Genomic DNA, 111908 nt, shown 5'->3' on the forward strand with positions numbered 1-111908 from the left:
AAAGCGGCGAGATCTGGGTTTTTCGCCATGACGGCGCCGGAAAATTGTCTCTTGAGCCAAGCGTTTATCTGGAAAAAGGCCGTCTGAAGCCCCGCGCGACAAAACAGATCGTTCTATCCGGTCGCGCAATCGAGTATGCGACGCGCATCCGGTGGACGCTGAGCAAGGCGCAGGATACAGCCTATGCCGTGCGCGACGTGCACCGGGACGAGCCCGATTTCGACTGAGCCAAAAGGATCTTTGGACCCATGACCGACCTTCACCCCGTGCGCCGCGCGTTGCTTTCCGTTTCCGACAAGACCGGATTGATCGATCTGGGCAAGGCCCTGGCCGACCGCGGGGTCGAGCTGCTGTCGACCGGCGGCACCGCCAAGGCGCTGCGCGATGCCGGGCTTGCGGTCAAGGATGTCAGCGAGGTCACAGGTTTCCCCGAGATGATGGATGGCCGGGTCAAGACGCTGCACCCGATGGTGCATGGCGGCCTGCTGGCGCTGCGCGACAATGACGCCCATGTGGCAGCGATGCAGGAGCATGGCATCGGCCCGATCGACCTGCTGGTGGTCAACCTCTACCCGTTCGAGGAAACGGTGGCCAAGGGCGCGGGCTATGACGAATGCATCGAAAACATCGACATCGGCGGCCCCGCGATGATCCGCGCCGCGGCCAAGAACCACACCTTCGTCAACGTGGTAGTGGATGTCGAGGATTACTCGGCCCTGCAGGATCAGCTCGAGGAAAACTACGGCAAGACGTCGCTGGGCTTCCGCCAGTGGCTGGCGCAGAAAGCCTATGCCCGCACCGGAGCCTATGACGCAGCCGTGTCCAGCTGGCTTGCCGACGCGCTGCAGATCGACACGCCCAAGCGCCGCGTGTTCGCCGGCGAACTGAAACAGCCCCTGCGCTATGGCGAGAACAGCCACCAGCAGGCGGCGTTCTATGTCGATGGCTCGGGCCGCCCCGGCGTCGCCACCGCCGTGCAGCATCAGGGCAAGGAACTGAGCTACAACAACATCAACGACACCGACGCCGCCTTTGAACTGGTGGCCGAGTTCGACCCGCGCGACAGCGCCGCGTGTGCCATCATCAAGCACGCGAACCCATGCGGCGTGGCCAAGGGCGCGACGCTGCTCGAGGCATACAAGGCGGCGTTCGACTGCGACCGGACCTCGGCCTTTGGCGGGATCGTGGCGCTGAACCGGCCGCTGGACGCGGAAACCGCGCGCGAAATCACCGGCATCTTCACCGAGGTCGTGATCGCCCCCGGCGCCACCGACGAGGCCAAGGCGATCTTTGCCGCCAAGAAGAACCTGCGCCTGCTGACCACCGAGGCGCTGCCCGACGTGCGCGCCGGCGGCAAGACCGTGCGCCAGGTGGCCGGCGGGCTGCTGGTGCAGGACAAAGACAACGGGCATATCGAGATGGATGACCTCAAGGTCGTAACCAAGCTGGCCCCCACGCCTGAGCAGATGCGCGATCTGCTGTTTGCCTGGAAAGTGGCCAAGCACGTCAAGTCGAACGCCATCGTCTACGTCAAGAACGAGGCCACGGTGGGCGTCGGCGCCGGTCAGATGAGCCGGGTGGATTCCGCCCTGATCGCCGCCAAGAAGGCCGAGCGCATGGCCGAAACCCTGGGCCTGCCCGAACCGCTGACCATCGGCTCGGCCGTGGCGTCGGACGCGTTCTTCCCCTTCCCCGACGGGCTGATGGAGGCCGCCGCTGCAGGCGCGACCTGCGTGATCCAGCCGGGCGGGTCGATGCGCGATGACGAGGTGATCGCCGCCGCCCACGAAGCCGGTCTGGCCATGGTGTTCACCGGCATGCGGCATTTCCGTCACTGATGCGGGCCCGGGTTCTGCTCTGGGCCGGGCTGGCCGCATTTGTGATCGACCAGCTCAGCAAGTACCTGGTGGTCCACGTGTTGCGCGTGGCCGACCAGCCCGGCGGCATCGACGTGCTGCCGCCGCTGCTGACCTTTCGGTACGGCGAGAACCGCGGCATCAATTTCGGCCTGTTTCAGGGCAATTCCGAAGCCGCGCGCTGGTTTCTCATCGCTATTTCGCTGGCCATCAGCATCGGCGTTTTCGTCTGGCTCTGGCGTACGGCCGCATCAAGGCGGATGCTGGTTTTCGGCGGATTGCTGATCGGCGGAGCGTTGGGGAACGTGGTTGACCGGGTGCTTTATGGATACGTTCTGGATTTCCTGAACATGTCTTGCTGTGGCATCAACAACCCGTTCGTCTTCAACCTCGCCGACGTGTTCATTTTCGCGGGTGCCCTCGGGTTGGTGCTGTTCGAAGGCAAAAAGCCCTCGTGACGCGCCGGATGTTATGCGATAAAAGCGCCTGAAACAGGCTGGAGACCAAGATGCGGATGCCGCGCGCCATTATTGCTCTGACACTTGCTGCTGCGGTCGCAGGATGTTCCGATATCGGCCTGCGCCATCTCGAAGCGCCAGGGCCCGGGCCTGACGAGTTTTCGGTCATGCCGGTCAAGCCACTGACCCAGCCCAAAGATTATGCGTTCCTGCCCGCGCCGACGCCGGGTGGCGCGAACCTGACCGACCCGAACCCGAATGCCGATGCCGTGGCTGCGTTGGGTGGCAATCCCGGGGCGCTGAACCCCGGCACTGGTATTCCGTCGTCGGACGGGGCGCTGGTGACGGCTTCCAGCCGCTATGGCGTTTCCCCCAACACCCGCCAGGTTCTGGCGCAGGAAGATGCGGATTTCCGCAAGCGTCAAAGCCGGTGGACGCGGTTGCGCCTGTTCAAGGTGGACCGCTATTCGCAGGTCTACAAGCGCAATTCCATCGATCCCCAGGTGCAGACCGAAGCTTTGCGCAGACAGGGCGTGGAAACACCCTCGTCGCCGCCGGATGAATAATTCTTAACTTTCCGTCATCGCTCTTGAACCCGTTCGGCGTCACCGTAGTTTGAACACCGTAACGAAACGGAGGATGCCCCATGGCTCGGGCCTTGGCGTTTTGCGCCGCTTTGATGACCGCAACCCCGGTTTTGGCCGAAACCGGGCACGAGGCCGTCACTACCTTTACCCTGGACAACGGCATGGATGTCGTCGTGGTCGAAGATCACCGTGCGCCCGTGGTTCAGCATATGGTCTGGTATCGGGCCGGATCGGCGGACGAGCCGATCGGGTCGTCAGGTGTGGCGCATTTCCTCGAGCATCTTTTGTTCAAGGCCACCGATACGATGGCGGCGGGCGAGCTTTCGGCCACCGTTGCGGCCAATGGGGGCAACGACAACGCTTTCACCTCGTATGACTACACAGCCTATTTCCAGCGCGTCGCGGCCGACCGGCTGGAGTTGATGATGAAGATGGAGGCCGACCGGATGCGCAACATCCGGCTGACCGAGAGCGACATCGCCACCGAGCGCGACGTGATCCTGGAGGAACGCAACCAGCGCACCGAGAACAACCCCCGTGCCCTGTTCGGCGAACAGATGAGCGCGGCGCAGTATCTCAACCACCGCTACGGCGTTCCGGTGATCGGCTGGAAGCACGAGATGGAGACCTTGGACATGGAGGACGCGCTGTCCTTCTACCAGACCTATTATGCGCCCAACAATGCGATCCTGGTGGTGACCGGCGATGTGGACCCGGACGAGGTCAAAGCCTTGGCCGAGACGTATTATGGCGTGATCCCCGCCAACCCGGACCTGCCTGAACGGGTCCGATCGCAGGAACCGCCGCAGACCGCCGAGCGGCGTCTGACCTTCAAGGATGCGCGGGTGTCGCAACCATATGTTCAGCGCAGCTACCTCGCGCCCGAGCGTGATGCCGGTGCACAGGAAAAGGCTGCCGCGTTGTTCTTGCTGGCCGAACTGCTGGGCGGCAGCACAACGTCCTACCTGAACGAGAAACTGCAGCTTGAGCAGCAACTGGCTGTATATGCCGGGGCGTTTTATCGTGGGGTGTCGTTGGATGACACGACCTTTGATCTGATCGTTGTTCCGGCTGAAGGCGTGTCGCTGCAAGAGGCCGAGGATGCGATGGATCAGGCGGTGGTCGATTTCATCGCAGAAGGCGTCAACCCGGATGATCTGGACCGGATCAAGATGCAGCTGCGCGCCGCACAGGTCTATGCCCGAGACAACGTCGATGGAATCGGCAACCGCTATGGTCGGGCGCTGACCAGCGGCCTGACGGTCGAGGACGTGCAGGCCTGGCCCGACATCTTGCAGGCCGTCACCGGCGAAGAAATCATCGCCGCCGCGCGCGAGGTGCTTCAGCCCGAAGCGTCTGTCACCGGCTGGCTGATGCGTGATGACGAGGTGACCCAATGATCCGTTTCCTTGCCCCCTTGATCGCCCTGCTGATCGCTCTGCCTGCCTGGGCCGAGATCAAGATTCAGGAGGTCACCTCGCCCGGCGGCATCCGAGCCTGGCTGGTCGAGGATCACTCGATCCCGTTCACTGCGCTGGAACTGCGGTTCCGCGGGGGCACGTCACTGGACGATCCCGACAAACGCGGCGCGGTCTATCTGATGAGCGGCCTTCTCGAAGAAGGCGCGGGCGACATGGATTCTCGCACCTATGCGCGGGCGCTGGAATCCCTGGCGGCGTCGATCGGATACAGGGCCACCGATGACAGTGTTGCGATCTCGGCCCAGTTCCTGACTGAAAACCGGGACGACGCCGTTGACCTGCTGCGCACCACAATCCAGCAACCACGCTTTGATCAGGACGCGATCGACCGGGTTCGGGCGCAGGTCCTGTCCGGGCTGCGCTCGGAACAGACCGACCCCAATGACATCGCGGGTGAGGCATTCGCCAAAATGGCCTATGGCGATCATCCGTATGGATCCAACGGCAAAGGCTCGATCGACAGCGTATCGGCCCTGACCCGTGACGACATCATCGACGCATACAAAGGCGTCTTCGCCAAGGACCGTCTGTATGTGGGCGCAGTGGGCGACATCACACCCGAAGAGTTGGGTGCGTTGCTGGACAATCTGCTGTCGGACCTGTCCGAAACGGGCAAACCGATTCCCGGGAATGCAGAGGTGACGATTCCCGGTGGCGTCACGGTGGTCGAGTTCGACACGCCGCAATCGGTGGCGCTGTTCGGCCAGAAGGGTATCGACCGCGACGATCCGGATTTCTTTGCAGCCTACATCCTGAACCACATCCTCGGCGGCGGCGGCTTTGAAAGCCGCCTGATGCAGGAAGTGCGCGAAAAACGCGGCCTGACCTATGGCGTCGGGACCTATCTGGTGCCCAAGGATCTGGCCTCGGTCTATCTGGGGTCGGTATCCTCGGCCAATGACCGGATCGGGCAGGCTATCGAGGTAATTCGCGACGAATGGCGGCGCGCGGCGACCGAAGGCGTAACCCAGAAAGAGCTGGACGACGCCAAGACCTATCTGACCGGCGCTTATCCGTTGCGCTTTGACGGCAATGCCCAGATAGCGGGCATCATGGTGGGCATGCAGATGGAAGAGCTTCCGATCGACTACATCGCGACCCGAAACGACAAGGTGAACGCGGTTACGCTGGACGAGGTGAACCGCGTCGCGGCCGAGCTGCTGGACCCGGACGGGCTGCATTTCGTGGTTGTGGGCAAACCCGAGGGGCTTGAGACCACGAACTGACGCGAAGGGCCGGCAGTCGGCAGGCGTTTTGCAGAACTCCCGACGAGCAATCATTCAGCGCCGCTCGCCCCGGGTCCCTTGAACCGGAAGCGTCCGCAACCTCTGGATCGTCCGCGTATCCGGCATCTGTTCCGTGAAACCCGCATGGCCTTCACGGTCATGCGGGTCCGCCGTCGGGCTTGTTTCACTTGATGGACAAATGTCATCATGAAGCGGAACTATTTTCGCGGGTAAGGAAGGAGGGGTCCTTGTTGCCCTATCAGTTCTGGCATTCGAAGTTGACCGACCCTCCCATCCACGTCCCGGCGATCGGACTGCAGTAGTTTGTCCGGATACCGCACGACACCACCGACGATAATATCTCGGTCATAGAGACAATAAATGAACTGGGGTCTGGCCCGCCTCTGCACCGTCACCCACAAACTGAGATCTTTCGCGTTTTGGACGGGCGGTATCTCTACGAGTGCGATCGAAAGCGTTTTGTTGCAGAAACAGGCGACGTCGTAACGATCCCCGGGGGCGCCGCGCACGCATTTCGCAATCTTTCCGACGGGCCAGCGCGGCAACTGGTCATGATACTGCCATCCTTCGACACGGTCGCCTTCTTCAACGGGCTGGGAGACATCATGGCAGACGGAGTTCCCGACCGGGACGTGCTGAATGCATTCTCCGAGAAATGGCAGATCGAGTTTCTGGGGCCGCCCCTGCAACTTTGACGCCAGTCCAATTTGCCTCGGGCGCCAAAGTTGGCGGCTGCGTCATGCATTCACCGGGTTTTCGCGTTTCTTTTCCGGCCAGAACTCATCCACGACCACGTAGGCTATGATGACGAACAGGGCCGCGCTTGCGACTTGCAGAACGCGAGTGATGCTTTTGACATCGGCCTCGTCCGAAAACGGTGAAATCGACCCGCCGTAGACAATCAGGACCGTCGTCAGGGCCGATCCGGCGGCGGCGGCCAGCGGGATCTGGGATTTGCCGAGCGCGCCAAGCGTCACACAGGCGAAAAAGCACAGCAGGATCGGCGTGAGAATGACCGGCGCGATGACGTTGACTTCGTAGCAGATGATGGACGCAGCTGCGCCGAGCAGGTTTGCCGTCAGCATCGCCTTGGCCACGGCTTTGCCGGCGGCAGGCATCGCAGCGAGCTGCTGGCTGAGAAGAGCCACAAAGAACAGAACCAGCAGGGCAGACGCCCCAGACACAAAAAATGCCAGGGCGAAAGGAACCGTGACAAGAGACATTCTGACGATGCGCCGATGCTTGTCAAAGTCAGCGGCGGATCCGGCTTTGCCCTGCGTGGCGTTCTGGGGGGCGGCCGGAATAAGCGTGAACATCAACGTCGATACGAAACCGGCAAACAACAGGTTCAGCGGGATCCAGAATACAAGCACCAGCGCCAGATCCGGAGATTGCAGAACGAGGTTGGGGATCATCAGCGCCCCCATCAGGGCGATGACGCCCGGCAGGACACCGGCGCCTGACACGGACCATATGAAGGACAGGATTATCCCGATCGCCACCAGTATCAGAAACACGACCGGATAGGGCGCGAAAACCGATGAGAGCAGGAAAGAAACGAACATCAACGCAATCGAGAAAACGAACAGTTTCGCAAACGCGGCCAGGGGCAACGCGGTAGGTGCCTGAAGGAAGAGCGCGGTGAACACCGCGCCAACAACCGCCAATGGCCACCCAAGGAAAAGCCCCAGAGAAAAGACGCCGGTCACACCCAGTGCAAGTCTGTAAACGGCGTGTCTGTCCTCAGTACGCATAAGAAAAGATCGAAACCAAACGAATGTATGTCCGACCGACCGCGTTCAGTATCCCGTTGTCGCTGAGGTACATGATGACATCCGCCTGACCGTTCAACTGAAACCTCAGGTCGTCTTCCGCGCTTCCGGCCTCGTAGCCCGGCAGTATGATGCGCACGGGAAACCGTTCAGGTTCGCGCAGAAAGCCTTTGGTGCTCGGCGGGCTTGCCAATTGTCCGGGTGTGTCGCCGCCACTCAGCGAGACCGCCGCGCTGAAGCTTTCGATTTTGCCCGGGATGATCTGACCGGGGTGCATATCCAGCACGACATCCACCGGAGACCCGACGGTGGCGCGCCCCAGATTGTTCTCGGTGAAATACGCCTCGATCCACACGTCCGTCGCATCAAGAAACGTCAGCAGATCCTGGCCGGACCGGGCGTATGTGCCGGGTGCAATCAACAAGTTGGATATGACGCCCGTAGCCGGCGCGCGCAGTTCGGTCCATTCCAGATTGAGCTCGGCATCGGCCAAAGCCGCCAAGGCACGTTGGATTTTGGGATTCTCATTCCCTTCGTCCCCAAGCCTTTGCTTGGCCTTCTCCAGATCTGCTTTGGCGTTTTCATAGTTCGCCTCGGACTCGGCCAGCTGGCCTCGGGCATCGTCGGCTTTCGAGATGGCAATCAGCCCTTTCTTCTCGAGCGCGAAGACCCGCTCCGTCTGAATGCGCATCGTATCCAGATCGCTCTGCGCGCGGGCCAACTTGGCTTGCGCCGCACTTACCTCGGCCGAGGATGCGCCGACCTCCTGAGTGGCCGCCTCAAGGTCGGCCTGGGCTCTGTCGCGATCAATCTCGTAGGGTCTCGGGTCGATCCGAACCAGCAGATCGCCGGCCGAGACGACCTGCCCGTTTTCTACCAATACCTCGATCACGGTTCCCGTGACCTGCGGAACGATTTGGGTCGCCACGGCCTTTACCCGTGCGTTCCCGGTGAACGGCGTCTTGCGGTCGGCAACCAGATACCAGATGAGGAAGATGAGAATGACGGCCAGTGTCGTCCAGATCGTCTTCCTCATTTTGCGGCTCCCTCGGCGGTGTCATCGGTCGCTGGTGAGGCGTCGATCCAGACCTTGAACAACTCGTAGAAGACGGCGAACAAGACCGGACCCATGAAGATGCCGATCAGGCCATAGGCCATCATCCCGCCCAGAACCCCGATGAGGATCACGAGCATCGGTGTCTCGAGGCCTTTTGAGATGAAAACCGGCCGCAGGAAGCTGTCCATTATGCTGACGGGAATGGCCAGAACGGTGAAGATCAGCGCCGCACCGCCGGACATGGAACTCCATGCATAGATGACCAGCGGCAGAAGGACGAGGCCGGGGCCGATCTGGATGATCGAGAGTATCAGGCAGATGAACGCCAGCGTCGCGGCCGAGGATATCCCGAACAGCGCCAACAGGACCCAGACAACGACGGCCTGAATGGCGGCAACGCCGATTACGCCCTTGGTCACGTTCCGGATCGTGGCCCCAGCCAGAGTGACGAATTCGCCGCCGCGTGGCGCAAAGACGCGGTTGGCAAAGCGCTGAAGGCCCTGCACCAGATCCGGTCCGGGGCTGAACAGGGCGCCCATGATCAACACCGACAGCGCAAGGCCGAGAAGCCCGATTCCGATCCCCAGGACTTTGCCAAAGAGCGATTTGGTGATCTCGAGGATTTGCGCGCCGTATTTTGCAAGCGCACCATCCAAGTTCCGTTCAAACATGCCCCAGGCATCGGCAAGCTTGGCACCGACCAGAGGCAGATCCTTCAGGCCTTCCGGCGCCGGCGGTATCTTCAACTCGCCCTTGTCAGCTTGCTCGGCAAACTCGGACCCCAGTTCCGCAGCCCCAGATACCGCCGTTGCTACCGGCCCCAATGTGAGAACCAGACCCAGCAAAACCAGGATCGTCGTTGCCAGCTTCTTCCGTCCTCCCAGCTTGGACTGAAGCCAATCGAAGGCGGGATAAAGCGCGACGCAGAGAATTGTGGCCCAGATGACGACGCTTGCAAGCGGGGCAACCATGACCAAGGCGCTGTAGAGAAACAGCCCGAGAAACAGTAACCTTATCGCAAGGTCGACAATCTTTGCGTCCTGAGTCTTTTCCATTCCATCCCCCTGGTATGTTTTTCCGTATGTTACACTCAAAAAAGCAAATATGTATATTTTTGAGCTCTTAGTGGTTTCCGGCAGTGCGGTGGTTGACTCAGCCCCCACTTTGCAAGCGGATCCTGAGGTGCAAAGCACGCTGTGGCTCACCTTGCCAGAGCCTATTTTTTCGGAGTCTCATCCTCCTGGGACAGGATCGTGTCGGCCACGGTCGTGGCGGCGGTGACGAAGATACCCAGACCCACGATTATGTACGCCATCGTAAAGATCTTGCCCGCAGCGGTTTCAGGAGAAAAGTCGCCAAAACCCACGGTCGAGATCGTCACTACGGAAAAATAGACGGAGTCCAACCAGCTCCACCCCTCGACAAAATGGTAGAACACGGACGCCCAAAGGATCATTCCGACGGTGAAGGCGAGTATGCCCTTCACTCTGCCGTCCTTGAATGCGACACCTATCCCACGCGTTATTCTGGTTAGTGAATTCATCATGCCCTCATTCGCAAAAGAATTCACATATAGCAGTAAATGGATGATTGTGTGAATCCAAAGGGTGAGTTGGCCCGGGCAACGGCAATCTCGTGGCCTCAGAAGGCGCGCGAAACATGTATTCCATTAACATGATGGATAAATGCTCTAGGGTAATCACATGCTGAATCGGGACGCTGAGGGGAAACGTGCGAATAATTGTCAAAGGTGTCTTGATCTGTTGCGCGGTCGCGCTTGTGGTTTTTGCCGCGGCTTGGCTGTTTCTGTCTTCCGCTTTGTTCTCGTCGGTGCGGACCAGTTTCGTTGAGAACCTGATCTCAAAGAAGCTGGGTCAGCAGGTGTTGATTGAGGATGAGGTGCGTTTGGGCCTTGGCCGTCAGTTGCAGGTATCAGCAGCTGGACTGGTATTGCCCGCTACGCCCAAGGCCGAGGCGGATCTGGCGGCGATCGATCAGATCGAGTTCGAAGTATCTGCACGGGACCTGTGGAACAGCAAGCTGTCGGTGAGCAATCTTTCAGTGTCTGGGGTTCATCTGAACCTGATCACAGACGAAGAAGGCGTGACCAACTGGCAGTCCTTTTCGCGCACCGGGACCGAAACCGACAAGACTTCGGAACGTCCGACCCAGCCTTTGGCCGGAATTCTGACGGATCGTACGATCGACCTGAAGGATGTCACCGTACTCTATCAGAACGACCTGAACGGCATTGGACTGGACTTGCAGCTTCCAGAACTGGTTTTGCAGCGCGATGCCGAAACCGGTGTTGCCTCGGCGGTCGGAACGGGGTCGCTCAACGGTCAGAGTTTTGACTTGAAGGGCACGTTCCCGCCCCAGGACCCGTTCCAAGTGGCATTGAACTTTGATCAGATTTCGGTCGAAGCCCAACAGATTCCTGTGGAGACCGGCCTTCAGGTCAAGGCGACCCTCGAGGTCGATCAGTTGGGTCAACTGCTCGATGTCTTGAAACTCAACCGCGTGTTGGAGGGTTCGGGCAATGTTGGTGCAACATTCAAACTGGCAGACGGCGTCGCACGGGTTGATGACCTGTCTGTTCTGGCCGAGCTGGATGGTGGCCAAAGCCTTTCCGTCACCGGACAAATCGGGAAATTGGGCAATCCGGAAGATGTTTCTCTGACGACCCGCATTCGCCTGTATCCTGAGGATGCCGAGCCGGCTCCGGCTGCCTCGCGGTATGACCTCAAGCTTATTGCCGTGGATATGGTCATCGACAGTGTCCCGGGACAGGTCCCGCAACGGCAGATGGTCATCAAGACGAACGGTTTCACGCTGGACACCTCTGGTGAGGGCCCGCCGCCGATCAAATTCTCCGAGCTTGCCAGAACGCCCGAAGGTGCCCTGAGCGTGGGCAACATCAATTTGAGGATCGGAAACCCCGCCGATCCTTTTATCATTCTGACCGGTTCGGTCGAGGATGCGTTGCAGTTGCAGGGCGTATCCGCCGAAGGTTTGATCGATATTCCGGCAAGCAGTCTGATCTCGCCCGAACTGTTGGGCCCCGATGACCAGCTGGGCAGGTTTTCGGGAAACTTTCATTTGAACGGAAACATCGAACAGCTTGCTTTGACCAATCTGGATGGTCAGACAAGCGAAACCGAGGTCTGGAGCCTGGAGGTGCACGGAACCGTAGAAAATGTCCTCAAGTTCGAGAATCTGGATCTGGCAATCGACGTGGATGTTCCGTCGGGCGCAGATCTTCTGAAGGCCTTGTCGCTGGAGCCGGTGGACACCGGTCGGGCCCATCTTGAAATCGACCTGGTAAGTGAAGGCACCGATTGGAATGCCAACGCCAATGTCGAGGTTTCCGAGTCGGTCTTGAAAATCGCGGCGGATCTTGATGACGCAACAAGCGATCCCGTGCTGCAGGGGTCGATCGAGAGCGATCTGATAAAAATCGATCAAATCCGGACCATCGTTCAGGCGGCCGCCCAACTGCGCAAGATAGGTGGTTCACCGCCGGAGCAGGAAGATGCCGAGCAAGGCGACGGTGACACAGGTCCGTTGAGGGATGTGACCCTCAAACCCATCGGGCGGGCCATTTTGCTGTCGGGTGTGAATGTAGATGTCGACATAGACCTGCGTCACATTGAGGGTGCCAAGGGCATCAGCAGCCTGCAGAGCGAACTGACTCTGGACGAAAACGAGCTACGGGCCGGACCTCTGAAGTTTGAATACGGAGGTGGTCATTTCGACGTCAGCGGGCAAATGGATCTTTCGAATGAGGCGCATCTGCTGACCCTGACCGGAAAGGCGGGCGGATGGCAGTTGGATGACCTTCTGCAAAACCTGAACTTCAAGAAAGGCGCCAGCGGCACGGTGTACGCAGATTTCTCGGTTACGGGGGGCACGGATACCGTCAAGCAATTCGTCGGCAGCATGAGTGGCAATGCCACGGTTTCAATGCGCGACGGTTCGATCGAAACCCAGCTTCTGGATCTAGCCGGGCTGGGTATTCTTCCGTGGGTATTTACCAAGGAAAAACAGAAAGTGGCGCCAATCGTGTGCCTGCGCGCTCCGATCAGCATTTCCAACGGAAAAATTGAGACGAAACAGACGACGCTGGAAACAGATCATGTTCAGGTCGTTGTCTTTGGCGCTGTCGACCTGACGGACAAGGTGTTGGACCTGAACATCCAGCCAAGAAAGATTGGCGAGCCACTTGCGCGCAGCCCGTGGCCAGTGACCCTGAGGGGCGCGCTCGCTGAGCCCAAGGTCAAAGTCAAGGATGGTCCGAAAAGGCTGAAGCGGTCGGATGGTGCAGACCAGATGCCGGCACAAAGAAAGCTCTGCATCCCGGATATCCTGCAGTTGCAGTAGCGGCGGTTTGCCAAGCGGCCACGGCCCTGCCTGTGTTCGGCAAGGCCGGCCAAGCCTGTCGGACGCGGATCACCCCTTTTTCATGCTGCGCAGCATCTGCCCCATCATCTGGCCGAACTGACCCGAGCCGCGCTGATACAGCGCCCCGTCCACGGCCAGAACCGTACCGCTGACATAGCTGGCCATGTCCGAGGCCAGGAACAGACAGGCGTTGGCCACGTCCTGAGGCGTGCCCCAGCGGCCCAGCGGCACGTCTCGGCGCAGCTGCTCGCCCGCGTCGGGGGTTGGGGCCAGACGCTTGGCGCCTTCGGTGCCCTCGATGAAACCCGGCACCACCGAGTTCACCCGGATGCCCTCCACGCCCCATTCCATCGACAGGGTGCGGGTGATCTGATCGACCCCCGCCTTGGCCGCGCAGACATGGGCCTGGCCCTCGTAGGGCAGGTAAGATTGCGGGGCCGAAATGTTGATGATGTTGCCGCCGGGCCGTTTCAGATAGGGATAGGCGCCTTTCAGCACATGCACAGTACCCATCAGGTCGATCTCGACCACGGTGCGGAAGGCGTTGACCGACATCTCCGCCATCAGCGCCGGGAAGTTGCCCGCCGCCCCCGAAACCAGCACGTCGAAATCACCGAGCGCCGCGTGGAACTGTTCCAGCCCCGCGGCGACCGCCTCGGCATCACGCACGTCGAAGGCCGCGCCGATGGTCTCGGCCGCGCCGGCTGCCTTCAGCGCGGCGATGGTGTCGTCCACCTTCTCCTGCGAGCGGCTGGCCACGGCCAGTTTGGCGCCCGAGGCCGCGAAGGCCTCGGCGATGCCCCTATTGATACCGCTGGTCCCGCCGATGACGATGACCGTCTTTCCTGCAAAGTCCATGTAGAGCCTCCCGCTTTGGAGGGGCCCTACTCGCCGTAGGGCACCCAGATGTTCTTGATCTCGGTCGCAGCCTGCAGGAAGCGGCGGGTGTGGTCCATGCCCCAATCGAATGCCGTCGCGTTATTGACCCAGGTCCGTTTCAGGTTCCCGGCCGAGACGACCTCGATCTGTGCTGACAGGTCCGACGACGAGAAGGACCAGACCGCATCCACGTTCAGATGCGAGGCCAGCGGTTTGGCCAGTTCCTCATGACTGCCGGTCAGGATGTTGACCACGCCTGCGGGCACGTCCGAGGTGTCCAGTACCTGATAGAAATCGGTCGCCGCCAGCGGATAGGGCTCGGACGCCACCAGAACCACCCGGTTGCCCATCGCGATCGCCGGGGCCATGGCCGAGACCAGACCCAGCAGCGGCGCTTCGTCAGCGCAAAGCGCGCCGATCACGCCCACCGGTTCCTTCATCGCAATCGCCACGCCCCGGATCGGAACGCCATGCACCTGGCCGTCATACTTGTCGGCCCAGGCGGCTGCGGTGAACAGGCGCTGGATTGCGGCGTCGACCTCTTTCGTACCGTCCTTGCGGCCGGTCATCGCGTCGATGCGATGCGCGAACTCATCGGCGCGGGCCGAGAGGTTCTCACCGATGTAATACAGGATCTGCGCCCGCAGATGGCCGGTGGTTTTCGACCAGCCCGCCGCGCCGGCCGCGGCCTCGACCGCGTTGCGCACGTCCTTGCGGTTGGCTAGACCCACATGGCCCAGCAGCCCCGCCTTGCCCCAGACCGCGCGGGAATAGCCGCCATCGGGCCGCGCCTGCTTGCCGCCGACATACAGTTTGGCCGTGCGGTCGACCGGATCGACTGGGCCGCCTTCGCCCACAATAGGTTCGATCTTGGCCAGCGGCTTGGCTTTGCCCTTGGGCTTGGAATAGGCGCTCAGCCCTTCCCAGCCGCCTTCACGGCCAAAGCCGCTTTCGCGCACGCCGCCAAAGCCCGCGGCCGCGTCGAACAGGTTGGTGGCATTGACCCAGACCACGCCCGCGACCAGCTTGGGTGCGATGTCCAGCGCAAGGTTGACGTTCTCGGTCCAGACCGTGGCCGCCAGCCCGTAACGGGTGTTGTTGGCCAGCTCGACCGCCTCGGCCGGGGTGCGGAAGGTTGATGAGACCAGAACCGGACCGAATATCTCCTCCTGCATCAGCGGGTCCGAGGTCTCGAGTCCGGTGATCAGCGTTGGCGGGTAGTAGCAGCCGTTCGCGGGCAACTCACAGGCGGGTTGGTAAACCTGGCCTACCGCGTTGCCCTCGACCATCGACTTGATGGTCTGCAGCTGCACCGGGTCCACCACGGCGCCCACGTCGATGCATTTGTCCAGCGGGTTGCCGATGCGCAGCGTGTCCATGCGGGCGCGCAGCTTGGCATAGAACCGCTCGGCGATGCCCTCCTGCACCAACAGGCGCGAGCCCGCGCAGCAGACCTGGCCCTGGTTGAACCAGATCGCATCGACCAGACCTTCGATGGCACTGTCGATGTCGGCATCGTCAAAGACGATGTAGGGCGACTTGCCGCCCAGCTCGAGCGTGAGGGCCTTGCCCGACCCGGCGGTGGCCTCGCGGATGCGGCGCCCCACGATCGTCGAGCCGGTAAAGGCGATCTTGTCCACGTCTGCCTTCACGATCATCTCGCCCACCGCGCCGTCGCCGGTGACGATGTTGACCACGCCCTTGGGCAGACCGGCCTGCATGCAGATATCGGCAAACAGCAGCGCCGTCAGCGAAGTGTATTCGGCAGGCTTCAACACCACCGTGTTGCCCATGGCCAGCGCCGGGGCCACCTTCCACGCCAGCATCAGCAGCGGGAAGTTCCACGGGATGATCTGGCCGCAGACCCCCAGCGCCTGTGCGTCGGGCAGCTCGGTTTCCATCAGCTGGGCCATACCCGCGTGATAGTAGAAATGCCGCTGCACCAGAGGAATGTCGATGTCGCGCGATTCCCGGATCGGCTTGCCGTTGTCGAGCGTCTCCAGCACCGCGAACAGGCGGGCGTGTTTCTGGATCAGCCGCGCGATCGCATAGAGGTATCGGGCGCGGGCGGGGCCGCCCAGCTTTTCCCATTTGGGCTGCGCCTTGCGGGCGGCGGCCACGGCGGCGTCCACATCGGCCTGCGTGGCCTGGGTCAGCTTGGCCAGAACCTCGCCCGTGGCCGGGTTGCGGCTTTCAAACCCTTTGCCGGGCTTGGTAAAGGCGCCGTCGATGAAATGGCCGAACTTGTCGCCCTGATCGACCAGCCATGCCAGGGCCTCGGCGGCACTTTCCGGGGCGGGTCCGTATTCCATGGTCTCGAAAATCTCTTTGACTGTCATTGTTCCTGTCCTCAGCCCATCGGGTGCCGGTAACCGGCCGAGTATGCCCCGGTGACGAAATGTTCCAACTGCCGCTCGATATCGCCCAGCAGGGACGACGCGCCGAACCGGAACAGGTCGGGTTGCAGCCAGCGGTCGCCCAGCTCGTCCTTGATCAGCGACAGGTAGACCAGCGCATCCTTGGCCTTGGAAATCCCGCCGGCGGGCTTGTAGCCCACGCGATAGCCGGTGCGGTCATAGTAGTCACGGATCGCGCGGATCATGACCAGCGACACGGGCAGGGTGGCGTTGACGCTTTCCTTGCCGGTCGAGGTTTTGATGAAATCGGCCCCCGCCATCATGCAGATCAGCGAGGCACGCGCCACGTTGCGCAGGCTGCCCAGCTCGCCGGTGGCGAGGATGGCCTTTACATGCGCCTCGCCGCAGGCTGCGCGGAACGCCTTCATCTCGTCATACAGCGCCTGCCAGTTGTCCTGCAGCACATGGCGGCGCGAGATCACGATGTCGATCTCCTCGGCCCCGGCCTTCACGCTCTCCTCAATCTCGGCCACGCGCAGGTGAAAGGGCGACAGGCCCGCCGGAAACCCGGTGGATACGGCCGCGACCGGAATGCCGGTGCCTGTCAGCGCATCCACCGCCGTTTCGATCATGTCGTGATAGACGCAGACCGCGCCGGTGGTAATCGGCGGCATGTCAAGCGCCCTCAGCAGGGCGGGTGACACGGGCTGGCGGGCCTTAGCGCACAGGCGGCGCACGCGGCCCTCGGTGTCATCGCCCGACAGGGTGGTCAGGTCGATCATGGTGATCGCCTTCAGCAGCCAGCCGGCCTGATGCTCTTTCTTGACCGACCGGCGTCCGGGCAGGGTCGCGGCCCGGCGCTCGATGGCCGAGGTGTTGGCCTGCACGGCGCGCACCCAGTCGAGGTCCAGATCCATGCCGGGGTTTCGGGGCTCGGTCACTTGCGGCAGATGCGCGGTGCGCACGGGGCTTTCTGAGCTCTGCGTATCCATTGTCACGTCCTTTGGGAGGTTTGCGCCAAAATCGCACGGGAAACGGCCAAAGGAAAGGCAAACTGGACGCCTTTGGCCATTTTTTTGACCAAATGGACAAATCCGGCTTTTTCTTGCGAGTAATTCGCAACATGGTTGACTTAGTTGCGAATGGTTCGCATATTCATTCTCAACTGGTACTCGGAACGAGGTCACATATGATTCGCCGCAGTTTTCTTTTTGCCCTTGCTCTTGGTGCCGCGCTGCCCTTGGCGGCGTGGGCCGAGGCGCCGCTGAAGGTCGTGGCGACGACCGGAATGATTGCGGACGCCGTGCAGCAGGTCGGCGGTGATCAGGTCGAAGTCAAAGGGCTGATGGGGCCCGGAGTCGACCCGCACGGCTATCGCCAGACCCGCAGCGATATCGTTGCCGCGACAAGGGCCGACCTGGTTTTGTGGCACGGCTTGTATCTTGAGGCGCAGATGGAAGACTTCTTCCACGACCTTGGGCGCAAACGCAAAGTCGTTGCCGTGGCGGATGCCATCGACAAGTCGAAACTGCGTGCGCATGCCGACTATGCCGACAAATACGATCCGCATGTGTGGATGAGCCCGGTTTTGTGGAAAGACGTCGTGGTCGAGGTGCAAAAGGCGCTGACCGACGTGCGGCCGGACTCCGCCGCTTATTTCGCCGCCAACGCCCAGCGTTTTCTGGCCGAAATCGACCAGTTGGACGCCTATGGGAGAAAGGTGCTGGCCCAGGTGCCCGAAGACAACCGGGTGCTGGTCACCGCCCATGACGCCTTTGCCTATTTCGGCGAGGAATTCGGGTTCGAAGTGTTGGGGATCCAGGGTATCTCGACCCAGTCCGAGGCGGGGCTGAACCGGATCGGAGAATTGGTCAACACTTTGGTCGCGCGCGACCTGACCGCCGTCTTCGTTGAAAGCTCGGTCTCGGATCGGTCGATGCGGGCGTTGATCGAGGGTGCGTCGGCGAAGGGTCATACCGTCTCGGTCGGGGGTGAGTTGTATTCGGACGCCATGGGCGAGCCGGGCACCTATGAGGGCACCTATATCGGGATGCTGGATCACAACATCACGGTTATCGCGCGGGGCCTGGGTGCGGATGTGCCCGAACGCGGCATGTCCGGCAAGCTGTCGGCGGGGCTCTGACCATGTTGGAGCTTGCGGCTGGAAAATCGTCATCAAACGGGGACCTGACGGTGCAGGACAGCCCGCTTGTGATCCGGGGGATGACCGTATCCTACGGTCAGAAGCCGGCCATTTTCTCGGTAGACATGACCGTGCAACCCGGGGCCATGACGGCCATCATCGGACCGAATGGCGCTGGCAAATCGACGCTGCTCAAGGCGGCGCTGGGTATCGTCAAGCCGCTGTCGGGCCAGGTGCTGGTGTTCGGCAAGGCGTTGGACCGGCAGCGGGCCCGAATCGCCTATGTGCCGCAGCGCGCCAGCGTCGATTGGGATTTCCCGACGCGGGTCATCGACGTGGCCCTGATGGGCCTGTCACGGGAACTGGGCTTGCTGGGCCGGGTCCGGATGCGACACATGGCCCACGCGATGGAGTGTCTGCATCGGGTCGGGATGCATGAGTTTGCGGACCGCCAGATCGGCCAGCTTTCGGGTGGTCAGCAGCAACGGGTGTTCCTGGCGCGCGCACTTGCTCAGGATGCCGATCTGTACCTGCTGGATGAACCGTTTGCCGGGGTCGATGCCGCCACCGAAAAAGCCATCATCTCGGTCCTCAAATCCCTAAAGGAAGCCGGCAAAACGGTGGTCGTGGTCCACCATGACCTTGCCACGGTCGCAGATTATTTCGACCACGTGTTCCTGATCAATACCCGCAAGGTCGCCGAGGGCCCGGTCGAGCAGGCCTTTACCGCCGAGGCTCTTCAGGCCGCCTACGGGGGGCGGCTTGCCACCGCCCAGATCAACCAGATCTCGGGCACTGCGGGCTGACACATGCTGTGGGACGCTCTGACCCTGCAATTGGGGTACAACGCCACCTTGGTTGCCATCGGGGCCACGCTGCTTGGTTTTTCGGCTGGCGTGACAGGCACCTTTCTGTTTCTGCGCAAGAGGGCGCTGGTCAGTGACGCCATCAGTCACGCGACGCTTCCGGGCGTCTGCATCGCCTTTATGGTTTTAGTGGCGCTGGGCGGAACCGGGCGAAACCTGATCGGACTGCTGTCCGGTTCCGCGATTTCGGCCGCCGTGGGCCTTTTGTGCATGAATTGGCTGATCCGCCGCACCCGTCTGGCCGAGGACGCAGCGATCGGGGCGGTCCTGTCAGTCTTCTTCGGCTTTGGTATCGTTCTGCTGACAATCATCCAGACCATGGGAGTGGGCCGACAGGCCGGGCTTGAGGGGTTCTTGCTGGGGTCGACGGCCGGGATGCTGTGGTCTGACGCTCTGATCATCGCGATCGGCGGCGCTGCAACGCTGCTGCTCGTCATGATCATCCGCCGCCCCATGATGATGGTGGCGTTCGATTCCGAATATGCGGCCGCCTTGGGGCTGCCAGTGCATCGCATCGACCTTGCGATGATGGGACTTGTCATGGCGGTCACGGTTGTCGGGCTGAAGATCGTCGGATTGATCCTGATCGTGGCTTTGCTGATCATACCCGCCGTCACGGCGCGGTTCTGGTCGGACCGGTCCGACCATGTGGTGCTGTTGTCGGGGGTCATTGGTGGGTTGTCGGGCTATCTGGGTGCGGCGGTGTCCGCCTCGGCGCCCAACTTGCCGACCGGACCGATCATCGTCCTGTTCAGCTTTGGCTTTTTTGTCGTATCGCTGTTTCTGGCTCCGGTGCGCGGCGTATTGGCCGCAATCGTGCGGCATCTGCGGTTCCAGCGGCGGGTTCACATCCGACAGGGGTTGCTGGCGCTTGCACAAGGCCAGAACATCTATGAGCCCTACACACTGCGCCTGCTGCGTCAGGCCGGACTTGCCCGGCCCGACGGGGTGGCTACGGATGCCGGCAGAGCGCAGGCGGCCAAGGCGCTGCGCGACGAGAAACGCTGGGAAATCGTACGCGCCGACAATGCGCACGAGGCAGCCGCCGCCCTGTATGACGGGTTACGCGACATCGAAACGGTTCTGACCCGGGACCAGATCGACGACATCGACCGCCGCATCGGCAGACCACGGGAGGTTCGCCCATGAGCGGTGAAGAATTCGTTCCCTTGTCCCTGACGCCGCTGCTGATCGGGACCTTCGCGGCCATCGCCTGCGCCTTGCCAGGAAATTTCCTTGTTCTCCGCAAACAGGCACTGATCGGCGACGCCATCAGCCATGTGGTTCTGCCCGGGATCGTCGTGGCCTTTCTTGTCACCGGCGCGATCTCGACCTGGCCGATGATGCTGGGCGCCGCGGGCGCGGCGGTTGTCGCCGTTGTGCTGATCGAGACCATCCGGAGGCTGGGCCAGATCGAACCGGGCGCCGCAATGGGCGTCGTGTTCACCACCATGTTCGCCGGAGGGGTGCTGCTGTTGGAGCAGACCGACACCTCGAACGTTCATCTGGATGTCGAACACGCACTCTATGGCAGCCTGGAAAGCCTGATCTGGCTTGACGCGACCGGCTGGTCCTCGCTGCTGGATCCGGTCGCGCTGGCCGGCCTGCCACCCGAGCTTGCTCGGATCGCCCTGACCCTGGTGGGTGTCAGCCTGTTCGTCTGGCTGTTCTGGCGGCCGCTCAAGATCTCGACCTTCGACGAAGGCTTTGCCCGGACGATCGGAATTCGAACCGGGGCGCTGGGAATGGCGCTGGTGATTGCGGCGGCGATTGCAGCCGTGGCCGCGTTTGATGCCGTCGGCTCGATCATCGTGATCGCAATGTTCATCTGCCCGCCGGCCGCCGCCCGGATGATGACCGACCGGCTTGAGACCCAGATTGCCTGGAGTGTTGTCTTCGCCATCCTATCCGCCGTGTCCGGCTATATCCTGGCTGGATATGGCCCGCTGTGGTTGGGCGGGTCGGACGCCGTCAGTGCGGCCGGGATGATTGCCACCATGTCCGGCCTGATTCTGGCTTTCGCGGCCGTGTTTGGCCCCTGCCGGATGCGCGCAGCAGCGCCGGGTCCGGGCTGATCCGGCGTGTTCCCGCCACCCGGTCCGGTCGGTGATCGGCCAAACTTTGCCCACCAAACGGGGCAAGCGAACCTTAAGCAGATTTGTCCAACGCACCGTGTTAGACACCGCGCCATTACATCGTTAATGACCTCCACTCACCACGGATCGTTCGGGCAATCGTGAAACTTATGGCAACCAATTCGGGTTGTGCATCTCGATTGGCCGGGCGATCCGACCCCCTATACCAAAGCAGCGTAAACCGGTGGCAGAATCGCGTGCGATTGTGCTACGTCTAGCGGTATGGCGCAGGCAAACCCCAATATCAGCGAAAATCGCCCGGTAATCCGGCAACTCGACGAGGCCGCGATCAACCGCATCGCCGCCGGTGAAGTGGTCGAACGCCCCGCTTCCGCCGTCAAGGAACTGGTGGAGAACGCGATCGACGCCGGCGCGACCCGGATCGCCATCGACATCGCCGATGGCGGCAAGACCTTGATTCGCGTCACCGACGATGGATGCGGTATCGCGCCCGAGGATCTGCCGCTGGCCCTGTCGCGCCACGCGACCTCCAAGATCGACGGGTCGGACCTGCTCAACATCCACACCTTCGGGTTCCGGGGCGAGGCGTTGCCCTCGCTGGGCGCGGTGGGGCGTCTAACCATCACCAGCCGCGCGCCGGGGGCCGAGGCGGCCCAGATCCGCGTGGCCGGCGGCAAGATGGAACCGGTGAAGCCCGCCGCCCTGCGCGCCGGCACCGTAGTCGAGCTGCGCGACCTGTTCTATGCCACGCCCGCGCGGCTGAAATTCATGCGCACCGACCGGGCCGAGGCTCAGGCGATCTCGGACACGGTCAAGCGGCTGGCCATGGCAGAACCCTCCATCACCTTCACCCTGCGCGATGTCTCGGGTGGGGGCGAGGGGCGCGTGGTGTTCCGCGCCGACCGCGAGAACGGAGACCTGTTCGACGCGCTGCACGCCCGGCTGGCCCGCATCCTGGGGCGCGAGTTTGCCGAGAATGCCTTGCGGATCGACGCCACCCGCGAGGGGATCCGGCTGTACGGATATGCCGCGTTGCCGACCTATTCGCGCGGCGCCGCAGTGGCGCAGTTCCTGTTCGTCAACGGCCGACCGGTGCGCGACAAGATGCTGACCGGCGCCCTGCGCGCGGCCTATTTCGATTTCCTCAGCCGCGACCGGCACCCGGCGGCGGCGCTGTTCATCGACTGCGAGCCCACCTTGGTGGACGTGAACGTGCACCCCGCGAAATCCGAGGTGCGGTTTCGCGATCCCGGCGTGGCGCGCGGGCTGATCGTCTCGAGCCTGCGGCACGCGCTGGCCGAGGCGGGGCACCGCGCCTCGACCACCGTGGCCAACGCAACGCTGGGTGCGATGCGGCCCGAGCCGGCCCCCGCGATACCCGCGCGGGTCTATCAGATGGACCGGCCCTCGCCCGCGGCGCGGGCCATGGCCTATCAGGCGCAGGCGCCCGGCTTTGCCGATCTGGCCAATGCCTACAGCGGCAGCGTGGTCGAGCCCGTGGCCGAAGCCGAGCAGCCCGACCAGACCCCGCCCGAGCACCTACCCCTGGGGGCCGCGCGCGGGCAGGTGCATGAAAACTACATCATCGCCCAGACCGCCGACGGCATGGTGATCGTGGACCAGCACGCCGCGCATGAACGGCTGGTCTATGAGAAACTCAAGACACAGATGGCCGAGAACGGCGTGGCCGCGCAGGCGCTGCTGATCCCCGAGATCGTCGAACTGTCCGAGGGCGACTGCGCCCGCCTGCTCGCGGTGGCCAACGACCTGTCGCGCCTGGGCCTGACCATCGAGCCCTTCGGCGGCGGCGCGGTGGCGGTGCGCGAGACCCCAGCCATTCTGGGCGAGGTCAGCGCGCGGGCGATGATCCTCGACATTCTGGACGAGCTGGCCGATCAGGGCGAAAGCCAGACGGTGCAGGCGCGGATCGAGGCGATCCTCAGCCGGGTGGCCTGCCATGGCTCGGTCCGCTCGGGCCGCCGGATGCGCGCCGAAGAGATGAACGCCCTGCTGCGCGAGATGGAGGCCACGCCCCATTCCGGCCAGTGCAACCACGGGCGGCCGACTTACGTTGAGCTGAAGCTGAGCGATATCGAACGGTTGTTCGGCCGCAGTTGATCCGGCCGCCGATCGGCGGTAGAAAAGAAGAAACAAAACAAGAACGCACAGGTTGAGATGATCGAGATTGCAGGCACCCGATATTCGCTGGAAGACCCCATGGTGATGGCCGCCCTGATCGGGGCGGGCGTGGTTCTGTTGATCCTCGTCCTGCTGTTTCTGGCCCTGCGCGCGGCCAACCGCTCGGCCCGGATGGCCGAGCCGCTGGCGCAGCAGCTGGCCTATCTGGGCCAGCATGTGCAGCAGTTGGGGCAGGGGCAGGAGCAATTGCGCGGCGGGTTGCAGCATGTCTCGGACACGCAGGCCAATGCGCAGGTGCAGGTGATCCAGACGGTCGAGGCGCGGCTGTCGGCGGTGCAGCAGCACATGAACGACCGGCTGGCCGACAACGCCATGAAATCCGCCCGCGCGCTGGCCGAGATGCAGGAGCGGATGAAGGAAACCCTGCATGGGTCTTCGAAACAGACCGCGACCTCGCTGACCCAGTTGCAGGAACGGCTGGCCGCCATCGACAAGGCGCAGGACAACATCACCAAGCTTTCGGGCGACGTGCTGTCGCTGCAGGACATCCTGTCGAACAAGCAGACCCGCGGCGCCTTCGGCGAGATCCAGTTGAACGACATCGTGTCCAAGGCGCTGCCCTCGGACAGCTATGTGCTGCAGGCGACCCTGTCGAACGGCAGACGCGCCGACTGCCTGATCCGCCTGCCCAACCCGCCGGGGCCCATCGTGATCGACAGCAAGTTCCCGCTGGAAGCCTATGAGGCGCTGGTGGGCGCGGGCAGTGACATGGAGTTGAAGGCGGCGGTGCAGATGTTTCGCAGCACGGTGCGCAAGCACATCACCGACATCTCGACGAAATACATCCTGGACGGTGAAACCGCTGACGGGGCGCTGATGTTCCTGCCCTCCGAGGCGGTCTATGCCGAACTGCACGCCAAGTTCCCAGAACTGGTGCAGGAGAGTTTCTCGAAACGGGTCTGGATCGTCTCGCCGACCACCTGCATGGCCACGCTGAACACGATGCGGGCCATCCTCAAGGACGCGCGGATGCGCGAACAGGCGGGCGCGATCCGCAAGGAACTGGGCCTGCTGCACAAGGATGTGGAGCGTCTGGGTGACCGGGTGGCCAATCTCGACCGGCATTTCGGGCAGGCGGCCAAGGATATCTCGGAAATCAAGATCAGCGCCGAAAAGGCCGGCAGGCGGGCGCAGCGGCTGGACAATTTCGATTTCGAGGAACTGGCCCCCGAGGACCGCGCCAACGTGGTGCCGTTGGGCAAGTCCGAGGGCTGAGGTCTACTGGATGGACAGGTCCAGATTGTAGCCGGCGGTCTTGCCGGTATCCCGGTCATTGCCCATCAAGTAGACGCGGATGGTATAATCCCCGTCCTCGGGCAGGGTGATGCGGGCTGTGTTGCCGTCGATCGAGCCGTTGTAGATCGCGACCCCGTCGCTGCCCGGCGGCAGGATGTTGAAATAGACTACGCCGCTGCCGTTGGTATCGCTGACCTGAAGCTCGGCAAACAATTCCTGCCCGCCTTTCGCGCCCAGCACGTAATCGAAATATTCATTACCCGTGATGGTGCCGTTAACCATGGTGCCGAAGTTTCCAGCTTGGAACTTCACCTCGGCCGTCCTTTGGGCCAAGGCCGGCACGGCCACAACGGCAATGAACAGAGCTGCCAGAGCTTGTTTCAACATTCTGCATATCCTCACGGTGATTCCCGGCTCCAAGCCTAGCACACCCGAGGGACTGTTCAGATTCGCAAGAAGGGCTGCACCAACCGTGGGATCAGGCTGTTGAACTTCAGCGGAGCGTCGGTCACCGCCAGGCAGATGCAATCCTCGGACATGTCGGCCACGGGCGTATGTTCCAGGTCCTCATCTGCAATCTCGACATCGCCGCGGGCGAAATGATCCACCTCGTCGGAAAATGCGCCTTGCAGAACCATGGTCAGTTCCATGCCCTTGTGGCCGTGGTCCGGTACTGCGGCACCGGCCGGAATGAACAACAGGCGCGCCGTGGCATCGCGCGAGGTTGGCAGAATGGCCTGCTTGACGCCCATGCCAATCGGTTTCCAGCGGATGCTGTTCACGTCACCGCCGACGTAATCCTGCAACGGGGCCGGCAGCACGTCGCATTCCGCGCGCGCGGGCTTTGGGGTCGGCGCACCCTGCGCGATCAGAGCCATTGTCGACGACAGGGCATCCGCGGACAAAGGCGCGGCTTCGACCTGGTCCTCAAGCATGTGTCCGCCCACCGCGTCGTAACTCTCGGCGCGGGCGCGACAATGGTCGCACAGGGACAGGTGGGTCGCGACCATCAGGTCGAACGCTTCGGGCAGTGTGCCCGAGGCGTAGGCCATCAGCAGGTCGTCCGTCAGGTGATGTTTGATCTCGTTGCTCATCTCTATCATCTCAGTTCATCGCGTGGCGCAAGCGGTCCAGCGCCAGCCGTATTCTCGATTTGATGGTGCCCAACGGAAGGCCGGTCTGCGAGGCGATCTCGCGATGGCTCAGGTCACCAAAATATGCCTTCTCTATCAGTTCCCGCTGTGCCTCGGGCAATTGCAGCATGGCCGTCTTCAGTTGCGCCGTTTCCTGTTGCAGCGCGATTACGTCTTCCTGTTCGGGTTCCGCTTCGGGACCCCATGTCAGTTCTTCCGGTTCAGGACGCCGCTGTTTGCGAATGGCGTCGATGCGTTTGTTCCGCGCGATCGTAAAGACCCATGTCGCCACGGTAGCCCGTGACGGATCAAACAGATGCGCCTTGTGCCACAACGTGGCCATGACTTCCTGCGCGCACTCCTCGGCCAACGTCGCGTCCGATCCCGACCGGATCAGGAACGCTTTGACCCGAGGGGCAAAGTGCTGGAACAGCTCGGCAAACGCCGCCTGATCCTGCGACTGCCGGATGCGTTGGACGTGGGACACCCACTCGCATCTTGCCGCGCCATTATTCTTCGTGCCGTTCACCGACGATCCCTTGGTTCGTTTCTTTCCGTGCCCAGCCGGCCGCGCCGCCGGGGCGGTCGCGACATCGTCCTGAACAACGGTGTCCATCTCGGTAAACATAACTGTATTACGCTGCCGCACCCAAGTCGGATCACGCCTGACCGAGATTTTTGATCCGGTCGCGCGTTTTTTTCGTATCATGATCATGGATAATCGCTGAAAAACCCAGCCGATCCAGAATGTTGACCGCTAGAAAAGATCAGTCCGACCATGCCAGAAATCGACTTCGTTCCGGCCCATACCTTTCACGGAAGGAAAGGTGCGATCGAGAACGCCTTTCGCTACTCGGTCGACTACATCCTGCTGGATCCCGAACAGGCATCGGAAACGCCCGCGTTGTTTTCGGTGGACAAACCCAACCTCACCGGCTGGCGGACTCGCGATCACGGAGGGGAGCCCGGTGTTGGTCGGGGTGCCCCTTGGCTCCGCGACAGTCTGCGGGCGATGCAAATCCCCCAACCCGCGCAGGTTCTGTTGCTGACCCAACCCCGGGTGCTGGGCCACGTATTCAACCCGGTCAGCTTCTGGTTTTGCCTGAATGACGCAGGCGCACTGTTTGCCGTGGTGGCCGAGGTCACCAACACTCATGGAACGCGGCACAGCTATGTCTGCCACAAGCCGGGGTTTGACGTGATCGATCCTTCTGATCGGATTTGCGCGACCAAAGTGATGCATGTCTCGCCGTTTCAAAAGATCGAGGGCACCTACACTTTCCGGTTCGACCTGCGCCCGGACCGGGTCGGGGTTTGGATCGACTACGGCTGCGACGGGGGCGGTTTGATTGCTACGCTCACGGGCGTCCGGCAACCTCTCACCAATGGCGCGATCCTTCGTTCGCTGCTGCGACGCCCGTTTGGCGCGCGGCGGGCGGTTGCATTGATCCACTGGCAGGCGCTGAAACTGTGGATCAAGAAGGCCACCTTCCGACCGTTCCGCACCGCGCCGGTGCCATCTCACCCCGTCTCGCGCCCACGCGAGTGACGATCTGCAGTTTGCGCAAGATCAAGGACGCAGGCGCGATGCAATGGTTGAGATGGACTCCAATTGCGGACAGAGGAGTTGAAACCAATGCTGGAAATCTCGCCAACCAAAGTCGCCCAGGTCGCCATGATGGGCCGCGAGCTGGATCGCGCCGAGGGCGAGCTGCGGGCTTTTATCGATCGCATGGACGAGGACGAGCAAGCCGAGTTGGTGGCGATCATGTGGATTGGACGTGAAAGCTTTTTCCCGGACGACCTCAGCGAGGCGATCGCTACGGCCAAGGCCGAGGCCTCGACGCCATGTGCCGATTACCTGATCGGCACGCCGCATCTGTCGGATCACCTTGAGAACGGGTTGGACGCGCTGGGCATCTCGGCCGAAGATGTCGAGAACGACCTGATGTAGACTTGGTCGCCCGCACGGTGTTTCTGCGCTATGCTCCGGGGCAGAGGGCGCCGTGTATTGCACAGCGCCCGGTCCACAGCAGGGGCGCCAGATGCCGCGTATGTTGAAGACGATATTGGTGTTGGCCCTTATGGCCGTTCCGGCGTGGCCGCAGCGTCCGGCGCTGGCCTGCACCGTTTGTCTGGCACTTCCCGAAAACTCTCTGGCCGACCGGTTGTTGTCTGCTTCGGTCATCGTTCTGGCCGCGCCCGCGCCCGACGACCCGTTCCGCTATGCACCCGTCGGGTTGCTGAAAGGCAGTTGGGACGAGGTTGCAGACCTCCCCCAGATACCGTTTCTGGTGGACAGCAGCACCCGGAATGCCCTGCGCGCCGATCCTGACCGGGTGTTCCTGATGATCTATGGCCCAGGCCGCCGGGACAAGGCCGGGCGCGCCTTTGATCAGTCCTGGACCAAGGGATTTCTGATGACGCCGCAGCGGGCCAATTTTGTTGCCGAGGTACAGGCGCAAGGCCAAGGCTGGCGGTTGGACGGATCCCGATCCGCCGAGCGCGCCGCGTTTTTCGCGGCCTATCTGAATTCCGGAGACCGGTTGTTGCGGAACACCGCTCTCATTGAACTCCACCGGGCACCCTATGCGTCTGCGCGCGGCCTGCGCGACGCTGCTGCAACCCCGGATCTTCTGCGCGATTTGCGGAGCCTGAATCGCGTAGCCTATGCCCCGGCAACGATCCGGCTGCTGGGCCTGCAATCTGATCCGGCCGCGGCAGAGGCGGTGCGCACGGTCTATCCAAAGGCGGTCGCCACCGGAGGGTTCAACCTGCGCGAATGGGCGCTTGCCGGTATCGAAATCGACGGCGACCAAGCCCTGAATACGATCCAGGAGGCTCTGACCGCCAGCCCGCTTTCTCCAAAGGATCGCCAGGCGATCATCGCGGCGCTGATCGACGGCGGCGATGCGATGCCGGAACACCGCGGGAAGATCCTGGATATCTTTGCCGGCGAGATTGCGCACGACCAAAGCACGGCCGGGCAGATCGCCCTGGCCACGCGCGATTGGGGGGATGATAAGCTTGCCCCTGCGCTGCGGGCGCTTCTGGCTGACCCGCAGATCGACCCCGCCACCGCCTTCGCCATCCGATTGGCCCTGCCATCCGGTCAGTGACCCCGCCAACCCTGACGTAAGGTTAACAAAGCTTAATCCGTTGGTCCGGAACCGTTAACGCGGCGTCCTTTTATCTGATGACAGTACTGCAATGCAGTTCGGATTTCAGGAGGACAAACCAATGGCAACCGCACAAACCACACAGTCGAACCACAGCCTGTTTCATGACCTTTTTGCAAAATACGCCGAGGCCAAGACCGAACGGTTTCGGAAGCAGATCTTTGCGAAGACGGTCCGTGACCTCGAACGCCTGAGCGACCAGCAGCTCCACGATATCGGCATCACCCGCTCAGACATCCCCCAAACGGCCTATCAGAGCGTCTATCAGCGGGCCGCGTTGACGCAGTAACCGGGGCCGCGCCCCAACAGGACACCGGCCAAACTGGGAGGAAACAGCCGATGCTCGACACAATGCAACCGACTCAACAACCCTGCCCATCCGCCAGCGCGCTGCTTCTGTTCGACCGCGCCATGCGCATCCGGGCGGTCAAGGATGACATCGTACGCGCGGCGCAACATTTGAGTGGTCTGGATGACCGGCAGCTGTCCGAGCTTGGCATCAACCGCAGCGATCTTGAGGAAACGATCGAGCGCTACATCTGAACCACAGGCGCCAATCCAACGGTTGGTGAAAACACCAGAAAAAAGCCATTCCGGTGCGTCCGGAATGGCTTTTTGGTTGGGTCAGGCCAGGTGGTCGACCACCTGTAGGTGCTGTGCCAGTTTGTCGATCTCGGCCATCCACCCCTGAACCAGTTTCGGATCGCTGGGCGCGGCATGGACACCGGCGGGAATGGCGCGGTTCAGCACCGCTTCGACCGCCAGCGAGACCGGGATCGACACCAAACGCGCCATCGCGCTGCCGCGTGCGTCGCCCCAGGCGTCCATCACATAGGTCTTGTGCCAGACCGGTATGCCGTCCTTCTCGGCCTTCAGGCCGACGCAGAGCACGACGCGGTCGGGCTCGCCCTCCTCATAGGCGTTCTCGGCCCAGAACTGGTCGGACATTTCCTTGAGCCGGGCATCGCCCTCGGGGCCTTCCAGCGTTTCGATTTCGCGGAACACGTCCGACCACGCATCCGACCAGCCGTTCAGCCGCAGAGTGCCGCGGACGAATTCCTTGACCGGCCAGTGCTCCTCGAAATGGTACTGCTGCATGAAGGGGATCGAGTCGCGGTTGGGATAGACCTCGAAGCTTTCGGGCGTGGGCAGCGGCGCGACATAGGTGCTGATCGCGTCCCAGGGCCGGGCCACGTCCAGCGGGGCATAGTCGCGGATCGACCGCGAGGGCGAGCGCAGCGCCTTGAGCACGCCCAGGGGCGACCAGCTGAACTTGTAGCGGAACGGGTTGGGGTTCTTGGGGATGCCGCCGCAATAGGAAATGAAGCTGAGGTGGTTTTCCGGGTCGAAGGCGTCGGACGCGCGGTAGTCATCGACCAGCGCATGGGCCATCAGGTGGTCGATGCCGGGGTCCAGCCCGACCTCGTTGACCAGCGCGACGCCGGCTTCGCGGGCCTTGTCGTCCAGCGCGCGCATCTCGGGCGCGATATACGAGGACGAGACGAAATGCGCGCCCTTCGCGATCGCCAGTTCTGCCAGCGGCACGTGCCAGTCGCCCGGCAGCATCGAGACGATCACGTCGCCCTTTTCCAGCACCGCGCTCAGAGCATCAATGTCGAAGGCCCGGATGTCGTCGGTCAGGTCGCCGACCTCGGCGCGGGCCTTGTCGACGGTCCGGTTCCAGACGGTGACCTTGTGGCCGGCCTCGATCAGGCGGCGCAGGCCGGGGATGGCCGACAGGCCGGTGCCACACCAGTGAATCGTCATGGCTCAGATCCTTTCGATATGGGATTTGAAGGTGTCCTCGGCCCGCGCCCAAACGCCCGAGGTCAGGTCTGTCAGGGTCAGCAACGAGGGCAGAAGTTGCGCGGCGTAGTCTTCCGAGCTTTCGACCGGCAGCATTGAGGGCAGGTTGTCGATGGCCATCACGTCCAGCACCGGGTCGGTGGCCACGCGCAGGGCGGGTTCTTCCCAGGTTGTGGCGCGGTCATAGACCGGCACCGGGTTGTAGTCGCTGTCGGGGTCGCAGGCCACGTCGCCGATGGCGGTCAGCTTGCGCGGGGCATTCAGCGCCTCCCGCGGGACGAAGACCGGGGTGCCGGGGCGCGCGAAGATGCAGTTGAGGAAGATGTCGTTTTCTAGGATTTCCGGGAACGGCCCGCCATCGGCGGTTTCGGCCATGTCCCACTTGGTCACCTCGACCCCCATCGCCTCGCACAGGTCGGACGCGCCGGTGCCGACCCTTCCCAGCGCGCCGATGACGATGGCGCGGGGGCGGGGGGCGCCGGTGGCGTCCAACTCGGCCAGAAGTTCGGCGTTCAGCGCGTCCTTGCCGGGATAGACGCCGACGGGGCCGCAAATCTCGCCGCGCTGCTGCGCCGCCCAAGTCTTGAGCGTCACCGCCGCGCCCGCGTAGCCCGCCCAATAGCCGAAGGCCGCGACCCGCCGCCCGTTTTCATCGACCAGGTATTCCAGATCATACAGCGTGCCGCCGCCGACCTTGAAGCGCTCCAGCAGCTTGCGGCCCGAATGCTGGCCCTTGAAAGCATGACCGAACATGATGTGGCGATGCGGCAGGGGCGTACCGTCCTCGGGCAGTTCCTTGAGGCCGAAGATGACCGCATCCAGCGGCGCCTCCGGCCACGAGTTCTCCGGCGCGATTTCGCAACCCGCCGCGCGGTAGCCGTCGATCGGGATGGCGCGGACATGGCTCTCCTCGACCGTCACGCGGATGCCGGCGGCGATCAGTTGCGCCGCGCCATCGGGCGTCAGGCCCACCCGTTCCTCGTTCGGGCGTTGTTCAGCCCGGACCCAAAGATGTGTCATGCGATGTCCTTTTGTCAGAGCATTCCGGCGGCCCGTACCGCCTGAACCGAGGGTCGGGCCTCCATCGCCGCGCGGAAGGCCTGGATCTTGGGAAAGGCCGTGACATCGACCCCGTCACCTTCCAACCAGCTGCAAACCACGTAGAGATAGGCGTCGGCCAGCGATAATGCCTTGCCCAAAACAAACGGGCCGCGCAGCCCGTTTGACGAGATGTAAGCGCAGGACTCGGTCATCGTTTGGGCCACCTTGCCTTTCATGTCCTGCCAGCTGGACTCCTGATCCGCCCAACGATGACCGCGCATCTTGTGCGCATGGTTCACATGCATGGTCGAGGCCAGGTAGTACATCACCTCGCGCATCCGCGCGGCCAGGACCGGATTGTCCGGAACAGGCCCGGCCTTCGGGGCCTTGGCTGCGATGTATTCAAGCAGAGCGCCGGTTTCCGTCAGAATGCCACCATCGACCACCAGAGCGGGAACGCGACCCTTGGGGTTGATCTGCTTGTAGGCTGCCGTCGTCTGCTCGCCCGCTGCGAAGTCGAGCTTGATCGCCTCATAGTCCAGACCAGCTTCCTCAAGCGCGATGACGACGGCGATCGAGATAGTGCGGGGTGCGTAGTAGATCTGCATCTGGGACCTCCGATCCGGTTACAGGTGGGTCTGGGCGAAATGCCGGTCCGGCGCTTCCAGATGCGGAACCGCGTTGAACAGAACCGGGCTCAGGTCCGCTCCGATCGGGTGCAGACGATGCAATGAGGTGTTCATGATGGCAAGGGCCACGCGCGCCATCGCCGGGATGTCCAGCCCCATCGCCTGCCGCACCACCATCGAGATTAACCCACCCGAGGTCACCACGATGGCCGGCCCGTCGCCGTCATGGATTTCACGCAGAGCGTCCGAGACGCGGGTTTCAAACTGCTCGAAGGTTTCGGGCGCGTTCCGAATGTCGCCGTTGGCCCAGGCCTTGAAGGTCAGCGGCAGGTGCTGAACGAAGCCTTCGCGGTCCGTCGGGATCGTCACGCCGTGCTGTTCCTCGAACAGTTGCGCAAGGGTGAAATACTCGATTTCATTCAGACGTGCATCGCGGACGGGTTCCGGCAGACCCATGCTTGCCGCCGTTTCCACATGCCGGGTCAGGGTGCCGCAAAACACCCGTGGATAATGGGCTTTGGTCTCGCGCAGATGGGCCCCAAGCCAGCGCGCCTGCTGATGCCCAAGCTCGCTGAGCTTGTCATAACTGTCTTCGTCTCGTGCGGTGGTGTTGGCCTGCCCGTGGCGTACCAATGTGATGTATGACATGTCGGTCCCTCTTGGCCCGAAGTCTTAGGGCAGCTTGCCCGCAGGGGCCAGAGGTGTTCGGCCGGTTGCCGTCAAAAAACCGGGACAGGCTGCAACCGGGCTTGCGGGCGGACGGCCCGGCGATAGAGTTGCGGCAAGCGACAAGAAAGGACAGCGCAATGGCCGTGAATGCGCAGAGGTTTCTGGATGATCTGCACAAGCTGCGGGAATTCGGAGCTGCGGGGGTTGGTAAAGGCGTCGTGCGCCCGGCATATTCAGACGCGGACATTGCGGCGCGGCGATGGCTGGCTGACCGATTTCAGGAGGCCGGGCTGCAACCGCATTTTGATCCGGTCGGAAACCTGTTCGGTCTGGCGTCCGCGCCGTCGCTATTGATGGGATCGCATTCAGACAGCCAGCCCGAGGGCGGTTGGCTGGATGGCGCGCTGGGCGTAATCGCGGCGTTGGAGCTGGCTCGCTCCAGCCAGCGCCCGATCTCGGTGGTCAGCTTTCAGGATGAGGAAGGCCGGTTCGGCGTCACGACCGGATCAGCCATCTGGTCCGGCAAGTTGCCCCTTGCGCAGGCTGACGACCTGACCGACCACGCGGGCATACGGTTCGGTGATGCGCGCGCTCGGATGAAAAGTCTGATGCAGGATTTTGTGAACCCCGCCCAATTCACCGGGTTCATCGAAATGCATATCGAGCAGGGTCCGATTCTGGATGCCAACGCCGAGGCCATCGGTGTGGTCTCGGACATCGTGGGCATTCGCGACATGGTCATCGAGTTTTCCGGCCAGCAGAACCACGCCGGCACGACGCCGATGCACTTGCGCCGAGACGCGTTCCAGGCTCTCTCGATCTTCAACGGCCTGATCAACGATCGGTTCCGCAACGTGGTGACCCCGCAGACGGTCTGGACGATCGGTCATGTTGAGCTGTCTCCGAATGCCTCGTCAATCGTTCCTGGCCGGGTCCGTTTCTCGATGCAGTGGCGCGATCAGGACACGGATCGTCTGGCCCGAATGGAAAGCATCATTCGCACGACCGCCCAAGAGGTCAGTGAAACCATCGGGGGCGATGCGCAGTTCGGGCCAATGTTGGGCATCGAACCGGTTGAGATGGATCCAACCCTCCGGCGGTCGCTGGAACACGGAGCCCAGACCGTCGCGCCCGGCAACTGGCGGGTCATGCCGTCCGGGGCCTTGCACGATGCGTCGAACGTGGCAGCCTTGATGCCGGTCGGAATGCTGTTCGTGCCATCCATCAACGGTATCAGTCATGACTTCGCGGAGGACACTGCCGAAGACGATCTGGTGACGGGGTTGAAGGCCTTGGAGGCGGCACTTGCCGATCGCTGAGGTATGGGGCCGCCGACCGTGAATATTGCAATTTCAGCTGTTGCGTAACGGAAAAAAGTTTCCTATACGACACAAAGCTGCAGCATGCAGATGTATACTCCTTGTCCATGAGCGATTTAGGCCGTGATGAATACCTGCGATCTGAAGTCGGACGGAACACCGCCAGCCGTGAAGTTGCCGGTACCGGAAAATGCATGTCGCCCTGCCAGAATTCCTCTGACTCGATCCGAAAAGGCTGCCGTGGCATGGTATTCCCAGCCATATGCTTCCGGATCCAGTCCATCGCGTCACTTTTGCCAAAAGAAAGAACACTGACATGCCTGGAATGAAGCGCACGCCGTTGTATGACCTTCATGTTGAGTTGGGAGGCAAGCTGGTTGATTTTGCGGGCTGGGAGATGCCCGTTCAGTATCCTTTGGGAATCATGGGCGAACACAAGCAGTGCCGCGAGAAGGCGGCGTTGTTCGACGTGAGCCACATGGGCCAGGTGATCCTGCGGGGCAAGAATGTGGGCGAGAAGCTCGAGGCGCTGTGCCCGCAGGCTTTTGCGACGCTGCCCGAGGGCAAGGCGCGCTATGGGTTCTTCACCAACGCGGACGGCGGGATCATGGACGATCTGATCGTGTCGAACGCGGGCGATCATTTCTTCGTGGTGGTGAACGCGGCGCTGCGCCATCAGGACATTCCGCACATGCGCGCGCATCTGGACGGGGTCGAGGTGACCGAGATCTTCGACCGCGCGCTGGTGGCGGTTCAGGGCCCGAAAGCCGAGGACGTGGTGGGCGCACTGTGCCCCGCAGCCCGCGATCTGAAGTTCATGGAAACCACCGTTGCCCCGATCGACGGAGTCGAATGCCGGATCTCGCGACTGGGTTACACGGGCGAGGACGGCTATGAGATCTCGATCCCCGAGGACAAGGCGATCGAGGTCACCCGCGCCCTGCTGGCGCATGAAGAATGCGAACCAGCGGGCCTGGGCGCGCGCGACAGCCTGCGGCTGGAGGCGGGTCTGTGCCTCTATGGCAATGACATCGACCAGAGCACCTCGCCGATCGAGGCCAACCTGGCCTGGGCGATCCAGAAGCGGCGCAAGGAAGAGGGCGGCTTTCCCGGCGCGGCCCGCATCCAGCGCGCACTGGCCGAAGGTCCCGCGCGCAAGCTGGTGGGGATCAAACCCGAAGGCCGCGCCCCGGCGCGACAGGGGGTCGAGGTGCAGGATCTTCAGGGCAACACGATCGGTCAGATCACCTCGGGCGGGTTCGGCCCGACAGTCGGCGGACCGGTTGCGATGGGTTACGTCGCCGCCGGCCACACCGAGCCGGGCGAGAAGGTGAATCTGATCATCCGGGGCAAGGCGCAGCCGGCGCGGATCGTGGCGCTGCCCTTCGTCAAACAGAATTACAAGCGTTGAAGTCAGGAGAGAGACAGCATGGCAACCTATTATTCCGAAGAACATGAATGGCTGACGGTCGAGGGCGACACGGCCACGCTGGGCATCACCAAGCACGCGGCCGAGCAGCTGGGCGAGGTGGTGTTCGTCGAGCAGCAGGACGTGGGTGAAGAGTTTGCGAAGGACGGCGAGATCGGGGTGATCGAATCCGTCAAGGCGGCCTCCGAGATCTATGCCCCGGTCGATGGCGAGATCCTCGAGGTGAACGAGGCGCTGGCCGACAATCCGGGCGCGCTGAACGAGGATCCCGAGGGCGAGGCGTGGATCTACAAGATCAAGATCACCGATGCCGCGCAGTTGGAAGATCTGATGGACGAGGCCGGCTACAAGGCGTTCATCGGCTAAACCCACGGGGTCCCGGCCTGGGGCTCCATCGTTTTGACTTGTGCCGCCGAATTTGGGCTCCGCCCGTTCGGGCCTGAAACTGTCCACCGGACAGTTCCCGGGACGGCCCCTACTCCCCGCCGGAGGCTTCCTCAGTCTCCGTCGGGCCTGACCTATCCATGGGAGCGCTGCAATGGCCTTCAAACTGACCGACTACGAAGCCTATGACTTTGCCAACCGTCGCCATATCGGTCCCAGCCCGACCGAGATGCGCGACATGCTGAAAGTGATTGGCTTCAAGACGCTGGACGATCTGATCGACGCCACCGTCCCCCCGGCGATCCGGCAGAAAGAGCCGCTGGACTGGGGCCCGGCGATGACGGAACGCGACGCGCTCTATCACATGAAAAAAGTGGCGGGGAAGAACAAGGTTCTGACCTCGCTGATCGGTCAGGGCTATTACGGCACCACCACGCCGGCGCCGATCCTGCGCAACATTCTGGAAAACCCGGCCTGGTACACCGCCTACACGCCCTATCAGCCCGAGATCAGCCAGGGCCGGCTCGAGGCGCTGCTGAACTTCCAGACCATGGTCAGCGATCTGACCGGGCTGGACGTGGCCAATGCCTCGCTGCTGGATGAGGCGACCGCAGCGGCCGAGGCGATGGCGATGGCCAAGCGCGGTGGCCGGTCCAAGGCCAACAACGCGGCCTTCTTCGTGGACCGCAACTGCCACCCGCAGACCATCGCGGTGATCAAAACCCGGGCCGAGCCTTTGGGCATCGACGTCAAGGTCGCCGACCCTGACGATCTGGATCCCGGCGCCGTGTTCGGCGCAATCTTCCAGTATCCGGGCACCTATGGCCATGTGCGCGACTTCACATCGGAAATCGCGGCGCTGCATGAACACAACGCCATCGCCATCGTGGCCGCCGACATCCTGTCGCTGGCGCTGCTGAAATCGCCGGGCGAGATGGGCGCCGACATCGCCGTGGGCTCGACCCAGCGCTTCGGCGTGCTGATGGGCTATGGCGGCCCGCACGCCGCCTACATGGCCACCACAGACAAGCTGAAGCGGGCGATGCCGGGCCGTATCATCGGCGTCAGCATCGACAGCCGCGGCAACAAGGCCTACCGCCTGGCGCTGCAGACCCGCGAGCAGCACATCCGCCGCGAGAAGGCCAACTCGAACGTCTGCACCGCGCAGGCGCTGCTGGCGGTGATCGCCTCGATGTATGCCGTGTACCACGGCCCCGACGGCATCAAGGCGATCGCACAGTCGGTGCACCGCAAGACCTCGCGCCTGGCCGCGGGCCTGGAAGAACACGGCTTCAAGGTCGAACCCGAGGTGTTCTTCGACACGATCACGGTCGAGGTCGGCCCGCTGCAGAAGACCGTCATGGAGGCGGCGGTAGCCCGCGGCGTCAACCTGCGCAAGGTGGGCGAGACCCGCGTCGGCATCAGCCTGGATGAACAGACCCGCGCCGAGACGATCGAGGCGGTCTGGGGCGCCTTTGGCATCGACAAGAAGGACGACAGCTCGAACAAGCAGTACCGCCTGCCGGACTATGCGCTGCGCGAGACGCCCTATCTGACCCATCCGATCTTCCACAAGAACCGGGCCGAGGCCGAGATGACCCGCTATATGCGCCGTCTGGCCGACCGCGACCTGGCGCTGGACCGGGCGATGATCCCGCTGGGCTCCTGCACCATGAAGCTGAACGCCACGATCGAGATGATCCCGGTCACCTGGCCCGAGTTCGGCAATCTGCACCCGTTCTGCCCCGAAGATCAGGCGCAGGGCTATCACGAGATGATTGCCGATCTGAACGACAAGCTGTGCCAGATCACCGGCTATGACGCGATCTCCCAGCAGCCCAACTCGGGTGCGCAGGGCGAATATGCAGGCCTGCTGACCATCCGTAACTATCACTTCGCCCGCAGCGAAGGGCACCGCAATGTCTGCCTGATCCCGACCTCGGCGCATGGCACCAACCCGGCCTCGGCGCAGATGGTCGGCTGGCAGGTGGTACCGGTGAAGGCGGACGCGAAGGGCAACATCGATCTGACCGACTTCCGCGAGAAGGCCGAGAAACACTCGGATAACCTGGCCGGCTGCATGATCACCTACCCCTCGACCCACGGCGTTTTCGAGGAAACCGTGCAGGAGGTCTGCCAGATCACCCATGACCACGGCGGGCAGGTCTATATCGACGGGGCCAACATGAACGCCATGGTGGGCCTGTCGCGTCCCGGCGACATCGGCGGCGACGTCAGCCACCTGAACCTGCACAAGACCTTCTGCATCCCGCATGGCGGCGGCGGCCCCGGCATGGGCCCGATCGGGGTCAAGGCGCATCTGGCCGAGCACCTGCCGGGCCACCCGGAGTACGGCACCGCCGTGGGTCCGGTTTCGGCGGCGCCCTTCGGCTCGCCCTCGATCCTGCCGGTCAGCTGGGCCTATGTCCTGCTGATGGGCGGCGCGGGTCTGACCCAGGCAACCAAAGTGGCGATCCTGAACGCCAACTACATCGCCGCACGTCTGCAGGAGGCCTATCCGATCCTCTACACCTCCGAGACCGGTCGTGTGGCGCATGAATGCATCCTCGACACCCGCCCGCTGGCCGAGGCCGGCAACATCACCGTCGACGACGTCGCAAAGCGGCTGATCGACAGCGGCTTCCACGCGCCGACCATGTCCTGGCCGGTTGCTGGCACGCTGATGGTCGAGCCGACGGAATCGGAACCCAAGGACGAGCTGGACCGATTCTGCGACGCCATGCTGTCGATCCGCGCCGAGGCGCAGGATGTCATCGATGGCAGGATCGACCCCGAGAACAACCCGCTGAAGAACGCCCCCCACACGGTGCGCGACCTGGTGGGTGAGTGGGACCGACCCTACACCCGCGAACAGGCCTGCTTCCCGCCGGGTTCCATGGGCGTCGACAAATACTGGTCGCCCGTCAACCGCGTTGACAACGCCTACGGAGATCGGAACCTCGTCTGCACATGCCCGCCCATGGACGCATACGAAGAAGCCGCAGAATAAAAACACCGAAACACCCGCCCGATCCGGCGGGGGTTTTCTCAGGGCTTGAAGTCCGCGGGCACGCCAAAGGGCGGCGTCTCCACGCTCGTCCCGGTCAGGGCGTGCAGGAACGCCACCAGTTGCGCGATTTCACCGTCGCTCAGGTCAACTGGCGTGATGTCGACCTTGGCGTGTTGGCGCGCCATCTCGAACCGGTCCTGCCAGACGATGAAATCGGCCTGTTCCAGCCACGGCACCCGGGGCAGCGCGGCCTGATCGGTTGTCCAGCGTGACAGGCTGGTTGCCGGGTTCAGGTGGTGACGGGTGATCCCTTCGAGGTCGGGAAAGGCGCCGTTGTGGCCATAGGGTGCGGTCAGCGCCACGTTGCGCAGCATCGGCGTGCGGAACCGGTAGGCGTCCTCCAGCCGGTCACTTTCGCCCATGCGACCCACGTCGCGGGCATAGGCGTCCCATTGCCGGGTGCGGCCGGGGCCGAAAGGCGGCAGGGCCAGTGCGTGGAATTTCTGATCCGACAGCAGCGGCCCCGAATGGCAGGTGGCGCACCGCGCCTTGCCGTAGAACAGCCGCATCCCGGCCTTCTGATCGGGGGTCAGGGCGGTCTTGTCTCCTGCCAGGTACTGGTCGAACGGGCTGTCGGTGCTGCGCCATTCGATGGCCATGAAAGCGGCCAGAGCGTTGGCGACATGAGTGATGGTGATGTCCGCGGTGCTGTCCACGTCGTCAAAGGCGGCCACCATCGCCGGGCCGTATTTCGGGTCGGTCCGCACCCGTTTGGCGATGATCGGCCAGCCCTTGTCGATCCGGTCATGCACGGCGCCTGTAACTTCGTTCTCGGCCACGTTTCCGGCCATTTCGAACTGAGCGGTCAGCGGAAACAGCGCCTGCGCGGCCAGCAGCGAGTTCAGCCCTTCGGGCAGCCATTCCTGCGCGGGAGAATTGAACCCGTTGCCATAGACGTCCGACAGGCTGAGCCGCCCGTCATGGAACATCGTGTGGATGTCGCGCACGCCCAGGTTCCACAGGCCCGGCGCGTTGCGCGGGATGCGCTTGCGGATGCGGTCCGCCCCGGTGCCGGGCGTGCGGTCGGGGCCTAGACCCTGGCCGCCCTCGCCGATGCCCAGCGACAGGCCGTCGGAGGTGCCGAAATCGGGGTGGTGGCAATGAGAGCAGCTGATGTTGCGGTTGCCCGACAGGATCGGGTCATAAAATAGCTGGTGACCGATCGCGGCCTGTTCCCTATCAAAGAACAGAAAGTCGTCATTGGTCAGCGGCGCGGGCAGCTCCTGCGCCCAGGCCGCCCCGCAAAACAGGAGACCCGCCGCCCCATGCGCCAGCTTGTGCTTGCCCTTTGTCTTGCCGCCACGCCCGTCTGGGCCGAACTGGAACAGGCCCGCGATCTGATGGAGGCGGGCGAGTTTGCCGCCGCGCGCGAACAGCTTCTGCCCGCGGCCCGGTCGGGCAACGCCGAGGCCGAGGAGCTGATCGGCGTGATGTACGGCCTTGGCCTTGGGGTCGAGCAGGACTATGAGCGCGCGTTCGAATGGTATCTGCGTGCCTCGATGAAGGGGCATCCGGGCGCGCAATCGGGTGTGGGGTGGTATTACGAGCTGGGCCTGGGACTGCCCGAGCCCGATCTGGTTCGGGCCTACATGTGGTACACGCTCAGCGCCATCGGCGGCGACCCCGATGCGGCGATCAGCCTGGAAGAGGTGGTCAAGAAGATGACGCCCGAACAGATCGAAAAGGCCCATGTGCTGGTCAACGACTACAAGGGGTGGATGTACCCCTTTCGGTAAGGGCGGGCCGGGATGACGCGACACCCCGGCCCGAACCGTATCAGTCCAGGTCGGCGGCGCGTTCCGCGTTGATCTCGGCCTCGGCCTCGGCCACGGCCGCGGTCAGAGCGCCATAGATCTCGTCCCCGCGCGCGACGTTCTGCTGGAACCAGTCATAGACCGGGGTCGCGGCCTGCTTGAACGCTTCTTTTTCCTCGGGGGTCGGCACGTACAGGTCGCCGCCACCGGCCACGAAATCCTCGTAGGCCTGGATCGACTTGCGCTTGGGCGAGGCAAAGGTGGCCTGCTGCAGCGCATAGAACCCATCGACGACGACACGGCGCAGGTCTTCGGGCATTTCCTGGAACTTGGCGTTGTTCATCCACCAAAGCGCGCCCATATAGGCGTGCCCGTCCAGCGTGACGTATTGCAGGCCGGCATCGGGGAATTTCATGCCCATGATGTCGGTGATGCCGTTTTTCGAGCCGTCAACCACGCCGGTCTGGAAACTGGTGAAGAGTTCCGGCCACGGGATCGGAGTGGGCGAGGCGCCCAGGGCCTTGACCAGTTCCTGCGGCAGGTCTGCGACCACGGTGCGGATCTTCAGCCCGTCCATGTCGGACGGCTGGGTCACGCGGCGCTTGGTGTTGGCGAAATTGCGCCAGCCGCCGGTGTTGCCAATGGTCATCAGGCGGATCGCGCCGCCCGAATCCTCCAGCGCCATTTCACGCATCTTGCGGGTGAAATCACCCGACAGGACCCGCTCGGCGATGCGGTCGTCGGCCATCAGATAGGGCAGGTCCAGAACCTGCACGTAAGGGAAGATGCCCGAGGCCCCGCCCGAGGTCGAGATGTAGATGTCGATGGTGCCGTCGGCCACGCCCTGCAGGCATTCGGCCCCGTTCGAGCACAGCTGCGTGCCGATGAACAGCTCGACCTCGATCGCGCCGTTCGAGGCGTTCTCGACGAAGTTCTTGAACACGACCAGGCCGTCATAGTCCTCGTCGTTTTCGTTCGAGTTGGCGGTGGCGCGCAGCGTATAGTCGGCCGCCGAGGCCGCCAGCGCCGAGGCCGCCACCAGCGACGTGGCCAGTGCTGCGGTTTTGAAGAATGTTCTGAGCATGCGTTTCCTCCCTGTGGTACTCAGTCTAGTTTGCAAACCCCGTCAGTCTCGGGATCGTCATGGATATTGCGGGGACATAGGTGATCAGGAAGATCACTGCGATTTCGACGGCCAGGAACGGCAGGATCGCCTTGGCGATGGTTTCCACCCGTTCGCGTGACACGGCGGCGGCCACGAACAGCACCAGCCCCATGGGCGGCGTGGCCAGACCAACGGTCAGGTTGACGCTCATGATGATGGCGAAATGGATCGGGTCGACCCCCAGGCTGGTGAAGATCGGGCCCAGGATCGGCCCCAGGATGATGATCGCCGGGCCTGCATCCAGGAACATGCCCACGATGAACAGCAGCAGGTTGATCAGGAACAGCAGAATCAGCGGGTTTTCGGACAGTCCGAGGATCAGCGCGGCCAGCTGCTCGGGCGCATGGCTGAGGCTGACCACGGTCTTGAACGCCATCGCGGCCCCCACCAGCAGCAGCACCACGGCCGAGGTCATGCCCGCATTGCTGAGGACGTTGGGCACCTCTTTCAAGGTCAGCGTGCGCAGCACGAAAAACCCGATGATGAAGGCATAACCGACGGCAACGGCTGCGGCCTCGGTCGGGGTGAAGATGCCGCCCAGAATGCCGCCCAGGATGATCACCGGCGTCATCAGCGGGAAAAAGGCCTTGAGGCTGGCCTGACCGCGCTCGGGCCAGGTGTATTTGCGGCTGGCCACCGGGAAATCATACCGGTTGGCCATGACCTTGATCATCAGCATCAGACCAATGCCCACCATGACGCCCGGCACGATGCCGGCCAGGAACAGGGCCGCGACGCTTTCGCCCATGACATAGGCATAGATGATCATGATCCCCGAGGGCGGGATGATCGGCCCGATGACCGAGCTGGCGGCGGTGATCGCGGCGGCGAACTTGCGGGTATAGCCCTGCTTCTCCATCGCCGGGATCAGCATCGAGCCCAGCGCCGAGGTATCGGCCACCGCCGAGCCCGACAGCCCCGCGAACAGGATCGAGCTAAGCACGTTCACATGCGCCAGCCCGCCGCGCAGGTGCCCCATCAGCGCCTGGCTGAACTCGACCAGACGGATGGTGATGCCGCCGCGGTTCATCAGCTCTCCGGCCAGCATGAAGAAGGGGATGGCCATCAGCGGAAAGCTGTCCATCCCGTTGTAGACATTGCGGTACAGCAGGGTGATGTCGTTGGTCTGGCCGTTCAGCCACAGCAGCAGGCCGGGTGCGGCCAGCAGCGCGAAAAAGACCGGCAGGCCGATCAGCAGAAACACCAGAAAGACGGGCAGGAACCAGACCAGCATCTATTCGGCCCCCACGGCGGCTTCGGGGATTTCGGGCAGCAGGTCACCGCCGCCCAGCATGGTGATGATCGACCGCAGGATCAGTTCGATGTTGACCGACAGCAGCAGGATCACGCCCACCAGCAGGGAGGCCATCATCCAGCTGCGCGGGATCCGGTACCATTCATCAAAGCCCAGCGAGGTGGGCAAATACAGCGCGGCGGTGGCGAAACGCCCGCCAAAACCGGTGACCTCGGACCAGCCGATGCGCACGGCGACCACCAGAACCGTCAGGCTGAGCAGCAGCAGAAACAGGTTCAGCAACTGGCCGGGTACGCGCGGCAGAAAGCGGACCAGCATGTCGATGGCCACGAACCCGCCGCGCCGGAATGCGGTGGGTGCCATCAGGCCCGTCATCCACAACATGCAGAACCGCGCGGCCTCGTCAGGCCAGGGCAGGGCGTTGCCCAGAACGTATCGGAAGAACACCTGAATCAGGATCGCGATCACCATGAAGGCGATCGCAACGACACCAACCGCGCGGCCCAGACGCAGCGCGGTTTCGTTCACGAATGCAATCGGCGCAAGCACCGACGTCAATCCGCCCATGCGGATCCTCCCTGTTCAGGCCGCGGGTTTGGCCCGCGACCGTGTCCCGCGCTTATTGGTGCGCGAATTGGCCGAGCTTGCCGGCGTAAAAGGTCAGCGCGTCTCCGTCCGCCATGCTGGCCCGCAAGACCTTGCCCACCACGATAACGTGATCGCCCGCATCGTGATACGCATGTTGTTCACATTCGAACCGCGCCAGGCATCCGCGCAGCAGCGGCGTTCCGTTTTCGCATCGGTCGTGGTCGATTTCGCGTAGGGCAAAGGCGTCTTTCGAGCAGCCAAAGCACAGCTCGGCCTGGTCGGCCGACAGAACATGAACACTGAAATGACGCGCCTTGTAAAAATAGGGGAACCGGCGCGAGTTCCGGTCGCCGGCCCACATCACCAAGGGCGGGTCCAGCGACAGCGAGGAAAAGCTGTTGGCCGTGATGCAGACCGGCCCGTCGGGGCTGTCGCACGTCACCACGGTAACGCCGGTGGCGAACCGGCCGAAAGCGTCCCGCAGGGTGCGGGTGTCGTCCTTGTGCGGAATGAAGGTGCGTGCCATGTCGTTCGAAAATGCGTTCATCATGGTACCTCATGCCCCAGCGCCGCCTCGTAGAGGCGGAACCAGACTTCACGATCCAGATTGACTTTGAGGGCGTCCGAAATGCGCTTGATGCGGTCCAGGCTATTGGTGCCCAGAACCGGCAGGATGCCGGCCGGATGGGCCAGCAGGAAGGCCACGGCCACCGCGGCCCGGTCGACGCCGAACTGCGCGCCGATCTCATCCGCGACCACGCCCACCGGAGGATTACCCGCCATCAGCGCTCCGCCGCCCAGCGGCGACCACGCCATCACCGGGTGGCCGTGATGCTGGTGAAAGGCCAGATCGCCATTGGTGAACGGAGCGATCGCGCCCAGAGAAATCTCGATCTGGTTGGTCACCAGCGGGGTCTTCATGGCCGATTGCAGCAGTTGCCAGTCCCAGGGGCGGAAATTCGACACACCCACCGCGCGGACCTTGCCGCTGGCCACGACCTCGTCCAGCGCGGCGCCGGTTTCATGGTGGTCCATGAACGGGTCGGGGCGGTGGATCAGCAGCAGGTCGATATGGTCGATCGCCATTTCCCGCAGCGAGGTGTCGACCGATTTCAGGATGTGCGCGCGCGAGGTGTCATAGTATTTCACCTTGGCATCCGCATAGCGCCCGCAGGGGGCGACGATGTCGCATTTGGTGACGATCTCCATCCGGTCGCGCAGGCCGGGATTGGCGCGCAGGGCGTTGCCCAGAATCGCCTCGGCGCCATAGTCGCCATAGATGTCGGCCTGATCGAAGCTGGTGATGCCCTGATCCAGACAGGCGTGGATTTTGGCCGCCACATGCGCGGCCGAGGTGTCGCTGTCATCGCCCAGCCGCCACATGCCATAGACAAGGCGGCTCAGTTCCAGGGTGTCGGAAAGCTTGATACGTTGCATCAACGACGAACTCCGTTGCCCAGCGGCGTCGCCGGGGTGTCAGCAGGAACCCTTCCATAGGCTTCGGGAAGGGAACAGGTTTTCAGATGCGGCATCACGCGGGTGCCGAAATGGCGGGCCTCGTCCATATGCGGATAGCCCGAGAAGATGAAGGCGCGGATGCCCATCTTCTGATACTCTTCGATCTTCGACAGCACCTGGTCGGTCGACCCCACCAGCGCCGCGCCGCAGCCTGACCGCGCCCGGCCGACGCCCGTCCACAGGCCCGGCTCGACATAGCCGTATTTGTCGGCCAGCTCGCGGTTCCTGGCCTGATGCGAAACACCGAGCGAGGTGGCGTCCAGCGCCCGTTCGCGGATTGCGCGGCCGTATTCGTCATCCAGTTTCGACACGATATAGTCGGCATATTCCTTGGCCTCGGCCTCGGTGTCGCGCACGATCATGTGCACCCGCAGGCCATAGTCCAGCGTGCGTCCGTATTCGTCGGCCACCGCGTGTACGGCCTTCATCCGCTCGGCCAGCTGGTCTTTGGTTTCGGGCCACATCAGATAGACGTCGCAATGTTGCCCGCACAGCTTCAGTGCATCGGGCGAATAGCCCCCGAAATACAGCAGCGGCCCGCCGATCTGATAGGGTTTGGCCGGATCGGTCGTCAGGCCCGAGAAATTGTAGACCTGACCCTGGTAATTGATCTCATCCTGCGTCCAGGCCTGTTTCAGAATCTCGACCACCTCGCGCGAGCGCTGGTAGCGATAGCTGCTTTCGGCCTTTTCCCCAGGAAAATCCGACGAGATGATGTTGACCGTCAGCCGCCCCTTCAGCATGTGATCCAGCGTCGCGATGGTGCGTGCCAGCATGATCGACTGCATCTCGCCGCAGCGCACGGCGGCCAGCAGGTTGATCTTTTCTGTGATCGGCGCGCAGCCGGCCACGAAACTCAGCGTGTCCTGCCCCACCTGATACGAGGACGGGCACAGGATGTTGCGAAAGCCCTGCGCCTCGGCCTCTTTCACGATGCCCGAGCAATGTTCCCAGCTGGAGCGCAGATCGCCGTCGGGCACGCCGAGAAACTGATAATCGTCCGAGCACAGCGCCGCGAACCACGAAACCTCGGCCGCATCCAGATCGGGGGATGTGATGGGGACGATCGTCATCTGATTCTCTCTCCTGCCGGGCTCAACTTTTCTCTTGCGTAGCAACCACATTGATGTAGATCAATAGTGTATCAATTTTTTCTGCGACCAAGTGAAGCGCCCGCGTGCCCCCATCCACCAGAAACCCCAACGCCCTGCCGATCTATGTGCAGATCGCCGAGCTGCTGATCCGCGACATCGCCGCCGGCCGGCTGATCGACGGCGAGCGTCTGCCGCCCGAGCGGGACATGGCGGCGCAGTTGAACGTCTCGGTCGGGACGCTGCGAAAATCGCTCGCCGAGCTGGAAAAAAAGGGGATGCTCGAGCGGATCCAGGGCTCGGGCAACTATGTGCGCGAGACCGGGACCCAGAACAGCGTCTATGCCATGTTCCGGCTGGAACTGCCCGAGGGCGGCGGCCTGCCGCGCGCCGACATCCTGTCGGTCGATCACCTGGACAAGCCCGCCGACCTGCCCGATTTCGGCACCTCGCGGCGCGGGTCGCGCGTGCGGCGGATGCGCTATCTGAATGACACAATCATCGCGGTCGAGGAGATCTGGCTGGACGAATCAGCCGGTCTGATCGATCGGCGGCTGCTGTCGGACTCGCTCTATCGCTATTACCAGCAGCAGCTTGGGTTCTGGATCACCCGCGCCGAGGATCGGGTTTCGGTCGGTCGGCTGCCCGACTGGACCCCCGCGCACTTCACCCGGCCGGCGGGCGAGACCGTCGGTTACATCGAGCGGTTCAGCTGGTCGGAACGGCCTGAACCCGTAGAGTTTTCGAAAACCTGGTTCGACCCGGACCGGGCAACTTACGTCCAACGACTGAAATGACGAGGAAACGCGCATGACCCGGACCATCAATTACGGGCTGATCGGATGTGGCATGATGGGGCAGGAACACCTGCACAACATCGCTCTGCTGGAGGGCACGCAAGTGGCCGCCATTTTCGAGCCCGACCCCGAGATGGCGCGCGCCGCGCAGGCGATTGCGCCGGGGGCCAGAATGGTGGCTTCGGTGCAGGATCTGCTGGCGGTCGAGGAGTTGGACTGCCTGGTCATCGCCAGCCCCAACCATCTGCATGTGGATCAGATCGCCCAGATCGCCCAGACCCGTCCCTTGCCGCTGTTGGTGGAAAAGCCGCTGTTCACCAACCCCGGCGATGCGGCCCGTTTGGCCGAGATCGAGCGCAGCTATCCCTGTCCGATCTGGGTGGCGATGGAATATCGCTACATGCCGCCCATCGCCGCCCTGATCACCGAGGCGCAGGACACCAGCGGCGGGGTCAAGATGCTGAGCATCCGCGAACACCGCTTTCCGTTCCTGGAAAAGGTCGGCAACTGGAACCGGTTCAACCGCAACACGGGCGGCACCTTCGTCGAGAAATGCTGTCATTTCTTCGACCTGATGCGCCTGATCCTGCAATCCGATCCTGTACGCGTCAGCGCCAGCGGCGGGCAGGCCGTGAACCATCTGGACGAAACCTATGACGGCGAGACGCCCGACATCCTCGACCACGGCTATGTCATCGTCGATTTCGCCTCGGGCGCGCGGGCGATGCTGGAGCTGTGCATGTTCGCCGAAGGTGCGCAGTATCAGGAGGAAATCTCGGTCGTCGGCCCCAAGGCCAAGATCGAGGCGCTGGTCCCCGGGCCGGGCCGGTTCTGGCCCGAACATCTGGGCGCGCCGCCGGTGCCGCAGCTGATCGTCAGCCCGCGCGACCCCAAGGGCCCTGTCGCCCGCGACATTCCCGTCGACCCGCGCCTGCTGGCGGCGGGCGACCACAACGGCTCGACCTTCTATCAGCACCAGGGCTTTCTGGCGCTGGTGCGCGGTGAGCGCGACGCCCCGGATGTCAGCCTGACCGACGGCATGTGGGCAGTACGCATGGGTCTGGCGGCGCAGCAATCGCTGGCCACGGGCGAAACCGTCCGGCTGGATCGCTGAGGTCTTTCTGCGGGTGCAAAATGCGCCGATCGGAAACCTGTGTTCCGATTTGGCGTCACCGCCCGTGTCGTTTTTGATATTCAAAGCGTCTTTTTCGCTTGCCCGCCCAACCGCGGCCCCCTAGGTCTGGCCGCGGGACACCCCTCCCCAACGAGGGGCGTATATCTGGAAGGGTAACACCAATGACCATCGAACGACCGGCAGCGCGGCCGGCCAATCCGCGTTTTTCCTCGGGCCCCTGCGCCAAACCCCCTACATTCGAGCTGAACAAGCTGGCTGGTGCCGCGCTGGGCCGATCGCACCGCGCCGCCGTCGGCAAGGACAAGCTGAAGGCCGCCATCGAAGGCACGCGCGAGCTGCTGGGCATTCCGGCCGACTATCGCATCGGGATCGTTCCGGCCTCGGATACCGGCGCGGTGGAAATGGCGCTGTGGTCGCTTCTGGGCGAACGCAAGGTCGAGATGCTGGCCTGGGAAAGCTTTGGCGCGGGTTGGGTTACCGACGTGGTCAAACAGCTGAAGATCGACGCCGAGGTGAAAACCGCCGATTACGGGCAGATCGTCGATCTGGCGTCCATCGATTTCAACAATGACGTGGTCTTTACCTGGAACGGGACCACCTCGGGCGTGCGGGTTCCGAATGGCGACTGGATCGCCGATGACCGCGCCGGCCTGACCATCTGCGACGCCACCAGCGCCGCTTTCGCGATGGACCTGCCCTGGGACAAGCTGGATGTCACCACCTTCAGCTGGCAGAAGGTTCTGGGTGGCGAGGCCGCACATGGCATGCTGATCCTCAGCCCCCGCGCGGTCGAACGGCTGGAAAGCTATACCCCCGCGTGGCCGCTGCCGAAGATCTTCCGTCTGACCAAGGGCGGCAAGCTGATCGAGGGCATCTTCCAGGGTGCCACCATCAACACGCCGTCGATGCTGGCGGTCGAGGATTACCTGTTCGCGCTGGACTGGGCGCGCTCGGTCGGCGGGCTGCAGGGCCTGATCGCCCGCGCCGATGCCAATGCGCAGGCGATTTTCGAGTTCTGCGACCAGAACGATTGGATCGACAACCTGGCCGAGGACCCGGCCACCCGGTCGAACACCAGCGTCTGCCTGAAATTCACCGATCCGCGCATTCGCGACGGCGCCAGCTTTGCCAAGGCGGTCGCCAAGCGGCTGGAGGCCGAGAACGTGGCGCTGGACATTGGCGCCTATCGCGACGCGCCGGCCGGGCTGCGCATCTGGTGCGGCGGCACGGTCGAAACGTCCGACATCCAGGCGATGCTGCCCTGGCTGAAATGGGCGTTCGAGGCCGAGATCGCAGCCCAGGCCGAAGCCGCCTGACTCCTTTCCCCGACAAGATCCGGGCCGCGTCCGGCCCGGAGTCATCATTCCATTCAAGGACCACGCACATGGCCCCCAAAGTACTCGTATCCGACAAGCTCAGCGAAACCGCGGTTCAGATCTTCCGCGACCGCGGCATCGACGTGGATTTCATGCCCGACGTGGGCAAGGACAAGGAAAAGCTGGTCGAGATCATCGGCAACTATGACGGCTTGGCCATCCGCTCGGCCACCAAGGTCACCGAGAAGATTCTGGAAAAGGCCGACAAGCTGAAAGTGATCGGCCGCGCCGGTATCGGCACTGACAACATCGACAAGGACGCGGCCTCGAAAAAGGGCGTGATCGTGATGAACACGCCCTTCGGCAACATGATCACCACTGCCGAGCATGCCATCGCGATGATGTTCGCCGTGGCGCGTCAGATCCCCGAGGCCAATGCCAGCACCCATGCAGGCAAGTGGGAAAAGTCCAAGTTCATGGGGGTCGAGCTGACCAACAAGACGTTGGGCGTGATCGGTGCCGGCAATATCGGCGGCATCGTCTGCGACCGGGCGCACGGGTTGAAGATGAAGGTCATCGCCTATGACCCCTATCTGGGCCAGGAGAAGGCCGACAAGATGGGCGTGGAAAAGGTCGAGCTGGACGAGCTGCTGGCACGGGCCGATTTCATCACCCTGCACGTGCCGCTGACCGACCAGACCCGCAACATCCTCAGCCGCGAGAATCTGGCCAAGACCAAGAAGGGCGTGCGCATCATCAACTGCGCCCGCGGCGGTCTGGTCGACGAAGAGGCGCTGGCCGAACTGATCAAATCCGGCCATGTCGCCGGCGCGGGGTTCGACGTGTTCAGCGAAGAACCGGCCAAGGAGAACCCGCTGTTCGGCCTGCCCAACGTGGTCTGCACCCCGCATCTGGGCGCCGCGACCACAGAAGCGCAGGAAAACGTGGCGCTGCAGGTGGCCGAGCAGATCTCGAACTATCTGCTGACCGGGGCGGTCGAGAATGCACTGAACATGCCCAGCGTCACCGCCGAAGAGGCCAAGGTCATGGGACCGTGGATCAAGCTGGCCGGCCATCTGGGCAGCTTCATCGGCCAGATGACCGACGAGCCGATCAAGGCGATCAACATCCTGTATGACGGCGTGGCGGCGCAGATGAACCTGGCCGCGCTGAACTGCGCGGTGGTGGCGGGGATCATGAAACGCTCGAACCCTGAGGTGAATATGGTCTCGGCTCCGGTCGTGGCCAAAGAGCGCGGCGTCAAGATCTCGACCACCAACCAGGACAAGTCGGGCGCCTTCGAGGGCTATATCAAGGTGACCGTGGTGACCGACAAGCGCGAACGCTCGATCGGGGGCACCGTGTTCAGCGACGGCAAGCCGCGCTTCATCCAGATCAAGGGCATCAACATCGATGCCGAAGTCGGTGCGCACATGCTGTACACCACCAACGAGGACGTGCCGGGCATCATCGGCACCCTGGGCAAGACCATGGGCGAGCATGGCGTGAACATCGCCAACTTTACCCTGGGCCGCGCCCAGGCGGGGGGCGAGGCGATCGCGCTGCTGTATGTTGACGAGCCGGTTCCGGCAGAAGCCCGCGCAAAGCTGGCTGAAACCGGGCTGTTCACCCAGATCAAGCCGCTGGAGTTCGACGTGGTCTGATCCGGCAAGACCCGGATGAAAGCGATTGACGCCTGCACCCACCCGGTGCAGGCGTTGTCGTTGCAAAGGCCCGCAAATCCAACCCCGCCTGGAACGGAGACATGGACATGACCGCGCCCACCTACGCCATCGGTGATCTGCACGGCCAGACGGCCGAGTTCGACCGCGCCCTGTCCCTGATCGAACAGGATGGCGGGCGCGATGCGCGGATCGTGTTTCTGGGCGACTACGTCGATCGCGGCCCCGACAGCAAGGGCCTGCTGGACCGGCTGATTGCCGGGCGCGACGCCGGGCGGAACTGGGTCACGCTGCTGGGCAACCATGACCGGATGTTCGCGTGGTTCCTGCAGGATGAGCCGCGCCATGATCCGCATCTTCTGGTCGGCTACCACTGGCTGCACGAGCGGCTGGGCGGCACCGAAACCCTGCGCAGCTATGGCGTCGAGTTCGAAGACCGCACCCGGCTGCAGGATGTGCATCGCGCGGCCGTTGCGGCAGTGCCGGTCGCGCACAGGGCTTTTCTGCGCGACCTGGTGCGGATGCATCAGACCCCCGAGATTGCCTTTGTCCACGCCGGCATCCGGCCGGGCGTGCCGCTGGGCGCGCAGGCCGAGGACGATCTGGTCTGGATCCGTCAGAGTTTTCACGCCTGCGAAACCCCGCACCCCAAGCTGATCGTGCATGGCCACACGGTGGTGGACCGCCCCACCCATTACGGGAACCGCATCAACCTGGACAGCGGCGCGGGCTATGGCCGCCAAACCGGGGTTGCCGTGTTCGAGGGGCGCGACTGCTGGCTGCTGACCGAAGCCGGACGCGTGCCGCTGCGCCCCTGATCAGCCGCCCGCGAACATGTTCTTGTAGGCCTCGCGGAGGGCGTTTTTCTGCACCTTGCCCATCGTATTGCGCGGCAGTTCGTCCAGCAGGATCAGCCTGCGGGGATGTTTGAAACGGGCAAGGCTTTGGCTCACCGCCTCCATGATCGCATCCAGATCCGGCGCCGCGCCGGCCTCGGGCACCAGGATGCCCAGCACGGTCTCCCCGAAATCCGGGTGCGGTACGCCGATCACCGCGCTTTCCAGCACGCCGGGCTGGTCATCCAGAACCAGCTCGACTTCCTTGGGATAGATGTTGTAGCCGCCCGAGATGATCAGGTCTTTGCCGCGCCCAACGATATGCACATAGCCGTCCGCGTCGATGCGGCCCAGATCACCGGTGATGAAGAACCCGTCCTCGCGCAGTTCGGCGGCGGTTTTCTCGGGCATCTGCCAATAACCCTTGAACACGTTCGGGCCGCGCACCTCGATCATGCCGATCTCGCCCTGCGGCAGCGGATCGCCCGTTTCGGGGTCGGTGATCTTCAACTCGACCCCCGGCAGCGAAAAGCCCACGGTTCCGGCCCGACGTTCGCCGTCATAGGGGTTCGAGGTGTTCATGTTGGTCTCGGTCATGCCATAGCGTTCAAGGATGCGGTGACTGGTGCGTTGCTCGAACCGCGTGTGGGTTTCGGCCAGCAGCGGCGCCGAGCCGGAAATGAACAGCCGCATGTGCCGGGTCAGATCTCCGGTGAACCGGTCGTCGTCCAGAAGCCGGGTGTAGAAGGTCGGCACCCCCATCATCGAGGTGGCCTTGGGCATCAGGCGCAGGATGTCGTCCAGATCGAAGCCCGGTAGAAAGATCATCGATCCACCGGCCGACAGCATGACATTGGTGGCCACGAACAGGCCGTGGGTGTGAAAGATCGGCAGCGCGTGCAGCAACACGTCGTCCGCGGTGAAGCGCCACTCCTGCACCAGCGTTTCGGCATTCGACAGCAGGTTCGCCTGCGTCAGCATGGCACCCTTGGACCGCCCGGTGGTGCCCGATGTGTAAAGGAAAGCTGCGAGGTCATCCTCGGTCCTATGCGCGGGTTCGAAGGCTGGCAACATCCCAAGTGCGCGCCGCATCAGGCTGCCGGAACCGTCCGCGTTCAGGGTTTCGAGCATTGCATTCTGCGCTTGGGCAATCGGCTCGATATCGGCTTGTGAATTGGCATCCGCGACAACCATCCGAGCACCGCTGTTTTCGATGAAATACCGCAGCTCGTCTGTCGTGTAGGCGGTGTTCAGCGGCAGAAATATCAGCCCGGCCTGAACGCAGGCTGCATAAAGCGCCAGCGCCTCGGGCGATTTCGCGACCTGCACCGCAACGCGGTCATCCGGTTCCAGTCCGCAGGCCGTCAAAGCGTTGGCGATCCGGGCCGCCATGTCCAGGAAATCGGCATGTGAGAGAACGCGTCCGTCCGGCAGATGCAGGAACGGCGTTGTCTTACCCGCGTGAATGCCGAAAAGTCGATCGTATAGCGGGTTGCTCATCCCGTTCTCCGTGTTGCCGTTGCTCGGTCAAGGCGAACCTGTACCGGAATCGGGCCGCGGTAAAGGCCCGGACAGCCTCAGAACCGGGTGGTCATCCGGTAACCGGCCGCGAAATACATCTTGGCGAAGGTAACTGGGCTGCCTTGCAACCAGGTGATACGTTCCGCGGTAAAGACCGGCTCGCCAACCGTTACGTCCAGAAATCCGGCCAGTTCGGCATCGGCGCGGCTTGCCAGAAAAGACAGCTCGACATTGGTGAAGGGGACCGTCTGAATCAGCCATTCATTGGGTCCCAGCGTCGAGAAATCAGCCTGTTCGACAGCCGGAACGCTGGCCGTAACGATCCAGCGATCCTCGAACTGAAACGGGGTGTTGTCCGAAAAATGCATGCACCGAACATGCATCACCCGCCGATCCGATCCCAGCGCCAGCCGCGCGGCCAGCCAGTCGGGCGCCTGTTCGGCTTGGGCTGAGACAAGTGCATAGCGGTAGGTGCCGCTCAGAGCCTCGACCTCTTCCCGGACCAGCGGGATTGTGAACCGGGCCTGTCTCTGCGGCGCGCTCAGCACCCGGGTACCGGCCTTGCGGCGGCGTTCCAGAAATCCTTCCTCGGCCAGTTCGCGCAGCGCCCGATTGACCGTTGTACGCGTGCAGGAAAACTCGACCGCAAGGTCCTGCTCGTTGGGCAGCAACATGTCCGGCAGCCACTGGCCCGAGCGGATGCGGTCAAGCACAGTCTGCTTGATTTCCTTGTAGCCGGTCGTGTCAGCGGTCTGGGTCATCTTGATCTCAACTCAGTTCTTTGCCGGTTCAGACGTCAGTCAACAGGTCTGCAATCGCGGCTTTGTAGTCTCTGATTATCGTCTCGCGCGCAATATGCCTGCCATCCCGCACCATATGACGGCCTGCCGACCACAGATCCGTTACCAGACCATCGGGTGCGGCAAAGCACAAGCCGTCCAGAAGCTGATGATCCGCCAGCGCGCAAAGCGTTGGGTGCGACCGGTCAAGCGCCACCAGGTCGGCCAGTTTGCCGACCGCGATCTCTCCGGCATTGCGGCCCAGAGCCTGCGCCCCGCCTTGTGCCGCGCCGGTGTACAACGCATGTCCTACGGAACCGTTGGCTGCCGCCAGAACCGCGCGGGATCGGTCGCGAAGGCGCTGGGAATATTCCAGACTGCGCAACTCCTCTGGCAGAGAAACCCGCATGTTAGAGTCTGATCCGACCCCGAACCGTCCTCCAGCGTCAAGGTAGGGCACTCCGTTGAAGATCCCGTCGCCCAGGTTGGCTTCTGTGATCGGACACAGGCCGGCCACGGCTCCGGAACGCGCCAAAGCGCGTGTTTCGACATCGTTCATCTGGGTGGCATGGATCAGACACCAGCGTGAGTCGACCTGGGCATTGTCCAGAAGCCAGGCGACCGGGCGTTGGCCCAAAGCGGATTGCACGTCCTCGACCTCTTTCACCTGTTCGGCGATATGGATGTGAACCGGACCCTCCGGAACCTGCGCCAGCAGCAGGGCCAAGTCCGTGGGTGAGGTGGCGCGCAACGAGTGCGGCGCGATGCCGACCACCGTGTCCGCAGCAAGATCTGCGGCAGCCGACCGGCACTCGTGATACAGGTCCATGAACCGGTCCACGTCATTGCCGAACCGCAGCTGGCCGCCAGACAGGGGCTCTTGGCGGACGCCGCCGTAGGAATAGAGAACCGGCAAATGGGTCAGACCGATTCCCGTCCGCAAAGCTGCTGCGAAGATACGCCGGCTCAGCTCGGAAAGCTGGTCGTAGGGCGCGCCGCCGGGCTGGTGATGCACATAGTGGAATTCCCCGACTGCGGCATATCCGGCCTCCTGCATCTCAAGGAACACGAGCGCAGCGATGGCTTCCATCTGCTCGGGCGTCAACCTGTCCAGAAAGCGGTACATCAGATTTCGCCAGGACCAGAAGCTTTCCCGCCCGGCTGCGCGAAACTCGGTCATGCCGGCCATGGCGCGCTGAAACGCGTGGCTGTGCAGGTTCGACAAGGCTGGCAGCAGGACATCAACGCAGGTGTCGGCCGACTGCGGACGCGCACCGGTCTCCAATCCCGTGATGACGCCATTCGCAGTTTCGACCCTCAGGTTCGAAACCCAGTCAGAGCCTAACAAGGCGGCTTTGGCGTGGATCTGCATCGGTGTCTCTTTTTGTGTAGACTTTAATTTTTTACACGTATACGAAAAATTGAAACCCGAGGGGAGTCCAAAAGAATCGCGATGACCAGAAATTCGGTGATTTGTTGTCGGCGGATCGCAACCATGGCGGATGGGGTTGCGTCCTATGGCTTGGTCGCAGACGCGGCGATTGCTGTTTCGTCGGGCCGGATCCAATGGGTCGGGCCGCGCCGAGATCTGCCGCCGGATCACGCCGACTGGCCGATCGTCGATTTTGCAGATCGGTTGATCACTCCGGGCCTGATCGATCCGCACACGCATGCGATTTTCGGGGGCAACCGGGCGGTTGAGTTCGAAATGCGGTTGAACGGGGCAACCTACGAGGAGATCGCGCGCGCCGGAGGGGGCATTCTGTCGACGGTCACCGCCACACGCGCCGCCAGTATGCAGGACCTGATCCAAGAGGCACTGCCTCGCATAGACGCGCTGTTGGCCGAGGGTGTGACCTGCATTGAAATCAAGTCCGGCTATGGACTGGATCAGGACACCGAGCTGCGCATGTTGCGCGCGGCTCGGGAAGTTGCAAAGCAGCGCCCGGTGCGGGTCCGGACCAGTTTTCTGGGCGCGCATGCGATCCCACCCGAATTCACCGGGCGTGCGGACGCCTATATCGACACGGTCTGCATCCCGACCCTGCGCGCAGCCCATGCCGAGGGGCTGGTCGACGCAGTCGACGGGTTCTGCGAGGGCATCGCCTTTGACACCGTGCAGATCGCCCGGGTGTTCGACGCCGCGCGTGATTTGGGGCTGCCGGTCAAGCTGCATTCCGAGCAATTGTCGAACCTCGGCGGGACCCGGCTAGCGGCCTCCTACGGCGCCCTGTCAGCCGATCACGTCGAATATGTGGACGCCGCCGGAGTGGCGGCGATGGCCGAGGCCGGAACGACTGCCGTTCTGCTGCCCGGGGCATTCTACACGTTGCGGGAAACGCAGGCCCCGCCGATCGACCTGTTCCGCAAGGCCGGGGTGCCGATGGCCCTGGCCACCGATTGCAACCCGGGGTCCTCGCCGCTGACGTCGCTGCTGTTGACGATGAACATGGGCTGCACCCTGTTTGGCATGACCCCGGCCGAGGCGCTGGCCGGGGTCACCCGCAATGCCGCCCGCGCGCTTGGGCTGGCCGATGCCGGAACGATCGCGCCGGGGCAGCGGGCGGATCTGGCCGTGTGGGACGTCTCTCACCCGGCCGAGCTGGCCTATCGGATCGGGTTCAACCCGCTGCACGCGCGCATTTTCGGAGGGGAGGCATGAGCGCTTTGACCTTGGTTCCGGGGCTGGTCTCGCTGGCCCAACTGGCGGAGATCTACTGGAACGAAACGCCGGTGGTTCTGGATCAGGGCTGTCGCCCGGCTTTCGAGGCCGCCGCCGCCCGCATCGCCGAGGCCGCCGCCGGTGACCAGCCCGTCTATGGCGTGAATACCGGTTTCGGCAAGCTGGCCAGCCTAAAGATCGCGGCCAAGGACACCTCGGCGCTGCAGCGCAACCTGATCCTCAGCCATTGCTGCGGGGTCGGCCCGGCGGTGCCGCGGCGGTTGGCGCGCCTGATGATGGCGCTCAAGCTGTTGTCTTTCGGGCGCGGCGCATCTGGGGTGCGGTGGGCGCTGGTGGAGCTGCTGCAGCAGATGCTGGCCCGTGGCGTGACACCGGTGATCCCGGCGCAGGGCTCGGTGGGGGCCTCGGGTGATCTGGCGCCGCTGGCCCACATGACGGCGGTGATCATCGGCGAAGGCGAAGCCGAGCTGAACGGTACGGTCCTGCCGGGCGCACAAGCCTTGAAAAAGGCCGGATTAGAGCCTGTTCAACTGGGGCCGAAAGAGGGGCTGGCCTTCATCAACGGCACCCAGTTTTCGACGGCCTACGCCTTGGCGGGCCTGTTCGAGGGCTGGCGCGCGGCGCAGAACGCGCTCGTCGTTTCGGCCGTATCGACCGATGCCATCATGGGCTCCACCGCGCCGCTGCAACCCGAGATCCATGCCCTGCGCGGTCATCGCGGCCAGATCGAGGCCGCCAGCGCCATGCGGGCCGTGTTGCAGGGGTCGGAAATACGCGAAAGCCATCGCGAGGGCGACAGCCGCGTGCAGGATCCGTATTGCATTCGCTGCCAGCCGCAGGTCACCGGTGCCGCGATGGACGTGATCCGGCAGGCTGCCGCCACCCTGCAGACCGAGGCCAACGCGGCCACTGACAACCCGCTGGTGCTGTCCGATCCCGACATGATCGTTTCGGGCGGCAATTTTCACGCCGAACCGGTGGGATTTGCCGCCGACATGATCGCGCTGGCCCTGTCCGAGATCGGGGCCATCGCGCAACGCCGGATCGCGCTGATGGTGGATCCGACGCTCAGCTTCGATCTGCCGCCATTCCTGACCCCCGACCCGGGCTTGAATTCCGGCTTCATGATCGCCGAGGTCACGACCGCCGCGCTGATGAGCGAAAACAAGCATCTGGCCAATCCGTGCGTCACCGACAGCACGCCCACCTCGGCCAACCAGGAAGATCACGTCTCGATGGCCGCCCATGGGGCGCGGCGTCTGACGCGCATGGTGAAAAACCTGAACCATATTCTGGGGATCGAACTGCTCTGCGCCGCCCAGGGCGTCGAGTTCCGCGCCCCGCTGGTCACCAGCGCGCCCTTGCAGCGGGTGATTGCGCGGCTGCGCGCCGATATCCCGCCTTTGGCGGAGGACCGGTACCTGGCCCCGGAACTGGAGCAGGCAAAGGATCTTGTGGCCAGCGGCGCGATACTCGAGGCGCTGGGCGTACCGCTGCCGGAGGTGACGGCATGACCATGGTCGAGGTGCAGCGGGGGCAGGGCCCGATCGTGCTGGGCCAACCGCATGGCGGAACCTTCGTGCCCGAGGAGATCCATGCGCGCCTGAACCAGACCGGCCCGGCGTTGGCGGACACGGATTGGCACATAAATAGGCTCTATAAAGGGCTATTGGGCGATGCGACGGTGGTTCAGTCCCGCGTGCACCGCTATGTGATCGACGCCAATCGTGACCCTGCAGGTCAGTCGCTCTATCCGGGGCAGAACACGACGACCCTGGTGCCGCTGACCGATTTCGACGGGCAACCCATCTGGCTGGAAGGGCAGGAGCCGTCGGAAGATGAAATCGAGGAGAGGCGCGAGAAGTTCCACGCCCCCTACCACGCCGCGTTGCAGGAAGAATTGGAGCGGGTGCGGGCCAGGCATGGCGTGGCGATCCTGTTCGACTGCCACTCGATCCGGTCCCTGATCCCCTTCCTGTTCGACGGAGAGTTGCCGGTGTTCAACACGGGCACCAATGACGGCACCACCTGCGCACCCGAGGTCGCGCATGCGGTGGACGCCGTGGCTCAGGCGTCCGGCTGTACCGCGGTGCTGAACGGCCGGTTCAAGGGCGGTTGGACCACCCGGCACTATGGCCGCCCAGACAAGGGTATACATGCGATCCAGATGGAGATCGCCCAACGCGCCTATATGGACGAGACCCCGCCCTGGACCTGGCGCGCGGACCGGGCTGAACGCCTGCGCCCGCACCTGCAAGAGATGCTTGACCGCCTGCTTGCCTTGGCCTTGTCGGGCGCACTGGCCGAAAAAGGAGCCCCGAAATGAGTGACCCGCGCAAGAACACCCGTGACGTCTTTCCACCGACCGGGCCGGACCTGAATGCCAAAAGCTGGCTGACCGAGGCCCCGTTGCGGATGCTGATGAACAACCTCCACCCCGACGTTGCCGAAAACCCGCACGAATTGGTGGTCTATGGCGGCATCGGCCGTGCGGCTCGAACCTGGAAGGATTTCGACACTATTGTGGCCAGTTTGAAGGATCTCGAGTCCGACGAGACCCTGATCGTGCAGTCCGGCAAGCCGGTGGCGATCATCCGCACTCACAAGGACGCGCCGCGGGTGCTGATCGCCAATTCCAACCTCGTGCCGCATTGGGCGACCTGGGACCATTTCAACGAATTGGATCGGAAGGGCCTGATGATGTACGGCCAGATGACGGCCGGGTCGTGGATCTATATCGGAACGCAGGGCATCGTTCAGGGCACCTATGAAACCTTCGCCGAGGCCGGGCGCCAGCACTATGGCGGCGACCTGACCGGCCGATGGATCCTGACCGGTGGGCTGGGCGGCATGGGCGGAGCACAGCCTCTGGCGGCAGTCTTCGCCGGGGCCTGCTGTCTGGCGGTGGAATGCAACCCCGACAGCATCGATTTCCGCCTGCGCACCAAATACCTGGATGAAAAGGCCGAAACGTTGGATGAGGCGTTGGCCATGATCAACCGCTGGACCAAGGCGGGCGAGGCGAAGTCCGTGGGGCTGCTGGGCAATGCGGCCGAGATCTTTCCCGAGATCTACCGCCGCATGGCCGCTGGTGGGATGCGCCCCGACATCGTGACCGACCAGACCAGCGCCCATGACCCGATCAACGGGTATTTGCCCTTGGGCTGGACGCTGGCGCAGTGGCGCGAAAAGCGGGAAACAGACTCTAAATTAGTGGAAAAGGCCGCGCGCGCGTCGATGAAGCAGCATGTCGCGGCGATGGTCGATTTCTGGAACGCGGGCGTGCCGACGCTGGACTATGGCAACAACATCCGTCAGGTCGCGCAGGACGAGGGGCTTGAGAACGCCTTTGCCTTTCCCGGCTTCGTCCCGGCCTATATCCGCCCGCTGTTCTGCCGAGGCATCGGCCCGTTCCGCTGGTGCGCGCTGTCGGGCGACCCCGAGGATATCTACAAGACCGACGCCAAGTTGAAGGAGCTGTTCCCCGAGAACGAGCATCTGCATCGTTGGCTGGATATGGCGCAGGATCGGATCGCGTTTCAGGGCCTGCCCGCGCGGATTTGCTGGATCGGGCTGGGCGATCGGCACCGGGCCGGACTGGCCTTCAACCAGATGGTCGCGAACGGAGAACTGAGCGCACCGGTCGTCATCGGCCGGGATCATCTGGACAGCGGCTCGGTCGCCAGCCCCAACCGCGAGACCGAGGCGATGCTGGACGGCTCCGACGCCGTGTCGGACTGGCCGCTGCTGAACGCGTTGATCAACACCGCCAGCGGCGCGACCTGGGTGTCGTTGCATCACGGCGGCGGGGTCGGCATGGGCTTCAGCCAGCATGCGGGCGTGGTGATCTGCGCCGACGGCACCGAGGACGCCGCGCGGCGGCTGGAGCGGGTGTTGTGGAACGACCCGGCCTCGGGCGTGTGGCGTCATGCGGATGCGGGGTATGACATCGCCAAGGACTGCGCCCGCGAACACGGGCTGCGCCTGCCGGGCATTCTGGGCTAGCGGCGCGGAATTGGCCTCTGGCGGAAATGCTGCACCTGCGATATGCGCAGGGCAGGCTGCCGGAGGATCAAGATGTACGTTGCCACCCTGTTGACCAACCCCAAGACGCCGTCGCTGGACGGGGCGCTGATCGACTCGCTGCGCAATGCCTGGGGCGGGGGCGACATCCAGTGGCTGAGCCCCGACGAGGCGGCCGAATTTGCCCTGCCGGCGGTTCCGGCCAACCGTTGGGATGTCTGGGCCGACCTGCAGAAATTGGGCGTCGATCTGGTGGTGCAGCCGGCCGAGGGCCGCCGCAAGAAGATGCTGCTGGCCGATATGGACAGCACGATGATCCAGCAGGAATGCATCGACGAACTGGCCGACGAGGCCGGGGTAGGCGAGCGGGTCAAGGACATCACCGCCCGCGCCATGAATGGCGATCTGGATTTCGAAGGCGCGCTGACCGAGCGGGTGGGCCTGCTGAAGGGGCTGGACGTGTCGGTGATCGACCGGGTGCTGAACCAGCGCATCACCCTGATGCCGGGCGGCCGCGAACTGGTGGCGACGATGCGGGCCAATGGTGGCTATGCCGCGCTGGTCTCGGGCGGGTTCACCGCGTTCACGGCCCGCGTGGCCGAGCTGCTGGGTTTTGACGAGAACCGCGCCAACACGCTACTGGCGGAGGACGGCAAGCTGACCGGTGACGTGCAGCGCCCGATCCTGGGCCGTCAGGCCAAGGTCGAGGCGCTGGAGCAGATATCGGCCCGGCTGGGTATTTCCGAGGCCGAAGTGATCGCCGTGGGCGACGGGGCGAATGACCTGGGCATGCTGGAGCGCGCCGGAACAGGCGTGGCCCTGCACGCCAAGCCCTCGGTCGCCGCGCAATGCGACGTGCGCATCAACCATGGCGACCTGACCGCGCTGCTGTACCTGCAGGGATATGCCCGATCGGACTTTGCGCGGGGCTGATCCGACGGTTTCGGGTTCCCATTGTTTAACATTCGTGTTAATCAATAGCTATGAACACGCTGCTCGATGCCTTTTCGGCCCTGTCCGACCCGACCCGATTCACGATCGTTGAACAACTGATGGATCACGGCGAACTGCCTGCCGGAGACCTAGCCCAGGGCAAGGGCATGTCCGGCGCGGCCATTTCCCGGCACCTGAAGGTTCTGCGGCAGGCCGGGCTGGTGAATCAGCGCGTCAACGGCACCCAGCGCATCTATTCGATCCGCCCCGAGGGGCTGCGCGCGATTGCCGAATGGACCATCTCGAAACGACAGTTCTGGGAGGCCAGCCTGGACCGCCTGGGCGACATTCTGCAGGAGGACTCCTCATGGCCGACCTGAAGCTGGTGCGTGACTTTCCGGTCAGCGCCGAAACCCTGTTCGCCTGGATCAGCGACGGAACCAGATTGTTGCAGTGGTGGGGGCCCGAAGGGGTCGAGGTGCCGCAGCACGATCTGGATTTCTCGCGCCTAGGTCCGTGGTATTCGGTCATGGTAAATCGCGAGGGGCAGCGTTTCAAGGTGTCCGGGCATGTGACCCATGTGGACCCACCGAACTCGGTCGGGTTCACCTGGGGCTGGCATGACGACCAGGACCAGCGCGGCGCCGAGAGCCATGTGAAGCTGGCGGTCGAGCCGACCGACACCGGAGCGCGCCTGATCCTGGATCACCGCGATCTGGGCGATGACGACGTCTCGGCCAATCATGAAAGCGGCTGGACTTCGTCGCTGCGCAAGCTGGAAGCCCGGCTTGCCAACCCCGTCTGACCAAAAGGGAGACCAGAAAATGCCTCAGTACTTGTTTGTCTATCACGGCGGCACCACGCCGACCGACCCGGCCGAGATCGAAGCCACCATGGCCGCCTGGGGCGCGTGGTTCCAGAACATGGGGCCGGCGCTGGAAATCCCCGGCAACCCGGTGGGCCAGTCCCATACCGTCAGCGCCGATGGCGTGGCCGGCAATGGCGGGCCGAACCCGGCCTCGGGCTTTACCGTCGTCAAGGCCGACAGCATCGAAGCCGCCACCGACATGGCCAAGGGCTGCCCCATGGTGGTCAACGGCTCGGGCTCGGTCGAGGTGGCCGAGATCCACGAGATCGAGATGTGACCCTCAGCCGGGGAAACCCGGCGCGGGGCGGATCACGCCGCATTCCAGCCCGCGGCGGCTGTATTGCGTGGCGTTCATGAATTTGCGCGTGGCCGGGTGATCGGCCTCGAGCACGCCGAGGCTGACGAGAATGGCGGCGATGGCACACTCGCTGGCGCGGGTGGCGCCATCGGTGATCTTCAGCGCCACACCCATCTTCTTTTCCGGGATGATCGCGACGAACACGGCCTCGGCCCCGGTCTTGATCGCGGCACGGCCGTTCATCGCCCGCATCAGTTCGGTGCAGGCGCGGGTTTCGCCCGCCACCAGCTCGGGGTGGGCGACCATCGCCCGGGTCAATTGCAGGGCCGCGTCGCTGGCCCGGTCCGACCGGTCGCCGGCCGAGGCAAACCACGCCATCGACCGCGCCAGTCCCATCACAGAAGTGGCGAAATTGGGCGCCGAGCAACCGTCGATCCCGTAACAGGGGCTGTCCTCGCCCGTGGTCTCTTCGAAGGCCGACAGGCAGGCCTGCTGCACGGGGTGGTCGATTTCGATATATTCGGGGCCTGCGCCCATGTGCCGGGCCAGGGTCAGGAACCCGCAATGCTTGCCCGAGCAGTTGTTGTGGATCTGGCAGGGCGTGTCATCGGCCAGGATCAGGCCGTCGCGCGCGGCCATGTCGGCCGGCTCCTGCGGGCCGCAGCGCAGATCGGGCTCGGACAGGCCCAGGTGATCCAGCCAAGCGGTCACGCGCTCGGTATGGATCGCCGCGCCGTTGTGCGAGGCGCAGGCCAGCGCCAGATGCTCGGAGCCCAGCCCGTATTTGGCCGCCGCGCCTGAGGTGATCAGCGGCAGCGCCTGGATCATCTTGGCTGACGACCGCGGATAGATCACCGCGTTCGGATCGCCCCAGCTGCGCACGATCTGGCCGCTGTCGTCGCAGATCACCGCATGGCCCAGATGAAGGCTCTCCAACAGCGGTCCGCGCCACAGTTCGGTCATCGGTACTGGCTGCGTCATGTCGTCCCTCCGGAATGTGCGCAAAATTCTGCCAATCGCCCTTTCGCCTGTGGCGAAACCTGCGTTAGTGTGTGTATGTCGGCAATCATCCGGATGCGCAACTGCAACAGACGGACCGTCAGGGTTCGCGGCCTTCCGGGATGGAGTTGAGGTGTGGGTCGAGCCAGGAGGCTGAACGAATGAAAACAATGCTCGCCCGCGTATGCGCGGGCCTTTGTGTGGCAGGGATGGCCACGACAGCGATCGCCCAGCAGGCGACCAGTACGAACCGTGTGTCCGCTCAGACTGATTGGAGCGTGTTCGTCGAAGACGATCCGACCGAGTGCTGGAGCGTATCCGCCCCCAAGGAGACCGTGAATACCCGCGGTGGCCGTGTGGTATCGGTGCGTCGCAGCGACATTTTGCTGTTCGTGTTTTATCGCCCCAACGCCGAGGTCAAAGGACAGGTGACATTCACCGGAGGCTACCCATTCGCGCCCGGGTCCACGGTGAATCTGGAAATCGACGGGTCCGAGTTCGAATTGTTCACCGAGGGCGAGTGGGCGTGGCCCGCCAGCGCCGCGGATGATGCCAAGATCGTCACGGCGATGAAGCGCGGGACCGAGGCCGTGTTGACCGCACGGTCCGAACGCGGCACCCAGACCAAGGACACGTTCTCGTTGCTGGGCTTTACCGCAGCCATCGAAGACGCCGAGAAGCGCTGCACCAAGTAACTGCCCAACCCGTCCAGATCTCATGCCCCGCCAAAATGGCGGGGTTTTGCGTTTTTGTGCATCCGTTTACGCAACGTCGGTATCAAAACTTGATCCGCATCAAGGTTGACGGACTCGATTTCTGAACCAATCGGTTCAGACAACGAAGAAGGAGTCCAGACATGTCGACCAAACCCCTTATTGCGGTTCTGATTGTTGCAGCGGCAACTCTGAGCGCGTGCGAGAAATCCACCGAAACCTATCCGGTCACGGGCGAGCAATGCGGCCCGAATGATCCGGTCAAGACACTGGATGCCGAGGACTGCTACATCCCGCCAGCCGGGGTGTGATCGCTCGCTGCACCTAAAACGTGCCCAAGCCTGACCACTGTGCTAAGCTCTGTCTGAAACCATGGGTAGACAGGCGAGGAGACGGACATGCGTTGGGTTTGGGCAGCAATTCTTCTTCCGGTATCGGCATTTGCAGACCCGGCGCTGGAATGTACCGATGCCGGATCTCAGGTCGAGATCGGGACATGCGTCGGTCGGGCCGAGACCAATGTCGAGGCCGCTTTGGTCGCGGCGTTTGGGTTCGCAGTCGATGCGGCGAAGGAACTGGACGAAGTGACGGGTCGGGCTGTTGCTTTGCCAGCCCTTGAAACTTCTCAAGAGGCTTGGAAGACTTTTCGCGATGCGCAGTGCGAAGCAGTTGGCGCGTCTTTTGGTGGTGGATCCGGAACGGGCATTGCGATCACCTCGTGCCGGGTCGAGTTGGGGCGGGCCCGTGTCACCGAACTGTTGCGGTTCCTCGACTGACGTCCGGGCAGGTTCTCACGAATCCTTTTGATCTTTGCCGGCGTTCCTATATAGAGGCGCATCCCAAGCCAGAACGCCCGAGAACCGCCATGTCCGCCAAAGCGCCGATCACCCAGGATGTCATGACCATTCCCCGCAAATTGCCCGAGGGAAAGATCAACCTTGTCGGTCTGACCCGCGACCGGCTGCGCGAGGTTCTGATCGAACATGGAACGCCTGAAAAGCAGGCCAAGATGCGGGTGAACCAGATCTGGCAGTGGATCTATCAATGGGGCGTGCGCGATTTTGACCAGATGACCAATCTGGCCAAGGCCTATCGCGCGCAACTGGCCGAGAATTTCGTGATCGAAATCCCCGAGGTGGTTACCCGCCAGGTGTCGGAAGATGGTACCCGCAAGTACCTGGTGCGCATCGCCGGTGGGCACGAGGTCGAGGTCGTCTACATCCCCGAAGAGGATCGCGGCACGCTGTGCATCTCGTCGCAGGTGGGCTGCACGCTGACCTGTTCGTTCTGCCACACCGGAACGCAGAAGCTGGTGCGCAACCTGACTGCGGCCGAGATCATCGGTCAGGTGATGATGGCGCGTGACGATCTGGACGAATGGCCCACCCCGGGCGCGCCCAAGAACGAGACGCGCCTGCTCTCCAACATCGTGCTGATGGGCATGGGCGAGCCGCTCTACAATTTCGAAAACGTCCGCGACGCGATGAAGATCGCGATGGATCCCGAGGGCATTTCGCTGTCGCGCCGGCGGATCACTCTGTCGACGTCGGGCGTGGTGCCCGAAATCGCGCGCACGGCGGAAGAGATCGGCTGCCTGCTGGCGATCTCGTTCCACGCCACCATGGACGAGGTGCGCGACGTTCTGGTGCCGATCAACAAGCGTTGGAACATCGAGGAACTGCTGCAGGCGCTGGCCAGCTATCCCAACGCGTCGAATTCCGAGCGGATCACCTTTGAATACGTGATGCTGGACGGCGTGAACGACAGCGACGAGGACGCGCATCGCCTGATCGACCACATCAAACGCCACAACATTCCGGCCAAGATCAACCTGATCCCGTTCAACGAGTGGCCCGGCGCGCCCTACAAGCGCAGCTCGAACAACCGGATCCGGGCCTTTGCCAACATCATCTATCAGGCCGGGTACGCCTCGCCCATCCGCAAGACGCGGGGCGAGGACATCATGGCCGCCTGCGGTCAGTTGAAATCGGCCACCGAGCGCGCCCGCAAGTCGCGCCGCCAGATCGAGGCCGAGGCCGGGCTGAAAGGTTGATCCGATGCCCGCGGGTTCGCGGGCAAATGGTCTGTAATTCTACGGCTGAATTTGGTAGTCTTGAGGCATGAGAGGTGCGCGGTTGCGCGCACGTAAAATCTGCGCACAAGACGGTGAGTTGGACAGTCCGGTTCTGGTGCGTTTCGTCCAGTCCGCTCAAATTTGTCGGGGAAATCTGCGGAATTCAGGCAAGCCTGGAACAGGGTGGGCCAATACATGAACGCACTGACGAACCTGTCCACGATCTGCATGACCGCCGTATTGGTTGCATCGGGCGCAGCCATTGCATGGGCGCAATCCAACGAGACCGAGGCGCATCTGGCGATCGAGAACCCGGCGGACCTGAGCAAAGAGGACGCGCAGCAGCACTATCGCGCCCTCAGGAAACAGATGGATCGCGGCTATGCCACCGCGCATCTGGATCAACTGATGAACTATCAGAACTGGCCGTTGTTCAACGACGCGCCGTACCTGTCGGCCACGCATGGGCAGCGCTACGTCAACAGCTATGCCAACCGGATGGCCCACAATTACGGCACCTTGCAACCGGGGGAAAAGCTGCCCGTGGGCTCGGTTCTGGCCAAGGACAGCATGACCGTCACGGATGAGGGCCGGGTGCATCCCGGCGCCCTGTTCGTGATGGAGAAACTGCCCGAAGGCACCAGCCCCGACACCGCCGACTGGCGCTATGTCATGGTGATGCCCGACGGGTCTCTGTTCGGTGACACGATGGGGGATCGCGCGGGGGCGGTTGCCTATTGCCATGACTGCCACGAAGCGGTGGCTGACCGCGACTATACGTTCTTCGTGCCCGAGGATTACCGCGTCGGCAACTGATCGCGGGCCGCGTCGCCGGGCAGTTTCAGGGCGGCGGCCTCGCGCCGGCTGAGCTGCTCTCCCTGCTTGCGTTTTGACAGAACCTCGCGCGCCAGGGCGTATTTGTCATCCTGCCAGAAGATCAGGCAGCCGTTGCACCCCTTGCCGCAACAGCCCTCGGTGCCCACGCGGTTGGTCTTGAACAGGCGCTCGGTGCCGTCCTGACCGATCTTCTCCACCAGCTCGTCCCGGCGGCGGGCATAGGCGGCTGGATTGTCGCGCCCCGAGGTTTCCAAGCCCTGCACCAGCTTGTCAAAACGGATGCGGCTCCAATGTTCGTCGGTCAGGGCGCGCTCCTTGCGCAGGACCGAATATACCGGGAAACGGGCGCGCAGGTCGTCGGGGTCTTCGTGATCGAACAGGGCAAACGGCAGGCGGATCACGGTTTTCGTGCTGCCATGCACCACGTCCAGCCTGGCGCCGTCACTGGCGCGTTCGAATTCGTAGGCGCGCAGCAGGACCGTCTCGCGCGAGATGGGCGAGACGAAATCCAGCACGTCGCCGGGTTCAAGCTTGTTCTTCACTTCGACCAGGAAGGCATCCTCGGTCACGTCGGTCACCAGCCCGGCATATTCCCATTGGGCGATGGTCGCGGTGTGTTCGTAATCATGGGCGTAATTGGTCAGCCGCCCTTCGTGAAAGGCCAGCGTGTAGCCGCGGTTTCCCACGGTCTCCAACTCGCACATGTAAGGCTTCGGGTCCCAGTTCTCGGGATCGGCATAGTAATCGTCGATGGCCATGCGATAGGCGCGCGCGACGATGGCGGCATAGTATTCCGACTTGCCGCGCCCCTCGACCTTGAGGCTGTCGACGCCGATCTTCAGGTATTCGTCCAGCTTGGGCATGATGCACAGATCGCGCGAATTGAGGATGTACGAGCCGCGATCATCCTCTTCGATCGGCATCAGTTCACCCGGGCGGCAGCCTTCTTCCAGCAGGAATTCGAACAGGTCGGCGTTTTCCTCGGTGATCCGCAGTTCCTGATGGGTGCCGTCCTTCAGCCGCAGCTTCAGCGCATAGTTCCAGCGGCAGGAATTGGCGCAGTTGCCCTGGTTGGCGCCACGTTCCGCCATGAAGTTCGACAGCAGGCAGCGGCCCGAATAGGTCATGCACATGGCGCCGTGCACGAAAGCCTCGAGCCGGATGTCGGGGCATTTCTCTCGGATTTCCACCAGTTCGGGATACGAGACCTCGCGCGCCAGCACCACCAGTTCGGCCCCCTGATCCTGCCAGAACTTCACCGACAGCCACGAACAGATATTGGCCTGGGTCGAGATATGCAGCGGCAGTTCGGGCGCGCGGTCGCGCACATACTGGAATACGCCGGGGTCGGCGATGATCAACCCGTCCGGCCGTACCTTGCGCACGGTGTCGATGTATTCGTCCAGCTTGGGGATGTCCTTGTTGTGCGAAAACAGGTTCAGCGTCAGATAGGCGCGGCTGCCATGCGCGTGGCAGAACTCGACCCCTTCAATCACCTCGTCCAGCGAAAACTCGGACTTGGTGCGCAGAGACATGTCGGGCGTGCCCAGATACACCGCATCCGCCCCGTACAGGATGGCCAGTTTCAGCTTGCGCAGATTGCCTGCAGGCATCAGCAATTCCGACTTGGTCCGTGTCATCGCATCACCCGGTTCCGACTCGATGGCGCCTTCTAAGGCAAAACCACCGAGTCCAGAAGGGCAAACCTGCCTTGCAGACAGGTCCTAGCCGCGGCGGAACCGCGCTGTTCCGATCCGTTCGACCAGCTGGCTGCGGACCGGGTCGGGTTGGGCGTCGATGGCGCGCAGCACCTCGCGCAGTTCTGCCCGCAGGCCGTGCATCTGGTCGATCAGCGACAGCACCATCGACAGGGCGTCGGGCTCCATCTCGTACTGGTCATCCAACTCGCAAGCCAGTTGCAGGCGCGCCATGTCCAGCCGCTCGTAGACCAGCCCCTGGTCGGACTGGCGCGGGATCACGATCCGGGCGGACAGGAACCGGGACAACCGCTCTGATGTCAGGTTCTGGACGGCTTCGATCAGTTCGGCTTCGGTCAGAGAACGGGTCATGCCGGCATTCCTTTCCGCGGGTCATAGCTGTGCGACTTGCGCCAGTTCTGCATGAACTGCTTCAGTTCGTCGTCGATCTTGTCGGGCAGCACCACGCTCAGCTCGATCAGCTGGTCGCCGCGTTTGTCCGAGCCGCGTTTCCTGACGCCTTTGCCGCGCAGGCGCAGGGTCTTGCCGCTGCTTGTGCCCTCGGGCACGGTCACGTTCACGCGGCCGTCGATCGTGGGCGCGGGGACCTTGCCGCCCAGAACGGCCTCGTCGATGGTGATCGGCAGGGTGATGCGGATGTCGTCGCCCTCGCGCTTGAACACCGGGTGTTCGGCCACGCGGATCGTGACCAGCGCGTCGCCCGGCGGCCCCTCGCCATAGCCCGGCGCGCCCTTGCCACGCAGGCGGATGGTCTGGCCGTCGGTGATGCCGGCAGGGATCTTCACCTCGATCCGGTCACCACTGGGCAGGGTAAGCTTTTGCGTGGCGCCAAAGACGGCATCCAGGAAGCTGATCTGCAGGCTGTAGTTCACGTTGTGACCGGGCGCATGAAACTCGCGCGCACGCCCCCCGTTGAAGCCTCCGTTGCCACGGTTGCCGAAGAACTGGGCAAAGATGTCGGACATGTCGTCGTCCTCGACCCCGCCGCCCGCGCGATAAGGGTTGCCCGCGGTTTCCGCATATTCACGGTAATATTGCTGCTGCGGGCGCTCCTGGCCCGAGGCGTCGATCTCGCCCCGGTCGAATTTTGCCCGGGTTTCGGGATCCTTCAGCAGGTCATAGGCTGCGGCGGCGGCCTTGAACTTGGCCTCGGTCTTGGCGTCCCCGGGCTTGAGGTCCGGGTGGCAGGCCTTGGCGATGCGCCGGTAGGCTTTCTTGATTTCGGCGGCACTGGCGTCTTTCGAGACGCCCAACACCGAATATGGATTGTCGCTCATATATCGCTCGTTTCTGATGGGTTGCGCCAGTGGATGTTGTTGGCAGTTAACCTTTCAGATTGTGTCGTGTCATGGAATTTCAACAGGACCGAATACCGAGAAGATTGAATTTTCTCGAAAAATTCCGGCATCCTGATAATATCCGCATGTTTCGAACTGTTGCGGATGGAGTCAAACGCATGTCACGCAGAATCAAGTCGGCCCTGGCCCTGTTGGCGGGCAATGCCATCGGTCTGTTGTTGGCCAGCCTGTTGCTGACCGGCTTTTCGATCAAGCCGGTGTCCTTCATCGTGGTGGTGATCGTGTTCACCCTGGTTCAGGTCGTGGCCGAGCCATTGATCCTGAAGATCGGGGAAAAGAACGTGCCGGCGCTGAAGGGCGGCATCGCGCTGGTGGTCACCTTCGTGGGCCTGTTGATCACCGATCTGGTCGCCGCAGGGCTGACCGTGGGCGGTATCTCGAACCTGTTGGCGGCGACGCTTCTGGTGTGGCTGGGCGCCTTGATCGCTGGGGTTCTGCTGCCGATCTACGTCTTCACCGAACTGCGCGAGCCCAAGAAATAAGGCTCAGGCCAGCGCATTTAGGCTGTCGTTCAGAGCCTGCCACAGCTCGTCCACTGGTTCACACCCGACCGACAGGCGCACGAAACCGGGATCGACCTGATCCCCCCAGCGCGCGCGCCGCTCGGCCGAGCTGTGCACGCCACCGAAGGACGTGGCCGGGCGCAACAGCGGGCAGCCATTGATGAACCGTTCGGCCTGGTCTTCCGAGGCCAGCGTGATAGTCAGCAGAAAGCCGAACCGTGCGGTCTGTTTTCGGGCCAGATCGTGCGACGGGTCCGACGGCAGGCCTGGATAGCGGATCTGCGTGACCGCCGGATGATCGGCCAGCCGTTCGGCCAGAACCTGCGCCGAGCTGCTCATGCGGTCGAACCGGACGTCCAGCGTCTCCAGCCCGCGATGCAGTAGCCAGGCCTCATGCGGGCCGGGGATCGCGCCCGAGACGCGACGCCATTCCTCGACCCGTTCCATGATCTGGGCATCGCGGCTGGCCACGTGGCCCATCAGCAGGTCGGAATGCCCGCCCATCGCCTTGGTGTCCGAGGCGACGACGATGTCGATGCCCAGGTCCAGCGGGCGCTGTCCCAGCGGGGTCAGCGTCGTGTTGTCGGCGATGGTGATGCCACCCGCGGCGCGCACGTCGCGGGCCACCTGCGCCAGGTCGATCATGTCGAGCCCGGGGTTGGAGGGGCTTTCGACGAAGACCACGTCGAACCCGTCGAACCCGCCCTGCGCAAATGCGGTCGTTGGGCGCTCTTCGACCGACACGCCCAGCGGGGCGAGGAACCGGTCGGCCAGCAGGCGGGTGACATAATACCCGTCCGACGGGATCAGGATGCGCGACCCCGCGCGCACGGTCGCGAACAACGCCGCCGAAATTGCACCCATGCCGGACGGAAAAATCAGGCAGGGTGCGTCTTCGAGATGCGCCAGCACATGCTCGACCTGTGTCCAGGTCGGGTTGTCCACCCGGCCATAGGTCGGGTGACCGTCCGGCGCGCCGGGCAGGTGGAACATGCTGCTTTGGGTCAGCGGCAAGGCCACCGGGTCGCCTTTGCTCAGGGCATTGCCGCGCAGATGCAGCATCTCACCTGTCTTGGGGGTGCGCGCCATCGCTCAGCGCCCCGGAATGTCGTCGCGCGGCGGGGCGGGTTCCCAGCGCTCGATGATGTCGACTGCCTCCTGCGCGGTATCGACAAAGCGGAACAGGTCCAGATCCTCTTCGGAAATGGTCCCGGCATCGGCCAGCGCTTCCCAATTGATCACCCGCTCCCAGAACTCGCGCCCGAACAGCAGGAACGGCACGCGCTCCATCCGGCCGGTCTGGATCAGGGTGAGGGACTCAAACAACTCATCCATCGTGCCGAATCCGCCGGGGAAGATGGTGATCGCACGGGCGCGCATCAGGAAATGCATCTTGCGTATGGCGAAATAGTGGAAATTGAAGCTCAGCTCAGGGGTGACATAGGCATTGGGCGCCTGCTCGTGCGGCAGCACGATGTTCAGCCCGATCGAGCAGCCACCGGCATCCTTGGCGCCGCGATTTCCGGCCTCCATCACGCCGGGGCCACCGCCGGTGACGATGACGTTCTCGCGGCACCCGCTTTGCTTGGATTTCTCGGTCATCAGCCGGGCGAATTCGCGCGCCTCGTCATAGTATTGCGACAGACCGGCCAACGTGGCCGTCCGGGCGCTGTCCTTTTTGGCCGGTTCCGGGATTCGCGCGCCGCCGAACATCACGATGGTCGACGTGATCTGGCGTTCGGCCATGATCATTTCGGGCTTCAGCAGTTCCAGTTGCAGACGCACGGGCCGCAGTTCCTCGCGGCACAGGAAATCGTCATCGGCAAAGGCCAGCCGGTACGAGGGCGAGCGTGTCTGCGGCGTGTCGGGGACTTCGCTTGCGGTCGAGCGGTCGGTATGCGCATCGCGGAAAGGGCTGAGGCGGTCTTCTCTCATTGCTGGGGGTTCCCTGCTTGCGTGTTTTTCAAACAGCTATAGGGTTCGCGGGCAGAGTGCCAGTCACGGAAAGACGAGAATGGATTGGAAGACTGAAATTTCGGCCGCAGCCGAACGCATCAATGGCCACGCGCAGGTGACACCGGTCATGACAAGCGACGCGCTGGGACTGGCGCAGCCGGTCGAGATGAAGCTGGAGCATTTCCAGCACACCGGCAGTTTCAAGGCGCGCGGGGCGTTCAACACGTTGCTCAGCCTCGATGTGCCGGCGGCAGGGGTTGTGGCCGCCTCGGGCGGGAATCACGGTGCGGCTGCGGCCTATGCCGCGCGGGCGCTGGGCCATCCGGCCAAGATCTTCGTGCCCGAGATGGCCGGCCCGTCCAAAATTGCTCTGATCGAACGGATCGGCGCGGATCTGAGCGTGGTGCCGGGTGAATACGCAAACGCCCTGGCGATGGCGCGTGAACACGAAGATCGAACAGGTGCGATGCAGATCCATGCCTATGATGCGCCGGCCACCGTGGCCGGGCAGGGCACCTGTTTTGCCGAATGGGACCGCCAGGGCCTGCGGGCCGATACCGTATTGGTGGCGGTGGGCGGCGGCGGGCTGATCGCGGGGGCGCTGGCCTGGTTTCAGGGCGCGCGCAAGGTCGTTGCGGTCGAGCCGGAAACGTCATGTGCCTTGAACGCGGCGTTGCAGGCCGGAGCGCCCGTGGATGTGTCCGTTTCCGGCATAGCCGCCAACGCGCTGGGTGCGCGGCGGATCGGCGACATCTGTTTCGGGCTGGCGCAGGGGATGACGTCGGTGCTGGTCAGCGATGACGCGATCGCCGAGGCGCAGCAGAGCCTGTGGCAGGCGCATCGCATTCTTGTCGAGCCGGCGGGCGCGACGGCCCTGGCGGCCTTGACCTCGGGCGTCTACACGCCGGAACCGGGCGAACGGGTCGCGGTTCTGGTCTGCGGGGGCAATATCGCACCTGACCCTCTGACCGCCTGAATTTGCGCCTTGAGGCCCGAGCCTTGGGATTATAGATAAAATCCCATGACCGCCACGATCGCAGATTCCATCTATGACCGGCTCAGCCAGCGCATCATCACGGGCGAGCTGCCCGCGGGTGAGAAACTGCGGCAGGACCATATCGCGCGGGCGTTCGACACCAGCCATGTCCCAGTGCGCGAGGCGCTGTTGCGGCTTCAGGCGCATGGCCTGGCCCACAGCGAACCACGGCGCGGCATGCGCGTCACCGCGTTGGACCCGGCCGAGGTGCGCGAGGTGATCGAGATGCGCGTGGCCCTGGAATCGCTGGCCCTGCAACATGCGATCCAGAATTTGACACCGGCGGATCTCAAGGCGGCCGACAAGGCCCGCATCGCCTGCGACGAGGCGCAGGACATGCCCACATGGGAAACCCGGAACCGCGCCTTTCATCGGGCGATCCTGACACCCTGCGCGCGGCCGCGCCTGCTGCATACGATCGACGATCTGCATATCGCCAGCGCCCGCCATCTGTTCGCCCATTGGCGTCATCGCTGGGTCCAGCGGAAAGACACCGACCACGCCGCCATCGTGCAGGCGATGAAGCGCCGCGATACCGCCACGGCCACAGCGATTCTGGTGCGCCATATCCGCCGCGCCAGCTGAGACCGACGGGTTTTCGCGCCGGGTGGCCGCAAATGGCTCCGCCAACGTCGCATTGCGCATTGGCCCCGGCTTTCATATAGGCAACACCAACCAAACGAGAGTCAGCACGGAGTAACCCCATGTCCAACGCCCAACTGGAAACCGCCATCGAGGCCGCATGGGAGGCCCGCGACACGATCACGCCCGCCACCACCGGTGAACAGCGCGAAGCGATCGAGGACACGCTGAACGCGCTGGACAGCGGCACGCTGCGGGTCGCCGAGAAGCAGGCCGATGGCAGCTGGCATGTGAACCAGTGGGCCAAGAAGGCGGTTCTGCTGGGCTTTCGCATCAAGGACATGGAAATTCAGTCCGGCGGCCCGCAGGGCGGCGGCTGGTGGGACAAGGTCGACAGCAAATTCGCCGGCTGGGGTGAAAACCAGTGGCGCGCGGCCGGTTTCCGCGCGGTGCCCAACTGCGTGGTTCGCAAGTCGGCCTATATCGCGCCGGGCGTGGTGCTGATGCCGTCTTTCGTGAACCTCGGCGCCTATGTGGACGAAGGCACGATGGTCGATACCTGGGCCACCGTCGGGTCCTGCGCGCAGATCGGCAAGAACGTCCACCTGTCCGGCGGCGTCGGCATCGGCGGCGTGCTGGAACCCATGCAGGCCGGCCCGACCATCATCGAGGACAACTGCTTCATCGGCGCCCGCTCCGAGGTGGTCGAGGGCTGCATCATCCGCGAGGGCTCGGTTCTGGGCATGGGCGTCTATATCGGCCAGTCCACCAAGATCGTCGACCGCGAGTCGGGCGAGGTGTTCTATGGCGAGGTGCCGCCCTATTCGGTGGTGGTGTCCGGTTCGATGCCGTCAAAGAACGGGATCAACCTGTACTGTGCGGTGATCGTGAAGCGGGTGGATGAAAAGACCCGCTCGAAGACCGGGATCAACGAGCTGCTGCGCGATTGATCGCAGGCATTGTTCAAAGTTCCAAAGGTCGCGGCTCTGGTCCGCGGCCTTTTTTGTTCGGCAGGGTCGGACCTATCCCGTCGTGTAGTCGGCGAGATCCTCGGGCGCGTGCAGCAGGGTGCCGTCGTATTTCGGCAAGTCATCGTGCAGTTCCAGCCAGGGCAGCTTGCTTTGAAAATTGACGTGAAAGGTTGGCGCAAAGTCCACAGGGTCTTCCAGTGAGGCCGCGTACAGGTGCATCCCGCCTTCATAGTGGTCGGCCTCGAACCCCATCGGAGAGCCACAGGTTGCGCAGAAATGTCGCTGGACGCCTTTCGAACTGGCGAAACTACGCGGTGTTGCGGCGGTCCATCGGAAATTGCGCAAGGGTACGCCCAACCATGCGACCACGGGCGCGGCGCAGTTGCGGCGGCAATCGTCACAATGGCAGTAGCAGCTCCAGGTCTCGGCGCCCTCAAACTCCCAGCGGGTTTCACCGCACAGGCAGCGGCCGCGTTTGGTCATGATGTCCTCCGTCGTTTTTCGCGACCAGTCTGACTGGACGGTGGGCCTGAGCGCGTCAAAAAACGACACGGCATCCGGGAACCGCGTCCAGCTGCCATGCTTGACCATCGACCGGCCCCCGGCTAAGGCCCACGGCATGGAAAAGCAAAAGAAACCCTCGCGCCAGCAGGTCTATACTCTGTTGGTCCAGATTGGCCGCAAGGATGGCGACGGCCTGCCCGAAGGCGCCACCGGCGCGGCGCTCATGTGCTATGCCAGCGGCGTGGACGAGGCCGAGGCCGTGCGCGAAACCGTCGCCATTCTCAAGCAGGCCAACACGGCTCCGCTGGACGTAACCGGCTATGGCACCCTGGCCGAGCGCGAGGCGCAGGGGCACGAGATCGACCCCGACGAACGCGCTCTGATGCAGAGGGCGCTTGAGGAAAACGCGGTTATTGTTGCGCAGATGACGCCCTTCTTCGGCGAAAAGCCCGAAGGCGCCTAGCGGCGCGTGCCGAACCACTTGCGATAGATCTGGTCATAGGTGCCATCTTCGCGGAGGCCCAGAAGCGCCTGGTTCACATCCTCGACCAGAGGTGACCCGGTCGGGAAGACGATACCGTAGTTTTCGCGCAGGAAGACGCCGCCGGTCATTGCCGCAATCTTGCGGCCTTCATGTGCGGCGAAATACGACAGGATCGGTGCGTCGAACACGACGGCATCTAGGTCCCCATCCTTGAACGCGGTCAACATGCTGTCCAGGTCTTCGTACCCGTTGAATTCGACCTCGCGCCGGTTCAGGAAACTGGCGGCGGTCGAACCCGAGATTGTCCCGACCTGTTTGCCGTACAGATCATTGACCGAGTTGATGTTGCTGGTGATCGCATCCACCGTCATGACCGAGGTGATCCGCGCGGTGAAAACCGACACGATGAACAGCGAGGATACGACCAGGATCACACCCAGAACTCTCCCGAACGGGGTCCGGGGCATCCGCTCTTCAAATCCGCCATTGACCACCAGGTTCAACGCCCACCAGAAGGACGGGAACCAGGCCTCGTTCAGGTCGCGGTCGAAATAGGGTTGGGATCGGCGTTCGAACCCCCACATCAGCATGCCGCCACCCAGCAGGATGGCAAAGGCCAGCCCGATGGCGATGAACAGCTCGCGTGACAGAAGCGCCTGCATCAAGGACGGGCTGCGCGCCGCGTCTGATGGTACCATGATCTGAAGGCCGGCTTCGAAAATCGGCTGGCTGAAATCCATTCGGGCTTCACGGCCTGCGGTGATCGAAATATTCGCGATCGCCATGTCGGCTTCGCGGTTTTCGACCGCCGACAGCATGTCCCCGAACGCATCGACACGAACGACCGTGTATTCCCAATCCAGTTCTTCAGCCAGCGCGGCCAGCAGGTCCATTGAGAAGCCGGTGTCCTCGCCCTCATCCACATACGAGAACGGAGGACGCTCCACCGTCGTGACCGTCAGAGTTTCGGCTTGGCTGTGTTGTGCAAAGACCGCGAAGGTCAGGCAGATCAATGCGAAAAGGGCGCGCGTCATAGCTGGTTCACCTGTTTCGCGGCGCTCTAGCGCAATTTGCCATGGCGCGGCAAGGTCGTCGCGAGGTCATCGACCGGGATTTCTTTTTGCCGTTTTTTCGGGCTGGGCGACCGGAAAACCGCCGATCGGGGTTGGCATTGCGGCCAATTCGTTGAATCTGTGCGTGAACCCACATCCTGCCGACCCTGCGAGGCCCCTGAATGTCCGACCCTGTCCAGTTGACCGCAGACCTGATCCGTTGCCCCTCGGTCACACCCGAGGAGGGCGGGGCGCTGATTCTGCTGGAAGATATCCTGGCGCGGGCCGGTTTCACCTGCACGCGGGTGGATCGCGGCGGCGTCTGCAACCTGTTCGCCCGGTGGGGCGACAAGGGGCATGCGCGCAGTTTCGGGTTCAACGGCCATACCGACGTGGTGCCGGTGGGCGATGAGGCCGCGTGGACCCGCCCGCCGTTCGGCGCGGAAATCCATGATGGCATTCTGTACGGTCGGGGCGCGACCGACATGAAATCGGGGGTGGCGGCCTTTGTCGCGGCGGCGGTGGATTTCGTGCGCGACACCCCGCCAGACGGGGCGATCATCCTGACCATCACGGGGGACGAGGAAGGCGACGCGGTTGACGGCACCACCGCGCTGCTGGACTACATGCAGGCGCAAGACGAGCGGATGTCGGTCTGTCTGGTGGGCGAGCCGACCTGCCCCAACGAGATGGGCGAGATGATGAAGATCGGCCGCCGCGGGTCGATGACCGCGTGGTTCGAGGTGACGGGCGTGCAGGGTCATTCGGCCTATCCGCATCGCGCCAGGAACCCGCTGCCCGCGCTGGCGCGGCTGATGGATCGGCTGGCCAGTCACGAGCTGGATCGGGGGACGGACCATTTCGACGCTTCGACCCTGGCGGTGGTCACGATGGACACCGGCAACGCGGCCACCAACGTCATTCCCGCCCAGTGCCGTGGCGCGGTGAACATCCGGTTCAACGACCTGCATACAGGCGCCAGCCTCAGTGACTGGCTGAAGGCGCAGGCAGCCGACGTGGCGGCCGAGTTCGGCGTGCAGATCGACACGCGGATCAAGGTCTCGGGCGAAAGCTTTCTGACCCCTCCGGGGCCGCTGTCGGAACTGGTGGCCCGCGCGGTCGAGGCCGAGACCGGCCGCCGGCCCGAGCTGTCCACCACCGGGGGCACCTCGGACGCGCGGTTCATCAAGGATCATTGCCCCGTGGTCGAGTTCGGCCTGGTCGGACGCACCATGCACCAGGTGGACGAATCCGTCCCGGTCGAGCAGATCCGCCAGCTCAAGGCGATCTATGCCCGGATCCTGGCCGATTATTTCGCCTGAGCGATTGATGCGTCCGGCCACTTTTTGGTCATGACGCGGTCGTATCGGCGTGCTAGGCGGAAATCATGAAACGCATACCGACCAAGCAGGAGATCCTCGACTGGATCTCGGCGAACCCCACGCTCACCTCGAAACGCGACATTGCCAAGGCCTTTGGCATCAAGGGCGCGGACCGGATCGACCTGAAACGGATCCTCAAAGAGCTTGAGGCCGAGGGCCATCTGGAAAAGCGCAAGCGCAGCTATCGCGACCCGGACCGCCTGCCGCCGGTCAGCGTGCTGCAGGTCAAGGCGCCGAACGCCGACGGCGACCTGTTCGCGCGGCCGCTGGAATGGCATGGCGAAGGGGTCGAGCCGATCGTGCTGATCATTTCCCGCGCCAGCGACCCGGCGCTGGGCGAGGGTGACCGGATCTTGGCCCGGCTGACCCAGGTGCATGAAGAAGACCACAATTACGAGGCCCGCCTGATCCGCCGCATCGGCGCCAATCCGCGCCGGGTCGTGGGCATTTTCCGCAAGGGCGCCGAGGGCGGTCGAATCGTGCCCATCGACAAGGCCGGATCGACCGAATGGCTGGTTGCCGAAGGCGCGGCGCTGGGCGCCAAGGATGGCGAATTGGTCGAGGCCGAGCAGGCGGGGCCGAAAAACCGCATGGGGCAGCCGCGCGCGCGCATTGTGGAACGGCTGGGCGATCCGTCCGCGCCCAAGGCGGTGTCGCTGATCGCGATTCACCAGCACGGCATCCCGGATGATTTTCCCGATGACGTGATCGCCGAGGCCGACCGGGCCAAGCCCGTCGGGCTGAAAGGGCGCGAGGATCTGCGGGACATCCCTCTGCTGACGATCGACCCTTCGGACGCGCGCGACCATGACGACGCTTGCTATGCCCATGCCGATGATGATCCGAAAAACCCGGGCGGTCACGTGATTTGGGTCGCCATTGCCGATGTGGCGGCCTATGTGCGCCCCGGCAGTGCGCTGGACCGCGAGGCGCGCAGAAGGGGCAACTCGACCTATTTCCCCGACCGCGTCGTGCCGATGCTGCCCGACCGTCTGTCGGGCGATCTGTGTTCGCTGCACGAAGGCGTGCCGCGCGCCTGTATCGCGGTGCGGATGCGGATCGATGCAAACGGCAACAAGATCGACCACCGCTTTGTGCGCGGGCTGATGCGCTCGGCCGCGTCTCTGCATTATGCCGAGGTGCAGGCGGCCATCGACGGCACCCCCAATGACGACCGGACCGGCCCGCTGCTGGAGAGCGTTCTGAAGCCGCTCTATGCCGCCTATGGCGCGCTGAAGACGGCGCGCAACGAACGCCAGCCGCTGGACCTGGACCTGCCGGAACGCAAGATCGTGCTGAACGACAAGGGCGAGGTCGAAAGCGTGGCCTTCCGCGAGCGGCTGGACGCGCACCGGCTGATCGAGGAATTCATGATCCTGGCCAATGTGGCCGCGGCCGAGACGCTGATCGCCAAGCGCAGCCCTCTGTTGTTCCGGGTGCACGAGGAACCCGCGCCCGAAAAGCTGGAAAGCCTGCGTGAGACGGCACAGGCCGCCGGGCTGAATCTGGCCAAAGGGCAGGTGCTGCAGACCCGTCACCTGAACGCGCTGTTGAATGCCGCCGCCGGCACCGAGGATGCTGAGCTGATCAATCTCAGCACCTTGCGGTCGATGGCGCAGGCCTATTACAGCCCCGAGAACTTTGGCCATTTCGGGCTGGCGCTGCGCAACTATGCGCATTTCACCTCGCCCATCCGCCGCTACGCCGACCTGATCGTGCACCGGGCGCTGATCTCGGCCCATGGCTGGGGCAAGGACGGTCTGACCGCCGACGAGATCGAGCGGCTGGAGGAGATCGCCACCCACATCTCGGACACCGAGCGCCGCTCGATGATGGCCGAGCGCGACACGACCGACCGCTATCTGGCGGCCTATCTGAGCGAGCGCGTCGGCAACGAGTTCACCGGCCGCATCAGCGGCATCGCCCGGTTCGGGGCCTTCGTCAAACTGGACGAAACCGGGGCCGACGGGCTGGTGCCGGTGCGGTCGCTGGGGCGCGAGTTCTTCCACTTCGACGCCGAGGCCGGCACCCTGATGGGGGCCGATACCGGCCTGACCATCGCCATTGGCCAGCGTGTCACAGTGCGCCTGACCGAGGCCACACCGGTGACCGGCGGGCTGGAGTTGGAGCTGCTGTCGATCGAAGATCAGGCCATGCCGCGCGGCGGCGGACGTGGGCGGCCCGGCCGTCCGACACGGCGCAAGGCGGTCAGCACCAAGCGCAAGAAGGACAAGATCAAACGCAAGGTCGAGCGCAAACGCCGTCAGCGGTGATAGGTCAACGCCCGGGCGATCAGCCATCCATGCCGGATGGGGTCGATCTGTTCGATCCCGTCGAACAGGATGGCGCGATTGCCGTCAATCCTGTCAGCGTCGGGAAAGGCCGAGGTAAACTCACCGATAAGCCGGGTCTGGCAGTGGACAAACAGGGCAAACCGGGCGGAGGTGTGTCCACCCAGCCTGATGGTTGTCCCCTTGGGACTCAGATAGGCCGGTTGACCCCATCGCAGAGCCTCGGTCACCGAAACCGCCGGCTGAAGTTCCTGCGCAGTGGCGAAGACCAGATCGCGCAGAGCCAGAGCGCCGCTTCTGGTGTCCGCGGCGAATGCCTCGTAAGCAGACGCCACGTTGGGGTCATCGAAAAGCCTCATGGCAGGGGGATAGCCTGTTCCATCCGGTCAACATAACTGTTCAGCAGCGTATCCTGTTTGATGCGCCGGGTCAGCCGGGTATCGGCCGGAGTGGCCCGCATCGCAGCCAGCATCGGGCCGACGCTGAGGTCGGCCGAAGTGGGGTGATCCCCCAAAAGATACGGGGCCTGCCACAGATAGGCTGAGATCGCCTCGAGGTCGCGTTCGACCCGCGCCATCCGTTCAGCCTCGGAGAAGCGCCCGATCCCTTGGGACCGAAGGCCTTTCAAGACCGATTTCCGGACCGAGTTCGAGATCGGGCGTCGGACGATTCGGGGAATCTCATAGAAGAAGGTGTCGCGCAGAACTGGCCAAACCTCGTCGTTGGCCCAGCGGTCAATGACGATCTGGAAGTACAGATGTTCCTCGGCCATGCGGATCAACGCGCGGGACTGGCCCTTTTGCACATCGCTCAGGCCACGGTCGAATTCGGCGCCCTGCGCTTCCAACCAGTCGCGAATCTGGTCGCTGTCCGGCACGAGACGTTCGGGTGTGCGCAAAACCGGCAACTTGCTGTGCGGCATCTGTCGCGGATCGACCATGTCCGAACGGCGCCAGTGCAGCCCGGCCAGCTGCAGCATATAGGCGGTTTTGACGCAAAAGGGGCTGGCGCTGAAAAGTCCGAAAGCGGAAGGGTAGGTAAGAAGGGTCAACATAATAGGCTCCGAAATTGGGGTGCCGCCGGTCTATCGCGGGCTAATGACAGTTTCTGTCATTAGGTTTAGATTGAATGACATCATGTCCCGCACCGCCCGACTGTTCCAATTGATGCAGGCCTTGCGGTCTGGCCCGTCGCCCAAGACCTCGGCGCAGTTGGCGCAGGATCTGGGGGTTTCGGCACGCACCGTGCATCGCGACATCGACGCTCTGCGTGGTCTCGGTGCAGTCATTGATGGCGAGGCCGGGTTCGGGTTCACCCTGATCGAAGACGCGACACTGCCGCCGCTGGGATTCACCGATGACGAGTTGGAGGCGCTGGTTCTTGGCCTACGCGAGGTGCAACTGATCGGAGACCCGGCTCTGTCGGACGCCGCCGGTGCGGCGCTGCGCAAACTGCAGGGCCGGCTGCCACACCGCCAATCCCACCGCCTGAGCCACGCAGTGCTGACCGCCACCCGGTTCGACCGTCCTGCCGCACCCAGCATCGAAGTTGCCGACCTGCGGCAGGCGACGTGGGACGAGCGTGTGGTCGAGTTCGACTATACCGATGCGAAAGGTGACGACACCCAGCGCCGCGTGAGCCCACTGAGCATCGTGTACATGGATCATGCCAGCGTACTGCTCAGCTGGTGCCATCTGAGGCGGGATTTTCGCGTGTTTCGGTTGGACCGGATGCGCGCGATGTCCGTCACCCAGGACAGTTTCCGCCCCAACCGCGTGCCTTTGCTGCGAGAGGCGCTGGCCAAGATCCGGGCCGAGCGCGAAGCAAAAGATCAAGAGAGCCAGTCCTGAGCGCTTTGTGATTTGCGCAATCTGGGGTACCCTGTCTGCGAGCAGTAATCAGGAAAACCTGAATCATGAAATATGTGTGTGGCTTTGTGGCCGCCGCATTTTGGGCATCCATCTTGCAGGCGGAGACTTCGAATACAACCAAACGACCACAGATCAGACCGGCGCTGGATTCGATCCAGTTGGCGTCGGCCGATCTGACGGTTTCGATCCGGCCGGTGCCAAGGCCGACCACCGGCATGCACCGGGTGGTCGTCGAAGGCAACACCAGCTTCGAGACTTGGTTGAACGCCTTCCGGCACCGGGCAGTTGCGGCAGGTATCCGGCCGCAGGTCCTGGACCGGTCATTGTCAGGCCTGACCTACGACAACGACGCCATCAAGCGCGATCGCAGTCAGGCCGAGTTCTCGAAACCGATCTGGGAGTATCTGGATTCGGCCGTGTCAGACCTGCGCATCGCGAATGGGCGCAAGGCGCTGGTGCGGTACAAGGATACGCTGGACCGGATCGAAGCCCGGTACGGGGTCGAAAAAGAGGTGGTGGTCGCGGTCTGGGGGCTGGAAACATCCTACGGCACGTATCGGGGCAGCAGCCAGACAATCCGGTCGCTTGCAACGCTTGCCCATGACGGGCGGCGCGCGCAGTTTTTTGAAACACAGTTGCTCGCGGCATTGCAAATCGTGCAGGCCGGCGACATCACCTCGGACCGAATGACGGGCAGTTGGGCGGGTGCCATGGGGCACACGCAATTCATGCCGACCTCATACCTCGAGCACGCGGTTGACTTCGACGGCGACGGACGCCGCGACATCTGGTCGGACGATCCTACGGATGCGCTTGCGTCTGCTGCCGCCTACCTTGCCAAGTTCGGGTGGACCAAAGGTCAGCCATGGGCGGTCGAGGTGCGTTTGCCCAAAGGGTTCGACTATGCCAGCGCCAGTCGGGACGTTAGTTTGCTGCCTTCGGAATGGGCCGCACGCGGCGTCCGCGCCGCGAACGGCGGTGGCATCGCAGATTTCGGGCCCGCCTCGATCCTGCTGCCGGCCGGCAGCGGTGGCGTGGCCCTGATGATCTTTGACAATTTCAGCGTGATCGAGCGTTACAACGGCGCCGATGCCTATGTGATCGGCATCGGCCACCTGTCAGACCGGCTGGCCGGGCAGGGTCCGTTCCGCGCAAGCTGGCCGCGCGGCGACCGGGTGCTGAGTTTTACCGAACGCAAGGAGTTGCAGCTGCGCCTGACCCTGGCCGGGTTCGACACGCAGGCCATCGACGGGCGGATCGGGCCGAACACCATCAATGCGTTGCGGGCCTATCAGATGGCGCGTGGTCTTTTGCCGGATGGGTACGCAACCGTGCACTTGCTGGAACGGATGCGGTGAACGAAATAGGGCGGCCCTACCGGACCGCCCTTTTTTGATATTTCCCTGAACTCACGAGGCCGCTTTCATCAAGCCCTGGGCGATGATCTCGGCCTGCGCCTCGTCCAGCGACTTGTAAATGCGCACGAACATCTCGTCGATATCGGCCGGGGTCAGAACCAGTGGCGGCGAGATGATCATCCGGTCGCCCACATGGCGCATGATCAGGTTGTTGGCAAAGCAGCGATCGCGGCAGATGTACCCGACAGTACCCGGATCGGAGGCGAACTTGGCCCGGCTGGCCTTGTCCGGCGTCAGCGCGATCGAGGCCATCATGCCCACAATCTTGGCTTCGCCCACCAGCGGGTGCTCGACCAGCGCCTCCCATTTCTGTTTCAGATAGGGGGCCGCGACATCGCGCACATGCTCGACGATCTTTTCTTCTTCCAGAATGCGCAGGTTTTCCAGCGCGACGGCCGCCGCGACGGGGTGGCCCGAATAGGTATAGCCGTGGTTGAACTCGGTCCCGCCGATCACCTCGGCAATCTCGTCATTGACGATCGAGCCGCCGATGGGCGCATAGCCCGAGCTGAGCCCTTTGGCGATGGTCATGATATGCGGGCGGATGTTCATGGTCTGCGAGCCGAACCAGTTGCCGGTTCGACCAAAGCCGCAGATCACCTCGTCGGCGATCAGCAGGATGTCGTACTTGTCGCAGATGCGCTGGATTTCCGGCCAGTAGGTGTCGGGCGCGACGATCACGCCGCCCGCACCCTGGACCGGCTCGGCGATGAAGGCGGCAACGCGGTCTTCGCCCAGTTCCAAGATCGCCTCTTCCAGCTCGCGTGCGCGGGCCAGACCGAACTCTTCGGGCGTCATGTCGCCGCCCTCGGCCCACCAGTTGGGCTGGTTGATGTGGTGGATGTTCGGGATCGGGATGCCGCCCTGCGCGTGCATGCCGGCCATGCCGCCCAGCGAAGCCGACCCGACGGTCGACCCGTGATAGGCGTTGTGGCGGCTGATGATGATGTTCTTGTTGGGGTGACCCTTTTCCGCCCAATAAGTACGGACCAGACGGATGTTGGTGTCATTGGCCTCGGACCCGCCGGCGGCGAAGAAGACATGATTCAGGTCACCCGGTGCCAGTTCGGCCAGCTTGGCCGCCAGCGCGATCGCTGGGACATGGGTCGTTTTGAAGAAGGTGTTGTAGTAGGGCAGTTCGCGCATCTGGCGCGCCGCCACTTCGGCCAGTTCGTCGCGGCCATAGCCGACGTTCACGCACCACAGGCCGGCCATGGCATCCAGGATCTCTTCGCCCTCGCTGTCGGTCAGATAGACGCCCTTGGCTCGGGTGATGACGCGCGCGCCTTCCTTGCCCAGTGCGCCGTTGGCCGAAAACGGGTGAAGGTGATGCGCCGCATCCAGGGCCTGCAATTCGGCGGTCGGCATGTGGTTGGTGATGGTCGACATCGGTCTCTACTCCTGCAACAGCGGTTGCCGTCACAATATGATCAAATTTTTTTCTGTCAATCGAATCGCGCTGACCTATTCGGTCGCCAGCGCCTCGGCCATCAGTTCCATGCCCTGTTCGATATCCTGGGTCGTTGCTTTTGCGACTTTTTCAGCGTCGCTGGCGCGCAAGGCATCGATGATGTCCTTGTGCCGGTCTGGAAGGCTCTGGGTGCCGAAGCGCCCGCAGACGACGCGCAAGGACGGCCCGAATCGCAGCCACAGGCGCTCGGCCAAATCCTTTAGAATCGGCGCGCCGGCATGGTCATAGAGTTTTTCGTGGAATGCATGGTTCAGGCGAAGATAGCCGCCAACGTCCCCGTCGGCGATCGTGCGATCCAGCTGTTCGTCGATCTTTTCAAGCTGGTCGATATCCGCCGTGGTCATGTTGACTGCTGCGCGCCGGGAAAGCTCTGATTCTACGGCATTTCTGGCGAAAATCATCTGTTCGACATCTGTTGCGGTCAGAAGGGGAACGCTGACCCGCCGGTTGCCCTGAAAGATCAGCGCACCGTCCGAGATCAGGCGCCGGATAGCCTCGCGCACCGGGGTCATGCCCACGCCCAGCGAATCGGTCAAGCCTTGGATCGTGACCGGTTGCCCCGGCACCAGATCGCCGAACATGATCTGCGACTTCAGTGTCTGGTACACCTGTTCATGTGCTGGTCGTTTTTCGGTCTGGGTCACTGCAGCAGATGCCTTATTTTTGATCAAATCCAATTGGTTCACCCCGATCCCAATGCTCCCGGCTTGTCAGGTTTCTTGCCCCGTGAAACCATACGACGTATCGAGGGAAAACGCAAAACTTGATCAAATCCAAAAAAACGGGAAAATGCCCGTACACTTGCAGGGAGAAGAAAATGAAAATCAAAACGCTGACGATGACGGCAATTGTCGCATTGGGGACGTCGGCCGCTGTTGCGGAAGAGGTGCGCGTATACAACTGGTCGGACTACATCGACGAGGAGTTGCTGAGCAAATTCCAGGAAGAGACGGGTCTGACCCTGATCTACGACGTGTTCGACAGCAACGAGGTTCTGGAAACCAAGATGCTGGCCGGAGGATCCGGTTACGATGTGGTGGTGCCGTCGGGCACCTTCCTTCAGCGCCAGATCCAGGCTGGAGCCTTCCAGAAACTGGACATGTCCAAGCTGCCCAATGTAGTTAACCTCTGGGATGTGATCCAGGAACGTACGGCCGGATATGACCCGGACAACGCCTATTCGATCAACTACATGTGGGGCACCACGGGGCTGGGCGTGAATGTCGACAAGGTCAAGGAAGTGCTGGGCGACGATGCGCCCTTGAACAGCATGGACCTGGTGCTGAAGCCCGAGAACATGGAAAAGCTGGCCTCATGCGGCGTCCATTTCCTGGACGCGCCGTCCGAGATCATTCCCATGGTACTCCAGTACATTGGCGAAGATCCGGACAGCCATGACACCGACGTGATCGCCAAGACCGAAGAGGTGCTGACGGGCGTGCGTCCCTACATTCAGAAGTTCCACAGCTCGGAATACATCAATGCACTGGCCAATGGGGACATCTGCGTGGCCGTGGGCTGGTCGGGCGACATTCTGCAGGCCCGCGATCGGGCGGATGAGGCCGACAACGGTGTGACCATCGAATACCATCCGTTTGCCGAAGGCTCGCTGATGTGGTTCGACCAGATGGCCATTCCGGTGGATGCACCCAACCCGGACGGCGCGCATAAATTCCTGAACTTCATCCTGGATGCCAACAACATGGCGGCGGCGTCGAACTACGTCTACTACGCCAACGGCAACAAGGCGTCGCAGGAGTTTCTGGAAGAAGACGTGATCGGCGATCCGGCGATCTACCCGGATGATGCCACGATGCAGAACCTCTACATCACCACGCCTTACCCGGCCAAAACGCAGCGGGTCGTGACCCGCCTGTGGACCAAGATCAAATCGGGCACCTGATCCGAAATGATTGCGCAAGGCAGAATGGTTCTGCCTTGCACACAACCTGTACAGGCTGACTTACGGGGGCCGATTTGAACTCTACCGTCTTTGCGCCGTGGGAAGATCCGCAGGCGAAACCCTTGATCCAGTTCAAAAATGTGACCAAGCGATTCGGGGACTTTACTGCCATCGACAATCTGTCGCTGGACATCTTCGAGCGGGAATTCTTTGCTTTGCTGGGGCCGTCGGGTTGCGGCAAGACGACGATGATGCGGATGCTGGCGGGGTTCGAGAAACCCACCGAAGGCCACATCATGCTGAGTGGTCAGGACATCGACCCGGTGCCGCCGAACAAGCGGGCGGTCAACATGATGTTCCAGTCCTATGCGCTGTTTCCCCATCTGAACGTCTGGGACAACATCGCCTTTGGCCTGCGCCGGGACAACATGCCCAAGCATGATTTGGAAGACCGGGTCGAGGAGATGCTGCGCCTGACCCGTCTTGAAAAATTCGCCCGCCGCAAGCCGCATCAGATCTCGGGCGGGCAGCGGCAGCGCGTGGCTCTGGCCCGGTCGCTGGCCAAGGCGCCGAAACTGCTGCTGCTGGACGAACCTCTTGGTGCACTGGATAAAAAGTTGCGCCAGGACACCCAGTTCGAACTGATGGACATTCAGGAAAAGACCGGCACCACCTTCGTGATCGTGACCCACGACCAGGAAGAGGCAATGACGGTGGCCAGTCGCGTTGCGGTGATGGATCAGGGTCAGTTGATGCAGGTCGCCACGCCGGACCGGATCTACGAAAACCCGAACTCGGTCTATGTCGCCGATTTCATTGGGGACGTGAACATCATCGAAGGTCGTGCAACCGCCGCCGGTGAGGGCTCGTACAGTATCGAATGGGCCGAGGGCCAGCCGCCACTGACGGCGACATCGGCGGCAAGCTTTGGAAACGGGCAGGCCTGTCACCTGGCCATCCGGCCGGAAAAGGTAACGATCTCGGCCGAGCGTCCTGCCGATGCCGTCAACGCAGTGCAGGGCAAGGTGCATGACATTGCCTATTTGGGCAACCTGTCGACCTACCATGTCGAATTGCCAAACGGGACGATCATCAAGGCGCAAACGGCCAACACACGGCGGATTTCCCGCCGGTCCTTTACTTGGGAAGACCCTGTCTGGCTGTCCTGGACAGCCACGGCGGCGGTTCTGCTGGCAGACTGATGCGCCGCGCAGTCCTGATCGCCATTCCCTATGTCTGGCTGCTGGCCCTGTTCCTGGTGCCGTTCTTCATCGTGTTGAAGATCTCGCTGTCGGACATCGCGCTTGCGATCCCGCCCTACACCCCGACTCTTGATCTGTCGCAGGGCTGGGCCGGGATCAAGGAATTCTTCAGCCAGCTGGATTTCGAGAATTTCGTCTGGCTGACCGAGGACGACCTGTACTGGAAAGCCTACTTGTCCAGCGTCAAGATCGCGCTGATCGCGACCGCGCTGACCCTGCTGGTGGGCTATCCCATCGCCTATGGCATGGCCCGCGCGCCCGAGGAATGGCGCCCGACGCTGATGATGCTGGTGATCCTGCCGTTCTGGACCTCGTTCCTGATCCGCGTCTATGCGTGGATGGGGATCCTGTCGAATGAAGGCTACCTGAACCAGTTCCTGCTGTGGACGGGCATCATCTCGACCCCGCTGACCATTCTGAATACGCAGACGGCCGTCTATATCGGTATCGTCTACACCTATCTGCCCTTCATGATCCTGCCGATCTATGCCGCGCTCGATCGGCTGGACGGCTCGCTGATTGAGGCGGCCGAGGATCTGGGCTGTTCGCGCACACAGGCCTTCTGGCTGGTGACCATCCCGCTGTCGCGCCCGGGCATCATTGCGGGATGCTTCCTAGTGATGATTCCGGTGATCGGTGAATTCGTGATCCCCTCGCTGCTGGGCGGGTCGGGCACACTGATGATCGGCAAGGTCTTGTGGGAGGAGTTCTTCTCGAACCGCGACTGGCCGGTGGCCAGCGCCGTGGCGGTGATCCTGCTGCTGATCCTGGTAGTTCCGATCGTGCTGTTCCAGCGCAACCAGCAGAAACAGGCGGAGGCAGAGCAATGAACAGGCTGAGCTGGTTCAATACGGTCTCGCTGACGCTGGGCTTTGCGTTTCTGTACATCCCGATGGTGATCCTGATCATCTTCAGCTTCAATGAAAGCAAGCTGGTTACGGTCTGGGCCGGGTTCTCGACCAAATGGTATGGCGAGCTGATGCAGAACCAGGCGTTTCTGGATGCGGCTTGGGTCACCGTTCGCGTCGCCGTGTTCTCGTCGACGCTGGCGACCATTCTGGGCACCATGGCCGCCTATGTCATGGTGCGGGGCGGGCGGTTCTTTGGCCGCACGCTGTTCTCCGGCATGATCTACGCGCCGCTGGTGATGCCCGAAGTGATCACCGGCCTGTCGCTGCTGCTGCTGTTTATCGGGATCGGGCTGGACCGAGGCATCCTGACCATCGTGCTGGCGCATACGACCTTTTCGATGTGCTACGTGTCGGTCGTGGTGTCCTCGCGGCTGGTGACGTTCGATCAGTCGCTGGAAGAGGCGGCGCTGGATCTGGGCTGCTCGCCGGCGCAGGCCTTCAGGTTGGTGACGCTGCCGATCATCGCGCCGGCGGTGATCTCGGGGTGGCTGCTGGCCTTCACCCTGTCGCTGGATGATCTGGTGATCGCGTCCTTCACGTCCGGCCCCTCGGCCACGACCCTGCCGATCAAGATCTTCTCGGCGGTGCGTCTGGGGGTCAGCCCGGAAATCAACGCGCTGTCGACCATCATGATCGCCGTGGTCACTGTCGGTGTGATCACCGCGTCGCTGGTGTCGAAACGTGCGATGGTCCGGCAGCGGCAAGAGGAACAAGCCGCCGCGCGCACCGAATGAGGCGGATCTTTCCGGCTTATACCTATGGCCCCGGCCCCCGTGAGGGGTGTTGGTGGGATGAAACCACTACGGCGCCTGACTGGCCCGTTCATTCGGGTGATTTGTCGACCGACGTTGCGATTGTCGGCGGCGGGTTCACCGGATTGTCTGCGGCCCTGCACCTCGCCGAACGCGGTGTTTCTGTCGCCGTGTTCGAAGCCGAAACTCCGGGCTGGGGTGCTTCTGGGCGCAATGGTGGGTTTTGCTGCCAAGGAGGGTCCAAGCTTGGTTCGGCGACACTTGCGCGGCGCTATGGGATTTCGGCGGCACAGGATTACGCGCAGGCCGAAACCGACGCGGTCGCCTTGGTTGCGGATCTTTTGCAGCGGTTTCGGATCGACGCAGACGTTCACTCCGAAGGGGAGACGCAGCTGGCGCACAGCCCGCGCGCGATGGAGCGGCTGCGGCGTCGCGCGGAAAGCGGTGGGGTTCTGCATGAACCGTCGGATTTGGAACGCCTCGGTATGGGGGGCCGTTTCTTTGGTGGATATACCGACCCGGTCGGCTTTGGGCTGAACCCGCAGAAATACCTGTTCGGGTTGGCCCGGGCCGCGCAGGCGCAAGGTGCCGCAGTATTCTCGAAAAGCCCGGTTCAGGACATCGGAAAAGCCGGGTCCGGGTACGGGATGACCACCCCCACGGGCCGTGTTCAGGCCAAGACGGTGTTGATCTGCACCAACGGTTATTCCAGCGACGATCTGCCCGACTGGTTGGCCGCCCGTTACATGCCTGCACAGTCTACGGTCATGGTGACACGTCCGCTGACCGAAGCTGAATTGCAGGCACAGGGGTGGACATCGCGCCAGATGGCGTACGACACGCGCAACCTTCTGCACTATTTCCGCCTGATGCCGGACAACCGGTTCCTGTTCGGAATGCGCGGAGGCCTCATGTCCTCGCCGCGCGCTGAGGCTGCGATCCGTCGCAAAGTACGCCGTGACTTTGATCGCATGTTCCCGGGTTGGGCCGAGGTTGAGGCAACTCATATGTGGTCAGGTATGGTTTGCCTGACCCGTGACCTGCTGCCCTTTGTCGGGGAGGTTCCGGGCCACCCGGGCTTGTTTGCCGGTCTGGCCTATCACGGGAACGGCGTGGCGATGGGCAGCTATTGCGGGCGGGCATTGGCCCGCTTGGTTTTGGGTGAGCCCGCGAATATTCCGGACGTCATCGCCAAACCGCCGTCAAAGTTCCCATTCGGGCGCTGGCGGCGACTGCTGATGCCACCGGCTTATGCGGCCATGGCTCTTGCCGATTTGTGATACGGCCCACGGTCAGAGGGCCGCAACCTCAAGGTCAAACCCGGCCCTATAGGCTGGCGCACCATTCTCGGCCCGCCACAGGCAGTAGGCAGCCATACGCCAATTGTACCAAGGCTTTAGCTCGAGGTATCGGCGCACCGTCGGCGGGCTGTCATAGGCCGACAGAAACGTAGCCTCTTCCTCGGGGGTCAGCGCCTTGCCGCGATAGAGATGCTGCATGGCGGGTGACAGGAACAGGGCAAGATCCTCGCATGGGTCACCCATCGCCGGGCATTGCCAGTCGATCAGTGTCAGCCCCGCAGAGGAGACGAGGATGTTGCCGGCCACCGGGTCGCCATGGATCAGGCATACTCGGGGGGTCGGCGGCACCCGGACCCTGGGTTTGCGTTCGGCCAGAACGGCGCTGAGTTCCGAGCGGCAACCGTTCAAAATACGGGTGCCGTGATGATCGAGATCAACGCTTCCATTGCATCCCTTAGGGACCTCTAGCACGATTTCTCGGGCGTGCAGATCATGCAGCAGTTTCGCCACCTGCGCGGTCCCTTCTCGCCACGGAGTGCCAGCCGCATGGTCATAGAAAACCCAGCGATCCGGGCCAAAGCTGCCCGAGGCGCGAAGCCGCGGAACAAACCCCGTCGCAGCAAGTGCGTGCAGACAGGCTGCTTCGAGTTGGGCGTCGTTGCGAAACAGCGGGTTTTGAAGGGAAGACCGATAGAACTTCAAAACCCGGTCCGGCTCGGCGTCCAATACCTTCCACACCTGGTTCGTGCGTCCGCCATACAGCGTTTCGAACTGGGCGTCTTTTGCGATCAACCCGCTTTCGACAAGTTGGTCTGCAAGGCCGGGTGGAGGAGCGGTTGGAACGGACAGTTGAGACACCGGAGCGTTGCGAATCTGGACGGCCAATCCTTGGCCCGCAGCGCCCCCGAGTTCAAGCGCCGGTACGAACGGCAACGACGTCGGTTGCCGGAATCACGACGCCGCTGTCCAAGGTCAACATGACGACACCGGCCCCGACTTGGGCTTCGACGACGCGGCTGTAGGTGGCCGCAGGCCGCGCCGAGAGCAGTTCATCCCCCAAATAGCTTTCCAGCGTTGCGGAATAGGTGCCGTTGGGCAGCGGATTGCCCGATGCATCCACTCCAGCCCAAAGAAACTCGGTCTCGGACACCGGAACAGAGATTCGGTCGATTTCGGTTCCGTCAGAATCCTTGATGACCAGCACAGACGCATCCGCGCCCAGGTCAGGCTGAGTGAATATGGTCTGTGGCTGGCCATCAAACCGGAAGGAGGCTGCCCCCTGAACATCGACCCCAATCCAGTTGGACAGCTCATCCAGATTGACGCTGCTCAGGGCGGCGGTGAGGGTTGCCAGAAGGTCGTTGGTCTGCACCTGCTGCTCGACCATCGAAAACTGGGCGAGTTGCGACGCATATTCCGACGAATCCAGGGGCTCCAGAGGATCCTGGTTGCGCGCCTGCGCCGTCAACATCATGAGAAACGTCTCGAAGTCCGAGGTCAGCCCTGTCGCTGCCGAGGTTCCCGTTGGCTGTGCTGTTGAAGGTGTTTGTGTCGCGGATGCCGCTGTGGTGATCATGGGTCAAAGCCTCAGGTCCAACGCCCGGTCCACCTGAGTTGGGCGGGCCAGAGCGGGTGTTTCGGTTGCAGGGTCAAGCTCCCCTGTGGTGATGAATGTGCTTCGTTCAGTTGGCTCAGCGTCCTGTTCTGGGTTCGCCGAGGTGCCCAGATCAAAGGAAAGATCGCCCAGCCCCATCTCTTTGAATTCGGCTGACAGGATCGAGATATGCCGGCGCATGAGGTCCATGGTTTCAGGCCGGTCGGCGACGATCATCATGTGCAACCCGTCTTCGCGCCCGGTCACCTTGATCGAAACTTTGCCCAGCTCTTCCGGAGTCAGTGCGATTTCCACGCTTCCGCTTCCCGGCTTTGCGACGATGCTGGCCGCCATTTGCCCGGCGACCGCCCGAGCAATTTCCGCCCGGCCCGAGAGCGGGACGCCGTTGGTCGGGCCTGCATCCCTTTGCGCTGGGGTCGTACCCAAGTCCTGCGTTGGCATCCGGTCGTGCAGACTGTCCTCTGGCATCGGGTCCTTCAGTGCTGCGCGTTCCGATGTACCGACGATCTGTGCCCGGATGATGGATTCCGTTCCCTGGCCAGCAGGTTTGGCCGGCCGTTGATCCACCCCCCACGATCCGGTGGCCTGCTCGTCGCGCCTGGCTTCTTTACCGGTTGCAGTGCGCAATTCGTCCTTTCGGTTCTGCAGCCCTCCACTCACTCCAGGTTCGGTGGCGTTCAACTGCTCTTTTGCCGCTGACGCTGGTTGGGGCGCTGTGCTCGCGGCACGCTCGGGCGCATCGGTTCCCCTGCCCGTGTCGCCCGCGAGCGATCGGCGATCGGGATCAGAGGTTACTGCGCGCATGGCCGCGGCGGCAGTTGACTGGCGTCCCTCCGCCGGAGGGCTGGCCTCGAGAGTGGCGTGCGCCGTCGCCTCGCGCTTTGGAAGTTCACCGGGCGTTGCCATGGGCAGAGGCGTGTCTTTCTGTCGAGCGTCCTGTTGTGATCCCTGCAATTCCAGCGGTTCAGCCAAATCGGGTTCGACCTGCGGGACGTCAGGGTCGGTGTTTTCATCGCCATCCACGATTTTCGGACCCGCGCGGCTGTCCGGATGAGGTTTCGCCTCGGCCTCTAGGTTCAGCATCTCATCTTCGGCCATGAGCTCCGCGAAATCAGAGTCGCCTTTTGTTGGGGGCTCGGACTTTGCGGCCCAATCCGGCTTTCCGCCGGAAATCACATTGGTCATCATGGTCAGGGCGTTGGGCATTTTGCTCCGGCTCCGGTTGTTTGGCCCAAACCTGCCCTCAAGGTAGTTACGTATATTTTAACCGCTCTTCGCTTTGATCGACAAAGATCGAAACAATTTTCGGAGAGGGCGATGGAAATCCCAAACTTCGCGCCGGTACCGCGCAGCAATATGACCGAACAAAGACTCAAGGCCGCAGCGGTCGAGCTTGAGGCAACTTTTCTAGCCGAAATGCTGAAGGCCGCAGGCTTGGGCAACGCGCGGCAAGCTTTCGGAGGTAGCGCGGGCGAAGACCAGTTCGCGTCTTTCCTGTTGCAGGAGCAGGCCAGGCAATTGGCCCGATCCGGCGGGATCGGACTGTCGGAAACCCTTTTCAATGCAATGATGGAGAAGACCCATGCCGACTGAGCACAAGCAGGGACTGATTAAGGCTCTCGAGGAGGTTCTCGATCTCGAGCGCAGGGCTTTGGTCGAAGGGGACCTGGATCGGCTGGGCCAGATGATGCCGCAGAAGGAAAAACTGATCGGCGCACTCAACGAGATGCAGGTGCACGACAGTGACGACTTGATTCGACTGCACAAGAAGGTCGAGCGCAATCAGGGCCTGCTGACCGGCGCGGCCGAAGGGATTCGGGCGGTTATGAACCGGATGGCTGAACTCAGAAAAATCCGGCAGGAATTCACGACCTATGACGCGGCCGGGCAACGCAATGGCTTCGCCGTCCGTCAGGATCCCAAGCTGGAAAAACGTGCCTAGCGGCGGGTTTGATTCAAATCCGTCTTTTTCCGTCGGACCGCCTTAGCACTCCGTTAGGAGATCAGGCCCAAAAGTGGTCCCGCACCTCGAAAGAAGGTGGCGCGAACACCGATCGGTAGCTCGCACAGGTCAGAACGACAACACGTCCGCCAATGATGGTCGGGCGTCACTGGGCGAAGAAGGCCCGAATGGAAAAGGATGAAAAACATGTCCAGCATTCTGACAAACAACGGCGCGATGGTTGCGCTGCAGACTCTGAAATCGGTCAACAAGAACCTTGCAGCAACCCAGAACGCGATTTCGACGGGTAAGGATGTCGCTACGGCCAAGGACAACTCGGCCGTATGGGCGATTTCCAAGGTGATGGAATCCGATGTCAACGGTTTCAATGCGATCAAGGATAGCCTGGCACTGGGTGAATCGACTGTCGCCGTGGCCCGGAACGCTTCGGAAACCGTGACCGACCTGCTGACCCAGATGAAGAACAAGATCGTCGCCGCGCAGGAGGACAACGTCGACCGCGGCAAGATCAATGATGACGTAGCCGCCCTGCGGGACCAGATCGCATCGGTGGTCGGTGCCGCACAGTTCAACGGCCTCAATCTTGTGGACGGGTCAGCGGGCACCGCATCGATCCTTTCGTCGCTGGATCGCGACAGCGCTGGCAACGTGACCGCGTCGTCGATTTCGGTGGCCAGCCAGGACCTGTCGACCGGTGGATATGCCAGCAAGGGCGTTCTGACCGGCTCGGACAACGCGACCACTGACAATGACGCCGCCGGGTTCACAATGGACAAGTCCGGCGGGTCCGGTGATATCGTGATCGACAGTTCGACCGACAACTTCGCCGTCGGTGACAAAGTGTCGATCACCATCGGGGACAAAGTTGCATCATACACCGTGCAGGCCAGCGATCTGGACCCTTCGGGAACCTATGACTCTGCCTACACAGATGCCATCGTGGCAGTGGGGCTGAAGAACCAGATCGACGCGCTTGGGATCACCGGTGTAGCGATCGACTATGACTCCAGCGCGCCGGGCACTCTGTCCTTCGTGACCGGGACCGCAACCGCTGGCGCTGACGCAGATCGCGACGTAACCGTTTCGGCCCAGTTCACCAATGCCGGTTCTGGCGGTCTTGGTGCGCTGTCGTCGATTGACGTTTCGACCAGTGCCGGCGCTGCCGCAGCACTGGGCACGATCGAAACCTTGATCGACACGGCGATTGACGCGTCGGCCGCGTTCGGTTCGGCGCAAGGGCGGATCGAGACCCAGAAGGAGTTCATCTCGAACCTGACTGACTCTTTCAAATCCGGCATCGGCTCGCTGGTGGACGCCGATATGGAAGAGACCTCGGCCCGTCTGCAGGCCCTGCAGGTCCAGCAGCAATTGGCGACACAATCGCTGTCGATTGCCAACCAGGCCCCGCAGTCGATCCTGTCGCTGTTCCGCTAAGGCGGAAACTTGGTCGGGGCGTGACCAACGCGCCCCGGCTGTGACTGCAAATACGACCGCCTTTTGAAAGGAATTCAAGTGACCCCGCAAACGCTTGCCCAACGGGCATATGCTCAGTCCGCCGCTCCGACGCGAACCCCGCGTGATACCGAATATGAGGCGATTTCAAAGATCACGCATCGGCTCAAGGCAGCGGCCGCGCGCAAAGCCTCGGATTTCGCGGGCTTTGTTCAGGCCCTGCATGAAAACCGCCGCTTGTGGTCCGTTCTGGCCAACGGCGTCGTGGATTCGGACAATGCACTGCCGAATGAGCTGCGCGCGCGGATCTTCTATCTGGCCGAGTTCACCGAGCAGCACACGGGCCAGGTTCTGGCCAGCAAGGCTGGGGTCGAGCCGCTGCTTGAAATCAATCTGGCGGTTTTGCGCGGGCTGCGTCAGCGGGGGACCGCGTAATGGGCGGGCTGGTTCTGAAGCTGGCGCCGAAAGAGCGGGTTTTGATCAATGGCGTAGTGATTGAGAACGGCGATCGGCGGACCCGCTTTTCAATCATGACGCCCGAGGCAAATGTCCTTCGGTTGCGCGACGCGATACATCCCGACGAAGTGACAACCCCGGTCCGGCGCGTGTGTTACGCGGCCCAGCTGGTCCTGTCCGGAGATCTGGAAGCCGGAGACGCAAAACAACAGCTGCTGCGACGGATCGAGGAACTGAGCCAGGTCTTCACGGATGTCGACAGTCGCCAGGTCCTGGCACAGGCGACCGAAGCCCTGGTAACCGAGCAGTACTACAAATGCCTGAAGGCGCTTCGATCGTTGCTGCCGCGCGAAGAGCGTCTGATGGCCTATCGGCAATGACATTCCTGCCGGTCATTCCAACTGGGGGTATCGTGGGGTGGCGTTTTTTGCAGCGCACCTATGACGCCCAGTTGCAGGCCTTTTCCACCTCGGCGGTCAATGACCGGGACACGCAGTATTTTGTGGAAAACATCCGAAACGTCCGCTCGGCAGAAGATCTGGTCTCTGACCGACGCCTGCTGCAGGTCGCGTTGGGCGCGTTCGGATTGGAAGGTGACCTGGACAATCGGTACTTCATTCAAAAGGTCTTGTCAGACGGTACGAGTTCGGATGACGCCCTTGCGAACCGGCTTGCTGACAGCAGATATCGGGAGTTTTCCGAAGCATTCGGCTTGGGTCCGGGCGAAGTTCGGAAAACCGCACTGATCACTGACATGGACAAGATCGCTCAGAAGAATGTCGTCGCCCGGTTCGAAAGCTCGGTCGGAGAAACCGACGACTCGATGCGGATCGCACTTTTTGCCCAGCACGCTTTGAAAGACCTTGCCGGGCAGTCCGGAAGCGAGACCAAGAAGTGGTACGATCTGATGAGCCTGCCGCCGTTGCGCAGCATGATGGAAACAGCGTTGGGCCTGCCGTCAAGCTTTGGCCAGCTGGATATCGACAAGCAGCTGGACGTATTTCGGGACAAGCTGAGCAGAGTGACCGGTTCGCCGAACCTTTCGCAGTTCGTCGATGCCGATGCAATTGCCGAACTGACGGATACTTATCTCGCCCGAACTCAGATCGCACAGATGCAGAGTTCGATTTCTCCCGCGCAAACTGCGTTGATTTTGCTGGGCGCCGCAAGTTGAACCGTTCGGGCTAAGGTCAGTACCTCGCGCCAGGATCAGAAAGCGCACCAGTGCCGTGCGCAGCTATGAATGGCTATTTGGGATCGGGGGGGCAAGGGTGCCGGATGCTCAGGCATCCAGAACCGTGTCAGCGGATGTCTGCAAGGCAAAAGACATCACCGGATGCGAAACGTTGTGCAAGTCGACCGGCCCCAATGGAACGGCCCGGGAACAGGCCGGCTCGATATCTTCGGAAACGACGATCCGATGGCCATTGAGCTTGCCGAACTCGCCCAACCGCGCCGCGACATTGGCTGCATGTCCGATCACCGTGAAATCAAGCCGCTCGCGCGAACCGACATTTCCGTACGTAACACGCCCGAACGATACGCCGATCGAGCAATCGCATTGCCGGTTCTTGTCGGAGCGACGCAGCTCGGCCAATTTCTCGACGATTTCAACGGCACTGCGCTGAGCGTCTGACCGTGCCTTGCCGGGGTCCTCACCTGCCGGGAAAACCGCAAGAACGGCGTCGCCGATGAATTTTAGAACCTCACCGTCGTTGTCGTGGACGATGCCGGACACCGTTTCGAAGAATTCGTTCAACAGGTTGATGTATTCCGTGCGGCCCAGATCCTCTTCCAGGCTGGTCGAGTTGCGCAGGTCACAGAACATGATGGCCGCGTCGATGTCATCGCCGTCGCCGCGACGAATGTCGCCGCCCAAAACGCGGGCCCCGGTTCGTTTGCCCACATAGGTCTCGAGAAGGGCCTGAGAATTCTCGCGCTGCATGAACACCTCATAGTAGCGGGCGATGACGGCCGAGCACTCAAAGACAAGCCCCAGGTTTTCCGTGGTAAAGCCGTTGGGGTGGTCGCAGGTCAACGTCAGGACATTGATACGCCCGTCGGAAAACGGCAGAGGCATTGCCACGTAATCGGTGCCCCCCTTTGCGCGCAGGTCCTCCATGATGGGGAAACTGTTGTGGGGGTTGTCTACGTTCAGCCGTTGCCGAACGCCGCCCAATCCGTTCGAGACATGCCGCAAGGGGCTGTTGATGAACGCGGGGTGGTCGTGAATCTCGTAGGTTGGAATATTGGTCGAAATCTCCTCGGCACCCTTTTCCCAGATGTAGTGCTTGCCTGCGATCAGGGGATGCAGCGACCAGACAAGGATGCTGAGACGTTGAATGGCGATGCCGTGTTCCAGCATTTTTTCGGCCAGGGTCTTGGTGAAATCTTCCGGTGATGAGATCGACCCCGCGCCACGCATCAACCAATCGATCAACGGGCCGCTGATGTTGCCGTCTCGCGGTTGGCGCAATTGATTGTCGCCCAGATCGATATGAGTGTAGGCCGCCGGCATGAAGCCGATGTGACCCTGAATGGCTTTGCTTTCAGGCAGGGAATCCTCGTAGGCCCAAACCGAGTTTGCCAACCGTTCATCGCCAATCAGGACATCGTGATAGGTTGCCGTGCCCTTGAACGGGCAGAAGGTCTGCAACTCGGTCTCGCCGCTCAGATCAACGCGCACGTCTTCGCGCGGAACATAAATCGCAGGCGGCAGCCGGGTTTCATACATGACCTTGGCATTCGTGCTTTCAGCCAGAAGGATGTCATCGCGGTAGATGGCAACCCTGCCGTCAAGCGTTTCGATCGAAATTCCGTAGCCGTTCGTATTCCGTGTGGCGTGGACATTCATCGGCCGTCTCCCTTGCCCGGGTCCCTAGAGGATGGGCTTTTGCAGCCCGATTTCCAAGGGGCGCAACACAGAATTTACCGATCGCGATCCACGGCCGAGGTGGTCAGACCATCTGGATCACGTCTTTTTCGATCGCCAGCATATAGCCCTTTTTGGCGATGTTTTTGACCAACAGCTCGCTGACCATCTGATTTCCCAGCGCGTCCCGCAGCCGTTTGATGCGCGTGGCCCCGGCAGCTTCGTCACAGTCCGATATGTCTCGGCCAGAGATCATGGCTTCGATCTGAACCCCCGACAGCACTTCGTCGTCGAGACGGGACTCGGCCAAGACGGCCAGTGTTTCCATCGCTGCGGGCGTCAGCTTGAAATCCATGTTGTTCAGGTAGACGGTGTTCTCTTCGCGACTGATCAGCAGCGACGTGACCTGGATTCCCGTGCGCTCGATCTGGGCCATTCGACGGTTCAACGTCACCAGCATCACCAGAAAGACCAAGGCGGCCAACAGCATGGCCGTGGCAAAGATCAGCAGCACGAAGATCACCATCCGGTAGCTGGCCAGCGTGTCGGCAAATGCGGTTCCGGATTGCGCGAGGATCTCCAGCAATCGGATTTCAGCCTGGGTGGTCAGATCGCTTTCGACGAACAGCCGCTCGACCCGTGCGTTGAACGCATTGGCATCGGGCAGGGTCCAGAACAAAAAGGCTGCGGCCGTGATCAGGATCACGACGATTGCGGCGATGCCTGCTCCGACCAGCCGGGTGCCAGACCGCCGAGCCTCAGAAACGGAGATAGAATTTTCCGGCATTGGCCTTCCTTTGATCCAACCCTTCCGGTCCAAAAACGCTGATCACGTTGAGCAACGTCCACCCCGAGGATTTCAGCCTTTTGGCCACCTCTTGCTTGGCTTGCCCCTTTTTGCAGGCGGACACCTGCATCACGCCATAGTGCAGGCGCAGCGGGTTGTCCTGTTTGGCCTTGTAATCGGCATAGCATTCGGCCGCCGAAACGGTGGTGCTCAGCGATATCAACGTCGCAACGACCAGGAAAGAGAGGATCTGTTTCATAGGCTGCATCCTGCGCATGGCTTGGCACGATATTCAATATCTCAAAGGGTTTGCGGCGATGATATCGGATAACACTGGGCCGTTATTGCTTGTCTGTCGGCGGGTGGCCGAAAGCTGTTGCATCAGTTTCGCGGTCAGCCAGTGGCGCCGCGTCCAGCTTTGAAAGGACACTTGTCATGCACCGGAAGTTCATCGCCCTCGTCGTCGCCACCGCAGTCGCCATCACCGGCGTTTCCGCATCCCAGGCCAAGGCGGCCGACGCCCATGATATTCTGGGCGGGTTGGCGGCCATTGCCATCATCGGTGCGGCCGTCAATCACTATAACAAGGAAAAGCGCAAAGAGCGTGTCACCCGGCAGAACAACTATGTCCACCAGCCGCAAAACGTTCGGCCCGATCATATCCGCCCGCTGCCCCGGCGTGTCGCCCGCTATGACCTGCCGCAGCGTTGCCTGAAGACCTACAACGGCTATTCGAAGAAACGTCCTTTGCTGGGGCCGAATTGCCTCGAGAAACACTACAAACATGCCAATAGCCTGCCACAACAGTGCAAAGTGGGGTTCTGGGACGGCAAGAAGGTGAAGCGGGCCTACGAACCCGCCTGCCTGCGCCAGAAAGGATACCGTGTGGTTTACCAGTAATCGGTTTCGAGCAGGAGCAGCGCCGCAGAAGCGCTGTACGGGAAGGGGGCGGCCTGGGTCGCCTCCTTCTTTTTTGTTGCGGTTCGGACCAAAAAGCGGTTTGCCGAGGGGATGACGACTCCGACGTTTGAATTGGAACAGGCGCTGATTGCGCAGGGCTATCCCCGAATAGCAGGTGTAGACGAGGTGGGTCGCGGCCCGTTGGCCGGTCCGGTCGTGGCGGCCGCGGTCATTCTGAATCCGCAGGACATCCCCGACGGTTTGAATGACTCCAAGAAGCTGACGGCGCGAAGGCGGCGCACCCTTGACGAAGATCTGCGCGCCCGGGCCGAGTTTGCCATTGCCGAGGCGTCGGTTGAGGAAATTGATGACCTCAATATCTTGTATGCCTCTCATTTGGCGATGGAGCGCGCCGTCGCCGCCCTGCATCCTGCGCCGGACTACCTGTTGATCGACGGCAATCTGATCCCCAAAGGGCTGACCTTGCCGGCGCAGGCTGTGGTCAAAGGGGACGCGAAGTCAGTCTCGATTGCGGCGGCGTCGATCCTTGCAAAGAATTGGCGCGATCAACTGATGGTGGATTTGGCGCAACAGCATCCGGGCTACGGCTGGGAAACCAATGCGGGCTATCCGTCCAAACAGCATCGCGAGGCGCTGCAAAATCTTGGGGTGACCCCATACCATAGACGTTCATTCAAGCCCGTCCACAATATCTTGTATCAAGAGTAAATCGTAACCCTCTGATTCAAAAAAGAATTTGACGCCGAATCCGGTTTGACTCATCCTAGTCTCAACCAAATGAGCGCAAAAGCGCCGTGGAACTTGAGGCAGAGACATGACAACTACCAAGACAAAGGGCGCATCCGCGCTCCCTTTAAACACGATTCTATCTGGCGACTGCATCGAGGTGATGAACAGTCTGCCCGAGGCGTCGGTTGACCTGATTTTTGCGGATCCGCCATATAATTTGCAGCTGAAAGGACAGTTGCATCGCCCGGACAACAGCCAGGTGGATGCGGTCGATGATCATTGGGACCAGTTCTCGAGCTTTGCCGCCTATGACCAGTTTACCCGCGAGTGGCTGAAGGCCGCGCATCGCCTGCTCAAGCCCAATGGGGCGATCTGGGTGATCGGCTCGTATCATAACATCTTCCGCGTGGGCTCGGCCCTGCAGGATGCGGGCTATTGGATTTTGAACGACGTGATCTGGCGCAAGTCGAACCCGATGCCGAATTTCCGCGGCAAGCGGTTCACCAACGCGCATGAAACGATGATCTGGGCCAGCAAGCGGGAAGGGGCGAAATACACCTTCAACTATGAGGCGCTGAAAGCCTTGAACGAAGGCGTGCAGATGCGCAGCGACTGGGTGCTGCCGATCTGCACGGGCCACGAGCGCCTGAAAGATGAAAACGGTGACAAAGCGCACCCGACGCAGAAGCCCGAGTCGCTGTTGCACAGGGTTCTGGTTGGTTCGACCAATCCGGGTGACGTGGTGCTTGACCCGTTCTTCGGCACCGGAACCACCGGCGCGGTGGCCAAGATGCTGGGCCGCGAGTTCATCGGGATCGAGCGTGAGGACAGCTATCGCAAGGTGGCCGAAAAGCGCATCGCCAAGGTGCGCAAGTTCGACCGTGACGCGCTCGAGGTCAGCGCCAGCAAACGCGCCGAGCCGCGCGTGCCCTTCGGCCAGTTGGTCGAACGCGGCATGTTGCGCCCGGGCGAAGAGCTGTATTCGATGAACCAGCGGCACAAGGCCAAGGTGCGGGCCGACGGCACGCTGGTGGGCGACAACATCAAGGGCTCGATCCATCAGGTGGGCGCGCATCTGGAAAACGCGCCGTCCTGCAATGGCTGGACATACTGGTGCTTCAAGCGCGACGGAAAAACCGTTCCGATCGACGTGCTGCGCCAGCAGATCCGGGCCGAACTGCACAACTGATCACACCAATACCGCCGGTGCCTGTGGCCTGACACATGGTACCAAGCCTTGCCCCGCCGAACCCGGCGGGGTCTTTTGTTTTGTGCCCCGTGATGTTTGGATGGTGCGACCCCATATCCCGCTACATAGCGAGGGAGCATCAGAAATGTCTGATACCACGGCCAGCCAATCCCGGTTTCAGCGGTTTTTCGTGACCACGCCGGACAAATTCAATTTGGACAACAAATACACCGAAGCCGCGCTGGAACGGCACAAGCGCGAGGGGCTGGAACTGGCCGTCCGCGCCCGCTGGATCGCCATGGCGTTGACCGGTGTCCTGCTGGTGTTTCTGAATCCGAACTGGGATGTGATGTGGTATCATTTCATCCTGCTGCTGCTCTGCGGCAACGGCTGGTTGATCCGGCGCGCTGGCCGTGTGGGCCAATCCCGGATCGAGCTTCTGCTGATTTTCGCCGATCTGCTGATCATGACGCTGGGCATGGTCGTTCCCAACCCGTTCAGCGACGATGTGCGCCCGCTGGCGATGCAGTACCGGTTCGACAATTTCCAGTATTTCTTCATCATCCTGGCCGCAGGTACGCTGGCCTATTCCTGGCGCACGGTGATCGCCATGGGCAGCTGGACGGCCCTGATGTGGACGGCGGGCTGGGTCGTCGCCTGGTGGGTGGCCACGCCCATCCCCGGGCTCAGCGAAAAGGTTGCGGCCGCCTTGCGGGGCTATCCGGCCGTGGCTGAATTGTTGGACCCCAACAGCTTCATGGTTCCGATGCGCGTGCAAGAGGTGATCGTGTTCATGATGGTCGCGGTTACGCTGGGCGTGTCGATGCGGCGGCTCAATCGCCTGTTGATCTCAAATGCCGGACTGGAGCGGGAACGCGCCAACCTGTCGCGATACTTCTCGCCCAACGTGGTCGAGGAGCTGAGCCAGAACGACGAACCGCTCAAGCAGGTGCGCAAGGAAAACATCGCGGTTCTGTTCATCGACATCGTGGGCTTCACGAAATTCGCTGCCGGCCGCGACCCGTATGAGGTGATCGAGGTGCTGCGGGGCTTCCATGCGCGAATGGAGGCCGAGGTGTTCCATCACCACGGAACCTTGGACAAGTATCTGGGCGACGGGCTGATGGCCACGTTCGGCACGCCGGTTCCAACCCCGCTGGACGCGGTCAACGCCCTGTCCTGCGCGCGGTCAATGGCTGACATCATCGACCGTTGGAATCTGGAACGCCGACGGGCAGGCGAGCAGGAGATTCAGGTTGGCATCGGTGTTCACTACGGTCCGGTCGTTCTGGGCGACATCGGGGCCAACCGGCTGGAATTCGCGGTGATCGGAGACGCGGTCAATCTGGCTGCCAAGCTTGAAGCAATGACGCGAAAGATGGGTGCGCGGATTGTCATCAGCGACGCGCTGCGCGAAAAGGCCCTAAGCGAAGCGTCGACGGCTGCCGATCTGATGAACGGGTTCCAGCGCCACGATGCACAGGCGGTTGGCGGCGTCGAGCGGCCGGTCGATATCTGGGCGCTGCGTTGACCGCTCTCAGGACCGTGGCATCGGAAGCATTGCCTTGTTGTACGGCTTCCAGTCCGTGATCTCGGGGTAGTACTGTCGCCGCCAAGCCCGCACCCGCGGGTTCATCACACGCCGCCACAGCGGCGGGACCATCGCCGCGATCGTCATCACCGGATAGCCATAGGGCAGTTGCGGGGCCGCTTCGGCAGGGTGGTTCTGCAGCAGCGGAAACCGCCGGTTGGGCTTGTAATGATGGTCCGAGTGGCGTTGCAGATTGATTAGCAGCCAGTTCGAGGCCTTGTGCGCGGCGTTCCACGAATGGCGCGGCCGGACATGTTCGTACTTGCCGTCGCCCAAGTATTTGCGCGTCAGCCCATAATGCTCGACATAGTTGACCAGCTCCAGCTGCCAGATCGCAGTGCCGGCCTGAACCAGGAACAGCCCCAGCCCCGCCCACCCGCCGAGCAGCAGCGCCAGCGCCAGCATCAATCCCTGCAGCGCCCAATACCGCCAGAACGGGTTCGCCCGGTCCGTCCAGTTCAGCCCCTTGCGCGCCAGCTTGGCCTTTTCGGCCTGAAACGCGGACACCAGGCACTGGCGCAGGACGCGCGGGTAGAAGCGGTGGAACCCTTCGTTGTAGCGTGCGGTCACGGGGTCGCGCGGCGTGCCCACATAGCGGTGATGCACCAGCAGGTGTTCGGAGCGGAAATGCGAATACAGAACCATCGCCAGCAGGATGTCGCCCAGCCACCGCTCCAGCCGGCCCTTCTGGTGCATCAGTTCGTGGCTGTAGTTGATGCCGATCGTGCCCGAGATCACGCCCATCCCGAAGAACAGCCCGATCTTTTCCAGTGATGACAGATGTTCGGCGCGGGTGGCGTACCAGATCAGGCCATAGAGCGTGAAAAACTGGACCGGAACCCAGGCCTTGGTCAGCAGGACGTACCAGCGCAGCGCGTCCTCGGGCGTTTCGGGGTCGGCGTTTTCAAGGTTCAGCCCGGTCAGCCCGTCCAGCGCTGCAAACAACCACCAGGTGGACAGCGGCACCAGCAATACCCACCAGCCGCCGGCGAAAGCGGTGAACCACAGGATCGGGATCAATAGGAACGAAACCCAGAAAGGAAGGGCTGTTTGCCAGCGCGACAGGGTGTCAGTCGAGATCATGGTCAGGCTCCGAAACTCTGCCGTCAGGATAATCCTGCCCGATCCATTTTCCCAGATGCAGAACTGCCGCGCCACAGATCATGCGCCTTGCGCATCACGGTCGGAAGATCGCCGGGGCGAAAGGCATGTATGGGCGTCACGACCAACCCCACGGGGTCCACCTCTGCGGGTACGGCGGCGGTCCAGACGCGCAGGATCAGGTGGAAATGGGTAAAGGTATGGCGCACCTCGGCGGGCAACAGGGTCCAATCAGCCGGAAAGGGCGGCGTCTCGGCCGCGTCCTCGGCCCAGTCCGAGCCCGGAAAGCCCAGCATCCCGCCCAACAGCCCCGTTTCCGGTCGGCGCTCCAACAGGATTGCGCCATCGGCGCGCTGCGCGATGTAGACGTGGCCAAGACGGGTGGGCTTCGGCGCTTTGGGTGTTTTGCGCGGCAGGTCGGCCTGTGTTCCGGCAGCGCGGGCCTCGCACGGGTCTCGCAGGGGGCAGATGCCACAGGCCGGAGATTTCGGCGTACAGATCGTGGCCCCCAGATCCATCACCGCCTGGGCATAGTCGCCGGGGCGTTCGTCAGGGGTCAGCGCGGCGGCCTTCGCCTTCAGCAGAGGTTTCGACTTCGGCAACGGGTCGTGGATGTCATGCAGCCGGGCCATGACCCGCTCGACATTTCCGTCCAGCACGGTTTCCGGCCGGTCAAAGGCGATGGCCGCGATGGCCGCGGCGGTGTAAGGGCCGATGCCGGGCAGCTTCAGCAGCGCATCATGGCTGTCTGGAAAGCGGCCGTCGTGCTGCTCCACCACCGCGCGGGCGCATTTCAGCAGGTTGCGGGCGCGGGCATAATAGCCCAGCCCGGCCCATTCCGCCATCACCTGGTCATCGGGTGCGGCGGCCAGCGCCCGGACATCCGGCCAACGCGAGGTGAAGCGCAGGAAATAATCCCGCACGGCGGCCACCGTGGTCTGCTGCAGCATCACCTCGGACAGCCACACGCGGTAGGGGTCGGGTTGCACGCCCGCGGCCCTGTTGGCGGGGCTGACCCGCCACGGCAGATCGCGGGCATGACGGTCGTACCAGGCAAGCAGGCTGCGGCTCAGGTCGAAAGTGGCGGGGTCACGCAAGTTTTATCCATTTCTCTGTCGGGTTTCGCTGGCGCCCGGATGCACGCCCATTACAATAGCGGCGCAGGAGTTGGAAACCAGATGCAACCAAGACGGTCCACCACCCGCGGGTTCAAACGCACCGCGTCCTTGCTGAGCGATCGGATCCGCAAAGCCGGTGAAAGTCGCGGCTTTGCCGTGTCGCGCCTGTTGACCCATTGGGCCGATATCGTGGGCCCCGACATCGCCGCCATCGCCCGACCGGTCAAGGTGGGCTATGGAAAGGGTGGGTTCGGCGCCACATTGACCGTGCTGACCACCGGACCGCAGGCCCCGATGCTCGAGATGCAGAAGGACCGTCTGCGCGACAAGGTGAATGCCGTCTATGGCTACAGTGCCATCAGCCGCATCCGCATCACCCAGACCGCTCCCACAGGATTTGCCGAGGGGCAGGCCAGTTTCGAGCATCGGCCGAAACAGGCGAAACCCACCATCGCACCGGAAGTCGTTGCCGAGGCAGACAAAGTGACGCGCGAGGTTCACGACCAAGACTTGCGTGCTGCCCTTGAACGATTGGGCCGGAACGTTCTATCCAAACAAAAACGCTGAGAAAGGGCTGAGTATGAGCCGTATTGCAACCGTAATCTGCGCGGCCGTGGCGCTGGCCGCAGGCGGCTATTGGCTGACCCAATCGCCAAGCACCGTGCCTGTGCCACAACTGGTCGGCAGCGCCGAAGCGCAAAACGCCGATCTGGACACCTCGACCATCGTCGAGATGGTGCAGGGGGCCGAGGATGCACCGGTCGAAATCATCGAATACGCGTCCTATACCTGCCCGCACTGCGCGAACTTCCATCAGGGGCCGTACAAGCAGCTCAAGAAGGAATACATCGACACCGGCAAGGTCAAGTTCATCTACCGCGAGGTCTATTTCGACCGCTACGGCATCTGGGCGTCGATGGTGGCGCGCTGTGGTGGCCCCGAGAAGTTCTTTGGCATCACCGACCTGATCTATCAGGGCCAGTCCGAATGGACCCGCGCCGGCGGCCCGGCCGAGATCGTAGAGGAACTGCGCAAGATCGGCCGTCTGGCCGGGCTGAGCAACGATCAGCTGGAAGCCTGCCTGCAGGACGGCACCAAGGCGCAGACCCTCGTCGCCTGGTACCAGAAAAACGCCGAGAAAGACGGTATCCAGGCCACCCCGTCCTTTGTCGTCAACGGCCAGAAGGTCGACAACCAGTCCTATGACGAGTTCAAGGCGCTGATCGAAAAGGAACTTGGCAACTGATGACCGGGCCTCTGGCCGGTCTGAAGGTTGTCGAACTGGCGCGCATCCTGGCTGGCCCCTGGGCCGGCCAGACCTTTGCCGATCTGGGTGCCGAGGTCATCAAGGTGGAATCCCCGGCCGGCGACGACACCCGCGCCTGGGGTCCGCCCTTCGTGACCCGCGATCAGGATGTCTCGGCGGCCTATTACCATTCGACCAATCGCGGCAAGGCGTCTGTGATCGCCGATTTCTCGACCCCCGAAGGGCAGCAGAAGGTGCGCGCGCTGGTCGCTGACGCCGATGTGGTGATCGAGAATTTCAAGGTCGGCGGGCTGAAGAAATACGGGCTGGACTTTGACAACCTCAGCCAGTTGAACCCGCGCCTCGTCTATTGCTCCATCACCGGGTTCGGGCAGACCGGGCCATATGCGCATCGGGCCGGGTATGATTTCATCATCCAGGGCATGTCCGGGCTGATGTCCGTGACCGGAGAGCCCGACGGCCAGCCGCAGAAGGCAGGCGTGGCGATCACCGACGTGTTCACCGGCATTTATGCGGTGGCCGGGGTTCTGGCCGCCTTGCACCAGCGCCAGCGCACAGGGCGTGGGCAGCATGTGGACATGGCCCTTCTGGATGTGGCCGTGGCGGTCACGGCAAACCAGGCGCTGAACTATCTGACCACGGGTCAAGTGCCGCAGCGCATGGGCAACGCGCATGTGAACCTGGCGCCCTACCAGGTGTTCGACTGTGCCGACGGTTACATCATCATCGCCACCGGTAATGACCGGCAATATCAGCGCCTGTGCCGGGTGTTGAACCTGCCCGACATGGCCGAGGCGCCCGAATACCTGCACAACAAGGACCGGCTGGCCAATCGCCGCACCCTGATTGCACGGCTGAACGGGGCCACGGCGACCTGGGCCAAAGCCGACCTGCTGGCCGCCTGCGAGGCGCAGGGCATCCCCGCCGGGCCGATCAATACGCTGGACGAGGTCATGGCCGATCCGCAGGTAATCGCACGCGGCATGCAGATCGACCTGGACGGGGTGCCGGGGATTCGCGCGCCATTCGTCTTTTCGGATGCCGATCTGAACCTGTCGCGCCCCGCCCCGAAACTGGGCGAAGACGACTAGGGCGGCGGCGCGGCCGTCAGCAACCGCTGACGCACGTCGTCGGCTTGATACACCTGCAGGCGCACCGGTAGGGTGATGACCTTGCTGCGGAAGGCGGGCGGCAGGCGAACGGCGTCTTTTTCGGTGGTGACCATCTGCGCGCCCAGCAGCCGCGCCTCGTTTTCCAGCCGGGTCATCAGGGCCGGCGTCAACGGCTGGTGATCGTCCAGCGCCTCGGCCCGCAGCAGCCGCGCGCCCTGTTGGCGCAAGGTTTGAAAGAACTTCTCGGGGTGGCCGATACCGGCAAAGGCCAGAACCGGAGTTTCGCTCCAGTCCATCCCGGTTTGCAGTGCCATGACCTGACCGGTTGCGTGCGGAACGCCCAGCTTGTCGCCCCATTGCTGCGCGAACTGTTCCTGCGCGGCCAAGTCGCCCAGCGACAGTACTAGATCGGCCCGTTGCAGCCCCACGTCGACCGGCTCGCGCAGCGGTCCGGCCGGCAGGCACAAGCCGTTGCCAAAGCCACGGACCGCGTCCACCACGACGACCGAGAATGTCTTGGCCACCGAAGGGTTCTGGAATCCGTCGTCCAGCACGATCGCGGTGGCGCCGTCCTCGGCTGCGGCGCGGGCGCCGGCGGCACGGTCCTTGGCGACCCAGACCTCGGCGAATGCCGCCAGCAACAATGGCTCGTCACCAACCTGCGCCGCCGTGTGTCGGATCGGGTCCACCCGAACCGGCCCCTCAAGCGATCCGCCATGGCCGCGGGTGACCAAATGCGGCGTGTGATACGCGTCGCGCAGCTGTTCAAGAACCCAGATCGCCGTCGGCGTTTTTCCGGTGCCGCCAGCATTCAGGTTGCCGACGCAGATCACGGGTACACCCGGATCAA

Annotated in this window: 114 protein-coding genes and 1 pseudogene (1 of these 115 running past the window's edge); 70 read left to right on the forward strand and 45 right to left on the reverse strand. The window is 62.8% G+C overall.

Translation table 11 applies throughout. The features are described from left to right. From AC2FM5_RS01540 to AC2FM5_RS01575, 8 genes and pseudogenes are all read left to right on the forward strand, one after another. Nucleotides 1–227 (forward strand): heparinase II/III domain-containing protein (locus AC2FM5_RS01540; protein ID WP_496733506.1); only part of this gene is annotated, 227 nt, incomplete at its 5' end. Nucleotides 228–248: 21 nt separating this feature from the next. Beyond that, the gene (gene purH, locus AC2FM5_RS01545) at nt 249–1838 is read left to right on the forward strand and encodes a bifunctional phosphoribosylaminoimidazolecarboxamide formyltransferase/IMP cyclohydrolase (RefSeq protein ID WP_496733508.1); all 1590 of its coding nucleotides are present in this window, start codon (nt 249–251) and stop codon (nt 1836–1838) included. Further along, nucleotides 1838–2314, forward strand: a complete 477-nt coding sequence (lspA, locus tag AC2FM5_RS01550; RefSeq protein WP_170360612.1) for a signal peptidase II — start codon at nt 1838–1840, stop codon at nt 2312–2314. The genes purH and lspA overlap by 1 nt, the downstream gene beginning before the upstream one ends. A 50-nt stretch (nt 2315–2364) precedes the next feature. After that, the gene (locus tag AC2FM5_RS01555) at nt 2365–2880 is read left to right on the forward strand and encodes a DUF3035 domain-containing protein (RefSeq protein ID WP_170341119.1); all 516 of its coding nucleotides are present in this window, start codon (nt 2365–2367) and stop codon (nt 2878–2880) included. Nucleotides 2881–2960: 80 nt separating this feature from the next. Next, nucleotides 2961–4301 carry a M16 family metallopeptidase gene (locus tag AC2FM5_RS01560; protein ID WP_480637182.1) on the forward strand — a complete coding sequence of 447 codons (1341 nt, stop codon included), beginning with the start codon at nt 2961–2963 and terminating at the stop codon, nt 4299–4301. Continuing rightward, complete coding sequence (locus AC2FM5_RS01565) at nt 4298–5608, forward strand: M16 family metallopeptidase (protein ID WP_496733511.1); 1311 nt, start codon at nt 4298–4300, stop codon at nt 5606–5608. Before AC2FM5_RS01560 ends, AC2FM5_RS01565 begins: the two co-directional genes overlap by 4 nt. Nucleotides 5609–5994: 386 nt before the next feature. Beyond that, a pseudogene (locus tag AC2FM5_RS01570) lies at nt 5995–6177 on the forward strand (cupin domain-containing protein); the annotation flags it as partial. Between the two features lie 3 nt (nt 6178–6180). Next, a complete protein-coding gene (locus AC2FM5_RS01575) occupies nt 6181–6324 on the forward strand; it encodes a hypothetical protein (protein ID WP_244952302.1) in 144 nt (47 codons plus the stop codon). A gap of 42 nt (nt 6325–6366) precedes the next feature. Here the strand turns inward: AC2FM5_RS01575 and AC2FM5_RS01580 are convergent, their stop codons facing one another. From AC2FM5_RS01580 to AC2FM5_RS01595, 4 genes are all read right to left on the reverse strand, one after another. Further along, nucleotides 6367–7383, reverse strand: a complete 1017-nt coding sequence (locus AC2FM5_RS01580) for a DUF2955 domain-containing protein (protein ID WP_496733513.1) — start codon at nt 7381–7383, stop codon at nt 6367–6369. Next, the gene (locus AC2FM5_RS01585; RefSeq protein ID WP_170364749.1) at nt 7373–8437 is read right to left on the reverse strand and encodes an HlyD family secretion protein; all 1065 of its coding nucleotides are present in this window, start codon (nt 8435–8437) and stop codon (nt 7373–7375) included. Before AC2FM5_RS01585 ends, AC2FM5_RS01580 begins: the two co-directional genes overlap by 11 nt. After that, the gene (locus AC2FM5_RS01590) at nt 8434–9513 is read right to left on the reverse strand and encodes an AI-2E family transporter (RefSeq protein ID WP_170341131.1); all 1080 of its coding nucleotides are present in this window, start codon (nt 9511–9513) and stop codon (nt 8434–8436) included. The genes AC2FM5_RS01585 and AC2FM5_RS01590 overlap by 4 nt, the downstream gene beginning before the upstream one ends. Nucleotides 9514–9674: 161 nt before the next feature. Then, a complete protein-coding gene (locus AC2FM5_RS01595; protein ID WP_315901678.1) occupies nt 9675–9944 on the reverse strand; it encodes a potassium channel family protein in 270 nt (89 codons plus the stop codon). A 344-nt stretch (nt 9945–10288) separates the two neighbouring features. Between AC2FM5_RS01595 and AC2FM5_RS01600 the strand changes: the two genes are divergently transcribed. After that, nucleotides 10289–12838 carry an AsmA family protein gene (locus AC2FM5_RS01600; protein WP_496733516.1) on the forward strand — a complete coding sequence of 850 codons (2550 nt, stop codon included), beginning with the start codon at nt 10289–10291 and terminating at the stop codon, nt 12836–12838. 69 nt (nt 12839–12907) lie between these two features. Here AC2FM5_RS01600 and AC2FM5_RS01605 read toward each other — a convergent pair whose 3' ends face one another. The 3 genes from AC2FM5_RS01605 to deoC are packed head-to-tail and all read right to left on the reverse strand — an operon-like array spanning nt 12908 to nt 17087. After that, nucleotides 12908–13717, reverse strand: a complete 810-nt coding sequence (locus AC2FM5_RS01605; RefSeq protein ID WP_170419938.1) for an SDR family oxidoreductase — start codon at nt 13715–13717, stop codon at nt 12908–12910. A 26-nt stretch (nt 13718–13743) separates the two neighbouring features. Next, nucleotides 13744–16077, reverse strand: a complete 2334-nt coding sequence (locus AC2FM5_RS01610; protein ID WP_496733519.1) for an aldehyde dehydrogenase family protein — start codon at nt 16075–16077, stop codon at nt 13744–13746. Nucleotides 16078–16088: 11 nt separating this feature from the next. Continuing rightward, complete coding sequence (gene deoC, locus AC2FM5_RS01615) at nt 16089–17087, reverse strand: deoxyribose-phosphate aldolase (RefSeq protein ID WP_170433860.1); 999 nt, start codon at nt 17085–17087, stop codon at nt 16089–16091. A gap of 197 nt (nt 17088–17284) precedes the next feature. Here deoC and AC2FM5_RS01620 point away from each other — a divergent pair, with 197 nt between their 5' ends. From AC2FM5_RS01620 to AC2FM5_RS01645, 6 genes are all read left to right on the forward strand, one after another. After that, complete coding sequence (locus AC2FM5_RS01620; protein ID WP_496733521.1) at nt 17285–18238, forward strand: metal ABC transporter solute-binding protein, Zn/Mn family; 954 nt, start codon at nt 17285–17287, stop codon at nt 18236–18238. A gap of 2 nt (nt 18239–18240) precedes the next feature. Continuing rightward, complete coding sequence (locus AC2FM5_RS01625) at nt 18241–19044, forward strand: metal ABC transporter ATP-binding protein (protein WP_496733523.1); 804 nt, start codon at nt 18241–18243, stop codon at nt 19042–19044. Between the two features lie 3 nt (nt 19045–19047). After that, the gene (locus AC2FM5_RS01630; protein ID WP_170451516.1) at nt 19048–20253 is read left to right on the forward strand and encodes a metal ABC transporter permease; all 1206 of its coding nucleotides are present in this window, start codon (nt 19048–19050) and stop codon (nt 20251–20253) included. Continuing rightward, nucleotides 20250–21179, forward strand: coding sequence for a metal ABC transporter permease (locus AC2FM5_RS01635; protein ID WP_496733526.1), 930 nt, complete (start codon nt 20250–20252; stop codon nt 21177–21179). Before AC2FM5_RS01630 ends, AC2FM5_RS01635 begins: the two co-directional genes overlap by 4 nt. A 282-nt stretch (nt 21180–21461) precedes the next feature. Then, nucleotides 21462–23318, forward strand: coding sequence for a DNA mismatch repair endonuclease MutL (mutL, locus tag AC2FM5_RS01640; RefSeq protein ID WP_496733528.1), 1857 nt, complete (start codon nt 21462–21464; stop codon nt 23316–23318). Nucleotides 23319–23375: 57 nt separating this feature from the next. Continuing rightward, nucleotides 23376–24614 carry a DNA recombination protein RmuC gene (locus AC2FM5_RS01645; protein WP_496733530.1) on the forward strand — a complete coding sequence of 413 codons (1239 nt, stop codon included), beginning with the start codon at nt 23376–23378 and terminating at the stop codon, nt 24612–24614. 3 nt (nt 24615–24617) lie between these two features. Here the strand turns inward: AC2FM5_RS01645 and AC2FM5_RS01650 are convergent, their stop codons facing one another. From AC2FM5_RS01650 to AC2FM5_RS01660, 3 genes are read right to left on the reverse strand one after another with little or no spacing between them, the layout of a single operon-like run. After that, entirely contained in the window at nt 24618–25022 is a 405-nt protein-coding gene (locus tag AC2FM5_RS01650; RefSeq protein ID WP_496733532.1) for a hypothetical protein, read from the reverse strand. Between the two features lie 56 nt (nt 25023–25078). Continuing rightward, nucleotides 25079–25729 carry a ChrR family anti-sigma-E factor gene (locus tag AC2FM5_RS01655; protein ID WP_496733534.1) on the reverse strand — a complete coding sequence of 217 codons (651 nt, stop codon included), beginning with the start codon at nt 25727–25729 and terminating at the stop codon, nt 25079–25081. A gap of 10 nt (nt 25730–25739) precedes the next feature. Further along, nucleotides 25740–26396: a sigma-70 family RNA polymerase sigma factor gene (locus AC2FM5_RS01660; protein WP_496733536.1), complete on the reverse strand. Its 657-nt coding sequence runs from the start codon at nt 26394–26396 to the stop codon at nt 25740–25742. Nucleotides 26397–26546: 150 nt separating this feature from the next. On the opposite strand from AC2FM5_RS01660, the gene AC2FM5_RS01665 reads away from it, so the two are divergent. The 5 genes from AC2FM5_RS01665 to AC2FM5_RS01685 all read left to right on the forward strand — a co-directional run bounded on the left by AC2FM5_RS01665 (nt 26547) and on the right by AC2FM5_RS01685 (nt 29490). Continuing rightward, nucleotides 26547–27317 (forward strand): DUF1365 domain-containing protein, encoded by a 771-nt coding sequence (locus AC2FM5_RS01665; RefSeq protein WP_496733538.1) that lies wholly within the window; start codon nt 26547–26549, stop codon nt 27315–27317. A gap of 87 nt (nt 27318–27404) precedes the next feature. Beyond that, on the forward strand, nt 27405–27722 hold the full coding sequence (locus tag AC2FM5_RS01670; RefSeq protein WP_093964170.1) for a DUF3775 domain-containing protein: 318 nt from the start codon (nt 27405–27407) through the stop codon (nt 27720–27722). 91 nt (nt 27723–27813) lie between these two features. Further along, on the forward strand, nt 27814–28887 hold the full coding sequence (locus tag AC2FM5_RS01675) for a hypothetical protein (RefSeq protein WP_496733541.1): 1074 nt from the start codon (nt 27814–27816) through the stop codon (nt 28885–28887). Nucleotides 28888–29008: 121 nt separating this feature from the next. After that, nucleotides 29009–29236: a DUF1127 domain-containing protein gene (locus AC2FM5_RS01680; RefSeq protein WP_170360650.1), complete on the forward strand. Its 228-nt coding sequence runs from the start codon at nt 29009–29011 to the stop codon at nt 29234–29236. Between the two features lie 50 nt (nt 29237–29286). Further along, nucleotides 29287–29490 carry a DUF1127 domain-containing protein gene (locus tag AC2FM5_RS01685; protein WP_093964173.1) on the forward strand — a complete coding sequence of 68 codons (204 nt, stop codon included), beginning with the start codon at nt 29287–29289 and terminating at the stop codon, nt 29488–29490. Nucleotides 29491–29571: 81 nt separating this feature from the next. Here the strand turns inward: AC2FM5_RS01685 and AC2FM5_RS01690 are convergent, their stop codons facing one another. Genes AC2FM5_RS01690 through AC2FM5_RS01705 form a run of 4 tightly spaced genes read right to left on the reverse strand, consistent with a single transcriptional unit; the run spans nt 29572 to nt 33071 of the window. Then, nucleotides 29572–30714 carry a saccharopine dehydrogenase family protein gene (locus AC2FM5_RS01690; RefSeq protein ID WP_496733544.1) on the reverse strand — a complete coding sequence of 381 codons (1143 nt, stop codon included), beginning with the start codon at nt 30712–30714 and terminating at the stop codon, nt 29572–29574. Nucleotides 30715–30717: 3 nt separating this feature from the next. Then, the gene (locus tag AC2FM5_RS01695; protein WP_496733546.1) at nt 30718–31773 is read right to left on the reverse strand and encodes a saccharopine dehydrogenase; all 1056 of its coding nucleotides are present in this window, start codon (nt 31771–31773) and stop codon (nt 30718–30720) included. A 14-nt stretch (nt 31774–31787) separates the two neighbouring features. Beyond that, nucleotides 31788–32402 carry a glutathione S-transferase family protein gene (locus AC2FM5_RS01700; protein WP_496733548.1) on the reverse strand — a complete coding sequence of 205 codons (615 nt, stop codon included), beginning with the start codon at nt 32400–32402 and terminating at the stop codon, nt 31788–31790. Between the two features lie 18 nt (nt 32403–32420). Then, nucleotides 32421–33071 (reverse strand): histidine phosphatase family protein, encoded by a 651-nt coding sequence (locus AC2FM5_RS01705; RefSeq protein ID WP_170342072.1) that lies wholly within the window; start codon nt 33069–33071, stop codon nt 32421–32423. A 158-nt stretch (nt 33072–33229) separates the two neighbouring features. On the opposite strand from AC2FM5_RS01705, the gene AC2FM5_RS01710 reads away from it, so the two are divergent. The 4 genes from AC2FM5_RS01710 to gcvP all read left to right on the forward strand — a co-directional run bounded on the left by AC2FM5_RS01710 (nt 33230) and on the right by gcvP (nt 39234). Next, the gene (locus AC2FM5_RS01710; RefSeq protein ID WP_496733550.1) at nt 33230–34411 is read left to right on the forward strand and encodes a hydantoinase/carbamoylase family amidase; all 1182 of its coding nucleotides are present in this window, start codon (nt 33230–33232) and stop codon (nt 34409–34411) included. Between the two features lie 316 nt (nt 34412–34727). Then, complete coding sequence (gcvT, locus tag AC2FM5_RS01715; RefSeq protein ID WP_496733552.1) at nt 34728–35822, forward strand: glycine cleavage system aminomethyltransferase GcvT; 1095 nt, start codon at nt 34728–34730, stop codon at nt 35820–35822. An 18-nt stretch (nt 35823–35840) separates the two neighbouring features. Beyond that, nucleotides 35841–36206 carry a glycine cleavage system protein GcvH gene (gene gcvH, locus AC2FM5_RS01720; RefSeq protein ID WP_170360662.1) on the forward strand — a complete coding sequence of 122 codons (366 nt, stop codon included), beginning with the start codon at nt 35841–35843 and terminating at the stop codon, nt 36204–36206. A 172-nt stretch (nt 36207–36378) separates the two neighbouring features. After that, on the forward strand, nt 36379–39234 hold the full coding sequence (gcvP, locus tag AC2FM5_RS01725) for an aminomethyl-transferring glycine dehydrogenase (RefSeq protein WP_496733554.1): 2856 nt from the start codon (nt 36379–36381) through the stop codon (nt 39232–39234). A gap of 38 nt (nt 39235–39272) precedes the next feature. Here the strand turns inward: gcvP and AC2FM5_RS01730 are convergent, their stop codons facing one another. Continuing rightward, on the reverse strand, nt 39273–40514 hold the full coding sequence (locus tag AC2FM5_RS01730; RefSeq protein WP_496733660.1) for a cytochrome-c peroxidase: 1242 nt from the start codon (nt 40512–40514) through the stop codon (nt 39273–39275). Between the two features lie 45 nt (nt 40515–40559). Here AC2FM5_RS01730 and AC2FM5_RS01735 point away from each other — a divergent pair, with 45 nt between their 5' ends. After that, nucleotides 40560–41030 (forward strand): tetratricopeptide repeat protein, encoded by a 471-nt coding sequence (locus tag AC2FM5_RS01735; protein ID WP_170360665.1) that lies wholly within the window; start codon nt 40560–40562, stop codon nt 41028–41030. Nucleotides 41031–41070: 40 nt separating this feature from the next. Here the strand turns inward: AC2FM5_RS01735 and AC2FM5_RS01740 are convergent, their stop codons facing one another. The 6 genes from AC2FM5_RS01740 to AC2FM5_RS01765 are packed head-to-tail and all read right to left on the reverse strand — an operon-like array spanning nt 41071 to nt 46647. Beyond that, nucleotides 41071–42132 carry a TRAP transporter substrate-binding protein gene (locus tag AC2FM5_RS01740; RefSeq protein WP_170360667.1) on the reverse strand — a complete coding sequence of 354 codons (1062 nt, stop codon included), beginning with the start codon at nt 42130–42132 and terminating at the stop codon, nt 41071–41073. A gap of 25 nt (nt 42133–42157) precedes the next feature. Beyond that, on the reverse strand, nt 42158–43447 hold the full coding sequence (locus tag AC2FM5_RS01745) for a TRAP transporter large permease (protein ID WP_496733557.1): 1290 nt from the start codon (nt 43445–43447) through the stop codon (nt 42158–42160). Further along, complete coding sequence (locus AC2FM5_RS01750; protein ID WP_005980318.1) at nt 43448–44035, reverse strand: TRAP transporter small permease; 588 nt, start codon at nt 44033–44035, stop codon at nt 43448–43450. Nucleotides 44036–44087: 52 nt separating this feature from the next. Continuing rightward, nucleotides 44088–44606 (reverse strand): flavin reductase family protein, encoded by a 519-nt coding sequence (locus AC2FM5_RS01755; RefSeq protein ID WP_170341184.1) that lies wholly within the window; start codon nt 44604–44606, stop codon nt 44088–44090. Next, nucleotides 44603–45493, reverse strand: coding sequence for an aldo/keto reductase (locus AC2FM5_RS01760; protein ID WP_496733560.1), 891 nt, complete (start codon nt 45491–45493; stop codon nt 44603–44605). The genes AC2FM5_RS01755 and AC2FM5_RS01760 overlap by 4 nt, the downstream gene beginning before the upstream one ends. After that, nucleotides 45493–46647: an LLM class flavin-dependent oxidoreductase gene (locus tag AC2FM5_RS01765; protein ID WP_496733562.1), complete on the reverse strand. Its 1155-nt coding sequence runs from the start codon at nt 46645–46647 to the stop codon at nt 45493–45495. Before AC2FM5_RS01765 ends, AC2FM5_RS01760 begins: the two co-directional genes overlap by 1 nt. Nucleotides 46648–46751: 104 nt before the next feature. On the opposite strand from AC2FM5_RS01765, the gene AC2FM5_RS01770 reads away from it, so the two are divergent. The 5 genes from AC2FM5_RS01770 to AC2FM5_RS01790 all read left to right on the forward strand — a co-directional run bounded on the left by AC2FM5_RS01770 (nt 46752) and on the right by AC2FM5_RS01790 (nt 52413). Next, nucleotides 46752–47462 (forward strand): GntR family transcriptional regulator, encoded by a 711-nt coding sequence (locus AC2FM5_RS01770; RefSeq protein WP_093964188.1) that lies wholly within the window; start codon nt 46752–46754, stop codon nt 47460–47462. Between the two features lie 13 nt (nt 47463–47475). Then, complete coding sequence (locus AC2FM5_RS01775; RefSeq protein ID WP_496733564.1) at nt 47476–48576, forward strand: Gfo/Idh/MocA family protein; 1101 nt, start codon at nt 47476–47478, stop codon at nt 48574–48576. Nucleotides 48577–48758: 182 nt separating this feature from the next. Further along, the gene (locus AC2FM5_RS01780) at nt 48759–49913 is read left to right on the forward strand and encodes a phosphoserine transaminase (RefSeq protein WP_170406165.1); all 1155 of its coding nucleotides are present in this window, start codon (nt 48759–48761) and stop codon (nt 49911–49913) included. A gap of 68 nt (nt 49914–49981) precedes the next feature. Beyond that, nucleotides 49982–51577, forward strand: coding sequence for a phosphoglycerate dehydrogenase (gene serA, locus AC2FM5_RS01785; protein ID WP_496733566.1), 1596 nt, complete (start codon nt 49982–49984; stop codon nt 51575–51577). Between the two features lie 107 nt (nt 51578–51684). Next, complete coding sequence (locus AC2FM5_RS01790) at nt 51685–52413, forward strand: metallophosphoesterase (RefSeq protein ID WP_170360686.1); 729 nt, start codon at nt 51685–51687, stop codon at nt 52411–52413. On the opposite strand, the gene AC2FM5_RS01795 is transcribed toward AC2FM5_RS01790, so the two are convergent. The 3 genes from AC2FM5_RS01795 to AC2FM5_RS01805 form a co-directional block, all read right to left on the reverse strand. Further along, a complete protein-coding gene (locus tag AC2FM5_RS01795; RefSeq protein WP_496733568.1) occupies nt 52414–53931 on the reverse strand; it encodes a malonate--CoA ligase in 1518 nt (505 codons plus the stop codon). Between the two features lie 77 nt (nt 53932–54008). Continuing rightward, on the reverse strand, nt 54009–54713 hold the full coding sequence (gene hutC / locus AC2FM5_RS01800) for a histidine utilization transcriptional repressor HutC (RefSeq protein WP_170360690.1): 705 nt from the start codon (nt 54711–54713) through the stop codon (nt 54009–54011). Nucleotides 54714–54741: 28 nt separating this feature from the next. Next, nucleotides 54742–56103 (reverse strand): formimidoylglutamate deiminase, encoded by a 1362-nt coding sequence (locus tag AC2FM5_RS01805; protein WP_496733571.1) that lies wholly within the window; start codon nt 56101–56103, stop codon nt 54742–54744. Nucleotides 56104–56184: 81 nt separating this feature from the next. Here AC2FM5_RS01805 and hutI point away from each other — a divergent pair, with 81 nt between their 5' ends. The 8 genes from hutI to AC2FM5_RS01845 all read left to right on the forward strand — a co-directional run bounded on the left by hutI (nt 56185) and on the right by AC2FM5_RS01845 (nt 63515). After that, on the forward strand, nt 56185–57393 hold the full coding sequence (gene hutI / locus AC2FM5_RS01810; protein ID WP_496733573.1) for an imidazolonepropionase: 1209 nt from the start codon (nt 56185–56187) through the stop codon (nt 57391–57393). Continuing rightward, the gene (gene hutH, locus AC2FM5_RS01815) at nt 57390–58928 is read left to right on the forward strand and encodes a histidine ammonia-lyase (RefSeq protein WP_496733575.1); all 1539 of its coding nucleotides are present in this window, start codon (nt 57390–57392) and stop codon (nt 58926–58928) included. The genes hutI and hutH overlap by 4 nt, the downstream gene beginning before the upstream one ends. Beyond that, nucleotides 58925–59740 carry an N-formylglutamate deformylase gene (gene hutG / locus AC2FM5_RS01820; RefSeq protein WP_496733576.1) on the forward strand — a complete coding sequence of 272 codons (816 nt, stop codon included), beginning with the start codon at nt 58925–58927 and terminating at the stop codon, nt 59738–59740. Before hutH ends, hutG begins: the two co-directional genes overlap by 4 nt. After that, on the forward strand, nt 59737–61419 hold the full coding sequence (gene hutU, locus AC2FM5_RS01825) for a urocanate hydratase (protein WP_496733578.1): 1683 nt from the start codon (nt 59737–59739) through the stop codon (nt 61417–61419). The genes hutG and hutU overlap by 4 nt, the downstream gene beginning before the upstream one ends. A gap of 72 nt (nt 61420–61491) precedes the next feature. Next, complete coding sequence (gene serB, locus AC2FM5_RS01830; protein WP_496733580.1) at nt 61492–62370, forward strand: phosphoserine phosphatase SerB; 879 nt, start codon at nt 61492–61494, stop codon at nt 62368–62370. Nucleotides 62371–62420: 50 nt separating this feature from the next. Continuing rightward, entirely contained in the window at nt 62421–62750 is a 330-nt protein-coding gene (locus AC2FM5_RS01835; RefSeq protein WP_170364822.1) for an ArsR/SmtB family transcription factor, read from the forward strand. Further along, a complete protein-coding gene (locus AC2FM5_RS01840) occupies nt 62738–63175 on the forward strand; it encodes an SRPBCC family protein (protein WP_496733583.1) in 438 nt (145 codons plus the stop codon). Before AC2FM5_RS01835 ends, AC2FM5_RS01840 begins: the two co-directional genes overlap by 13 nt. Nucleotides 63176–63194: 19 nt before the next feature. Beyond that, nucleotides 63195–63515, forward strand: coding sequence for a YciI family protein (locus AC2FM5_RS01845; RefSeq protein WP_170341211.1), 321 nt, complete (start codon nt 63195–63197; stop codon nt 63513–63515). Nucleotides 63516–63518: 3 nt separating this feature from the next. Here the strand turns inward: AC2FM5_RS01845 and AC2FM5_RS01850 are convergent, their stop codons facing one another. Continuing rightward, on the reverse strand, nt 63519–64517 hold the full coding sequence (locus AC2FM5_RS01850; RefSeq protein WP_496733588.1) for an asparaginase: 999 nt from the start codon (nt 64515–64517) through the stop codon (nt 63519–63521). Nucleotides 64518–64696: 179 nt separating this feature from the next. Between AC2FM5_RS01850 and AC2FM5_RS01855 the strand changes: the two genes are divergently transcribed. The 5 genes from AC2FM5_RS01855 (at nt 64697) to AC2FM5_RS01875 (ending at nt 68138) form a co-directional block, all read left to right on the forward strand. After that, nucleotides 64697–65230, forward strand: coding sequence for an invasion associated locus B family protein (locus AC2FM5_RS01855; RefSeq protein WP_170342134.1), 534 nt, complete (start codon nt 64697–64699; stop codon nt 65228–65230). A gap of 161 nt (nt 65231–65391) precedes the next feature. Continuing rightward, complete coding sequence (locus AC2FM5_RS01860; protein ID WP_170342136.1) at nt 65392–65559, forward strand: hypothetical protein; 168 nt, start codon at nt 65392–65394, stop codon at nt 65557–65559. An 87-nt stretch (nt 65560–65646) separates the two neighbouring features. Continuing rightward, nucleotides 65647–66024 carry a lysozyme inhibitor LprI family protein gene (locus AC2FM5_RS01865; protein ID WP_170360710.1) on the forward strand — a complete coding sequence of 126 codons (378 nt, stop codon included), beginning with the start codon at nt 65647–65649 and terminating at the stop codon, nt 66022–66024. Between the two features lie 89 nt (nt 66025–66113). After that, nucleotides 66114–67301 carry a dual-specificity RNA methyltransferase RlmN gene (gene rlmN / locus AC2FM5_RS01870; RefSeq protein ID WP_496733593.1) on the forward strand — a complete coding sequence of 396 codons (1188 nt, stop codon included), beginning with the start codon at nt 66114–66116 and terminating at the stop codon, nt 67299–67301. Nucleotides 67302–67517: 216 nt separating this feature from the next. Next, nucleotides 67518–68138, forward strand: a complete 621-nt coding sequence (locus tag AC2FM5_RS01875) for a cytochrome P460 family protein (protein WP_170370147.1) — start codon at nt 67518–67520, stop codon at nt 68136–68138. On the opposite strand, the gene AC2FM5_RS01880 is transcribed toward AC2FM5_RS01875, so the two are convergent. The 3 genes from AC2FM5_RS01880 to AC2FM5_RS01890 all read right to left on the reverse strand — a co-directional run bounded on the left by AC2FM5_RS01880 (nt 68120) and on the right by AC2FM5_RS01890 (nt 71154). Further along, nucleotides 68120–69799 carry a U32 family peptidase gene (locus AC2FM5_RS01880; protein ID WP_496733596.1) on the reverse strand — a complete coding sequence of 560 codons (1680 nt, stop codon included), beginning with the start codon at nt 69797–69799 and terminating at the stop codon, nt 68120–68122. The genes AC2FM5_RS01875 and AC2FM5_RS01880 overlap by 19 nt on opposite strands. 84 nt (nt 69800–69883) lie before the next feature. Further along, nucleotides 69884–70228, reverse strand: a complete 345-nt coding sequence (locus AC2FM5_RS01885; protein WP_170341224.1) for a hypothetical protein — start codon at nt 70226–70228, stop codon at nt 69884–69886. Beyond that, nucleotides 70225–71154: a DnaJ C-terminal domain-containing protein gene (locus AC2FM5_RS01890; protein WP_496733597.1), complete on the reverse strand. Its 930-nt coding sequence runs from the start codon at nt 71152–71154 to the stop codon at nt 70225–70227. Before AC2FM5_RS01890 ends, AC2FM5_RS01885 begins: the two co-directional genes overlap by 4 nt. A gap of 179 nt (nt 71155–71333) precedes the next feature. Between AC2FM5_RS01890 and AC2FM5_RS01895 the strand changes: the two genes are divergently transcribed. Next, nucleotides 71334–71717: a hypothetical protein gene (locus AC2FM5_RS01895; RefSeq protein WP_093964407.1), complete on the forward strand. Its 384-nt coding sequence runs from the start codon at nt 71334–71336 to the stop codon at nt 71715–71717. 3 nt (nt 71718–71720) lie between these two features. Here AC2FM5_RS01895 and AC2FM5_RS01900 read toward each other — a convergent pair whose 3' ends face one another. Both AC2FM5_RS01900 and AC2FM5_RS01905 read right to left on the reverse strand, forming a co-directional pair. After that, on the reverse strand, nt 71721–72827 hold the full coding sequence (locus AC2FM5_RS01900; protein WP_496733598.1) for a cystathionine gamma-lyase: 1107 nt from the start codon (nt 72825–72827) through the stop codon (nt 71721–71723). Between the two features lie 3 nt (nt 72828–72830). Next, the gene (locus AC2FM5_RS01905; RefSeq protein WP_093964208.1) at nt 72831–73673 is read right to left on the reverse strand and encodes an LOG family protein; all 843 of its coding nucleotides are present in this window, start codon (nt 73671–73673) and stop codon (nt 72831–72833) included. Between the two features lie 79 nt (nt 73674–73752). Here AC2FM5_RS01905 and AC2FM5_RS01910 point away from each other — a divergent pair, with 79 nt between their 5' ends. The 3 genes from AC2FM5_RS01910 (at nt 73753) to dapD (ending at nt 76262) form a co-directional block, all read left to right on the forward strand. Continuing rightward, a complete protein-coding gene (locus AC2FM5_RS01910) occupies nt 73753–74670 on the forward strand; it encodes a threonine/serine dehydratase (RefSeq protein WP_496733599.1) in 918 nt (305 codons plus the stop codon). A 45-nt stretch (nt 74671–74715) separates the two neighbouring features. Beyond that, nucleotides 74716–75315: a GntR family transcriptional regulator gene (locus AC2FM5_RS01915; RefSeq protein ID WP_093964210.1), complete on the forward strand. Its 600-nt coding sequence runs from the start codon at nt 74716–74718 to the stop codon at nt 75313–75315. Nucleotides 75316–75434: 119 nt separating this feature from the next. Beyond that, entirely contained in the window at nt 75435–76262 is an 828-nt protein-coding gene (dapD, locus tag AC2FM5_RS01920; protein ID WP_149775516.1) for a 2,3,4,5-tetrahydropyridine-2,6-dicarboxylate N-succinyltransferase, read from the forward strand. Nucleotides 76263–76334: 72 nt separating this feature from the next. Here the strand turns inward: dapD and AC2FM5_RS01925 are convergent, their stop codons facing one another. Next, nucleotides 76335–76766, reverse strand: coding sequence for a GFA family protein (locus AC2FM5_RS01925; RefSeq protein ID WP_254428971.1), 432 nt, complete (start codon nt 76764–76766; stop codon nt 76335–76337). Between the two features lie 136 nt (nt 76767–76902). Here AC2FM5_RS01925 and AC2FM5_RS01930 point away from each other — a divergent pair, with 136 nt between their 5' ends. After that, the gene (locus AC2FM5_RS01930; RefSeq protein ID WP_496733600.1) at nt 76903–77250 is read left to right on the forward strand and encodes a DUF8846 family protein; all 348 of its coding nucleotides are present in this window, start codon (nt 76903–76905) and stop codon (nt 77248–77250) included. On the opposite strand, the gene AC2FM5_RS01935 is transcribed toward AC2FM5_RS01930, so the two are convergent. Next, on the reverse strand, nt 77247–78305 hold the full coding sequence (locus tag AC2FM5_RS01935; protein ID WP_170439245.1) for a transporter substrate-binding domain-containing protein: 1059 nt from the start codon (nt 78303–78305) through the stop codon (nt 77247–77249). The genes AC2FM5_RS01930 and AC2FM5_RS01935 overlap by 4 nt on opposite strands. 200 nt (nt 78306–78505) lie before the next feature. Here AC2FM5_RS01935 and dapE point away from each other — a divergent pair, with 200 nt between their 5' ends. Then, the gene (dapE, locus tag AC2FM5_RS01940; RefSeq protein WP_496733601.1) at nt 78506–79645 is read left to right on the forward strand and encodes a succinyl-diaminopimelate desuccinylase; all 1140 of its coding nucleotides are present in this window, start codon (nt 78506–78508) and stop codon (nt 79643–79645) included. A 65-nt stretch (nt 79646–79710) separates the two neighbouring features. Then, entirely contained in the window at nt 79711–81978 is a 2268-nt protein-coding gene (gene rnr, locus AC2FM5_RS01945; protein ID WP_496733602.1) for a ribonuclease R, read from the forward strand. Here rnr and AC2FM5_RS01950 read toward each other — a convergent pair. Further along, nucleotides 81969–82355 (reverse strand): DUF1801 domain-containing protein, encoded by a 387-nt coding sequence (locus AC2FM5_RS01950; RefSeq protein WP_496733603.1) that lies wholly within the window; start codon nt 82353–82355, stop codon nt 81969–81971. The genes rnr and AC2FM5_RS01950 overlap by 10 nt on opposite strands. Continuing rightward, nucleotides 82352–83050: a glutathione S-transferase family protein gene (locus AC2FM5_RS01955; RefSeq protein WP_170364851.1), complete on the reverse strand. Its 699-nt coding sequence runs from the start codon at nt 83048–83050 to the stop codon at nt 82352–82354. Before AC2FM5_RS01955 ends, AC2FM5_RS01950 begins: the two co-directional genes overlap by 4 nt. Before the next feature lie 82 nt (nt 83051–83132). Here AC2FM5_RS01955 and AC2FM5_RS01960 point away from each other — a divergent pair, with 82 nt between their 5' ends. Then, nucleotides 83133–83846: a helix-turn-helix transcriptional regulator gene (locus AC2FM5_RS01960; protein WP_170360739.1), complete on the forward strand. Its 714-nt coding sequence runs from the start codon at nt 83133–83135 to the stop codon at nt 83844–83846. A gap of 65 nt (nt 83847–83911) precedes the next feature. Next, nucleotides 83912–85225, forward strand: a complete 1314-nt coding sequence (locus tag AC2FM5_RS01965) for a lytic murein transglycosylase (RefSeq protein ID WP_496733604.1) — start codon at nt 83912–83914, stop codon at nt 85223–85225. A gap of 51 nt (nt 85226–85276) precedes the next feature. On the opposite strand, the gene AC2FM5_RS01970 is transcribed toward AC2FM5_RS01965, so the two are convergent. Both AC2FM5_RS01970 and AC2FM5_RS01975 read right to left on the reverse strand, forming a co-directional pair. Further along, complete coding sequence (locus tag AC2FM5_RS01970) at nt 85277–86674, reverse strand: aspartate aminotransferase family protein (protein ID WP_170439808.1); 1398 nt, start codon at nt 86672–86674, stop codon at nt 85277–85279. Nucleotides 86675–86749: 75 nt separating this feature from the next. After that, on the reverse strand, nt 86750–87433 hold the full coding sequence (locus tag AC2FM5_RS01975) for a GntR family transcriptional regulator (protein ID WP_093964408.1): 684 nt from the start codon (nt 87431–87433) through the stop codon (nt 86750–86752). A gap of 140 nt (nt 87434–87573) precedes the next feature. Between AC2FM5_RS01975 and AC2FM5_RS01980 the strand changes: the two genes are divergently transcribed. The 5 genes from AC2FM5_RS01980 (at nt 87574) to AC2FM5_RS02000 (ending at nt 92864) form a co-directional block, all read left to right on the forward strand. Beyond that, complete coding sequence (locus tag AC2FM5_RS01980; RefSeq protein WP_496733607.1) at nt 87574–88659, forward strand: polyamine ABC transporter substrate-binding protein; 1086 nt, start codon at nt 87574–87576, stop codon at nt 88657–88659. Nucleotides 88660–88733: 74 nt separating this feature from the next. Beyond that, nucleotides 88734–89861 (forward strand): ABC transporter ATP-binding protein, encoded by a 1128-nt coding sequence (locus AC2FM5_RS01985; RefSeq protein WP_170360745.1) that lies wholly within the window; start codon nt 88734–88736, stop codon nt 89859–89861. Next, nucleotides 89861–90751: an ABC transporter permease subunit gene (locus AC2FM5_RS01990; RefSeq protein ID WP_496733609.1), complete on the forward strand. Its 891-nt coding sequence runs from the start codon at nt 89861–89863 to the stop codon at nt 90749–90751. Before AC2FM5_RS01985 ends, AC2FM5_RS01990 begins: the two co-directional genes overlap by 1 nt. Then, on the forward strand, nt 90748–91566 hold the full coding sequence (locus tag AC2FM5_RS01995) for an ABC transporter permease (RefSeq protein WP_170360749.1): 819 nt from the start codon (nt 90748–90750) through the stop codon (nt 91564–91566). The genes AC2FM5_RS01990 and AC2FM5_RS01995 overlap by 4 nt, the downstream gene beginning before the upstream one ends. Next, entirely contained in the window at nt 91563–92864 is a 1302-nt protein-coding gene (locus tag AC2FM5_RS02000; RefSeq protein WP_496733611.1) for an NAD(P)/FAD-dependent oxidoreductase, read from the forward strand. The genes AC2FM5_RS01995 and AC2FM5_RS02000 overlap by 4 nt, the downstream gene beginning before the upstream one ends. Nucleotides 92865–92876: 12 nt before the next feature. Here AC2FM5_RS02000 and AC2FM5_RS02005 read toward each other — a convergent pair whose 3' ends face one another. The 3 genes from AC2FM5_RS02005 to AC2FM5_RS02015 are packed head-to-tail and all read right to left on the reverse strand — an operon-like array spanning nt 92877 to nt 95706. Then, nucleotides 92877–93743 carry a phosphotransferase gene (locus AC2FM5_RS02005; RefSeq protein WP_496733613.1) on the reverse strand — a complete coding sequence of 289 codons (867 nt, stop codon included), beginning with the start codon at nt 93741–93743 and terminating at the stop codon, nt 92877–92879. A 52-nt stretch (nt 93744–93795) separates the two neighbouring features. Further along, nucleotides 93796–94461 carry a flagellar hook capping FlgD N-terminal domain-containing protein gene (locus tag AC2FM5_RS02010; RefSeq protein ID WP_496733615.1) on the reverse strand — a complete coding sequence of 222 codons (666 nt, stop codon included), beginning with the start codon at nt 94459–94461 and terminating at the stop codon, nt 93796–93798. Between the two features lie 3 nt (nt 94462–94464). Beyond that, nucleotides 94465–95706, reverse strand: coding sequence for a flagellar hook-length control protein FliK (locus AC2FM5_RS02015; protein WP_496733617.1), 1242 nt, complete (start codon nt 95704–95706; stop codon nt 94465–94467). Between the two features lie 111 nt (nt 95707–95817). On the opposite strand from AC2FM5_RS02015, the gene AC2FM5_RS02020 reads away from it, so the two are divergent. From AC2FM5_RS02020 to AC2FM5_RS02045, 6 genes are all read left to right on the forward strand, one after another. After that, nucleotides 95818–96093 (forward strand): rod-binding protein, encoded by a 276-nt coding sequence (locus AC2FM5_RS02020; protein ID WP_496733619.1) that lies wholly within the window; start codon nt 95818–95820, stop codon nt 96091–96093. Beyond that, nucleotides 96083–96442 carry a flagellar biosynthesis protein FlgN gene (locus AC2FM5_RS02025; RefSeq protein WP_496733621.1) on the forward strand — a complete coding sequence of 120 codons (360 nt, stop codon included), beginning with the start codon at nt 96083–96085 and terminating at the stop codon, nt 96440–96442. The genes AC2FM5_RS02020 and AC2FM5_RS02025 overlap by 11 nt, the downstream gene beginning before the upstream one ends. 207 nt (nt 96443–96649) lie before the next feature. After that, nucleotides 96650–97897 (forward strand): flagellin N-terminal helical domain-containing protein, encoded by a 1248-nt coding sequence (locus tag AC2FM5_RS02030; RefSeq protein ID WP_496733623.1) that lies wholly within the window; start codon nt 96650–96652, stop codon nt 97895–97897. Nucleotides 97898–97975: 78 nt separating this feature from the next. Next, nucleotides 97976–98350 carry a flagellar biosynthesis regulator FlaF gene (gene flaF / locus AC2FM5_RS02035; protein WP_170369173.1) on the forward strand — a complete coding sequence of 125 codons (375 nt, stop codon included), beginning with the start codon at nt 97976–97978 and terminating at the stop codon, nt 98348–98350. Then, nucleotides 98350–98751, forward strand: coding sequence for a flagellar biosynthesis repressor FlbT (flbT, locus tag AC2FM5_RS02040; RefSeq protein WP_170360764.1), 402 nt, complete (start codon nt 98350–98352; stop codon nt 98749–98751). The genes flaF and flbT overlap by 1 nt, the downstream gene beginning before the upstream one ends. 32 nt (nt 98752–98783) lie before the next feature. After that, entirely contained in the window at nt 98784–99545 is a 762-nt protein-coding gene (locus AC2FM5_RS02045) for a DUF1217 domain-containing protein (protein ID WP_496733626.1), read from the forward strand. A 108-nt stretch (nt 99546–99653) separates the two neighbouring features. Here AC2FM5_RS02045 and AC2FM5_RS02050 read toward each other — a convergent pair whose 3' ends face one another. The 3 genes from AC2FM5_RS02050 to AC2FM5_RS02060 all read right to left on the reverse strand — a co-directional run bounded on the left by AC2FM5_RS02050 (nt 99654) and on the right by AC2FM5_RS02060 (nt 102289). Beyond that, entirely contained in the window at nt 99654–101225 is a 1572-nt protein-coding gene (locus tag AC2FM5_RS02050; RefSeq protein WP_496733628.1) for a DUF427 domain-containing protein, read from the reverse strand. Nucleotides 101226–101328: 103 nt separating this feature from the next. Continuing rightward, entirely contained in the window at nt 101329–102030 is a 702-nt protein-coding gene (locus tag AC2FM5_RS02055; RefSeq protein ID WP_093964234.1) for a winged helix-turn-helix domain-containing protein, read from the reverse strand. Continuing rightward, complete coding sequence (locus tag AC2FM5_RS02060; RefSeq protein ID WP_093964235.1) at nt 102002–102289, reverse strand: hypothetical protein; 288 nt, start codon at nt 102287–102289, stop codon at nt 102002–102004. The genes AC2FM5_RS02055 and AC2FM5_RS02060 overlap by 29 nt, the downstream gene beginning before the upstream one ends. Nucleotides 102290–102465: 176 nt before the next feature. On the opposite strand from AC2FM5_RS02060, the gene AC2FM5_RS02065 reads away from it, so the two are divergent. From AC2FM5_RS02065 to AC2FM5_RS02080, 4 genes are all read left to right on the forward strand, one after another. After that, a complete protein-coding gene (locus tag AC2FM5_RS02065) occupies nt 102466–102930 on the forward strand; it encodes a hypothetical protein (protein WP_093964236.1) in 465 nt (154 codons plus the stop codon). A gap of 111 nt (nt 102931–103041) precedes the next feature. Then, entirely contained in the window at nt 103042–103659 is a 618-nt protein-coding gene (gene rnhB / locus AC2FM5_RS02070; RefSeq protein WP_496733631.1) for a ribonuclease HII, read from the forward strand. Between the two features lie 106 nt (nt 103660–103765). Continuing rightward, a complete protein-coding gene (locus tag AC2FM5_RS02075; RefSeq protein ID WP_170341272.1) occupies nt 103766–104869 on the forward strand; it encodes a site-specific DNA-methyltransferase in 1104 nt (367 codons plus the stop codon). Between the two features lie 145 nt (nt 104870–105014). Next, complete coding sequence (locus AC2FM5_RS02080) at nt 105015–106400, forward strand: adenylate/guanylate cyclase domain-containing protein (protein ID WP_170369176.1); 1386 nt, start codon at nt 105015–105017, stop codon at nt 106398–106400. 6 nt (nt 106401–106406) lie between these two features. Here the strand turns inward: AC2FM5_RS02080 and AC2FM5_RS02085 are convergent, their stop codons facing one another. Further along, nucleotides 106407–107543: an alkane 1-monooxygenase gene (locus tag AC2FM5_RS02085; RefSeq protein WP_496733634.1), complete on the reverse strand. Its 1137-nt coding sequence runs from the start codon at nt 107541–107543 to the stop codon at nt 106407–106409. 23 nt (nt 107544–107566) lie between these two features. Further along, on the reverse strand, nt 107567–108658 hold the full coding sequence (gene mutY / locus AC2FM5_RS02090) for an A/G-specific adenine glycosylase (protein ID WP_496733636.1): 1092 nt from the start codon (nt 108656–108658) through the stop codon (nt 107567–107569). A gap of 81 nt (nt 108659–108739) precedes the next feature. On the opposite strand from mutY, the gene AC2FM5_RS02095 reads away from it, so the two are divergent. The 3 genes from AC2FM5_RS02095 to AC2FM5_RS02105 are packed head-to-tail and all read left to right on the forward strand — an operon-like array spanning nt 108740 to nt 111037. After that, complete coding sequence (locus AC2FM5_RS02095; protein WP_170341278.1) at nt 108740–109246, forward strand: DUF721 domain-containing protein; 507 nt, start codon at nt 108740–108742, stop codon at nt 109244–109246. A 13-nt stretch (nt 109247–109259) separates the two neighbouring features. Next, nucleotides 109260–109925: a DsbA family protein gene (locus AC2FM5_RS02100; RefSeq protein ID WP_496733638.1), complete on the forward strand. Its 666-nt coding sequence runs from the start codon at nt 109260–109262 to the stop codon at nt 109923–109925. Further along, nucleotides 109925–111037 carry a CaiB/BaiF CoA transferase family protein gene (locus AC2FM5_RS02105; protein ID WP_170360785.1) on the forward strand — a complete coding sequence of 371 codons (1113 nt, stop codon included), beginning with the start codon at nt 109925–109927 and terminating at the stop codon, nt 111035–111037. The genes AC2FM5_RS02100 and AC2FM5_RS02105 overlap by 1 nt, the downstream gene beginning before the upstream one ends. Here the strand turns inward: AC2FM5_RS02105 and lpxK are convergent. Further along, a protein-coding gene (gene lpxK, locus AC2FM5_RS02110) for a tetraacyldisaccharide 4'-kinase (protein WP_496733640.1) crosses the window boundary here: on the reverse strand, nt 111034–111908 show its 3' portion. 124 nt of this gene lie beyond the right edge of the window; 875 of the gene's 999 nt are visible here — the last part of the coding sequence; the start codon falls outside the window, past its right edge; the stop codon is at nt 111034–111036. The two genes, AC2FM5_RS02105 and lpxK, sit on opposite strands and share 4 nt — an antisense overlap.

The sequence above is a fragment of the Ruegeria sp. BHSA162 genome (assembly GCF_059613385.1).

Bases quoted from the DNA above. Each gene is read 5' to 3' on its own strand.
- purH (WP_496733508.1), top strand. From the start codon at position 249: ATGACCGACCTTCACCCCGTGCGCCGCGCGTTGCTTTCCGTTTCCGAC.
- lspA (WP_170360612.1), top strand. From the start codon at position 1,838: ATGCGGGCCCGGGTTCTGCTCTGGGCCGGGCTGGCCGCATTTGTGATC.
- AC2FM5_RS01555 (WP_170341119.1), top strand. From the start codon at position 2,365: ATGCGGATGCCGCGCGCCATTATTGCTCTGACACTTGCTGCTGCGGTC.
- AC2FM5_RS01560 (WP_480637182.1), top strand. From the start codon at position 2,961: ATGGCTCGGGCCTTGGCGTTTTGCGCCGCTTTGATGACCGCAACCCCG.
- AC2FM5_RS01565 (WP_496733511.1), top strand. From the start codon at position 4,298: ATGATCCGTTTCCTTGCCCCCTTGATCGCCCTGCTGATCGCTCTGCCT.
- AC2FM5_RS01575 (WP_244952302.1), top strand. From the start codon at position 6,181: ATGATACTGCCATCCTTCGACACGGTCGCCTTCTTCAACGGGCTGGGA.
- AC2FM5_RS01580 (WP_496733513.1), bottom strand. From the start codon at position 7,383: ATGCGTACTGAGGACAGACACGCCGTTTACAGACTTGCACTGGGTGTG.
- AC2FM5_RS01585 (WP_170364749.1), bottom strand. From the start codon at position 8,437: ATGAGGAAGACGATCTGGACGACACTGGCCGTCATTCTCATCTTCCTC.
- AC2FM5_RS01590 (WP_170341131.1), bottom strand. From the start codon at position 9,513: ATGGAAAAGACTCAGGACGCAAAGATTGTCGACCTTGCGATAAGGTTA.
- AC2FM5_RS01605 (WP_170419938.1), bottom strand. From the start codon at position 13,717: ATGGACTTTGCAGGAAAGACGGTCATCGTCATCGGCGGGACCAGCGGT.
- AC2FM5_RS01610 (WP_496733519.1), bottom strand. From the start codon at position 16,077: ATGACAGTCAAAGAGATTTTCGAGACCATGGAATACGGACCCGCCCCG.
- deoC (WP_170433860.1), bottom strand. From the start codon at position 17,087: ATGGATACGCAGAGCTCAGAAAGCCCCGTGCGCACCGCGCATCTGCCG.
- AC2FM5_RS01620 (WP_496733521.1), top strand. From the start codon at position 17,285: ATGATTCGCCGCAGTTTTCTTTTTGCCCTTGCTCTTGGTGCCGCGCTG.
- AC2FM5_RS01625 (WP_496733523.1), top strand. From the start codon at position 18,241: ATGTTGGAGCTTGCGGCTGGAAAATCGTCATCAAACGGGGACCTGACG.
- AC2FM5_RS01630 (WP_170451516.1), top strand. From the start codon at position 19,048: ATGCTGTGGGACGCTCTGACCCTGCAATTGGGGTACAACGCCACCTTG.
- AC2FM5_RS01635 (WP_496733526.1), top strand. From the start codon at position 20,250: ATGAGCGGTGAAGAATTCGTTCCCTTGTCCCTGACGCCGCTGCTGATC.
- mutL (WP_496733528.1), top strand. From the start codon at position 21,462: ATGGCGCAGGCAAACCCCAATATCAGCGAAAATCGCCCGGTAATCCGG.
- AC2FM5_RS01645 (WP_496733530.1), top strand. From the start codon at position 23,376: ATGATCGAGATTGCAGGCACCCGATATTCGCTGGAAGACCCCATGGTG.
- AC2FM5_RS01650 (WP_496733532.1), bottom strand. From the start codon at position 25,022: ATGTTGAAACAAGCTCTGGCAGCTCTGTTCATTGCCGTTGTGGCCGTG.
- AC2FM5_RS01655 (WP_496733534.1), bottom strand. From the start codon at position 25,729: ATGAGCAACGAGATCAAACATCACCTGACGGACGACCTGCTGATGGCC.
- AC2FM5_RS01660 (WP_496733536.1), bottom strand. From the start codon at position 26,396: ATGTTTACCGAGATGGACACCGTTGTTCAGGACGATGTCGCGACCGCC.
- AC2FM5_RS01665 (WP_496733538.1), top strand. From the start codon at position 26,547: ATGCCAGAAATCGACTTCGTTCCGGCCCATACCTTTCACGGAAGGAAA.
- AC2FM5_RS01670 (WP_093964170.1), top strand. From the start codon at position 27,405: ATGCTGGAAATCTCGCCAACCAAAGTCGCCCAGGTCGCCATGATGGGC.
- AC2FM5_RS01675 (WP_496733541.1), top strand. From the start codon at position 27,814: ATGCCGCGTATGTTGAAGACGATATTGGTGTTGGCCCTTATGGCCGTT.
- AC2FM5_RS01680 (WP_170360650.1), top strand. From the start codon at position 29,009: ATGGCAACCGCACAAACCACACAGTCGAACCACAGCCTGTTTCATGAC.
- AC2FM5_RS01685 (WP_093964173.1), top strand. From the start codon at position 29,287: ATGCTCGACACAATGCAACCGACTCAACAACCCTGCCCATCCGCCAGC.
- AC2FM5_RS01690 (WP_496733544.1), bottom strand. From the start codon at position 30,714: ATGACGATTCACTGGTGTGGCACCGGCCTGTCGGCCATCCCCGGCCTG.
- AC2FM5_RS01695 (WP_496733546.1), bottom strand. From the start codon at position 31,773: ATGACACATCTTTGGGTCCGGGCTGAACAACGCCCGAACGAGGAACGG.
- AC2FM5_RS01700 (WP_496733548.1), bottom strand. From the start codon at position 32,402: ATGCAGATCTACTACGCACCCCGCACTATCTCGATCGCCGTCGTCATC.
- AC2FM5_RS01705 (WP_170342072.1), bottom strand. From the start codon at position 33,071: ATGTCATACATCACATTGGTACGCCACGGGCAGGCCAACACCACCGCA.
- AC2FM5_RS01710 (WP_496733550.1), top strand. From the start codon at position 33,230: ATGGCCGTGAATGCGCAGAGGTTTCTGGATGATCTGCACAAGCTGCGG.
- gcvT (WP_496733552.1), top strand. From the start codon at position 34,728: ATGCCTGGAATGAAGCGCACGCCGTTGTATGACCTTCATGTTGAGTTG.
- gcvH (WP_170360662.1), top strand. From the start codon at position 35,841: ATGGCAACCTATTATTCCGAAGAACATGAATGGCTGACGGTCGAGGGC.
- gcvP (WP_496733554.1), top strand. From the start codon at position 36,379: ATGGCCTTCAAACTGACCGACTACGAAGCCTATGACTTTGCCAACCGT.
- AC2FM5_RS01735 (WP_170360665.1), top strand. From the start codon at position 40,560: ATGCGCCAGCTTGTGCTTGCCCTTTGTCTTGCCGCCACGCCCGTCTGG.
- AC2FM5_RS01740 (WP_170360667.1), bottom strand. From the start codon at position 42,132: ATGCTCAGAACATTCTTCAAAACCGCAGCACTGGCCACGTCGCTGGTG.
- AC2FM5_RS01745 (WP_496733557.1), bottom strand. From the start codon at position 43,447: ATGCTGGTCTGGTTCCTGCCCGTCTTTCTGGTGTTTCTGCTGATCGGC.
- AC2FM5_RS01750 (WP_005980318.1), bottom strand. From the start codon at position 44,035: ATGGGCGGATTGACGTCGGTGCTTGCGCCGATTGCATTCGTGAACGAA.
- AC2FM5_RS01755 (WP_170341184.1), bottom strand. From the start codon at position 44,606: ATGATGAACGCATTTTCGAACGACATGGCACGCACCTTCATTCCGCAC.
- AC2FM5_RS01760 (WP_496733560.1), bottom strand. From the start codon at position 45,493: ATGCAACGTATCAAGCTTTCCGACACCCTGGAACTGAGCCGCCTTGTC.
- AC2FM5_RS01765 (WP_496733562.1), bottom strand. From the start codon at position 46,647: ATGACGATCGTCCCCATCACATCCCCCGATCTGGATGCGGCCGAGGTT.
- AC2FM5_RS01775 (WP_496733564.1), top strand. From the start codon at position 47,476: ATGACCCGGACCATCAATTACGGGCTGATCGGATGTGGCATGATGGGG.
- AC2FM5_RS01780 (WP_170406165.1), top strand. From the start codon at position 48,759: ATGACCATCGAACGACCGGCAGCGCGGCCGGCCAATCCGCGTTTTTCC.
- serA (WP_496733566.1), top strand. From the start codon at position 49,982: ATGGCCCCCAAAGTACTCGTATCCGACAAGCTCAGCGAAACCGCGGTT.
- AC2FM5_RS01790 (WP_170360686.1), top strand. From the start codon at position 51,685: ATGACCGCGCCCACCTACGCCATCGGTGATCTGCACGGCCAGACGGCC.
- AC2FM5_RS01795 (WP_496733568.1), bottom strand. From the start codon at position 53,931: ATGAGCAACCCGCTATACGATCGACTTTTCGGCATTCACGCGGGTAAG.
- hutC (WP_170360690.1), bottom strand. From the start codon at position 54,713: ATGACCCAGACCGCTGACACGACCGGCTACAAGGAAATCAAGCAGACT.
- AC2FM5_RS01805 (WP_496733571.1), bottom strand. From the start codon at position 56,103: ATGCAGATCCACGCCAAAGCCGCCTTGTTAGGCTCTGACTGGGTTTCG.
- hutI (WP_496733573.1), top strand. From the start codon at position 56,185: ATGACCAGAAATTCGGTGATTTGTTGTCGGCGGATCGCAACCATGGCG.
- hutH (WP_496733575.1), top strand. From the start codon at position 57,390: ATGAGCGCTTTGACCTTGGTTCCGGGGCTGGTCTCGCTGGCCCAACTG.
- hutG (WP_496733576.1), top strand. From the start codon at position 58,925: ATGACCATGGTCGAGGTGCAGCGGGGGCAGGGCCCGATCGTGCTGGGC.
- hutU (WP_496733578.1), top strand. From the start codon at position 59,737: ATGAGTGACCCGCGCAAGAACACCCGTGACGTCTTTCCACCGACCGGG.
- serB (WP_496733580.1), top strand. From the start codon at position 61,492: ATGTACGTTGCCACCCTGTTGACCAACCCCAAGACGCCGTCGCTGGAC.
- AC2FM5_RS01835 (WP_170364822.1), top strand. From the start codon at position 62,421: ATGAACACGCTGCTCGATGCCTTTTCGGCCCTGTCCGACCCGACCCGA.
- AC2FM5_RS01840 (WP_496733583.1), top strand. From the start codon at position 62,738: ATGGCCGACCTGAAGCTGGTGCGTGACTTTCCGGTCAGCGCCGAAACC.
- AC2FM5_RS01845 (WP_170341211.1), top strand. From the start codon at position 63,195: ATGCCTCAGTACTTGTTTGTCTATCACGGCGGCACCACGCCGACCGAC.
- AC2FM5_RS01850 (WP_496733588.1), bottom strand. From the start codon at position 64,517: ATGACGCAGCCAGTACCGATGACCGAACTGTGGCGCGGACCGCTGTTG.
- AC2FM5_RS01855 (WP_170342134.1), top strand. From the start codon at position 64,697: ATGAAAACAATGCTCGCCCGCGTATGCGCGGGCCTTTGTGTGGCAGGG.
- AC2FM5_RS01860 (WP_170342136.1), top strand. From the start codon at position 65,392: ATGTCGACCAAACCCCTTATTGCGGTTCTGATTGTTGCAGCGGCAACT.
- AC2FM5_RS01865 (WP_170360710.1), top strand. From the start codon at position 65,647: ATGCGTTGGGTTTGGGCAGCAATTCTTCTTCCGGTATCGGCATTTGCA.
- rlmN (WP_496733593.1), top strand. From the start codon at position 66,114: ATGTCCGCCAAAGCGCCGATCACCCAGGATGTCATGACCATTCCCCGC.
- AC2FM5_RS01875 (WP_170370147.1), top strand. From the start codon at position 67,518: ATGAACGCACTGACGAACCTGTCCACGATCTGCATGACCGCCGTATTG.
- AC2FM5_RS01880 (WP_496733596.1), bottom strand. From the start codon at position 69,799: ATGACACGGACCAAGTCGGAATTGCTGATGCCTGCAGGCAATCTGCGC.
- AC2FM5_RS01885 (WP_170341224.1), bottom strand. From the start codon at position 70,228: ATGACCCGTTCTCTGACCGAAGCCGAACTGATCGAAGCCGTCCAGAAC.
- AC2FM5_RS01890 (WP_496733597.1), bottom strand. From the start codon at position 71,154: ATGAGCGACAATCCATATTCGGTGTTGGGCGTCTCGAAAGACGCCAGT.
- AC2FM5_RS01895 (WP_093964407.1), top strand. From the start codon at position 71,334: ATGTCACGCAGAATCAAGTCGGCCCTGGCCCTGTTGGCGGGCAATGCC.
- AC2FM5_RS01900 (WP_496733598.1), bottom strand. From the start codon at position 72,827: ATGGCGCGCACCCCCAAGACAGGTGAGATGCTGCATCTGCGCGGCAAT.
- AC2FM5_RS01905 (WP_093964208.1), bottom strand. From the start codon at position 73,673: ATGAGAGAAGACCGCCTCAGCCCTTTCCGCGATGCGCATACCGACCGC.
- AC2FM5_RS01910 (WP_496733599.1), top strand. From the start codon at position 73,753: ATGGATTGGAAGACTGAAATTTCGGCCGCAGCCGAACGCATCAATGGC.
- AC2FM5_RS01915 (WP_093964210.1), top strand. From the start codon at position 74,716: ATGACCGCCACGATCGCAGATTCCATCTATGACCGGCTCAGCCAGCGC.
- dapD (WP_149775516.1), top strand. From the start codon at position 75,435: ATGTCCAACGCCCAACTGGAAACCGCCATCGAGGCCGCATGGGAGGCC.
- AC2FM5_RS01925 (WP_254428971.1), bottom strand. From the start codon at position 76,766: ATGACCAAACGCGGCCGCTGCCTGTGCGGTGAAACCCGCTGGGAGTTT.
- AC2FM5_RS01930 (WP_496733600.1), top strand. From the start codon at position 76,903: ATGGAAAAGCAAAAGAAACCCTCGCGCCAGCAGGTCTATACTCTGTTG.
- AC2FM5_RS01935 (WP_170439245.1), bottom strand. From the start codon at position 78,305: ATGACGCGCGCCCTTTTCGCATTGATCTGCCTGACCTTCGCGGTCTTT.
- dapE (WP_496733601.1), top strand. From the start codon at position 78,506: ATGTCCGACCCTGTCCAGTTGACCGCAGACCTGATCCGTTGCCCCTCG.
- rnr (WP_496733602.1), top strand. From the start codon at position 79,711: ATGAAACGCATACCGACCAAGCAGGAGATCCTCGACTGGATCTCGGCG.
- AC2FM5_RS01950 (WP_496733603.1), bottom strand. From the start codon at position 82,355: ATGAGGCTTTTCGATGACCCCAACGTGGCGTCTGCTTACGAGGCATTC.
- AC2FM5_RS01955 (WP_170364851.1), bottom strand. From the start codon at position 83,050: ATGTTGACCCTTCTTACCTACCCTTCCGCTTTCGGACTTTTCAGCGCC.
- AC2FM5_RS01960 (WP_170360739.1), top strand. From the start codon at position 83,133: ATGTCCCGCACCGCCCGACTGTTCCAATTGATGCAGGCCTTGCGGTCT.
- AC2FM5_RS01965 (WP_496733604.1), top strand. From the start codon at position 83,912: ATGAAATATGTGTGTGGCTTTGTGGCCGCCGCATTTTGGGCATCCATC.
- AC2FM5_RS01970 (WP_170439808.1), bottom strand. From the start codon at position 86,674: ATGTCGACCATCACCAACCACATGCCGACCGCCGAATTGCAGGCCCTG.
- AC2FM5_RS01980 (WP_496733607.1), top strand. From the start codon at position 87,574: ATGAAAATCAAAACGCTGACGATGACGGCAATTGTCGCATTGGGGACG.
- AC2FM5_RS01990 (WP_496733609.1), top strand. From the start codon at position 89,861: ATGCGCCGCGCAGTCCTGATCGCCATTCCCTATGTCTGGCTGCTGGCC.
- AC2FM5_RS01995 (WP_170360749.1), top strand. From the start codon at position 90,748: ATGAACAGGCTGAGCTGGTTCAATACGGTCTCGCTGACGCTGGGCTTT.
- AC2FM5_RS02000 (WP_496733611.1), top strand. From the start codon at position 91,563: ATGAGGCGGATCTTTCCGGCTTATACCTATGGCCCCGGCCCCCGTGAG.
- AC2FM5_RS02010 (WP_496733615.1), bottom strand. From the start codon at position 94,461: ATGATCACCACAGCGGCATCCGCGACACAAACACCTTCAACAGCACAG.
- AC2FM5_RS02015 (WP_496733617.1), bottom strand. From the start codon at position 95,706: ATGCCCAACGCCCTGACCATGATGACCAATGTGATTTCCGGCGGAAAG.
- AC2FM5_RS02020 (WP_496733619.1), top strand. From the start codon at position 95,818: ATGGAAATCCCAAACTTCGCGCCGGTACCGCGCAGCAATATGACCGAA.
- AC2FM5_RS02025 (WP_496733621.1), top strand. From the start codon at position 96,083: ATGCCGACTGAGCACAAGCAGGGACTGATTAAGGCTCTCGAGGAGGTT.
- AC2FM5_RS02030 (WP_496733623.1), top strand. From the start codon at position 96,650: ATGTCCAGCATTCTGACAAACAACGGCGCGATGGTTGCGCTGCAGACT.
- flbT (WP_170360764.1), top strand. From the start codon at position 98,350: ATGGGCGGGCTGGTTCTGAAGCTGGCGCCGAAAGAGCGGGTTTTGATC.
- AC2FM5_RS02050 (WP_496733628.1), bottom strand. From the start codon at position 101,225: ATGAATGTCCACGCCACACGGAATACGAACGGCTACGGAATTTCGATC.
- AC2FM5_RS02055 (WP_093964234.1), bottom strand. From the start codon at position 102,030: ATGCCGGAAAATTCTATCTCCGTTTCTGAGGCTCGGCGGTCTGGCACC.
- AC2FM5_RS02060 (WP_093964235.1), bottom strand. From the start codon at position 102,289: ATGAAACAGATCCTCTCTTTCCTGGTCGTTGCGACGTTGATATCGCTG.
- AC2FM5_RS02065 (WP_093964236.1), top strand. From the start codon at position 102,466: ATGCACCGGAAGTTCATCGCCCTCGTCGTCGCCACCGCAGTCGCCATC.
- rnhB (WP_496733631.1), top strand. From the start codon at position 103,042: ATGACGACTCCGACGTTTGAATTGGAACAGGCGCTGATTGCGCAGGGC.
- AC2FM5_RS02075 (WP_170341272.1), top strand. From the start codon at position 103,766: ATGACAACTACCAAGACAAAGGGCGCATCCGCGCTCCCTTTAAACACG.
- AC2FM5_RS02080 (WP_170369176.1), top strand. From the start codon at position 105,015: ATGTCTGATACCACGGCCAGCCAATCCCGGTTTCAGCGGTTTTTCGTG.
- AC2FM5_RS02085 (WP_496733634.1), bottom strand. From the start codon at position 107,543: ATGATCTCGACTGACACCCTGTCGCGCTGGCAAACAGCCCTTCCTTTC.
- AC2FM5_RS02095 (WP_170341278.1), top strand. From the start codon at position 108,740: ATGCAACCAAGACGGTCCACCACCCGCGGGTTCAAACGCACCGCGTCC.
- AC2FM5_RS02100 (WP_496733638.1), top strand. From the start codon at position 109,260: ATGAGCCGTATTGCAACCGTAATCTGCGCGGCCGTGGCGCTGGCCGCA.
- AC2FM5_RS02105 (WP_170360785.1), top strand. From the start codon at position 109,925: ATGACCGGGCCTCTGGCCGGTCTGAAGGTTGTCGAACTGGCGCGCATC.